This window comes from Pseudoalteromonas phenolica (genome assembly GCF_001444405.1).
GTDB lineage: Bacteria > Pseudomonadota > Gammaproteobacteria > Enterobacterales > Alteromonadaceae > Pseudoalteromonas > Pseudoalteromonas phenolica.
This window is the reverse complement of the sequence record NZ_CP013187.1, coordinates 1,845,489-1,960,831: the sequence shown is the minus strand read 5'-3', so window position 1 is coordinate 1,960,831 and position 115,343 is coordinate 1,845,489. Positions and strand designations below refer to the sequence as shown.

90 protein-coding genes (1 of these 90 only partly in view) are annotated in these 115,343 nt (G+C 38.3%); 58 read left to right on the top strand and 32 right to left on the bottom strand.

The annotated features are described in order from the left end of the window. Window positions 1-30 precede the first annotated feature (30 nt). The 13 genes from PP2015_RS08585 to PP2015_RS08525 all read right to left on the bottom strand — a co-directional run bounded on the left by PP2015_RS08585 (window position 31) and on the right by PP2015_RS08525 (window position 14,713). Window positions 31-357 carry a hypothetical protein gene (locus PP2015_RS08585; RefSeq protein WP_058029878.1) on the bottom strand — a complete coding sequence of 109 codons (327 nt, stop codon included), beginning with the start codon at window positions 355-357 and terminating at the stop codon, window positions 31-33. 9 nt (window positions 358-366) lie between these two features. Beyond that, on the bottom strand, window positions 367-1,254 hold the full coding sequence (ppk2, locus tag PP2015_RS08580; protein ID WP_227009253.1) for a polyphosphate kinase 2: 888 nt from the start codon (window positions 1,252-1,254) through the stop codon (window positions 367-369). Between the two features lie 136 nt (window positions 1,255-1,390). Further along, window positions 1,391-2,899, bottom strand: coding sequence for a Calx-beta domain-containing protein (locus PP2015_RS08575; protein WP_058029877.1), 1,509 nt, complete (start codon window positions 2,897-2,899; stop codon window positions 1,391-1,393). Between the two features lie 164 nt (window positions 2,900-3,063). Then, on the bottom strand, window positions 3,064-3,264 hold the full coding sequence (locus PP2015_RS08570; protein WP_058029876.1) for a hypothetical protein: 201 nt from the start codon (window positions 3,262-3,264) through the stop codon (window positions 3,064-3,066). A 136-nt stretch (window positions 3,265-3,400) separates the two neighbouring features. Then, window positions 3,401-6,175, bottom strand: a complete 2,775-nt coding sequence (locus PP2015_RS08565) for a M16 family metallopeptidase (RefSeq protein ID WP_193330512.1) — start codon at window positions 6,173-6,175, stop codon at window positions 3,401-3,403. A gap of 198 nt (window positions 6,176-6,373) precedes the next feature. Then, window positions 6,374-7,030 (bottom strand): CoA transferase subunit B, encoded by a 657-nt coding sequence (locus PP2015_RS08560; RefSeq protein ID WP_058029875.1) that lies wholly within the window; start codon window positions 7,028-7,030, stop codon window positions 6,374-6,376. An 11-nt stretch (window positions 7,031-7,041) separates the two neighbouring features. Continuing rightward, window positions 7,042-7,740: a CoA transferase subunit A gene (locus tag PP2015_RS08555; protein ID WP_058029874.1), complete on the bottom strand. Its 699-nt coding sequence runs from the start codon at window positions 7,738-7,740 to the stop codon at window positions 7,042-7,044. Window positions 7,741-7,804: 64 nt separating this feature from the next. Then, on the bottom strand, window positions 7,805-8,710 hold the full coding sequence (locus tag PP2015_RS08550; protein ID WP_058029873.1) for a hydroxymethylglutaryl-CoA lyase: 906 nt from the start codon (window positions 8,708-8,710) through the stop codon (window positions 7,805-7,807). Window position 8,711: 1 nt separating this feature from the next. Beyond that, window positions 8,712-10,676, bottom strand: a complete 1,965-nt coding sequence (locus PP2015_RS08545) for an acetyl/propionyl/methylcrotonyl-CoA carboxylase subunit alpha (protein WP_058029872.1) — start codon at window positions 10,674-10,676, stop codon at window positions 8,712-8,714. A gap of 10 nt (window positions 10,677-10,686) precedes the next feature. Then, window positions 10,687-11,469: an enoyl-CoA hydratase-related protein gene (locus PP2015_RS08540; protein ID WP_058029871.1), complete on the bottom strand. Its 783-nt coding sequence runs from the start codon at window positions 11,467-11,469 to the stop codon at window positions 10,687-10,689. Between the two features lie 10 nt (window positions 11,470-11,479). Further along, window positions 11,480-13,087 (bottom strand): carboxyl transferase domain-containing protein, encoded by a 1,608-nt coding sequence (locus PP2015_RS08535; RefSeq protein WP_058029870.1) that lies wholly within the window; start codon window positions 13,085-13,087, stop codon window positions 11,480-11,482. 9 nt (window positions 13,088-13,096) lie between these two features. Next, window positions 13,097-14,272: an isovaleryl-CoA dehydrogenase gene (locus PP2015_RS08530; protein WP_058029869.1), complete on the bottom strand. Its 1,176-nt coding sequence runs from the start codon at window positions 14,270-14,272 to the stop codon at window positions 13,097-13,099. Between the two features lie 36 nt (window positions 14,273-14,308). Beyond that, complete coding sequence (locus PP2015_RS08525; protein WP_058029868.1) at window positions 14,309-14,713, bottom strand: MerR family transcriptional regulator; 405 nt, start codon at window positions 14,711-14,713, stop codon at window positions 14,309-14,311. Window positions 14,714-15,029: 316 nt separating this feature from the next. On the opposite strand from PP2015_RS08525, the gene PP2015_RS08520 reads away from it, so the two are divergent. The 9 genes from PP2015_RS08520 (at window position 15,030) to PP2015_RS08480 (ending at window position 26,451) form a co-directional block, all read left to right on the top strand. Then, window positions 15,030-16,208 carry a thiolase family protein gene (locus PP2015_RS08520; protein WP_058029867.1) on the top strand — a complete coding sequence of 393 codons (1,179 nt, stop codon included), beginning with the start codon at window positions 15,030-15,032 and terminating at the stop codon, window positions 16,206-16,208. A gap of 76 nt (window positions 16,209-16,284) precedes the next feature. After that, window positions 16,285-17,775: a CoA-acylating methylmalonate-semialdehyde dehydrogenase gene (locus PP2015_RS08515; protein ID WP_058029866.1), complete on the top strand. Its 1,491-nt coding sequence runs from the start codon at window positions 16,285-16,287 to the stop codon at window positions 17,773-17,775. 75 nt (window positions 17,776-17,850) lie between these two features. Next, a complete protein-coding gene (locus PP2015_RS08510) occupies window positions 17,851-19,008 on the top strand; it encodes an acyl-CoA dehydrogenase family protein (RefSeq protein WP_058029865.1) in 1,158 nt (385 codons plus the stop codon). 13 nt (window positions 19,009-19,021) lie between these two features. Continuing rightward, on the top strand, window positions 19,022-19,798 hold the full coding sequence (locus tag PP2015_RS08505) for an enoyl-CoA hydratase (RefSeq protein ID WP_058029864.1): 777 nt from the start codon (window positions 19,022-19,024) through the stop codon (window positions 19,796-19,798). Further along, entirely contained in the window at window positions 19,798-20,931 is a 1,134-nt protein-coding gene (locus tag PP2015_RS08500) for an enoyl-CoA hydratase/isomerase family protein (protein ID WP_058029863.1), read from the top strand. Before PP2015_RS08505 ends, PP2015_RS08500 begins: the two co-directional genes overlap by 1 nt. A gap of 11 nt (window positions 20,932-20,942) precedes the next feature. Beyond that, window positions 20,943-21,830 carry a 3-hydroxyisobutyrate dehydrogenase gene (gene mmsB, locus PP2015_RS08495; RefSeq protein WP_058029862.1) on the top strand — a complete coding sequence of 296 codons (888 nt, stop codon included), beginning with the start codon at window positions 20,943-20,945 and terminating at the stop codon, window positions 21,828-21,830. An 8-nt stretch (window positions 21,831-21,838) separates the two neighbouring features. Next, window positions 21,839-22,600 (top strand): SDR family oxidoreductase, encoded by a 762-nt coding sequence (locus PP2015_RS08490; RefSeq protein WP_058029861.1) that lies wholly within the window; start codon window positions 21,839-21,841, stop codon window positions 22,598-22,600. 285 nt (window positions 22,601-22,885) lie between these two features. Next, the gene (locus PP2015_RS08485) at window positions 22,886-25,714 is read left to right on the top strand and encodes a methyl-accepting chemotaxis protein (protein WP_169792723.1); all 2,829 of its coding nucleotides are present in this window, start codon (window positions 22,886-22,888) and stop codon (window positions 25,712-25,714) included. A gap of 17 nt (window positions 25,715-25,731) precedes the next feature. Continuing rightward, window positions 25,732-26,451 (top strand): substrate-binding periplasmic protein, encoded by a 720-nt coding sequence (locus PP2015_RS08480; RefSeq protein ID WP_161568627.1) that lies wholly within the window; start codon window positions 25,732-25,734, stop codon window positions 26,449-26,451. 45 nt (window positions 26,452-26,496) lie between these two features. Here the strand turns inward: PP2015_RS08480 and PP2015_RS08475 are convergent, their stop codons facing one another. Further along, on the bottom strand, window positions 26,497-27,564 hold the full coding sequence (locus tag PP2015_RS08475; RefSeq protein WP_058029858.1) for a DUF3083 family protein: 1,068 nt from the start codon (window positions 27,562-27,564) through the stop codon (window positions 26,497-26,499). 223 nt (window positions 27,565-27,787) lie between these two features. On the opposite strand from PP2015_RS08475, the gene glnS reads away from it, so the two are divergent. From glnS to PP2015_RS08460, 3 genes are all read left to right on the top strand, one after another. After that, the gene (gene glnS / locus PP2015_RS08470; RefSeq protein WP_058029857.1) at window positions 27,788-29,452 is read left to right on the top strand and encodes a glutamine--tRNA ligase; all 1,665 of its coding nucleotides are present in this window, start codon (window positions 27,788-27,790) and stop codon (window positions 29,450-29,452) included. 55 nt (window positions 29,453-29,507) lie between these two features. Beyond that, complete coding sequence (locus PP2015_RS08465) at window positions 29,508-31,334, top strand: protein kinase domain-containing protein (protein ID WP_058029856.1); 1,827 nt, start codon at window positions 29,508-29,510, stop codon at window positions 31,332-31,334. Between the two features lie 123 nt (window positions 31,335-31,457). Beyond that, complete coding sequence (locus PP2015_RS08460; RefSeq protein WP_058029855.1) at window positions 31,458-31,754, top strand: hypothetical protein; 297 nt, start codon at window positions 31,458-31,460, stop codon at window positions 31,752-31,754. A 62-nt stretch (window positions 31,755-31,816) separates the two neighbouring features. On the opposite strand, the gene PP2015_RS08455 is transcribed toward PP2015_RS08460, so the two are convergent. Beyond that, entirely contained in the window at window positions 31,817-32,266 is a 450-nt protein-coding gene (locus PP2015_RS08455) for a DUF3010 family protein (protein WP_058029854.1), read from the bottom strand. A 62-nt stretch (window positions 32,267-32,328) separates the two neighbouring features. Then, window positions 32,329-33,321 (bottom strand): endonuclease/exonuclease/phosphatase family protein, encoded by a 993-nt coding sequence (locus PP2015_RS08450; protein WP_058029853.1) that lies wholly within the window; start codon window positions 33,319-33,321, stop codon window positions 32,329-32,331. A 222-nt stretch (window positions 33,322-33,543) separates the two neighbouring features. On the opposite strand from PP2015_RS08450, the gene thrS reads away from it, so the two are divergent. From thrS to rplT, 4 genes are all read left to right on the top strand, one after another. Next, on the top strand, window positions 33,544-35,454 hold the full coding sequence (gene thrS / locus PP2015_RS08445) for a threonine--tRNA ligase (RefSeq protein WP_058029852.1): 1,911 nt from the start codon (window positions 33,544-33,546) through the stop codon (window positions 35,452-35,454). A 58-nt stretch (window positions 35,455-35,512) separates the two neighbouring features. Next, window positions 35,513-36,079, top strand: coding sequence for a translation initiation factor IF-3 (gene infC, locus PP2015_RS08440; RefSeq protein ID WP_083496549.1), 567 nt, complete (start codon window positions 35,513-35,515; stop codon window positions 36,077-36,079). A 177-nt stretch (window positions 36,080-36,256) separates the two neighbouring features. Continuing rightward, window positions 36,257-36,457, top strand: coding sequence for a 50S ribosomal protein L35 (gene rpmI, locus PP2015_RS08435; protein WP_023398350.1), 201 nt, complete (start codon window positions 36,257-36,259; stop codon window positions 36,455-36,457). Between the two features lie 15 nt (window positions 36,458-36,472). Then, a complete protein-coding gene (gene rplT, locus PP2015_RS08430; RefSeq protein ID WP_058029851.1) occupies window positions 36,473-36,832 on the top strand; it encodes a 50S ribosomal protein L20 in 360 nt (119 codons plus the stop codon). Window positions 36,833-36,883: 51 nt separating this feature from the next. Here the strand turns inward: rplT and PP2015_RS08425 are convergent, their stop codons facing one another. Beyond that, entirely contained in the window at window positions 36,884-37,708 is an 825-nt protein-coding gene (locus tag PP2015_RS08425; RefSeq protein WP_058029850.1) for an SDR family oxidoreductase, read from the bottom strand. Between the two features lie 147 nt (window positions 37,709-37,855). On the opposite strand from PP2015_RS08425, the gene PP2015_RS08420 reads away from it, so the two are divergent. The 6 genes from PP2015_RS08420 (at window position 37,856) to PP2015_RS08395 (ending at window position 44,554) form a co-directional block, all read left to right on the top strand. Further along, window positions 37,856-39,658: a M14 family metallopeptidase gene (locus PP2015_RS08420; protein ID WP_058029849.1), complete on the top strand. Its 1,803-nt coding sequence runs from the start codon at window positions 37,856-37,858 to the stop codon at window positions 39,656-39,658. A gap of 3 nt (window positions 39,659-39,661) precedes the next feature. Beyond that, complete coding sequence (locus PP2015_RS08415) at window positions 39,662-40,303, top strand: MBL fold metallo-hydrolase (protein ID WP_058029848.1); 642 nt, start codon at window positions 39,662-39,664, stop codon at window positions 40,301-40,303. A gap of 66 nt (window positions 40,304-40,369) precedes the next feature. Then, complete coding sequence (locus PP2015_RS08410) at window positions 40,370-40,828, top strand: Lrp/AsnC family transcriptional regulator (protein WP_058029847.1); 459 nt, start codon at window positions 40,370-40,372, stop codon at window positions 40,826-40,828. Between the two features lie 132 nt (window positions 40,829-40,960). Next, window positions 40,961-42,517 (top strand): SulP family inorganic anion transporter, encoded by a 1,557-nt coding sequence (locus PP2015_RS08405; protein ID WP_058029846.1) that lies wholly within the window; start codon window positions 40,961-40,963, stop codon window positions 42,515-42,517. Between the two features lie 143 nt (window positions 42,518-42,660). Continuing rightward, window positions 42,661-43,737, top strand: coding sequence for a sensor histidine kinase (locus PP2015_RS08400; RefSeq protein WP_058029845.1), 1,077 nt, complete (start codon window positions 42,661-42,663; stop codon window positions 43,735-43,737). After that, window positions 43,730-44,554 carry a LytR/AlgR family response regulator transcription factor gene (locus PP2015_RS08395; protein ID WP_058029844.1) on the top strand — a complete coding sequence of 275 codons (825 nt, stop codon included), beginning with the start codon at window positions 43,730-43,732 and terminating at the stop codon, window positions 44,552-44,554. Before PP2015_RS08400 ends, PP2015_RS08395 begins: the two co-directional genes overlap by 8 nt. Window positions 44,555-44,632: 78 nt before the next feature. On the opposite strand, the gene pyk is transcribed toward PP2015_RS08395, so the two are convergent. Further along, window positions 44,633-46,066 carry a pyruvate kinase gene (gene pyk, locus PP2015_RS08390; RefSeq protein WP_058029843.1) on the bottom strand — a complete coding sequence of 478 codons (1,434 nt, stop codon included), beginning with the start codon at window positions 46,064-46,066 and terminating at the stop codon, window positions 44,633-44,635. Between the two features lie 420 nt (window positions 46,067-46,486). Here pyk and gndA point away from each other — a divergent pair, with 420 nt between their 5' ends. Then, window positions 46,487-47,860 carry an NADP-dependent phosphogluconate dehydrogenase gene (gndA, locus tag PP2015_RS08385; protein ID WP_058029842.1) on the top strand — a complete coding sequence of 458 codons (1,374 nt, stop codon included), beginning with the start codon at window positions 46,487-46,489 and terminating at the stop codon, window positions 47,858-47,860. Window positions 47,861-47,935: 75 nt separating this feature from the next. Here gndA and ansA read toward each other — a convergent pair whose 3' ends face one another. Both ansA and sppA read right to left on the bottom strand, forming a co-directional pair. Beyond that, window positions 47,936-48,946 carry an asparaginase gene (gene ansA, locus PP2015_RS08380; protein ID WP_058029841.1) on the bottom strand — a complete coding sequence of 337 codons (1,011 nt, stop codon included), beginning with the start codon at window positions 48,944-48,946 and terminating at the stop codon, window positions 47,936-47,938. A gap of 64 nt (window positions 48,947-49,010) precedes the next feature. Further along, window positions 49,011-50,885, bottom strand: a complete 1,875-nt coding sequence (gene sppA, locus PP2015_RS08375) for a signal peptide peptidase SppA (protein ID WP_058029840.1) — start codon at window positions 50,883-50,885, stop codon at window positions 49,011-49,013. 215 nt (window positions 50,886-51,100) lie between these two features. Between sppA and PP2015_RS08370 the strand changes: the two genes are divergently transcribed. From PP2015_RS08370 to PP2015_RS08340, 7 genes are all read left to right on the top strand, one after another. Next, on the top strand, window positions 51,101-53,062 hold the full coding sequence (locus PP2015_RS08370) for an FAD-dependent oxidoreductase (protein ID WP_058029839.1): 1,962 nt from the start codon (window positions 51,101-51,103) through the stop codon (window positions 53,060-53,062). A gap of 416 nt (window positions 53,063-53,478) precedes the next feature. Beyond that, a complete protein-coding gene (locus PP2015_RS08365; RefSeq protein ID WP_169792722.1) occupies window positions 53,479-54,702 on the top strand; it encodes a tetratricopeptide repeat protein in 1,224 nt (407 codons plus the stop codon). Beyond that, on the top strand, window positions 54,692-55,894 hold the full coding sequence (locus PP2015_RS08360; RefSeq protein WP_058029837.1) for a FecR family protein: 1,203 nt from the start codon (window positions 54,692-54,694) through the stop codon (window positions 55,892-55,894). The genes PP2015_RS08365 and PP2015_RS08360 overlap by 11 nt, the downstream gene beginning before the upstream one ends. A gap of 9 nt (window positions 55,895-55,903) precedes the next feature. Then, window positions 55,904-61,561, top strand: coding sequence for an Ig-like domain-containing protein (locus PP2015_RS08355; RefSeq protein ID WP_058029836.1), 5,658 nt, complete (start codon window positions 55,904-55,906; stop codon window positions 61,559-61,561). Window positions 61,562-61,573: 12 nt separating this feature from the next. Beyond that, window positions 61,574-62,389, top strand: coding sequence for an MBL fold metallo-hydrolase (locus PP2015_RS08350; RefSeq protein WP_058029835.1), 816 nt, complete (start codon window positions 61,574-61,576; stop codon window positions 62,387-62,389). Continuing rightward, a complete protein-coding gene (locus tag PP2015_RS08345; protein WP_058029834.1) occupies window positions 62,389-64,611 on the top strand; it encodes a CHASE2 domain-containing protein in 2,223 nt (740 codons plus the stop codon). Before PP2015_RS08350 ends, PP2015_RS08345 begins: the two co-directional genes overlap by 1 nt. Window positions 64,612-64,620: 9 nt before the next feature. Next, complete coding sequence (locus PP2015_RS08340) at window positions 64,621-66,258, top strand: HD domain-containing phosphohydrolase (RefSeq protein ID WP_058029833.1); 1,638 nt, start codon at window positions 64,621-64,623, stop codon at window positions 66,256-66,258. Window positions 66,259-66,546: 288 nt separating this feature from the next. Here the strand turns inward: PP2015_RS08340 and PP2015_RS08335 are convergent, their stop codons facing one another. Further along, window positions 66,547-67,560 (bottom strand): glycosyltransferase family 4 protein, encoded by a 1,014-nt coding sequence (locus tag PP2015_RS08335; RefSeq protein WP_058029832.1) that lies wholly within the window; start codon window positions 67,558-67,560, stop codon window positions 66,547-66,549. Between the two features lie 23 nt (window positions 67,561-67,583). Between PP2015_RS08335 and PP2015_RS08330 the strand changes: the two genes are divergently transcribed. After that, complete coding sequence (locus PP2015_RS08330; protein WP_058029831.1) at window positions 67,584-67,910, top strand: Hpt domain-containing protein; 327 nt, start codon at window positions 67,584-67,586, stop codon at window positions 67,908-67,910. On the opposite strand, the gene PP2015_RS08325 is transcribed toward PP2015_RS08330, so the two are convergent. Further along, entirely contained in the window at window positions 67,907-68,803 is an 897-nt protein-coding gene (locus PP2015_RS08325; RefSeq protein WP_058029830.1) for a gluconeogenesis factor YvcK family protein, read from the bottom strand. The two genes, PP2015_RS08330 and PP2015_RS08325, sit on opposite strands and share 4 nt — an antisense overlap. 336 nt (window positions 68,804-69,139) lie before the next feature. On the opposite strand from PP2015_RS08325, the gene PP2015_RS08320 reads away from it, so the two are divergent. The 3 genes from PP2015_RS08320 to PP2015_RS08310 all read left to right on the top strand — a co-directional run bounded on the left by PP2015_RS08320 (window position 69,140) and on the right by PP2015_RS08310 (window position 72,522). Beyond that, window positions 69,140-71,176, top strand: coding sequence for an ATP-binding protein (locus tag PP2015_RS08320; protein WP_058029829.1), 2,037 nt, complete (start codon window positions 69,140-69,142; stop codon window positions 71,174-71,176). A gap of 51 nt (window positions 71,177-71,227) precedes the next feature. Continuing rightward, on the top strand, window positions 71,228-71,908 hold the full coding sequence (locus PP2015_RS08315) for an HvfX family Cu-binding RiPP maturation protein (protein ID WP_058029828.1): 681 nt from the start codon (window positions 71,228-71,230) through the stop codon (window positions 71,906-71,908). A 65-nt stretch (window positions 71,909-71,973) separates the two neighbouring features. Further along, complete coding sequence (locus PP2015_RS08310) at window positions 71,974-72,522, top strand: NAD(P)H nitroreductase (protein ID WP_058029827.1); 549 nt, start codon at window positions 71,974-71,976, stop codon at window positions 72,520-72,522. Window positions 72,523-72,586: 64 nt separating this feature from the next. Here PP2015_RS08310 and PP2015_RS08305 read toward each other — a convergent pair whose 3' ends face one another. Together PP2015_RS08305 and PP2015_RS08300 are read right to left on the bottom strand one after the other, a co-directional pair. Then, on the bottom strand, window positions 72,587-73,807 hold the full coding sequence (locus PP2015_RS08305) for an NRAMP family divalent metal transporter (RefSeq protein ID WP_058029826.1): 1,221 nt from the start codon (window positions 73,805-73,807) through the stop codon (window positions 72,587-72,589). An 8-nt stretch (window positions 73,808-73,815) separates the two neighbouring features. Next, a complete protein-coding gene (locus PP2015_RS08300; RefSeq protein WP_058029825.1) occupies window positions 73,816-74,586 on the bottom strand; it encodes a class I SAM-dependent methyltransferase in 771 nt (256 codons plus the stop codon). Between the two features lie 279 nt (window positions 74,587-74,865). Between PP2015_RS08300 and PP2015_RS08295 the strand changes: the two genes are divergently transcribed. The 7 genes from PP2015_RS08295 (at window position 74,866) to PP2015_RS08270 (ending at window position 86,054) form a co-directional block, all read left to right on the top strand. Then, window positions 74,866-76,008, top strand: a complete 1,143-nt coding sequence (locus PP2015_RS08295; RefSeq protein WP_058029824.1) for an efflux RND transporter periplasmic adaptor subunit — start codon at window positions 74,866-74,868, stop codon at window positions 76,006-76,008. 11 nt (window positions 76,009-76,019) lie between these two features. Further along, on the top strand, window positions 76,020-79,331 hold the full coding sequence (locus PP2015_RS08290) for an efflux RND transporter permease subunit (protein ID WP_058029823.1): 3,312 nt from the start codon (window positions 76,020-76,022) through the stop codon (window positions 79,329-79,331). Between the two features lie 13 nt (window positions 79,332-79,344). Next, the gene (locus PP2015_RS21615; protein WP_335338118.1) at window positions 79,345-79,569 is read left to right on the top strand and encodes a DUF1289 domain-containing protein; all 225 of its coding nucleotides are present in this window, start codon (window positions 79,345-79,347) and stop codon (window positions 79,567-79,569) included. Beyond that, window positions 79,566-79,946: an MAPEG family protein gene (locus tag PP2015_RS08285; protein WP_058029822.1), complete on the top strand. Its 381-nt coding sequence runs from the start codon at window positions 79,566-79,568 to the stop codon at window positions 79,944-79,946. The genes PP2015_RS21615 and PP2015_RS08285 overlap by 4 nt, the downstream gene beginning before the upstream one ends. A gap of 425 nt (window positions 79,947-80,371) precedes the next feature. Further along, window positions 80,372-81,730, top strand: coding sequence for a TolC family protein (locus PP2015_RS08280; RefSeq protein WP_161568538.1), 1,359 nt, complete (start codon window positions 80,372-80,374; stop codon window positions 81,728-81,730). Beyond that, window positions 81,730-82,974 (top strand): efflux RND transporter periplasmic adaptor subunit, encoded by a 1,245-nt coding sequence (locus PP2015_RS08275; RefSeq protein ID WP_058029820.1) that lies wholly within the window; start codon window positions 81,730-81,732, stop codon window positions 82,972-82,974. Before PP2015_RS08280 ends, PP2015_RS08275 begins: the two co-directional genes overlap by 1 nt. Beyond that, window positions 82,971-86,054 (top strand): efflux RND transporter permease subunit, encoded by a 3,084-nt coding sequence (locus PP2015_RS08270; protein WP_058029819.1) that lies wholly within the window; start codon window positions 82,971-82,973, stop codon window positions 86,052-86,054. Before PP2015_RS08275 ends, PP2015_RS08270 begins: the two co-directional genes overlap by 4 nt. A 45-nt stretch (window positions 86,055-86,099) precedes the next feature. On the opposite strand, the gene PP2015_RS08265 is transcribed toward PP2015_RS08270, so the two are convergent. Further along, window positions 86,100-86,516 (bottom strand): response regulator, encoded by a 417-nt coding sequence (locus PP2015_RS08265; protein ID WP_058029818.1) that lies wholly within the window; start codon window positions 86,514-86,516, stop codon window positions 86,100-86,102. 57 nt (window positions 86,517-86,573) lie between these two features. Beyond that, window positions 86,574-87,515: a glycosyltransferase family 2 protein gene (locus tag PP2015_RS08260; RefSeq protein WP_058029817.1), complete on the bottom strand. Its 942-nt coding sequence runs from the start codon at window positions 87,513-87,515 to the stop codon at window positions 86,574-86,576. 204 nt (window positions 87,516-87,719) lie between these two features. Between PP2015_RS08260 and PP2015_RS08255 the strand changes: the two genes are divergently transcribed. From PP2015_RS08255 to PP2015_RS21610, 15 genes are all read left to right on the top strand, one after another. Then, entirely contained in the window at window positions 87,720-88,871 is a 1,152-nt protein-coding gene (locus tag PP2015_RS08255; protein WP_058029816.1) for a glycosyltransferase, read from the top strand. Window positions 88,872-88,873: 2 nt separating this feature from the next. Beyond that, window positions 88,874-90,259, top strand: a complete 1,386-nt coding sequence (locus PP2015_RS08250) for a lipopolysaccharide biosynthesis protein (protein ID WP_058029815.1) — start codon at window positions 88,874-88,876, stop codon at window positions 90,257-90,259. 4 nt (window positions 90,260-90,263) lie between these two features. After that, window positions 90,264-91,631: an O-antigen ligase family protein gene (locus PP2015_RS08245; protein WP_083496546.1), complete on the top strand. Its 1,368-nt coding sequence runs from the start codon at window positions 90,264-90,266 to the stop codon at window positions 91,629-91,631. Between the two features lie 3 nt (window positions 91,632-91,634). Beyond that, a complete protein-coding gene (locus tag PP2015_RS08240; protein WP_058029814.1) occupies window positions 91,635-92,333 on the top strand; it encodes an acyltransferase in 699 nt (232 codons plus the stop codon). 9 nt (window positions 92,334-92,342) lie between these two features. Continuing rightward, a complete protein-coding gene (locus PP2015_RS08235) occupies window positions 92,343-93,473 on the top strand; it encodes a glycosyltransferase family protein (RefSeq protein WP_058029813.1) in 1,131 nt (376 codons plus the stop codon). Window positions 93,474-93,628: 155 nt separating this feature from the next. Next, entirely contained in the window at window positions 93,629-95,122 is a 1,494-nt protein-coding gene (locus PP2015_RS08230; protein WP_227009255.1) for a GumC family protein, read from the top strand. Then, a complete protein-coding gene (locus PP2015_RS08225) occupies window positions 95,115-96,191 on the top strand; it encodes a glycosyltransferase (RefSeq protein ID WP_058029812.1) in 1,077 nt (358 codons plus the stop codon). Before PP2015_RS08230 ends, PP2015_RS08225 begins: the two co-directional genes overlap by 8 nt. 10 nt (window positions 96,192-96,201) lie before the next feature. Continuing rightward, window positions 96,202-98,007 (top strand): sugar transferase, encoded by a 1,806-nt coding sequence (locus PP2015_RS08220; protein WP_058029811.1) that lies wholly within the window; start codon window positions 96,202-96,204, stop codon window positions 98,005-98,007. A 199-nt stretch (window positions 98,008-98,206) separates the two neighbouring features. Continuing rightward, window positions 98,207-98,521 (top strand): STAS domain-containing protein, encoded by a 315-nt coding sequence (locus PP2015_RS08215; RefSeq protein ID WP_058029810.1) that lies wholly within the window; start codon window positions 98,207-98,209, stop codon window positions 98,519-98,521. A 24-nt stretch (window positions 98,522-98,545) separates the two neighbouring features. Then, window positions 98,546-99,412, top strand: a complete 867-nt coding sequence (locus tag PP2015_RS08210) for an OmpA family protein (protein WP_058029809.1) — start codon at window positions 98,546-98,548, stop codon at window positions 99,410-99,412. Beyond that, entirely contained in the window at window positions 99,399-101,513 is a 2,115-nt protein-coding gene (locus PP2015_RS08205) for a polysaccharide biosynthesis/export family protein (RefSeq protein WP_157599077.1), read from the top strand. The genes PP2015_RS08210 and PP2015_RS08205 overlap by 14 nt, the downstream gene beginning before the upstream one ends. Continuing rightward, a complete protein-coding gene (locus PP2015_RS08200) occupies window positions 101,510-102,217 on the top strand; it encodes a tyrosine-protein kinase family protein (RefSeq protein WP_058029808.1) in 708 nt (235 codons plus the stop codon). Before PP2015_RS08205 ends, PP2015_RS08200 begins: the two co-directional genes overlap by 4 nt. Before the next feature lie 7 nt (window positions 102,218-102,224). Beyond that, window positions 102,225-103,712, top strand: coding sequence for a SpoIIE family protein phosphatase (locus PP2015_RS08195; RefSeq protein ID WP_083496545.1), 1,488 nt, complete (start codon window positions 102,225-102,227; stop codon window positions 103,710-103,712). Window positions 103,713-103,739: 27 nt separating this feature from the next. Then, entirely contained in the window at window positions 103,740-105,182 is a 1,443-nt protein-coding gene (locus PP2015_RS08190; RefSeq protein ID WP_058029806.1) for a sigma-54-dependent transcriptional regulator, read from the top strand. A 126-nt stretch (window positions 105,183-105,308) separates the two neighbouring features. Further along, window positions 105,309-106,469 (top strand): GGDEF domain-containing protein, encoded by a 1,161-nt coding sequence (locus PP2015_RS21610; protein ID WP_083496544.1) that lies wholly within the window; start codon window positions 105,309-105,311, stop codon window positions 106,467-106,469. Between the two features lie 84 nt (window positions 106,470-106,553). On the opposite strand, the gene PP2015_RS08180 is transcribed toward PP2015_RS21610, so the two are convergent. The 6 genes from PP2015_RS08180 to PP2015_RS08155 form a co-directional block, all read right to left on the bottom strand. Beyond that, on the bottom strand, window positions 106,554-106,802 hold the full coding sequence (locus PP2015_RS08180; protein WP_058029804.1) for a hypothetical protein: 249 nt from the start codon (window positions 106,800-106,802) through the stop codon (window positions 106,554-106,556). A 14-nt stretch (window positions 106,803-106,816) separates the two neighbouring features. After that, on the bottom strand, window positions 106,817-107,659 hold the full coding sequence (locus PP2015_RS08175) for a CsiV family protein (protein ID WP_058029803.1): 843 nt from the start codon (window positions 107,657-107,659) through the stop codon (window positions 106,817-106,819). Further along, complete coding sequence (gene mfd, locus PP2015_RS08170; protein ID WP_058029802.1) at window positions 107,656-111,129, bottom strand: transcription-repair coupling factor; 3,474 nt, start codon at window positions 111,127-111,129, stop codon at window positions 107,656-107,658. Before mfd ends, PP2015_RS08175 begins: the two co-directional genes overlap by 4 nt. Window positions 111,130-111,193: 64 nt before the next feature. Then, a complete protein-coding gene (locus tag PP2015_RS08165; protein ID WP_058029801.1) occupies window positions 111,194-112,081 on the bottom strand; it encodes a carbon-nitrogen hydrolase in 888 nt (295 codons plus the stop codon). 1 nt (window position 112,082) lies between these two features. Beyond that, window positions 112,083-113,126: an agmatine deiminase family protein gene (locus PP2015_RS08160; RefSeq protein ID WP_058029800.1), complete on the bottom strand. Its 1,044-nt coding sequence runs from the start codon at window positions 113,124-113,126 to the stop codon at window positions 112,083-112,085. Window positions 113,127-113,202: 76 nt separating this feature from the next. Then, the gene (locus PP2015_RS08155; RefSeq protein WP_058029799.1) at window positions 113,203-113,778 is read right to left on the bottom strand and encodes a PilZ domain-containing protein; all 576 of its coding nucleotides are present in this window, start codon (window positions 113,776-113,778) and stop codon (window positions 113,203-113,205) included. A gap of 165 nt (window positions 113,779-113,943) precedes the next feature. Here PP2015_RS08155 and PP2015_RS08150 point away from each other — a divergent pair, with 165 nt between their 5' ends. Beyond that, complete coding sequence (locus PP2015_RS08150) at window positions 113,944-114,957, top strand: S66 family peptidase (RefSeq protein ID WP_058029798.1); 1,014 nt, start codon at window positions 113,944-113,946, stop codon at window positions 114,955-114,957. Window positions 114,958-115,212: 255 nt separating this feature from the next. Continuing rightward, a protein-coding gene (locus PP2015_RS08145; RefSeq protein ID WP_058029797.1) for a GGDEF domain-containing protein crosses the window boundary here: on the top strand, window positions 115,213-115,343 show its 5' end (the start). 916 nt of this gene lie beyond the right edge of the window; the window shows 131 of its 1,047 coding nt (coding positions 1-131); its start codon is at window positions 115,213-115,215; its stop codon lies beyond the right edge, outside the window.

Genomic DNA, 115,343 nt, shown 5'->3' with positions numbered 1-115,343 from the left:
TAGCAGAGTACATACTCCGCTATTTTCATACTATGCTGCTGAAGTATTGGCTTTCTTATTTTTTGCCATCTTCTTCGCACGTTTGATCGCTGACTTTTTAGATGCTTTTTTTTGGGCAATTTTCATTACCTTGGCATCTTTAAGTTGCTTAGTCGCATATTTCAGTTTCTTAATGGCTTTGTCAGCAGCAACTTCAGCTTCTTTGGCTTGTTCAACAGCAAGTTGTGCTTGATCAGAGGCATCTTTTGCAATTGCTGATGTGCGTTCGACCTCTTGCTGGCTCAACTGAATTATTTTTTCCAGTTTCATCAGTCTATCTTCAAAAACAAGCTCGGCATCTAATGTTAATTCCTCCATTGTGCCTCCTTATTTACGCTCGAAAGAGCTTGGTTCGCCAACAATCAGTGGGTCAACTTGATTAACCACGTCTTCGTCTTTGCCTGGGTAATCTAAACAGCTCAAGAAATGTCTCATACAGTTAATGCGGCCACGTTTTTTATCGTCAGAGCGGATCTGAGTCCATGGTGCATCTTTAGTGTGGGTGTGAAACATCATGGCATCTTTCGCTTCACTGTAATCGTGCCATTTAGACAATGAGGCCATATCGACAGGGCTAAGTTTCCATTGCTTTAGAGGATCGTTTTGACGAGATTTAAAACGCCTAAATTGCTCTTCACGACTCACAGAGAACCAGTATTTGAATAATTTAATACCACTATTAACTAGCATGCGTTCTAGGTCGGGTGTTTGTCGCATAAATTCGAGATATTCATTATCGTCACAAAAACCCATTACTTTTTCTACACCAGCACGGTTATACCAAGAGCGGTCAAAAAGAATGATTTCACCTTTTGTAGGTAAATGCTGAATATAGCGTTGGAAATACCATTGATTACGCTCTCTTGCGTTAGGCTTTTCAAGTGCGATGACATGTGCGCCACGGGGGTTTAGGTGTTCCATAAAGCGCTTAATTGTTCCGCCTTTTCCCGCTGCATCTCGGCCTTCAAATAGTACAACAATACGTTGGTTAGTGTTTTTTACCCAACCTTGCATTTTAAGAAGCTCTATTTGCAATTCATGCTTATGCCTTTCGTAGTCTACGACATCCATTTTTGATGAATAGGGGTATTTACCATCTGCGTTCCATTTCATTGGTGGATTTTTTACATTTAGGTCAAATACCACCTCGCTATTTGAGTCTTTAACATGATCAGACGATGAGGTTGGAAATTGCTCTATATTATTTGATTGCACGGGCGCTTCCTTATCCAAAAAATTAAACTGTTAACACCTTACTATAAAGCGCGCTTTAAGCAGTGTATTGATCTATGTCTAATTGAGCATAAAAGAAGCAATAAAAAAGGGAGCTTAATACTCCCTTGAGAATGGCTTAGTTACAGCCTACTTGAATTTGTTCTGTCCAAACGGTGACAACAAAATCGTTATAATCGCCATCATTTTGGTCTTCCCAATACTGTTTTTGACCGTGCCACCTGAAGTTATTAGTTAACTTAGAAGCATTGCCATTTAATGCCAAAGCGTAGTCAAATTGAGTTGAAGCAGGCAATTGATAACTACCGGAACCACCGTATTCATCAAGAAGTTTGATGAACTGATTATTTACTTTCAAGCCCCAATCATTGTTATAACCAGCGCTTTCACTTACAAATTGATAGTTTATTTTGGTATATGGCGTAGGTGTACATTCTGCGTCATCGTTCAATATCATTGCTGGCGCATTTGCGTTACCAGTACTGTTCGAATTTGCGGTAGCCTGAATAGTAAAAGATTTTGTTTCACTAAATTCAGCATTATCAATAGTTGGAATTTCAATAGTGCTATCGGTTTCACCTGCAGTAAACGTTATTAGTTGTGTTGCAAAATTATAATCAGCACTAGTTGCTGTGCCTTCAATCGCAGACACTTCAACTTCAACGTTTTGATAATAGCTGTTAGAAAGACTAACAGTGAAAGATAAGGTCTGACCCTCTGTGACAGTATCTTCAATTGCCGAAATAGAAATACTTGGTAGTGGGTCTGTTTCGCAGAGCGGGGCTGTATAACATGCAGTACTTATGGACGTATTCGTTGTCAAATCGTTCAGTCTAACGGGGACTTCTGAAATAAAACAGGTATTACCAGAATACGGATTAAGTTTATAAATATCAGATTTGTTGGTGTGACCTAAATCGTTTATTTTAGTCCGGCTAATGATTAAGTTTCCTGCTTTGTCTACAGTCGCACCGGTAACCGCTGTTAGGTTATGCTTTGCTAATTTTTCAACTGAATAATCAGACTTGTTGATCTTATAGGAAGTCGTGCTGGTTACTAATACCAATTCATTTTCATAGAAGGCTAAATCGCCACGATATTTACCGCTGAGAGTACCTAAATCAGCAAGCTTAGTGTATTCAGCGGTTTGTGGGTTAATTTCGTAAAGCTCTGAAAATGTGCTGCCGATTAAGCGATTATTCGTTTCATCAAAGACAAGAGAAATAACACCTTTTGTTCGGCCTATTTCGGTGTGGCTTTGTGTATTAACATCGTAAAAAGCAAGCTTAGTATATTTAAATCGACTTCCAGAAATAGGTAAGTGTTTTTTTTCTGAACTTGATAAGTTTAAATGGCTGATGTCTACTTTGTAGTCTAAAGCTCTAGGGGCAGAGACATAGTAGATTCTATTCTGTTGAGTATCATACGCTAACGCAGCAGAGCTGAATTTGGCAACAGAGTCAGCTTCGACAGATTGAAGTTGCTCATTAAGTTTAAATAATATACCAGTTTCGCCTCGACCTGCGTTAATACCGTAAAGTTCACCTTTACATTCATTCGCAGATAAAGACAGTGAAGCTGTCGAAATTGCAATCGCCAAAGACGAAAGTGTGAAAAACCTATACATAGTGCAATCCTAAATTCAGTTCCATAACTATAGAAAACACAAAGTAATGACACATCAAATCCAAATTGATGTGGGTCTTAGTCCATCAAGGGAAGGCGCATCCATTATTATCTTTGCAGATATTTTTTATTATCGCCTTGTTGTTAACGGTTTGCAAACATAAATTAGTTCTTTTGTATTTGCTTTTCGAAGTTTGGTAATAGTTCCTCAATAATTTTTTTGGCAGGTATAGTGTAGCGAGTACCGTTGAACATAACTGATGTATGCTCGTTGATGTCAGTGATACCGGTTAAGGTCCAACCTTCACCGCGTTCGTGACAGAACACTTTTGTTGTAGGGGGTATAACTTTAAATGTTTGGCTCATACTGCTCTCCAGAGTAAAAAGCCTATTTTATAGCAACTGTTAAAAATGCAAAGTTAGCAAATCAAGAAAAACCAGAATATTTGCAAAAAGCAGTATGGAAACCATACTGCTTTTTAATCTTTAAAATCAGCTTATATTAAAGGTAAGTGATGTTACCGATATTTAAGCTTTCGAGCTGAGACTTAATCTTGGCAACATCGCCAACAATAACCCAAGTTAGTTGATTTGGGTTGATTAGATTTTTCGCTTCATTATGAATATCTTTGAGTTCTAACGATTTTACTTTTTCGCCATATTGCTCAAGGTATTCAATTGTACGGCCTTTGCTATACGCATCAGCCAGCGCATTACGAAGACTGCGTTTTTTCTCGTAACTTCCTGGGATCTTAGCAACCTTGTTAGACACAACTTTGTCTAGCTCGGCATTTTTTGCAAGGTCAGACTTAATATAACCGTTAAGCTCTTTTAAGATTTCTTGGATAGAATCTTTTGTTTTATCAGTCTGAACAGGAGCATAAACAATAAATGGTGATTGAGCTTGTGCATTCATAAGCATACTACGAGCACCGTATGACCAACCTTTGTCTTCACGTAGGTTCATATTGATACGTGAAGTAAATGTACCACCTAAAATTGCGTTCATAACATCAAGTTTAATGTCTTGATCTGGTTTTAGGTTGTCGCGTGATTTGCCAAGTAGGCCAGCAATAATCAACGATTGCGGTGCTTCTGGCTTATCAAGTACAAAGATTTGCGCTTTTTCAGGTGCAGCAACTTGTTTGAATTGTTTCACAGGTTTTGCAGTATTAGGTGCTTTCCATTGGCCTAGTTGCGATTCAAGAGAAGCAGTTAAAGTATCTAGGTCAATATCACCAACCACTACCATGCGTGCGTTGTCAGGGCGTAGCCACTTTCTTAAATGCGCTTCGATATCGGCTTTAGTGATTGCTTTAACGTCTTCTTCACTACCTGAACCTGTTAGAGGTTGCGCGTATGGGTGACCTTCACCATAAAGGAGTGGTGGAAGAATACGGTAAGCGTTTGTCTGCGGGCGAGCTTGTTCTTGCTTAATGCCATCTAACACTAATTTTCTTACACGCTCAATATCAGCGTCTTTTAATGCAGGGTTTTGTAAGATATCTGCGAACAGTGAAATACTCTTTTCCCAGTTAACAGAAAGTGTACTTAAGGTCATAGATGAAGTATCTAAGCTTGCCCATGCACCTACTGACGCGCCAATCTTTTCTAGCTCAGCTGCTAATTGTAACGCATCTAAACTCGTCGTACCTTCATCTAGCATTGACATAGAGAAGTTAGCTAAACCAGATTTAGCTTCAATGTCTGTCGCGAAACCAGAATCAAACTGTAAGCTAAGTTCAACAGTCGGTGTATCGGAACGTTTTGCTAAGACAACTTCAAGACCATTACTTAGTGTTGTAGTTTGCACTTCTGGTAAATCTAGTTTTGGTAGTGAATCAACACTTGGTACCTTTGAACGATCAGCGCCTTTTTCGTTAGCTGAATACTTTTCAAAAGGGTTAATTGTTAAGATAAATTCACCATCAGTAAGCCATTTTTCAGCAGCTCGTTGTACATCTGCAACAGTAGCGTTTGCCTGAATTTCTTGTGATTTTTTATAAAAGCCTGGGTCATTATGATAGATAGCACCTGATGCTAAAACATCAGACTTACCACCGAAACCGCCTACACCTTCAACTCGCTTTATCCAACCAGAAGCATTTGCAAACTTAATGCGGTTTAGCTCTTCAGCTTTTGGACCTTCAGTGATTAAACGATTTAGTTCTTCATCAATGATGGCTTCAATCTCTGGTAGTTTACTCTTATCTAACGCGTCAGCACCTAGAATAATCTGACCGGCTAGTACGCGCTGGAAGTTAAACGCAAATACGCTAGATGCAAGTTGCTCTTGATAAACTAAGCGTTGGTAAAGACGACTGTTTTTGCCAGAAGCAAGTACGTCAGCAAAAAGAGAAAGGTATTCAGAGTCGGCAGTTCCAAGTTCGGCGGTATTCCATACTTTTAGAACACGTGACGCAGGAACGCGGTCTTGCATAACCATACGCTTTTCGCCACTACGCTTAGCAACCCATGCTTCCATCTGCGCTACAGGTTTACCAGGTTTTATGTCACCAAAGTATTTGTTTGCTTTTTCTTTTGCTGTTTCGACGTCAATGTCACCAGCTAGCACTAATACGGCATTGTTAGGGCCATAGTAATCTTTAAACCATTGGTGCACGTCCTCTAGTGATGCAGCATTAAGGTCGTCCATAGAACCAATTACTGTCCACGAATAAGGGTGACCTTTTGGGAAAGTATTAACTGTAATTGCTTCCCACATTTTACCGTAAGGTTGGCCTTCACTTTGACGCTTTTCGTTTTGTACAACGCCACGTTGTTCGTCTAACTTTTCTTGAGTAATTGCGCCTAGTAGATGACCCATACGATCAGATTCCATCCACAGTGCCATATCAAGTGCTGTAGTTGGTACGTTTTGGAAATAGTTAGTACGGTCACTATTTGTTGTGCCGTTCATTTCAGTTGCACCAGCTCTTTCAAACGGACCAAAGTATTCATCATCATAGTTTTCTGAACCATTGAACATTAAGTGTTCAAATAGGTGAGCAAAACCAGACTTGCCTTCAGGTTCATGCTTTGAACCAACGTTATACCAAACGTTAACAGCAACGATAGGTGCTTTACGGTCTGTGTGAACAACAACTTTTAAACCATTGTCTAAAGTGAAAGTATCGTAAGCAATATCGATACTTGGTAAGGCTTGTGTGGAACTTGCGACGACTGAATTTTGAGAAGAAGAATTGGTTGTTGAGTTACAACCTGTCAAGGCAAGGCTTACAGCTAAAGCCAACGCCGATAATGCAGTTTTTTTCATTTTTATATGTCCATATTGTTTGTATATTATCGGTACATAGTTTAACACTTAAATTGAAACGAATAATTTAAGTTTGTAACTAAATGTAGAAAGTTATAGACGAAAAAAAACCCCTCGTTTGAGGGGTTTTGGGTAACTCAGCGCGTTAGCACTGGGAATGAGGTCGGTACATTCGTGTTGTTATTGTTGACACTGAAACTAGAACTGCATTTCAGGGATATCGCCTTCAACGATCAGCTTACCCGCTGTTTTGCTTATAATTTCATCAACAGTAACACCCGGCGCGCGTTCTAGCAAATAAAATGCGCCATCTTTAACTTCTAATACGGCAAGGTCAGTTACGATCTTCTTGACACAATTAACACCAGTTAAAGGCAGCGAGCATTTCTCTAATAATTTAGAGTCGCCATGTTTACTGGCATGGGTCATAGTAACGATGATGTTTTGTGCGCCGGCAACTAAATCCATCGCGCCACCCATGCCTTTGATTAATTTTTTCGGGATCATCCAAGAAGCGATATTACCCTCTTGGTCAACTTCAAATGCACCTAGAACCGTTAAGTCTACATGACCACCACGTATCATGGCAAAACTTTCGGCACTATTAAAAATAGCTGCACCAGTAGCAGCTGTCACGGTTTCTTTACCCGCATTGATCATATCTGCATCAACTTGCTCTTCAGTAGGGTATGGACCCATGCCTAATAAGCCATTTTCTGATTGAAGCATAACTTCAATGCCGTCAGGTACATAGTTAGCCACCAGGGTAGGAATACCAATACCTAAATTTACGTAATAACCGTCTTGAAGTTCTTGCGCAACACGCATTGCAACTTGTTCACGAGATAAAGCCATTGTTATGCTCCTTACTTACTGGTTGTAACGCGTTCGATGCGTTTTTCAAAGTCGCCTTTGATAACACGGTTTACATAAATGCCTGGTGTGTGAATTTGACTTGGTTCAAGTTCACCCGGCTCTACGATTTCTTCAACTTCAGCAACGGTAATTTTACCCGCCGTTGCAGCCATAGGGTTAAAGTTCATTGCCGTATGGCGGAAAACAAGGTTGCCGTAACGGTCTGCTTTCCATGCTTTTACAATGGCAAATTCACCGGTGATTGATTCTTCAAGAATATAAGGGCGGCCGTTGAACTCTTTAACTTCTTTACCTTCAGCAATCGGTGTACCGTATCCTGTTGCAGTATAGAAACCAGGAATACCTGCACCACCGGCACGCATTTTCTCAGCCAAAGTACCTTGTGGCGTTAACTCAACGTCGATGATGCCGTCTAGTAATTGCTGCTCGAAAAGGGCATTTTCACCAACATAAGAGGCGATGATTTTTTTGATCTGACGGTCTTGTAATAAAATACCTAAACCAAAGTCATCAACACCACAGTTGTTAGAGACAACAGTCAGCTCTTTGGTTTGTAGACGTTTAATTTCTGCAATTAAACCTTCAGGGATCCCACATAAACCAAAACCACCGGCGATGATGGTATCACCATCTTTTAAACCCGCCATTGCTTCGGCGTAGCTATTCACTACTTTATCAAAACCGGCCATAAGACCACTCCTAACTTTTGTTTGTCAAAAGAGCGCAAGCATTATGCTCACGCCACTATCATTTTTATTGTTCGCACTTCGCACGTAATGCTAAAGAAACCTTGCTGGCAGGGGGCTTATTTAAGGCATCACAGATAGCCCAACCTGCCTTGGCAAGCCTTTCTAAATCAATTTGGGTACTTATGCCAAGCCCTTCAAGTAAGTAAATGACATCTTCAGTGGCAACATTTCCTGACGCACCTTGTGCATAAGGGCAACCACCTAGGCCTGCAACGGCACTGTCTATGGTACTAATACCCATTTCTAGTGCCGTGTGGATATTGGCGATAGCTTGGCCGTAGGTATCGTGAAAGTGCACAGCCAGCTTGTCTAAAGGCAGTTCTTTAGTAAGCAAATCAAGTAGCTTTTTCACTTTACTTGGTGTACCAACGCCTATGGTGTCGCCCAGGCTTATTTCATAACAGCCAAGAGCCAACAATTGTTTACACACATCAAGTACTGCCTCGGGTTGCACATCGCCTTGATAAGGGCAGCCAACCACACAACTGACATAGCCGCGAACTTTAACGTTATGTTGCTGAGCTAGCTCTACTACAGGTTTAAAGCGCTCAATACTTTCTTCAATAGAGCAATTAATGTTCTTTTGAGTAAACGCTTCGCTGGCCGCGGTAAAAATAGCGAACTCTTTAATGCCGCATTCAAGGGCGGCTTCTGCGCCTTTTAAGTTTGGTGTGAGCGCTGAAAGCTGCGCATTTTGGTTAACAGATAAACCTTTTATAACTTCAGCCGAGTCCGCCATTTGCGGCACCCACTTAGGCGATACAAAGGCACCTGCCTCAAGATGAATAACACCAGCTTCAGATAGCCCATTTAGCAGGGTTATCTTTTGCTCAGTGGTGACTTTGCTTTCATTTTGTAAGCCATCACGGGCACCCACTTCAACGATTTTGACCTGAGTTGGATACGCCATGTTATGCCTCCACAGCTTCAACGATGGCAAGTAGGGCACCGTGACTTACTAATTCGCCTTCAGCAAAGCAATAACTGGTTAATGTGCCCGCAAATGGAGCGTTAAGCGTATACTCCATCTTCATGGCTTCTATAACTACTACTGCATCACCTTTAGCGACTTCAGTACCGACATCAACTAGGTGTTTTACAACCGTACCGTTTAGCGGCGCTGCTAATGGTGCTTCTTCGTGCTCATGTTGGCTAATGTAGTGTTTAGAGCGTAAATCAAAAGTACGTACAAAAGCACTGAACATCACCGTCACTTGCTCGTCATTGACCAATGCACTGGCTTTGTAGATACGACCATCAAGGTTGATAGTCAAAGATTCACTGTTAAGAGTTGCTGAAACTGTATGCTCGTTACCATTCACCGTTAATTTAAAGCCATTGTCTTGAACAAACGCTTTAATGTTTAAACCATCAAACGGCACAACTACAGAAGCAGACTGGTTTAGCTTAAAGCCTATGGCACTTTGCCAAGGTGATTTAGCTGCAGCAAAATTCGCTTGGTTTTGTTTATTTGCTAAGTAAGCCGCTGCTGCAATCACTGAGATCATTTCTTCAGGTGCGTGCTCAACAGTTAATACATCAGTTTGAGTATCAATAAAGTGGGTATCTGGTGCACCAGCAACAAAAGTATCGTGTCCCGATAGGTGATGTAAAAACGCAATGTTCGATTTAACACCCGATAAATGCACTTCTTCAAGTGCGTGGTGAAGCTTTAACAATGCCGTTTTACGATCTGCGCCATGCACAATTAACTTGGCGATCATTGGGTCGTAGAATGGGCTGATCTCAGCACCCGATTGAACACCTGTATCAACACGTACGCCTTGGTTTTCAGCAGGGAAAGATAAATGTGTTAGTGTGCCAGAGTATGGCATAAAGTTTTCAGTCGGATCTTCGGCGTAAATACGCGCTTCAAAACTATGACCCGATAAAGTCACTTGATCTTGCTGAAGAGGAAGTACTTCACCACTTGCGACACGAATTTGCCATTCAACAAGGTCAAGGCCTGTTACCATTTCTGTAACCGGGTGTTCAACTTGCAGGCGCGTGTTCATTTCCATAAAGAAGAATTCGTCACCGCACAGTAGAAACTCAACCGTACCTGCACCGCGATAGTTAATTGCTTGAGCACAACGTACCGCTGCTTCACCCATCTCTCGACGAAGATCGTCAGATAAACCCGGGGCAGGAGCTTCTTCAATGACTTTTTGGTGACGGCGTTGTAAAGAGCAATCTCGGTCACCTAAATAAACACAGTTACCATGCGTATCTGCAAAGACTTGTACTTCAACGTGACGTGGCGTATCTACGTAGCGCTCAAGTAAAACTAGGTCGTTACCGAATCCAGCAAGCGCTTCACGTTTTGCACCTTCTAAGGCGCTTACAAACTCTGAATCTTCACGAACAACACGCATGCCTTTACCACCGCCGCCAAACGCAGCTTTGATAAGCACTGGATAACCAATTTTCTCAGCTTCTGCCGTTAAAAAGTCGACATCTTGGTTTTGACCATAGTAACCAGGCACAAGCGGTACATTGGCTTCAGCCATTATCTCTTTAGCACGAGTTTTTGAACCCATCGCTTCAATAGAGCTTGCCAGTGGCCCTAAGAAAGCAATACCTGATTCTTCACACTTTTGCGCAAAAACATCGTTTTCAGATAAAAAGCCGTAGCCCGGGTGAATACAATCAGCACCAGCTAGTTTTGCTACTTCTAGAACTCTATCAGCAACTAGGTAAGAATCTTTACTTGGTGCTGGGCCTATATGGTAGGCTTCATCAGCCTGTTTAACATGCAGGGCATTGGCATCTGCATCGGAATAAACGGCAACGGTGCGCAAACCTAAACGTTTAGCTGTTTTCATAACGCGGCAGGCAATTTCACCACGGTTCGCAATTAGAATTTTCTTTAACATAGTAATGACCTTATTGCTTTGCGGCGGTTTGCCAATTTGGCGCACGTTTATCGAAAAATGCAGTTAAGCCTTCTTGGCCTTCTTCACTTACTCTGATTTCAGCAATGCGTTTTGCCGTATGAAGAATAAGCTCTGCATCAATGTCTTGATTAGCCACTTCATTAATTAATGACTTTGCTGATTTAACAGCTGCTGGACCATTGTTCAGTAATAATTCAACAAACTGGTCTTGTGCAGCAGTCAGCTCATCATTAATCTCATGAATTAAGCCCATATCTAGCGCTTTATCAGCCATAAACACTTCAGCCGTTAAAAAGTAGCGACGGGCTTGGCGCTCACCGATAGCTTTAATGACATACGGGCTAATAACGGCAGGGATAAGACCGAGCTTAACTTCGCTTAAACAGAATTTTGAATTGCTAGTTGCAACAGCAATGTCACAACAGGCGATTAAACCCAGTGCACCACCAAATGCTGCGCCTTGCACTAAACACAGAGTTGGGTGAGGGCTGGTAGCTAGCACGTGCATTAACTTTGCAAGTTGCTCTGAATCTGCGACGTTTTCATCGTAATTATTCCCCGCCATTGATTTCATCCAACCAAGGTCGGCACCTGCAGAGAAGTGTTTACCTTCGGTTTTTAAAACCAAAGCACGGATATCAAGGCTATTTGCATGCTCAATGCATTGGATCAACTCATTGATCACATGCGAGTCAAAGGCGTTATGTTTTTCAGGGCGACTTAGTTCTAAAATCGCCACTTTTGTTTTTGTTATATTTAAAGTGACCGACATAGTGCGCTCCTTACATTCTGAAAATGCCAAATTTAGATTCTTGCTTAGGCGCGTTAGCCGCAGCTTCAAGGGCAAGACCTAAAACAGTACGAGTATCAGCAGGGTCAATGATACCGTCGTCCCATAAACGTGCGCTTGCATAATAAGGATGACCTTGCTCTTCATATTGCGCAACAATTGGCTTTTTGAACTCAGCAACTTCTTCGTCAGTCATGCTCAAACCCTTACGTGCAAGGCCGTCTTGACGCACTTGCGTCAGTACACCCGCAGCTTGTTCACCACCCATCACTGAAATACGTGCATTTGGCCACATCCACATCATGGTAGGCTCATAAGCACGACCACACATGCCATAGTTACCTGCGCCGTATGAGCCGCCAATTAATACTGTAAATTTAGGCACGTCAGCACAAGATACAGCAGTTACCATTTTAGCCCCGTGTTTAGCGATGCCTTCAGCTTCGTATTTTTGACCCACCATAAAGCCAGTGATATTTTGCAAAAACAGCAAAGGAACGTCGCGCTGTGCACATAATTGAATAAAGTGTGCGCCTTTTTGTGCCGACTCAGAGAATAAGATACCGTTGTTGGCTACAATCCCTACTGGATGACCGTAGATTTCAGCAAAGCCAGTAACAAGGGTTTCACCAAAGTAGCGCTTGAATTCGTCAAATTGAGAATCATCAACAATACGTGCAATCACTTCACGTACATCAAATGGTTTTTTCAGATCAGTACCAACAATGCCATACACTTCACGAATATCGTAACGTGGTGGCTTAATGTCTTTTAGGATAGGTGCAGTAGGGCGTTGATGATTGAAACGCGCAACACATTGACGGGCAATCGATAGCGCATGTTCGTCGTTTTCTGCATAGTGATCGGCAACACCAGATGTTTTACAGTGTACATCTGCACCGCCTAAATCTTCGGCTGATACTTCTTCACCCGTTGCTGCTTTTACAAGAGGCGGACCCGCTAAGAAAATCGTGCCTTGCTCTTTTACGATGATACTTTCATCTGCCATTGCCGGTACATACGCACCACCAGCAGTACATAAACCCATTACCACGGCAATTTGTGGAATGCCCTTAGCCGACATGCGTGCCTGATTATAGAAAATACGACCGAAATGCAATTTGTCAGGGAATACTTCGTCTTGTTCGGGTAAGTTTGCGCCACCAGAATCAACCAAATAAATACAAGGTAGATGACAACGCTCTGCGATTTCTTGAGCGCGTAAATGTTTTTTAACAGTCAGTGGGAAGTAAGTGCCGCCTTTTACGGTTGCATCGTTACCGACAATCATACACTCAACGCCTTGAACTCGGCCAATACCAGCAACGACACCTGCACAAGGTATATCTTCCTCGTAAACGCCAAACGCAGCAAATTGAGAGATTTCTAGAAAAGGAGAACCTTCATCAAGAAGGGTATTGATGCGGTCACGAACAAACATTTTTCCGCGACTTTCATGACGAGCGATAAGTGCTTCACCACCGCCTTGTGCAAGTTGAGCAACTTTGTCGTTTAAATCTGCAACCAGTGAAGCCATAGCTTCACTGTTTGCTTTAAACTGACTGTCATGCACATTAATAGATGAGTTTAAAACAGTCATGGTGTGTCCTTAGCGGCTTTCTGTGAATAGTTCACGACCAATTAACATACGGCGAATTTCAGACGTACCCGCACCAATCTCATAGAGTTTGGCATCACGTAATAGTCGTCCTGTTGCGTATTCGTTGATGTAACCGTTACCTCCTAAAATTTGAATCGCATCTAGTGCAAGCTTTGTTGCTAGCTCTGCAGCATATAAAATGGCACCTGCAGCATCTTTACGGGTTGTTTCACCACGGTCACAAGCTTTTGCTACCGTGTATACGTATGAACGCGCGGCATTCATTTGCGTATACATGTCGGCAACTTTGCCTTGAATTAACTGGAACTCACCAATTGATTTGTTGAACTGCTTACGCTCGTGAATATAAGGCACAACAATGTCCATACACGCTTGCATGATACCTAGTGGGCCACCGGCAAGCACAACACGCTCATAATCAAGACCACTCATGAGCACTTTAACGCCTTCGTTTAAGGTGCCTAGAATGTTCTCTTCTGGTACTTCACAGTCTTCAAAAACCAACTCACAGGTGTTTGAACCACGCATACCTAATTTATCAAGCTTTTGTGCGGTAGAAAAACCTGGGAAGTTCTTTTCAATGATGAAGGCTGTGATCCCTTTAGAACCAGCTTCTAAATCAGTCTTTGCATAAACAACTAAAACATCTGCATCAGGACCGTTAGTGATCCACATTTTATTGCCGTTAAGAATGTACTTGTCACCTTTCTTTTCAGCTTTTAACTTCATCGAAACAACATCAGAACCAGCATTTGGTTCACTCATAGCTAGAGCGCCAATGTGTTCGCCGCTGATTAGCTTAGGTAGATACTTTTGTTTTTGCGCGTCGTTACCGTTGCGGTTAATTTGGTTTACACACAGGTTAGAGTGAGCGCCATAGCTTAAACCGATAGAGGCACTTGCACGGCTGATTTCTTCAATCGCAATAACGTGCTCTAGGTAGCCCATATTTGCACCACCAAACTCTTCAGGTACGGTAATACCTAATAAGCCCATCTCCCCGAATTGTGGCCAAAGTTGATTTGGGAATGCATTGTCTAAATCAGTTTTCTCAGCAAGTGGTGCAATTTCAGCACTTGCAAAGCTATTAACATGATCACGGATCATGTCAGCTGTTTCACCTAATCCAAAGTTTAATTCTTTATATAAAGATACAGTGCTCATCTTGGTTATCCTGTGTGAGAGTTATTATAAATTTAATTAGTCTTCGTGCTCATCAAGCTCTTTAAGGGTGTCTCGACAACGGCGCTCTGCGGTAACGAGTTCCATTAGAACCACTTTAATGTCATCCATTTGTTGACTTAAATCAGCTTTCTTTTCTTCTATTAGCGCCAACATAGTGGTGAGCTGTTTCGCACTTGATTTATCGGCATCGTAAAGTTCAAACAATCTGCCTGTTTCAGCGAGAGTGAAGCCTAATCGCTTGCCGCGTAAGATAAGTTTTAGACGTACTTTGTCTCGTTTTGAATAAATGCGGGTTTGACCATTTCGCTCAGGCGAAATTAATCCCTGATCTTCATAAAAACGAATAGAACGGGTGGTAATGTCAAATTCCTTAGCCAATTCGCTAATAGAGAATGTAGGTTCGTTAAGGTTATCTTGCATAATTGTTTAACACTTACTTCAAAACAGATTAGACCAATATAAGTGAAGTTTACGTAAAGGTAAAGTTGCGTTTTGGGGAATGTAATAGTGAGTGTTAATAAAAAGAGTGAATATCTAATGCAGTTCTAACTAAATAAACCGCCTTTTCGCAGTTTCTAGCAGTATTGGCAAGGAAAACGTGCAACTTAAGTTTACAGTTTAAGTCAACGCAATTAACTTGATTTTAGTTTTACGTTGGCGTAAACGTAAATATTAGGTATGCTCAAATCATCATTTTGAAACAAACAAGCAAGAAGCTTGTGAACAGGAGTTTAACATGAGTAACGAAGCAGTTGTAATCGTAGCAGCAAAACGTACCCCTATGGGTGGCTTTATGGGTGCACTATCAGGCGCAAGCGCAACAGAGCTTGGCGCAACTGCAATCAAAAGCGTTATGAGCGAAACAGGGCTAACGGACGCATCAATTGATGAAGTGATCATGGGTTGTGTATTACCAGCAGGTCTTGGTCAAGCACCAGCACGTCAAGCTATGTTGCATGCCGGTCTAGCACGTTCTACTGGCGCAACAACTATTAACAAGGTTTGTGGCTCAGGTTTAAAAGCAGCCATGCTTGCTCATGACCTCATTAAAGCGGGCAGCATTTCATCTGCAGTCGCAGGCGGCATGGAAAGCATGACTAACTCACCGTATTTCATTCCAAAAGCGCGTGGCGGTATGCGTATGGGTCATGGTGAGATTAAAGACCACATGATGGCCGATGGTCTTGAAGATGCTTACGACAACAAAGCTATGGGTTGTTTTGCACAAGCAACTGCGGATGATTATGGCATTACGCGTGAAGAAATGGACGAGTTTGCGCTTAGCTCTCTAAGCAAAGCAAATGAAGCGATTGAAAACGGCAGCTTCAATAACGAAGTAGTCCCTCATGTTTTAAAAACGCGTAAGGGTGACGTTGAAGTCGCCATTGACGAGCAGCCAGGCAATGCGCGTCCGGACAAAATTCCAGGTTTACGTCCAGCATTCAAAAAAGATGGCACGATTACCGCAGCTAACTCTTCTTCTATCTCAGATGGTGCAGCTGCATTGATTCTAATGAGCGAATCAGAAGCGAAGAAGCAAGGCTTAACACCACTTTGTAAAGTGGTTGCTCACGCGACTCACTCGCAAGCGCCAGCAGAATTCACGGTTGCACCAGTTGGCGCAATGAACACGCTACTTGAAAAAGCGGGTTGGGACAAAGCTGACGTAGATTTATGGGAAATCAATGAAGCATTTGCCATGGTGACTATGCTAGCAATTAAAGAGCTTGGCCTTGAGCAGAGCAAAGTTAACGTTAATGGTGGTGCATGTGCCCTTGGTCACCCAATCGGTGCAAGTGGTGCGCGTATCCTAGTTACTCTAATTCATGCCCTACGTAATCGCGGCCTTTCAAAAGGTGTTGCATCACTGTGTATCGGTGGTGGTGAAGCGGTTGCACTGGCAGTCGAAGTTTAATCACACCAAGTTGTAGGCACCGTATAAATAATATAAGAGCGGTGCCTTTTTTCTATTTACCAGGGGAGGAGTGCAGATGCACCAAGTACCTTTATACATCAACGGCGAATTTACTCAATCATCATCAGAGCAATGGATTGATGTTGTTAATCCAGCAAACCAAGAAGTACTTGCAAAAGTACCTTGTGCGACAGAGCAAGAAGTAAAAGCAGCGATTGATTCTGCACAAGAAGCATTTAAGACTTGGCGTAACGTGCCAGTTCCAGAGCGTGCTCGTATTATGATGAAGTACGCGGCGCTTTTAAAAGAGCACCAAGAAGAAATTGCGACCATTATCTGTCATGAATTAGGTAAGACGTTCGAAGACGCAAAAGGTGATGTATGGCGTGGTATTGAAGTGGTTGAACAAGCTGCAAATGCCCCTGCAATGATGATGGGTGAAACCGTTGAAAACGTTGCCCGCAATATTGATACGTATTCTTACACGCAGCCTCTAGGTGTGTGTGCAGGTATTACCCCGTTTAACTTCCCAGCTATGATCCCACTTTGGATGTTTCCAATGGCGATTGTATGCGGTAACACTTTTGTACTTAAGCCTTCAGAGCAAGATCCGCTAACACCAATGCGTTTAGTGGAGCTATTCGAAGAAGCGGGTGCACCAAAAGGCGTACTACAAGTTGTTCACGGTACAAAAGACCAAGTTGACCAAATTCTAGAAGCACCAGAAATCAAAGCAGTTTCTTTTGTTGGTTCTTGTAATGTGGGTCATTACATTTACAGTAAAGGCACACAGCATAAAAAGCGCGTTCAAGCGTGCGTTGGCGCTAAAAACCACATGGTGATCATGCCGGATGCGCCAAAAGCGCAAACAGTGAATAACCTTGTTGGTGCGTCAGTGGGTGCTGGTGGCCAACGTTGTATGGGTATTTCGGTGGCAGTATTTGTTGGTTCATCAAAAGAGTGGGTAGAAGACATTAAAAAAGGTTTCGAAGGCGTACGCCCAGGTCTTTGGAACGACCCAGAAGCGGCTTATGGCCCGCAAACTACACCACAAGCTAAGCAACGTATTCTTTCACTCATTCAAAGTGGTAAAGATCAAGGCGCAACCTGTTTAGTTGATGGTTCAGATTATACTGTTGAAGGCTATGAAGCAGGTAACTGGGTTGGCCCTACATTATTTACAGATGTGACTGAAGAGATGGAAATCTATAAAGAAGAAATCTTTGGTCCAGTTTTGAGCTGCGTATTTGTAGACACGCTAGACGAGGCAATCGCGCTAATTAACCGCAACCCATACGGTAACGGTACATCTTTATTCACAGCAAGTGGTGCAGCAGCGCGTAAATTCCAACAGCAAATCGAAGTAGGTCAAGTAGGTATTAATATTCCAATTCCTGTGCCACTGCCTTTCTTCTCATTCACAGGTTGGAAAAACTCTTTCTACGGTGACCAGCATACCTACGGTAAGCAAGGTGTGCGTTTCTACACAGAAACGAAAACGGTGACTTCACGTTGGTTTGATGATGAGGTCGTGACTGGCCCGAATATGAGCATCAACCTACGTTAATCCTTTCTATTCAATTTTTATAATAACAATGTGAGCCGACATGATCGGCTCACCTTTGACAACAAGAGGTCTTTTATGGACTTTAATCTAAATGAAGATCAACAGGCATTTGCCGACACAGCATATCAATTCGCAATGAGTGAACTAGCGCCAAACGCTGCGCTGTGGGACCGCGAACATATTTTCCCTAAAGACGTGATTAAAAAAGCCGGTGAACTAGGCTTTTGTGGTTTATACACGCCAGAAGAGGCAGGTGGCCTTGGATTATCACGTTTAGATTCAAGCATTATTTTTGAACAGCTTGCTATGGGCTGTACAGCAACAACTGCCATGCTAACAATCCACAACATGGCAACTTGGATGATCGCAAGCTTTGGTACTGATTCCGTTAAAGAGCAATACATTGATCAATTAGTGATGGGTGAGTTGTTAGCATCATACTGTTTAACTGAGCCGGGCTCAGGCTCTGATGCCGCGTCACTTAAAACTAAAGCAGACAAAGATGGCGACAGCTATGTGTTAAACGGCTCGAAAATGTTTATCTCGGGTGCCGGTGAAACTGACGTACTTGTGGTTATGGCTCGTACTGGTGAAGCGGGTCCGAAAGGTATTTCTGCGTTTGTTGTACCAGCAGATGCTGAAGGTATTTCTTACGGTAAAGCCGAAGAAAAAATGGGTTGGAATGCACAACCTACACGTCTTGTCACCCTTGAAAATGTGCGTATTCCTGCTGCAAACCTAATGGGTGCTGAAGGTGAGGGCTTTAAGTTTGCGATGCAAGGTCTAGACGGTGGTCGTATTAACATCGCAACATGTTCAATCGGTACTGCGCAGCAAGCACTTAACACAGCTAAGCAATATATGACTGAGCGTGAACAGTTCGGTAAACCGCTTGCAGCATTCCAAGCGCTACAGTTCAAGATTGCTGACATGAATACTGAGCTTGTAGCAGCACGTCAAATGGTACGCCTTGCAGCATTTAAACTAGACACCAACGACAGCGAAAAAACCACTTACTGTGCGATGGCAAAAAGATTTGCTACTGATGTAGGTTTTAAAGTGTGTGACGACGCATTACAAATTCACGGTGGTTACGGTTATATCAAAGAATACCCACTAGAGCGTCATGTTCGTGATGTACGTGTTCACCAAATTCTTGAAGGCACCAATGAGATCATGCGTGTGATCATCGGCCGTCGTATTTTAGCTGAAGGCGCGCCAAGCGTATTGTAATAAGGAAACCCAAATGACTGCACAACTTAAATTAGAAAAGCAGGGTAACATCGCGGTAGTAACAATGAGCAACCCGCCTGCGAATACATGGACACGCGATACCTTGGTAGGTTTAAAGAACCTTGTAATCGAGTTAAATCAAGATAAAGAAATTTACGCTCTAGTGATCACAGGTGAAGGCGAGAAATTCTTCTCAGCGGGTGCGGACTTAAACGTATTTGCAGACGGAGACAAAGGTGTTGCTGCTGACATGTCTCGTGTATTCGGTGAAGCGTTCGAAACATTGAGCGATTTTAGAGGTGTTTCGATTGCCGCTATTAATGGTTTTGCTATGGGTGGCGGCCTTGAAGTGGCATTGGCTTGTGATATTCGTATTGCCGAAAGCCAAGCGCAAATGGCGTTACCAGAAGCTAAAGTTGGTTTACTACCGTGTGCTGGTGGTACGCAAAACCTATCTTGGCTTGTTGGTGAAGGTTGGGCTAAGCGCATGATTTTATGTGGCGAACGTCTAAAAGCTGATAAAGCACAACAAATTGGCTTAGTTGAAGAAGTAGTTGAAACTGGTGAAGCCTTGAATACGGCACTTGCACTAGCAGAGAAAGTAGCAGATCAAAGCCCAGTAGCAGTGACGGCTTGTAAAGCACTTATTCAAAAAGGTCGCACAGGCACAATCAACAGTGCGCTTCCGCTTGAGCGTGAACTATTTGTCACCTTGTTTGATACGCAAGACCAAAAAGAGGGCGTGAATGCGTTCTTAGAAAAACGTAAACCAAACTGGGTGAACGGCTAATGGCAAAATTACAGTTATTAAACCAAGCAGATGCGCCAGTCGTATTTGAGTTGGCTGACTGTGATAATGGCAAAAAGGTGGCGTTTGCCACCTTAAATGTGCCAAAAGCACTGAATGCACTCAACTTAGATATGATCCGTTTGTTAGCCCCTCAGCTAACCGAATGGGCGAATGACGATGCCATCGCCTTAGTGGTTTTAAAAGGTCATGGTGAAAAAGCGTTTTGCGCTGGTGGCGATGTAGTTAGCTTATACAAAGCAATGGCTGCAAATGATGGCAATAACCACATAGAAACCTTCTTCAGCGAAGAATATACACTAGATTATCAAATCCACACTTATGAAAAGCCTATCTTACTTTGGGGTAACGGCATCATTATGGGTGGTGGCTTAGGTCTAATGGCAGGTGCTAGTCACCGTGTTGTGACAGAAACAGCCCGTATTGCCATGCCTGAGATCACAATTGGCCTTTACCCAGATGTCGGTGGCAGCTATTTCTTAAATAAGATGCCGGTGGGTGTTGGATTATTCTTAGGTCTGACAGGCGCGTCAATTAATGCCAGAGATGCTCAATTTGTCGGTCTGGCAGATCATTTTGTCAATGCCGAGCTCTACGGTGAAGTGCTAGCGAGCTTGCTGGGTACAGACTGGAAAAACAGTGCTGAGTACAATCATGGCTTGTTGTCTGAAATGTTACATTCACTTCAAAGCCAATCGAGTAACGAGCCAGCAAGTGAGATTGAACCACTACAATGTGTATTAGCAGAGCTCGAATCTCACGACAGCTTAGAGTCGCAAATTGATGCCATTTTGTCTCTTGATACAACGGATAACAAATGGTTATCTCGCGCGCAAAAATCACTTCAACATGGCTCACCATTAAGTGCAAAGCTTGTTAGCGAGCAATTGAAACGCGCAAAAGGTTTGAGTTTAGCTGATTGCTTTAGATTAGAGCTGGGTATGTCAGTAGCAGCGGGTGAATTTGGTGAATTCCAGGAAGGTGTGCGAGCTTTGTTAATCGATAAAGATGGCGCACCGAACTGGCAGTTTGAAAATACACAAAGTGTGACAGATGACGCGATTAACGCTTTTTTTAAAGCGCGTTGGTCAGAGCATCCACTTCAAGGTTTGTAAGGAATGTAACAATGGCAAAAATTGGATTTATCGGTTTAGGAAATATGGGCGGCCCTATGGCCATCAATTTGGTAAAAGCGGGCCACGAAGTACGCGTTTTTGATTTAAGTCCAGACGCAATCGCAACCCTTGTTGAAGTCGGTGCAACAGCTGTAAACGCAGTAGAAGAAGTCTGCGATAACGCTGATTTTGTTGTCAGCATGTTACCTGCAGGCAAGCATGTAAAAGCGATTTACACTGGCGAAAATGGCCTAATTAACCATTTAGATAAAAACACCTTAGTCATTGATTGTTCAACAATTGATGCTGAATCAGCACAATATGTTGGTAAAGCACTTGGCGAAGCGGGTATTAAATTTGTAGATGCACCGGTTTCTGGTGGTGTTGCAGGTGCTGCAGCTGGCACGCTAACCTTTATTGTGGGTGGTTCAACGGCGTGCTTTGAATTAGCGAATATTATACTGCCTAACATGGGTAAAAATATTTACCATGCAGGTGACATTGGTGCAGGGCAAGTAGCGAAGATCTGTAACAATATGCTGTTAAGTATACTTATGGCAGGGACCAGTGAAGCGCTACAGATGGGTATAGACCATGGTCTAGATCCAAAAGTGCTGAGTGAGATTATGCTTAACAGCTCAGGTCGTAACTGGACGTTAGAGCTTTATAATCCTTGTCCAGATGTACTTGAGAATGTTCCGAGTTCAAATGGCTATAAGCCGGGCTTTATGGTGGACTTAATGGCCAAAGATTTAGGTTTAGCTCAGCAAGCTGCGCAACAAACTAACTCGGCAACACCTATGGGCGCTTTGGCGAAAAACCTTTACAACCTGATGCAAAATCAAGGTAAAGGTGCCGAAGACTTTAGCGCAATCTTTAAACTTTATAGTGAAAAATAGACTGCATTATGGACATTAAAAATAAAACAGTTGTCATTACTGGTGGTGCGCAAGGCTTAGGTTTTGCGATGGCCACACAAATGGCAGAACTAGGCGCTAACCTTGCTTTGGTTGATATGCAAGATGAAGTATTAGCAGAGGCAAAAGCTGAATTGGTTAAGCTTGATGTTAAAGTTGAAACCTATGTGGCTAACGTAAGCATTGAGACTGAGGTTGAAACGGTTTTCAACAATATCGTTAGTGATTTCGGTGCCGTACATGTACTGATCAATAACGCCGGCATTCTTCGCGATGGTCTGCTTTTAAAAGCAAAAGATGGCGTAGTGACTGCGAAAATGGAATTATCACAATTCCAATCTGTTATTGACGTTAACTTAACTGGTGTTTTCCTATGCGGCCGAGAAGCAGCTGCAAAAATGGTTGAAAGCGGTGAAGGTGGTGTCATTGTTAATATGTCGAGCGTAGCTCGTGCTGGTAATATGGGCCAAACAAATTACGCTGCTGCTAAAGCGGGTGTGGTTGCCATGACAACGACATGGGCGAAAGAGCTTGGTCGTTTTGGTATTCGTGTCGGTGCAATTGCACCGGGAGTGATCCGTACTAAAATGACAGATGCGATGAAACCTGAAGCGAAAGAACGTTTGGTTAAGATGAAACCTGTCGGTCGTTTAGGTGAAGCAGAAGAAATTGCTCATACAGCAAAATACATCATTGAAAATGACTTTTTCACAGGTCGCGTCGTCGAAGTTGATGGTGGAATTCGACTTTAAAGATTGATCTTATCAAGGCTTTGCTCCATGCAAGGCCTTTTTTTTACTCAATTTTTTTCCAATTTTCTCAGCTGTTTACTATCTTTTAATTACATATCTTCGCTCTATGGATTGATAGTCATGTTTGATGGCTTAATTAGAAGTTTAAAAATTAAAACTAAAATAACTTTACTTAGTTTAATACCGACTTTATTCGTAGTTTTAAGCTTCTTTTATTTAGTGTTTTCTCAATATTTTAGTTTTCAAGAGTCAAATCGGCTCGAGCGGTACGTCAAAGCTGTCAGTGTGTTAGATCAAACTGCCCACAACTTTGCCGTTGAGAGGGGATTGACCGCAGGTTATCTTGCCAGTGGTGGAAAGGGAAAGGCTAGATTAACTGAACAGAGGAAAAAAGCGGACAAAGCAAAACAAGAACTAAAGATTCTGGTCGATAAAGAGCTAGATTATTTCCCTAAATCAACTCAATTGATCATGAATGATCTGCTACAACATTTTAAGTCATTGCAAGAAATCAGAAAGAAAGTTGATCTTAGAGAAAGACAATCTGGTGCATTCGATTTTTATTCTGAGATTAATAAATATGCCTTAGACGCTGCAAGCACTTTCTCGAACTATATAGATGATTCAGATGCTACTAAAAGTATGAAGAGCCTCATTGCAATACTTTGGATGAAAGAGCGTGCAGGGCAAGAAAGGGGACTTTTAAATGGCGTTTTCAATCGAGGCACTATTTCGCTAACTCAACTCTCGAATTTAGCCCTTTTTCAGAACGACCAACTTAAACAAATTGATTTTATAAAACAATTATTAGACCCAAACTTATACCAATCTCAATTTTCTAGCCTTGATAATCTAAATAAAGAAGTAGAACCTTATCGGTTATTTGTCTACGAACGTCTAAATAACGGTAATTTAAACTTTACAGGGCGTGATAATTCAAATTGGTTTGTGGATGCAAGCTCTAGAATAAAGTCTATAAAAAACATAGCAGACAAAAAATCCAAGTTTATTAGTGACTACGCTCATGCTTCAAAAACTAAAGCGCTATCATTCCTAATTATTGCCTTCATAGCTTGTTTAGTTATTGTTTATCTTATGACTACGTTTGCGTCTAAAGTGGCAAAAAGTCTTAACAATGGTTTGCTAAATCTAAGCAATATTATTAACCAGGTTAACCGAGATTTTGATTTTTCGAGATCAATTTCAACTGATTTGAATGATGAACTTGGACAAGCAACACGTTCTTTTAATGGCTTTCTTAACGAACTGAACTCAGTTAATAAAGAAATTCAATCTGTGATGAAGTGTGTAACCCATGGTGATTTTAGTCAAAGAGTAAACTACCCATGTAAAGGTGACATGTTGTTATTAAAGCAAGGAATTAACAATAGCAGTAATACACTTCAAAATACTATGGATGCGTTAGATGAAATAATGAGTGGACTCTCAAAAGGTGATTTCACGGTTAGAATGTCTGCAAGTGTAAAGGGGCCACTCAGAGCTAAAGTAGATAGTTCGATAGAAACAATCGATGCAGCGATTAAGGAGATAGCCTCATGTATGACTCAGCTGCAAAATGGAAATTTCTCAGGGCGAATTTTGTCAGAACAAAAAGGTGCGTTAAATGATTTAAAAGTATCGTTTAATTCCAGTATGACATCTCTTGAAAATGCGATGAATGAAATTTCAGATTCGTTGGTGTCGCAAAAAGATGGTGAGTTCAACAAGCGAATTAAAGGTAGTTACAATGGCCGTTTATTACAACTTAAAAATACTTTTAATGAATCGTCCGAAAACATTGAAAAATTTGTAGGTGATATTGAAAAGCTATTCTTGCAACTTCAAAGAGGTGAATACTCTTCTAGAATTAAAAGTAAATATAAAGGCCGATTAGAGGCACTTCAAAATAATGTTAATAAGTCTCTCGAAAAACTTGAAGGTGCAATTCTCAACATCGTACAGGTTTCTGTTCACCAAAGTGAGGGAGAGTTAAGCTCTCGTGTTGTGGGAGAATATTCAGGGCACTTGGCAAAATTACAGCGAGCGATGAACCTTTCTAGTGATAGGATTGAAGAAATTCTAAATGAGTTAGCAAGTGTTGTTGAGAATATAAAAATAGGACGTTTTGACAAACAGATTCAAGGGGATATGCATGGTCAATATGCTGTTTTAAAAGCTGATATGAACGAAATGCTCGCTTTGTTGAATGATGCTATGGATGAAATACAAGTATCTTCTGAGTTACAACAACAAGGTGCTTTATATCATCAAATAGATAAAAGTTTTCCTGGAGATCTCAATAAAATATGTTCGGCAATTAATGCCTCATCCAGTGAATTAAAAAGTGTTTTCTCCGATATTAATAACTCAGCAGAACATACTCTTGCACTTTGTTCTGACCAGATGCAGTTTGCTTCTGATATTTCAAAGCGTAGTACTGAGCAAGCAGTAGCACTTGAAGAAATTGCTGCTTCTATGGAACAGATGTCATCTAGTGTAAATGAGACAGCAGAGCAAAGTTTAATAGTTACAAAACAGATGCAAGATTCGAAAGAAATTGCTGAAGACGCAATGGAAGTCATGAAAGATTCTTTAGAAGTGGTTCAAAGTATGAGGGACTCAAGTCGAGAAATAGCACAGATAACAATCATGATAGATGAGATTGCGTTTCAGACTAACCTGCTCGCACTGAATGCATCGGTTGAAGCTGCAAGAGCAGGAGAGCAAGGGAAAGGGTTCTCTGTGGTTGCTAGTGAAGTTCGCGAGTTGGCTCAGCGCTCTGCAGATGCGGCTAAAAAAATTAAAGAACTGGTATCAGAAAATATAGATAAAGTGGAGCTCAGTTTTAATAGTTCCCAAGACTCTCATATACGTTTAGAAAGCATTTTAGCGAATATCTCTGAAGCGAATACCATGATGAATAACTTAAATGATGCGACAATGCAACAAAGCGCAAGTATTACTGAAGTAAATTCAGCGGTTGGAAACCTTGATAGATCTACTCAGCAAAATACATCTATGTTGGAACAAATGTCGCAGGATATGTCTAAGTTAGAAGGTTCAACAATAGACGTGAGTGACCGTCTAAAGTTTTTTAAATTAAGAAAAGATTGATGGGTAAAGGAGAGTACTTGAAAATTAAATTATTGTTGAAGTTTTTTATTATCTTTTTTTTAGCTGCTGCAAAGGTTGATGCAAAAGAGTCGTTAAGATACAACTTAGCAGCCTCAGAATCATGGTACCCTTATTATATCCCTGATGAAAAAGAGCCTGGTATTTTAGGTGAATTAATACCTCTAATTTTAAAAAAAGCAGACATCCATGGCATAGAGTTAAGGTTTCCGCCAAAAAGAACTATTTATGCAATGGAAAATGGTTTGCTCGATTTTGATGTCGTCTCGCCTGTTTGGTTTGCAGGCGGAGATGCTGGTGAGCAATTTATTTTTTCAAAAAGTCTAATAGGTATTGAGGAATTCTACGCTAGTCTTGCTGGCATTAACCTAGGACCCATGGTTTATAAAGAAGAAGTTGGCACGATATTAGGTTACTACTATTTTGATGATAATACATTTACACGTATTGACTTTGCATCAGAGAAAGAGCTTGTTATGGCTTTGCAAAAGAGGAGAGTAGATAGGGTGTTAATTGGTGATTTACCAGCAAAATATTGGGCAGACAAACTGAATGTGTCTATTAGGCTCGATCAACTTCATACTAGAGGTGAGTTAAAAATTAGGTTAAATAAATCGAAAGCTCACTTACTGCCTGTTATTAATAAAGCCATTACCGAGCTTCAACAAACTGGCAAAATTGAAAAAATAGTCAGCAAGTACACAGTCAAACAAAGTTAATGTGTTGTATTGTCTAGTCAATACAACACTTACTTAAAATAGGGGTTACGCGTAATAGCTTATATGCTGGAAGAAGCGAACATTCAAAGCTTGTTTTTGTGCAGACAGCTCTAGCGTCTGAGATAAACTCCGAATCATTGACTCAACATTATTCATAAATTTACCGTACCCTACATCTTTGTTATCACTCGCCTTGGCAACTACAACAAAGTGCAATGTATCTACCAATTGGTTTTTATTCCAGTACGCTTTAAGTTGTGTTTGCTCAGCGCACACATCAAAACTTAATTTTTGTAACTCACTGTTTTGTGAAGATCTATCAATTTTACTATTTCTAACAAGGGGTAAACGCCCATCGGCAACAAAGGCAGCTTGGCTGATTTGTTTGTAACCACACGCACTAAAAAACTTGTCTTCGATAAAGGTATAAAATTGCGTGTAATGCTCGTCTTCTAATAAATGTTTAAATTGAGTTTTTAATGCTCTTGTCACAGGAATATTAAAAGTAACATAAGTCATTTCGCTGTGATCTTGGGGAATGCTGCACTTTCTTGCTTCATAGCGTGGATAAAGGCTTCTTAGTTTGTATCCGTATGTTTCTTTATGACCTTTAACGCGAGCAAATAAATCATAAGTTAAATGCTGGTGGTCTCTGATTTTAAATGTATTTTCAACACCTAAATTAATTTTCAATTCATGAAGCGTCTTTTGAACTTTATTGTGAAAATTTGCAGCATTTGCTCTGAGTTCATCGCCAGTTGCTAAAAAGAGTAGTCTTACTTTTTTGGCCCGAACGCCCTGTTGCCAATATGATTTGTGTGCTTCATGATATTTAGGATTATAGAAAAATAACATTTGTTTTTCTGTTTGAAGGCAATAAGACTCTTCATGAAAACGGGTGATAGGCAACTTATCATTGGCAATCATATGAACGTTATACAAGCCATTTTCTTCACAAGCCAAAAATAGCTTTCGTGCAATGCGCTCATAACAACTATCAATATTATCGAAACTTGAAACAAACTCATCACTTGGTTTGAATTCAGCAAGAATATATTGGTTATTTCTTGCGTTTGTTGGAATATAAACTCTGTTAGAACTACTAGATGCCATTATCTTAAATCCTTGGTAATCAATCTGTGGCGAACAGTAACGACTTTTCATGAAAGTTTTATTGCGTTAGGACAATATTTACGACAATTGTCATAATTTTGAACGGATCGATAAATGTAGCCGAGTTTATACAAATAATAAGCTCTAACATCTGTTAGTTCTCAATTGTTTTTGTAATAATGCGGCATGTATAAGAATGCTTGATTCAGAGGAATGCATATCTATGGCGGAAACAGAAAATCGCCCAACTAACTTTATTCGAAATATCATTGATGCTGATTTAGCAAATGGCAAGCATCAATCTACTCATACACGTTTTCCACCAGAGCCAAATGGTTTTCTCCATATTGGTCATGCGAAATCTATTTGTTTAAACTTCGGCATTGCTCAAGATTACCAAGGTTTATGTAACTTACGTTTTGATGACACAAACCCAGAAAAAGAAGACATCAACTACGTTAAGTCTATTCAAGAAGATGTATCATGGTTAGGTTTTAACTGGGATGGTGAAATTTGCTATTCATCTAATTACTTCGACAAGCTTCACGGCTACGCAGTTGAACTTATCGAAAAAGGTTTAGCATATGTATGTTTCTTATCGCCTGATGAAGCGCGTGAATATCGCGGCACATTAACAGAGCCTGGGAAAAATAGTCCTTACAGAGACACATCAGTTGAAGAAAACTTAGCTTTATTTGAAAAAATGCGTAATGGTGAGTTCAAAGAGGGCGAATGTGTTCTTAGGGCTAAGATTGATATGGCTAGTTCATTCATGGTACTACGCGATCCTATTATCTACCGTATCCGCTTTGCACATCACCACCAAACAGGTGATAAGTGGTGCATTTACCCTATGTATGACTTCACTCATTGTATTTCTGATGCGTTAGAAGGTATTACACATTCACTATGTACGCTTGAGTTCCAAGATAATCGCCGTCTTTATGACTGGGTTTTAGATAACATCTCTCTAGAGTGTCATCCACAACAGATCGAATTTTCTCGCTTAAACCTTGAATACACGGTTATGTCAAAGCGTAAGCTAAATGATTTAGTTGTTGAGAATCATGTTGATGGTTGGGACGACCCGCGTATGCCTACTATCGCAGGTCTTCGTCGTCGTGGTTACACACCAGCTTCAATTCGTGAGTTCTGTAAGCGTATCGGTATCACTAAGCAAGATAACATGGTTGAAATGGGCATGTTAGAAGCCTGTATTCGTGATGACCTAAACAATAATGCACCACGTGCGATGGCAGTTATCGACCCTGTACGTATTGTGATAGAAAATTTCGAAGACGGTAAAGTTGAGCAATTAGTTGCACCAAACCATCCTTCAGAAGAATCTATGGGCACCCGTGAATTACCATTTACGAAAGAGTTATTCATTGAGCGTGAAGATTTCCGCGTTGAAGCGAATAAGAAGTTCAAACGTCTAGTGCTTGGCAAAGAAGTACGTTTACGTAATGCTTATGTTATAAAAGCTGAACGTATTGAAGAAGATGCTGAGGGTAATATCACAACTATCTTCTGTAGTTACGACCCTGATACACTTGGCAAAAACCCAGCTGATGGCCGTAAAGTTAAAGGTGTTATTCACTGGGTATCGGCAACACACTGTGTAGAAGCTGAAGTGCGTCAGTATGACAGATTGTTCAATGTACCAAATCCAGCAGCAGCTGAGTCGTTTGTTGAAACGCTTAACCCTGACTCACTCACTGTGATTAAGTCGGCTAAACTTGAGCCGTCTTTAGCTCAAGCAGCCGTTGAACAAGGCTTCCAATTTGAGCGTTTAGGGTATTATTGCCGCGACAATAAAGAAGAAGGTCTTGTATTCAACCAAACGGTTGGTTTAAGAGATTCTTGGGCTAAAATAGAACAAGCTTAATCTTCAATATAAAAGGCCGATTTATCGGCCTTTTTTGATCAAAATAACAATAATTATGACTGCCAAATCAATCAATAATTTCTATATCAACGAACAGCAATCTATTTATCTGCTCTCTCATCATGACGCAAAAAAGCATAGGCAGTGGCTAAATATATGTAAGAAGCAATTGCAGTTGCTGGGATATAGCAATGTTGAAGAAATTGGTTCTGGTGCGTTTGGGTTTGTTTTTGCTGGTATTGGTGAAGACGGGCAAGAGTGGGTGTTTAAGTTCTCTCGAATTACTCTTGCTCAAAGTATCAGAGATAGGCTTGAAGACGAAGCTTATATGTTGTCGCAAATTAATAACCCCATGGTGCCTAAGTTTTTTGCCTTTGAACGAGTAAAAAAACAAGGCATTTTGATGATGGCGCGAGCAAAAGGAGAAGATTTAGAAAAAATCTCACTTAAACGAGGCCGTTTCTCCGTTCAAGACATCATGAGCTTAGCGTTAAAACTCAGAAATGTGTTATTAGATCTTCGTCGTCATAAAAATGGCTTAAGTCCACAACCTATTGTCCACGGTGACATCAAACCCTCTAATATTGTTTGGGATGTTGATACAGACGAATTTTCTCTGGTTGATTGGGGGAGCTCTGTGTATGCGCAAATTGATGAATATGGTGAAGTCGTTGCCAGCAACATCATGGATTTAATGTCAGCAGATTTATCAAGTACCAATGCCCGAATGGGCGATGTGTATTTTATTGGTGATGAACAAATGTCAGGTATGCAGTCATCTCCTAGATTCGATGAACAAGGTGTTGCGTCAACACTCTATGCATTGGCTAGTGCACAATCATGCCGTTTTGGAGTGGGTGTTCTCCCCACTGCAAGCCTAGGGTTACCTCAGGAGTTTGCGACAGTCATAGACAATATGTTGTCAAAGGACAAAAAGTTAAGAGATGCGGCAGGAGACTACTTTATCCGCAATATGCCAAGTATGGCTAAAGTTTACTTGCCTGAACTAGATAACAAAACAGTCAAAGCGAACATTCCGTTTTGGGTCAATGAATTTGAATTTGAGCCTGACACTGTGGTGTATAGTTCTCGTAAAGAATTCTTACGAAGAGCCGACCATAATCAACAACTACTTGATGTTAACGATGCGCAACTAGATAGATATTATAAAGAATTTTTGTTTGATACTGGAGATACTGAAAAAGCCTTTTTAGCGTCGATAAGTCGTCTTGCAAAATTCCCTGTTGTTGGTGGGTTAAGTTTTCATTGGCGTGAAAAAAATCTACATATCGAATCTAGTCTAATTTTGCACGATGAATCATTACATAAAGCATTTACCGATTCTGTGAATGCAACGGTCAAGCTTGCACAAGGTATAACCCAAAAAGGCCTGTTCAAATGCTGCTTATTTGATGCAAGGCAGACAATTCAGTTAGAAAGAGACAGCACGGGTGCGTTTATTTTCGATGTATTACCTCAGTTACATTACTCGGTTGTTGATACCAGCAGCCAAGAAATTACCCGTCCACATAGTTATTTCGAAGATGGTAAAGATCCTGATGAGCAACTACAGCTACCAAAAAGTATTATTCAATGTGTTTTTGAACTGAATAAAATTCACCACACAGGGTGTATTATTTTTGAATCGGTAGAAAACCGCTTAAAGATCCACCATTATTACCGCCTGTTGGATGCGTCTAAAGAAGCACAATTTAAAGCACTTTTAGAAGAAATCATGCAGTACGCCTTATGTATAGACAACTTTGGTGTAGCGGGGTTTATGAAGTTACCTTACAAAAATACCCGTGAATTTGATTTATGCCAGAGCCAGCCTACAAACTTCTATCCAAGAAATCCTAAAGCACTAAATAATTCACTATAAGATATGACGAAAGGCGTATTGAAGATTAAAGCATATTGATCAAAGCTAAAGACTTGTTGAGCTTTGTGTTAAATAATATCTTTAAAAGATATACAGGGCTTATTTCAATCCCAGAGGTGCGCTATGGAAAAGCAACAACGACAAGATATTTTAACTTTAAGCTGGTCGATTCATGACCAAGTTGAAGAAGCTATCAGGATGCACCCTGCAAGTCGTGCAGATGATAATTGGCAAGAAAAGCAACGTTTGCTTATGGCCGATATGGCATTACATTTATTGCAAACTGCATTAAAGCCGGGTGAGTTGCAAAAAGAAAAGTTAGTAAATAATTTAAATGCAATTCTGACGTTGAGTGATGACTATATTGATAATGTAGATTTAAGAAAAGTGTCGGACTCTTTATATGAAACACATAAATAAACCTGTCTTCAGTGAGATAAATATCCGGCCTGATATCGCCGGATATTTATTGAGTCTATTCTTTATAGCTCTTCTGGGCGGTATGTTTTCATCATGATGTAAACATAAGCATTAATAAATGCAGTTTCTTGATATTTCTTAAGCCCAGTTTCTTCAAAGTCGATTGGTAAAGGGTTACGCTTCAATTGTTCTTTGATTTCAGTTGCAGATAAAATTTTAACATCCACATCTTTTATTAATTGAATGGCAGCTTCGATTTTAAAACCTGTCGCACTACCTGCAAACTTACCCTTTGGTGCACGTTGCTTTATAGCAACAGAGTCAATTTGGTAATCTTCTAATAATTTTGCAAAATCAAATTGAAATTTGCGCATATCTTCAGTGTCTTGGCCAACTTGACCAAGGGTAAAGCGTGTTTGTCGTACATCACGAATATCAAAAACGTCTTCTTCTTTTGTCAGCAAGCATAAAAGTACTTCACTGCCTGTGATTTCAACACCACATGTTCTCATAATCTTTCCAATATATTGAAACTAGTTAGTAATTATAACGGTGAGACGAATAAACCTAAAGCTTAAACTGATAAATCAATCATGATGGCCGCATGATCTGAATAACGAATATCTTCTCCGTCTCTTTGTGTAGTTAAGTGTCCATCAAAAGTAGCATAGTTTAATTTTTTAATTACACAGTTATCATGAACAGGATCGAAGTGTTGAGACAGTAAAATATAATCTAATACATTACCTTTACCACGATAAAAGTGTGTTGCTGGTTTCTGTTTTCCTTCCATAGCTTGTTGTGAAAGTGTGTAACTATCAATTAAGCCACTTTCTGACGGAATGTCTTTGAACGAATGATCATTAGCAATATTAAAAGGTAACAAGCTGGCATGTTCAAGGTTATGATTAAAGTCACCCAAAACAACAACAGGCATATTTTGATTATTGGTCATCACATCATGCATGATTATTGAGGCCTCTAAAGAGCGATCTTGACTGTTTCTAAGTAATGCAAAAGATTGTTCGTAGTAGTGACGAAGGTTTGGCTCTGCATTGATTTGCTCGAATAGGCTGCCATCAGTGATAAGACGCTGTGATTTTAAATGGACCACATAAAAACTGACAAAGCCTACATCTGGCAGGTTTATCTTGCACTTGATTGGTGTCCGATTAAAACCAAAAGGTGTTTGATGACCAAAGTAATCTAATAAGTCTTTATTTGGAAGCAGACAATTTAAAGATTCAATTGGATATTTAGAAGCGATTGCAACAACCGGTGAATACAGTACATCGGGTTTTAACGCTTCATGTTTTACAGCTGAAACGGCAGAGAAATAGGGAAGGCCTTGCTCTTTGCAAATCTCTTCTAGATCTTTAACTGAAAATACTTCTTGAAAGGCAATTACTGTTGGTGACATATGAGCCAACAATTCAGAAAAAAATAAAGTTTTAGATTGCCACTGGCTGTGTGTGTAGCCTTCGAATTCGGAATAAAAACGATAAGGCGGCGCTGCAAAATTAAGCAAGTTTAACGTAGCAATTTTTATAGATTTTTGTTCTGACATTTAAAATTTCATTTATTCATCAATTTGCAGGTTTAATTTTAGTCTTTCCCTTGAATTTAGTCACTGTGGAGGCCAAAATAAGCGTTCGCTTAAAATCCTTAGTTAACTTAGTCAATAAGTTCATCAATGCTTATTCGTAAAAGCGTTGTAAAAGGTACTCACTTTTTAAATTTTAATACACGTGATACTTGGTAGGTGTCACCACTGTAAATAGGAATTATCATGCCTGTAATTACGCTTCCTGACGGCAGTCAGCGTGCTTTCGAAAACCCAGTAACAACATTAGAAGTAGCTCAAGATATCGGTCCTGGTCTTGCAAAGGCAACCATCGCTGGCCGAGTGAATGGTGAAAGAGTTGATGCATGTGATTTAATCACTGAAGATTCAAACTTACAAATCATCACAGCAAAAGATGAAGACGGCTTAGAAATTATCCGTCACTCATGCGCGCACTTAATTGGTCATGCAATTAAACAGCTTTTCCCTGATGTAAAAATGGCGATTGGTCCAACCATCGATAATGGTTTTTACTACGATATCGATTTAGATCGTTCGTTAACACAAGAAGATCTAGATGCAATTGAAAAGCGCATGCTTGAGCTTGCTAAAACGAATTATGACGTTGTTAAGAAAACAGTCACTTGGCAAGAAGCAAGAGACACCTTTGAAGCACGTGGTGAAACTTACAAAATTGAAATCCTAGACGAAAATATTTCGAAGGATGACAAACCAGGTCTTTATCATCACGAAGAATACGTAGATATGTGTCGCGGTCCTCACGTACCAAACATGAAGTTCTGCCAACACTTCAAGATCATGAAAGTAGCTGGCGCGTATTGGCGTGGTAACTCAGACAACAAGATGCTACAGCGTATTTACGGTACAGCTTGGGCTGATAAGAAACAGCTTAAAGCTTACTTAAAGCGTCTTGAAGAAGCTGAAAAGCGTGACCACCGTAAAATTGGTAAAGCGTTAGACCTATGGCACTGGCAAGAAGAAGCGCCTGGTATGGTATTTTGGCACAATGATGGTTGGACAGTTTATAAGACTGTAGAAGACTATATGCGTGATCAATTGGTTAAATTTGGTTACGAAGAAGTGCGAGCACCTTTAATACTTGATGTAAGTATGTGGGAAAAATCTGGTCACTGGGACAAATACGGAGATATGATTTTCTCAACTGAATCAGAAAAACGTACTTACGCAGTAAAACCAATGAACTGTCCAGGTCACTTACAAATCTTTAATCAAGGTCTTAAATCTTATCGTGATCTTCCATATAGAATGGCTGAGTTTGGTTTAGTTCACCGAAATGAACCATCAGGTTCATTGCATGGTTTGATGCGTGTTCGTTCGTTTACACAGGATGATGCACACGTATTCTGTACTGAAGAACAAATTCTGCAAGAAGTGTCAGCTTGTATCGAAATGGTATTTGACACATACAAGACATTTGGTTTCGACGAGATTGATATCAAACTTTCAACAAGACCTGAACAACGTGTAGGTTCTGACGAAATTTGGGATAAAGCTGAAAAAGCACTTGAAGAAGCACTTGAAGCTAATAATCTTAAATTCGAACTTCAACCTGGTGAAGGCGCATTCTACGGTCCAAAGATTGAGTTTACTCTTCATGACTGCTTAGGTCGTGCGTGGCAATGTGGTACAATTCAGCTTGATTTCTCTATGCCGGGACGTCTTGGTGCAACCTATGTTGGCGAAGATGGCGAAAGAAAAACACCAGTCATGATCCACCGTGCAATTTTAGGTTCATTAGAACGCTTCATCGGCATTCTAACAGAAGAATATGCGGGTCTTTTCCCAACTTGGTTAGCACCAAAGCAAGTGGTGATCATGAATATCACCGATAAACAAGCTGATTATGTACAAGAAATTGTGCAAAAATTAAATAAACTTGGAATTAGAGCCTGTGCTGACTTGAGAAATGAGAAGATTGGCTTTAAAATTCGCGAGCATACTTTAAAACGTATCCCGTACTTGCTTGTTGTTGGTGACAAAGAAGTTGAACAGCAAGAAGTTGCGGTTAGAACACGCAAAGGTGAAGATCTTGGCAAGTTCTCGGTTGATGACTTTATCGCAAAGGTAAGCGAAGAGATTAAAGACCGTAAATAAAATTATGGCGTGTGGCTAACAAAAATATATTAAGCTACACGCTTTATCTTTTGATTTTTTGGAGGATCGTACCATTAGAGGCGGCAAAAAAGGGCAACCAACAGCTCAAAAACAACATCGTATTAACGAAGAAATCACAGCGAGAGAAGTTCGCTTAACAGGCGTTGAAGGCCAGGAACCAAGCATTGTTTCGTTAAGAGAAGCTCAAGCTATTGCTGATGAACTAGGTGTAGATTTAGTAGAAATTAGTCCAAATGCTGAACCGCCTGTTTGTAAGGTGATGGATTACGGTAAGTTCCTTTTCGAAAAAGCAAAAGTACAAAAAGAACAAAAGAAAAAGCAGAAGCAGATCCAAATTAAAGAGATCAAGTTCCGTCCAGGTACTGATTCTGGTGACTACAACGTTAAACTACGCAACCTAAGAAAATTCTTAGAGGGTGGAGACAAAGCAAAAGTTACTATTCGCTTCCGCGGCCGTGAAATGGCTCACCAAGACATTGGTCTAGATTTATTAAATCGTGTTAAAGCTGATTTGGAAGACATCGCAACAGTAGAATCTTTCCCAAATCGTGTAGAAGGTCGCCAAATGATTATGATGTTGGCACCTATTGCTAAGAAAGCATAAACACGGCATAATACGCTCCGATTTTGGACTAGGTCACAAATGCTTCGGCTACCTAGTTCAACTGGTCTGTAAAAAGTAGATTAACTTCTCACCAGAATTTAGGTTGTAATAAGGCTCTACAAGTGGTTTATCCCGCCTTGTTACATTGATTAGCGCAATACATTTGGAGTTATTGCAATGGCTTACAAGCTAAAAACACACAGAGGCGCAGCTAAGCGTTTCAAAAAGACTGCTTCAGGCGGTTATAAGCGTAAACAATCGCATCTTCGTCACATTCTGACTAAGAAGTCTTCAAAGCGTAAACTACACCTTCGTGCTAAGTCTATGGTTCATAAGAATGACCTAGGCCTAATCGATCGTATGTTACCATTCGCTTAATAGAGGATATCAGAAATGGCAAGAGTTAAACGCGGTGTTATCGCACGTGCACGTCACAAAAAAGTATTAAAGCAAGCTAAAGGTTACTACGGAGCACGTTCACGTGTTTACCGCGTAGCGTTCCAAGCTGTAACTAAAGCAGGTCAATACGCTTACCGTGACCGTCGTGCTAAGAAACGTACTTTCCGTCAACTATGGATTGCACGTATCAACGCAGCTTCACGTCAGAATGGTCTTTCTTACAGCCGTTTCATCAATGGCCTTAAAAAGTCATCTGTTGAAATCGATCGTAAGATCCTAGCTGATATCGCAGTATACGACCAAGTAGCTTTCGCAGCATTAGTTGCTAAAGCAAAAGAAGGTCTAGCTGCTTAATAAGTCTTGAACTTATTGATTTGAAAGGAGCCAATGGCTCCTTTTTTAGTTTTAACGATTCTTAATTAAAATCTTATCAAGTAATCTAGTACTTAATATTCTTCGCATCACGCCCATGAAATAGGTTGGGAATGTCACGAAGTAACGCGGTTTAGGTTTTTCTGCATTTATTGCATGCAATAGCTTTTTAAATACAGCTTCAGGACCCAAAGTAAATTTTTGTGGTGCAGTCTGGCTTTCTAATCTATTTAGCTGTGCTCTATAGTTATCGCTATGCGCGCTTTGTTCAATATTGATATTTTCAATAAATGCCTGTTTTGCATTTTCTCTAAACTTAGAGGCGATTGGTCCAGGTTCAATTAAGCAAATGTGGATATTAGTATCTGCTAACTCCATTCTCAATGTATCTGTTAGCCCCTCTAAAGCGAACTTACTGGCATTGTAGGCACCTCGATAAGGTAGGGAAACGAAACCTAATACTGAAGAATTGTGAACAATTCGACCGTGACCACTTGAACGCATATGTTTAATTGCCAAATTGGTAAGGTGGTGCCAAGCGAAGAAGTTGACTTCAAACTGCGCACGAAGCGTATCTGTTGCTAAATCTTCTACTGCGCCGGGTTGTCCATAAGCACCATTGTTAAACAACACATCTAACTTCCCACCACACATATCAAGTGCTGTTTTAAAGCCTTGCTCTATACTAGTCTGGTCCGCTAGATCCAATTTTATACAGGTTAAACCTTCTTCAGAGAGTCGCAGAACATCTTCACTTTTACGGCAACTGGCTATGACTTTATAACCTAATCTATGTAGTTCTTTTGCGCAGTAATATCCAATTCCGGTAGAGCATCCCGTGATCAAAATTGATTTCATATTGTTATTTCGCTGTATTAAGGTAGATAAAAAATGCTAATTATGTCGTTTGCTGCATTTTTTTGTTGAATCACCGCACATTCTAAATTGGTTTGTAAAAGATTGATATAATTCGGCTAACTTATAGATTATTAATGAGTCTTTTACATGTTTGCAAACCTTATAATGTTATCCACTGTGTTAAGTATGAATGGTCATTTACCGCCATTAATGCCTTGGCAAGGGAAAAGTTTGCAACTAATGCAAAGTTCAGGTCCTTTAACAACAGACTTTGAATTAAGTGGTGGTGAAGCATCGCCAACTTATGAAGACACTATGAAATTCGTAGACAGATTGATTGCAGCAAATCCAACCCAATTCAGCAGTTTAATAATTGGTGAAAGCTTCGGTGGGCGTGCGATCAAAATGATTGTTGCCAGTGAAAATGGTCAATTTTCTGCAAATATGATCAAAAGTAATGGTAAGCCGACAATCTTAATTCAAGCTGGTATTCATTCAGGTGAAATTGATGGAAAAGATGCTGGTTTTATGTTGTTACGAGATATCGCTACGGGCAAAAGAAGGGATCTGCTAACTAAAGTAAACATACTCTTTATACCAATCTTAAATGTTGATGGCCATGAGCGCCGAAGCGAGTTTAATCGCATTAACCAGCGTGGCCCAATTGAGATGGGTTTCAGAACGAATGGAAACAACCTAAATCTTAATCGTGATTACACAAAGTTAGATACGCCAGAAGTAAAGGGTGTATTAAATGTAATTAATGAATTTGAACCTGATTTGTATGTAGATGTTCATGTGACTGACGGTGCTGATTACCAATACGATGTCACTTATGGTTACACACCTGCTTTCGCAAGTGAATCGCCACAAATAGCAACAGTCTTAGCTGAAAAGTTTCAACCGCATATTGATAAGGTGTTAGCTGATTCAGAGCACATTCCAGGGCCACTGGTGTTTGTAATGGATAAAAGAGAATTTAAAAGCGGTTTAGCTGGTTGGATAGCGGGCCCAAGGTTTTCTAATGGTTGGGGAGACTTGGCTAATGTACCAACAATTTTAGTTGAAAATCATTCGCTCAAACCTTACAAGCAACGTGTTCTTGGCACTTATGTTTTTTTGGATGGCGCAATAGATGCTCTGTCGATCCATGGTAAAGCCCTTGAGAGCGCAGTAAAAAATGAGCATAAAACACCAAAACGTTTAGTGCTTAATAGAAAATATGCAACTGAACCGGATTTTATCAACTTCAAAGGGATTAAATATAAGAGGTTTAACAGTGCTTTGTCAGGTCAACAAGAGGTTAAGTATCTTGGAGAGCCAGAATACTACGAAAAGCTTCCAATCTTTTGGAAAAAAGAAGTGGTTTCCGAAGTAGATGTTCCTGATGCATTTTACATTCCTCAGTCTTATAGCTTTATTACAGATAAATTATCAATACATGGCATCAATGTAGAGAAAGTCACTTCAACAGAGTTGGTTTCTGATTTAAACCTCGCAACAGTAAAGAATTACTCTTTCGATAAAACACCTTTTGAAGGTCGTTTTAGAGTAACAGCCGAGTTCGGTTATGATGTTATTGAAGCAAAAGATTTAAGAGGGTGGTACAAAGTATCGACTCATCAAGCAAGAGGAAAGCTGGCAACCCATTTATTGCACCCTGAAGCCCCTGATTCTTTCTTTTCTTGGGGGAGCTTTCATACAATATTCCAAAGAACAGAATATGTTGAAAATTATGCATTAGTACCTTATGCCCGTTCAATGTTAAAAGATAACCCTAAACTTGCGTTAGAATTCGATAAGAAGCTAAGAGAAGATAAAAACTTTGAATCCGATCCTAAAGCGCGTTTAAATTGGTTGTATTCAAAAACGCCATATTATGATCAAGGCTATTTAAAATACCCAATATTGATGCAATATAAACCAAAGCAACAAGAAGTAGAGAAGTAATCAGTGAAAGTCGTTACCAAGCCTGTCACTGCATTTATGCAAAATACGCGTTTTATTACTTGTGAACAAACCGGTGATACTGCTGTGTTAGATCCGGGTGGTGAAGCGGAAATATTATTAGATCACATTGCTAATAATAACTTACAAGTGAAATGTATTTTGCTTACACATGGTCATTTAGATCATGTTGGTGCATGTGTAGAAATCGCTAAGAAACTTGATATTCAAATTATTGGGCCAACTGAAGAGGAACGTTTTTGGTTTGAGGCCTTGCCAATGCAATCGCAAATGTTTGGTTTTGAACCTCATGAAGTCTTTTATCCTGACCGTTGGCTCAAACATGGAGATGTTTTCGAATTAGGCCATCTAAAATTTGAAGTTAGGCATTGTCCCGGGCACACGCCTGGGCATGTTGTTTTTTATGAAGCCAATAAACGAGTCGTATTTGTTGGGGATGTGCTTTTTAAAGGCTCAGTAGGAAGAACTGACTTTCCTAAGGGAAATAGTGAGCAGTTAAAAACGTCAATCGAAACTCAATTATTTACCTTACCAGATGAAGTTCAAGTTTATTCTGGACATGGGTCAAATACTTCTATCGGTTACGAGAAGGTACATAACCCATTTATGAGTGGCCGATTTGGCTAAAAAGCACTAACATTTAATCTAATAAAGAGAATTAATTTCTCACAAATTTAAGAGAACGTATTGAATATGTCTTTAAATCAAGTTGACAGACAAATATTGGCTTTAATCCAACAGGATGCAAGTTTATCTACAGCAGAAATTGCTGACAAAGTGGGGCTTTCTCAATCACCTTGTTGGCGTAGAATTGCAAAGTTAGAACAAGATGGTTACATCAAAGGAAAAGTTGCTTTATTAGATGATAAAAAGCTTGGCTTTGATATGTTGGTTTATGCCAATGTACGTTTATCAAATCATGGACGAAATAATTTAGCTGAATTTGAAGAACTTATCCTAAGTTATGACGAAGTAACTGAATGTTACACCATGGCTGGAACAATGGATTTTATGTTGCGGATCATTTCAAAAGGCATAGACGGCTACGAGCGATTTGTACGCGACAATTTGCTTAACTTAGAATATGTACAAGAAGTTCATTCAAATGTGACTATGACGTGTGTTAAGAGAACTACAGCTTTACCCCTTTAAAAACTTTGTCACGTTTTTCGACTACACTGGTCTGATGTAGTCAATTTGTTAAAAGCGCTGGATTTCGCTATAATCCAGCGCTTTTCTGTTCATAATTATTAAAAATACACATCTAACACATCGAGGAAATGAATGTTTAATCTGATAGGCAAAGCACCAAGCTCTGCTAAAAACGATATCCTTTCCGGTTTAACCGTTGCATTGGCATTGGTACCTGAAGCTGTGGCATTCGCATTTGTTGCGCATGTTGATCCCTTAGTTGGCCTTTATGCGGCCTTTATCGTCGGCTTAATTACGTCTATTTTTGGCGGCCGACCTGGCATGATCTCAGGTGCAACGGGTGCATTAGCTGTTGTAATGGTAAGCTTGGTTATTGAACATGGAGTCGAATACTTATTTGCAACCGTTCTGCTCATGGGCGTTCTACAAATTTTGGCAGGTATATTTAAGCTCGGTAAATTTATTCGAATGGTACCTCACCCAGTTATGTTGGGTTTTGTAAATGGCTTGGCAATTGTAATTTTCCTAGCTCAATTAGGGCAATTCAAAGTTATGGACGGTGAAGGGCAGTTACAATGGATGCAAGGCTCACAATTGTATGTTATGGCCGGTCTTGTTGCTTTAACAATGGCGATCATTCATTTTTTACCAAAGCTTACTACTGCTATCCCATCTTCACTCGCCGCTATATTAGTTGTTACAGGCCTTGTTATTGGTTTAGACCTAGAATCTCGTACTGTACTTGATTACTTAAAAGATATGTCGGGCGATCTGAATGCCACAATTGCTGGCGGGTTCCCTGAGTTCCATATTCCTGCTGTACCGTTTAACTTTGAAACATTTAAGATTATTTTCCCTTACGCCTTGGTGTTAGCTGCTATTGGCTTAATTGAATCATTGTTAACACTAACATTAATTGATGAAATCACAGAAACACGTGGCAATTCTAATAAAGAATGTATAGGTCAAGGCGCTGCTAATGTAACTTGTGGTGTGTTTGGTGCAATGGGTGGCTGTGCAATGATTGGTCAATCAATGATAAATATTAATTCTGGTGGGCGAAGTCGTTTATCAGGGATTACAGCGGCTATACTGTTACTTTGCTTTATTCTATTCGCTGCAAGCCTTATTGAAATGATCCCATTAGCAGCGTTAGTCGGTGTAATGTTTATGGTTGTTTTAGGTACTTTTGAATGGTCTAGCTTTAGATTAATGAAGCGAATTCCAAAGACAGATGCTTTTGTGATAGTGCTTGTGTCTGGTGTTACCGTTATTACGGACCTTGCGGTTGCTGTTTGTGTTGGTGTGATTGTCTCTGCACTCGTATTTGCTTGGGAGCATGCAAAACACATTTACACCAATAATTATATTGATGAAGAGGGTTCGAAGGTATACGAACTTCATGGCCCGTTATTCTTTGGTTCGGTTAAAAACTTTGCTGAGCTGTTTGACATTAATAACGATCCAAATGATGTAATTATTGAATTTAAATATAGTCGTGTTGCAGACCACAGTGCAATCGAAGCAATTGATAGTCTTGCTGAGCGATACAAAAAAGCGGGTAAGACAGTACATTTGCGTCATTTAAGCCCTGACTGTATTCAATTACTTAATAAGGCAAAAGATTTAGTTGAAGTTAATGTTATCGAAGACCCAAATTATAAGGTTGCTTCGGACAAACTTGCATAAAAATCTAAAGTTAATAGATAAAGGGGCACTTTTTTGTGCCCCTTTTCTTTGCGGTAAGCAGATGAAAATCTGAGATTGGTAGCAGTGCGATGTTTAGATGCATTACGTATAATTTGGACATTAAATAGGAGTTATATAATCCGTTGAAATGGCAAGCTTTAGTCGATAACCGACAACGATTCTTTTGGGTACTTCAAATTGCAGGCTGGATTGGCTATGCATTAGTAAACTATATTGGCTCAAAAGTTTTCGAAATGAGAGATATTTATGTATTCGTCATTGTATTAAATGCCTATGCAGGTTGTTTAATGACAGTACCGCTACGTTATCTCTATAGAAAAATATGGAACTCTAAACCATGGGTTCTTATTGTTGTTGTTTTCAGTGCGTCGTATGTAACTGGCACACTTTGGTCTGTGATACAAAAATTTAACCTTTGGGAAATTTATCGTCATGGATATAGACCCACAGAGTGGTTTTATTATTTTCAACAAGGCTTAGATTCTGTTTACATCATTCTATGTTGGAGTGGTTTATACTTCGGTATTAAGTATTATCAGTTACTTCAGAGTGAACGCCAAAAAGCGTTAAAAGCGAATACTATGGCACATGAAGCTCAGCTTAAAATGCTTAGGTATCAACTCAACCCTCATTTCTTGTTTAATACACTAAATGCAATATCCACTTTGATTCTCGTTGAAGAGAACAAAGATGCAAATCAGATGGTCTCAAGGTTGAGCGACTTTCTTCGGTACACATTGAACACTGATCCTATCAAAAAAGTACCACTTGAACAGGAAATACATGCACTAAACTTATATCTTGAAATCGAGAAAGTACGTTTTGATGAACGATTATCAATAGATGTTAGCATGTCAGAAGAAGCAAAACAGGCTTTAGTCCCAAGTTTGTTATTGCAACCGTTAATTGAAAACTCAATCAAATATGCCATCGCCCACATGACGGAAGGTGGTAAGTTAGAGATTAAAGCGCAAGTCTTTGCCAACGAGTTATTATTAGAGGTAGGGGATAATGGCCCCGGAGCCGATATAAAAAATGGAAAGTTGTTGAACGCGTCAGGAGTGGGTATTGCGAATACCCAAGATAGATTAAAAACCTTATACGAAAATAATTACTCGTTTGCTCTATCACACAACACACCAAACGGGCTAAAAGTAAATATTCGCGTTCCTTATGAGAAGGCAGAAAGTAATGACTAGAATTAAAACATTAATCGTTGATGATGAACCATTAGCAAGAAAAGGTCTTGCTGTCAGACTAAAGGAATTTGAACAATTAGAAGTAGTTGATTTATGCCCAACAGGCGAAAAAGCCATTCAAGCCTGTAATGAAAATGACATCGACCTGCTATTTCTTGATATTCAAATGCCTGGCATGAATGGTTTTGAGGTTGCAAAAACGCTCAGTGAAAAGCCGGGTCCAATGCCTGCTGTTGTGTTTGTAACTGCATTCGATCAATATGCAGTGCAAGCATTTGAGATCCATGCCCTCGATTATATTTTAAAACCCGTTGATGACAACCGATTAGAACAGGCGGTGGATAAAGTGCAAAGCTATTTAAAAACACAACAAGATAACGCCCATAAAAAGAAACTCGCAAGTTTTGTTGCAGGAATAACAGGCAATAATTGTGAAGAAATTCTAAAGAAACTAGCTACTGGTGATGCTTTAGAAGACAAGAAATACCCAGAATCTCTAGCTGTAAAAGAGCAGGGCGAAATAATCCGTGTAACAACTTCTTCAATTCAATGGGTTGACGCTGCAGGCGATTACATGTGCCTTCATTGTAATGATGGAAAAACTCACATTCTACGTAAAACAATGAAAGAGCTTGAGCAAGAGCTTGATCCTGCGTTATTTGTACGTGTTCATCGATCAGCTATTGTGAATACTAAACAGATCAGTAAATTAGTCACACAAACAAGTGGTGAGTATTTGTTAGTTCTCGACAATGGACAAGAGCTAAAAGTAAGTCGTAGTTATAGAGATAAAGTAAAAGCTGCGCTAGCGAGTTAACTTCTTTCTTTGCACTAGTAAACAAAAGAGCAGCTAATTGGCTGCTCTTTTATGTATGTATAACTCATGATTGATTAATTAAACAGTAATAATCTTCATTGTGTTAGTTGCACCCACAGTTTCCATTTTATCACCATGCGTCAAAATTACAGTATCTCCCTTAACAAGAGAACCACGCTCTACAAGCGTATCAAGTGCATCTTTGATCATGCATTCTTGATCATGTTTCGTTGAGTCAAAGTAAACAGGGTATACACCGCGATACAAGGCTGTTTGGCCAAGAGTTGACGCATGACGAGACAAAGAGTAAATAGGATGTCCAGAGCTAATGCGTGACATAAGTTTAGCTGTTTTGCCAGACTCTGTGAGTGTAACAATTGCTTTTACGCTGTCTAAATGGTTAGCTGCATACATCGCGGATAATGCAAGCGTCTCTGACGTGTCTGAGAACATGCTGTCTAAACGGTGCTTTGACACATTTGCTTCAGGTTGCGATTCTGCACCTAAACAAACACGTGCCATAGTCGCGACAGTTTCTTCAGGATAATCACCAGCAGCGGTTTCAGCTGAAAGCATGACTGCATCTGTTCCATCTAATACCGCGTTAGCCACGTCCATAACTTCTGCACGTGTTGGCATTGGGTTATCAATCATTGATTCCATCATCTGAGTTGCTGTAACAACAGTACGGTTAAGTGAACGAGCACGGCTGATAATTAATTTTTGCTTACCAACTAAAGCAGCATCACCAATTTCAACTCCTAAATCGCCACGTGCAACCATTACAGCATCAGATGCTAAAACGATATCATCAATAGCTTCAACAGTTTCTACGGCTTCCGCACGCTCGATTTTTGCTAGAAGTTGAGCGTTAGAACCCGCTTTTTCAGCAAGTGAACGCACATAACGCATATCGTCGCCACTGCGCGGGAAAGAAACAGCAATATAATCAACACCAATTTCAGCTGCAGTGATAAGGTCTTCTTCATCTTTAGGCGTAAATGCCGGTGCGGTTAAACCACCACCCAAACGGTTGATCCCTTTGTTGTTAGAAAGAATACCACCGACTTTAACTGTAGTATGAACAAGCGCGCCATCTACAGAATCAACAACAAGCTGAATTAAACCATCATTAAGTAAAAGTAAGTCACCTTGTTTTACGTCTTGAGGAAGCTCTTTATAATCGATACCCACAGCGGAAACTGTACCTTCACCTTTTGCCATCTCAGCATCAAGAATGAATTTAGCGCCAACTTCAAGATTAACTTTACCATCTTTAAAAGTTGAAACACGGATCTTAGGACCTTGTAAATCAGCAAGGATAGCGACGTGTTTATTAAGTTTAGCTGCAATATCTCTCACAGCTTGTGCTCTATCTTTATGATCTTGAGCAACACCATGAGAAAAATTTAGGCGAACTACGTTTGCACCCGCTTTTATGATTTTTTCTAAGTTATTATCGCGGTCAGTTGCAGGTCCAAGGGTTGCTACAATTTTTGTGCGTCTAAGCATCAGGTTCTCCTGTAGGCCTATTTAGATAGGTAGATATGAATATATGCGAATTCAATAAAGCAAATTTAAGCTTATTTAGCTCAAATTTTGATTAAATACACATTAGATGTTGAAAGAATTTGCATTAACTCTTTTTAACACCGTAATTAAGTTATATGATCTATATGACATCATTATGACACCGGTGTCAGTGTGCGTCAATCACAAGATTTTTGGTGTCTTTATACACAAACGAATAAAAAGAGACCTAAAACGAATGGTATCTATCCGTTTTGCTTTTTGAAACTCTTAAACCCCATATAAAGATTTGTTTGTGTATAAAAAGAATTTAAACAGTAGTAATTGGTATCTTAGAACGCTAAGACATATAATAGGCTACTGAAGTATTGCTCAAATTAGTTGTTACCGAGGAGGAACTTAATGCAAGTTGCATTAGTTGGTTTAGGTGTGATGGGTAAAAACCTTGCACTAAATCTCATTGAACAGGGTTTAACGTTAGTTGCCTACGATAGAAACCCGGACGCAGGTGCTGAGCTTTTAAGCTGTGCTCAGTCACTTGGCTTAGCTGAGCGCTTGCACATTGTTTCTGACCTTGGTGATATGATCCGCCGCTTAGAAACCCCTCGTTCAATTTTACTACTTGTTCCGGCTGGAGAGTTAGTAGATAGAGTGTGTTCTGATCTAGTTGAGGCGGGTGTCGATAAAGACGATATCATTATTGATTGCGGTAATAGCAATTACAAAGATGGTATTGCACGTAAACTTAAATATCAAAATAAGTTCGAATTTGCGACTATGGGTATTTCAGGCGGTGCAGAAGGTGCTCGTCACGGTCCTGCTATGATGGCAAGTGGTTCTGAGGGTGGCTGGGAGCGTATTATTCCATGGTTCGAAAAAGTAGCTGCTAGCTATAACGGTGAATCTTGCTTTGCTCGAGTTGGTCAGTCTGCATCGGGTCACTTTGTAAAAATGGTCCACAATGGTATTGAGTATGCATTGATGCAATTAATTGCTGAAATGTACCAACTCCTTCGCCATGGTACTGGTAGAACACCGAAGGAAGTTGCTGAAGTATTCAAGACTTGGTCCGAAGGAAACTTAAACAGTTATTTACTATCAATTTCTAGTCATATTCTTGAACTTGAAACAGATAAAGAAGATTCTTTAGTTGATTTAATTGATAACAAAGTTGGAGCAAAAGGCACTGGTCTTTGGACTGCACAAAATGCATTAGAACTTGGTATTGCTGTTCCATCTCTGGTTGCCGCTGTTCAAGCGCGTCACTTAACCAATACAATCGATACACATGCTGCAAAAGAAATGACCTATGCTTCGCAGCAAACTGGCAAAATCGACATTGATTTAGATGAACTTAAATCGGCTTTCTATCTGGCTAGTCTTCTATGTTATCGTCAAGGGCTAGCGTTAATTAAAGGCGCTTCACGTGCACATCAATGGAAAGTAGACCTTGGTAAAACGCTTCAAACTTGGCGTGCAGGCTGTATCATCAGAGCAGATTATTTGGATGATATTGCTGAAGGTGTAGAATTTATTGATACATTAAAAGCTGAATCACTTGCACTTCGTAAGGTCACAGGTCTTGCTATCTCATCAGGTCTTGCATTCCCTGTATTGAGTTCAACGCAAACTTACATTGCAACTTTAAGTACGCCTAGTAATGGTCATTTAGTCCAAGCACAACGTGACTATTTCGGTGAGCATGGTATCAAAACGCATTCAGGAGAAACATGTCACCTTACTGATTTAGTTGAGATAGACGAAAAAGTCAGGTGATAAAATAGTTTTCATTTAAAAGGTCAGCACTGCTGACCTTTTTTATTTGCAAGAAAAGGGTAATTTTCAGCACATCTATCGTGTTAGTTCGCCACGCATATTATCTTGCATCAGGTGTCTGACAGTTTCTAACTCAAGATTTTGACTAAACAGATAGTGTAATTTAGTTAAGCACGCTTCTAGTGTCATGTCATAACCACTTAATACGCCACAATTAAGCAAAGCATTGCCTGTTGCATAGCCACCCATATTCACTTGACCTTGAATACATTGGGTAAGGTTTACAATAACGGTGCCTTTATCAGTTGCAGATTTTAGTATCTCGAGAAATTCTGGCTGTTGTGGTGCATTGCCAACACCAAAACTAAGCAAGATTAAACCTTTAACATCTTCAGTAATGACACTTTTAACCATGTCTACAGATATACCTGGATACAAATATAAAATAGCTATTTTTTGAGACTTTATTGGAGTGACCTGCAGTGACTGTTCAACATAGGGACTCAATTTTCCCTCAATCAATTGTATGTTAATCCCTGATTGCGCAAGCGGTGATAAGTTTGGTGATGCAAATGCATTAAAACCATCTGCATGTGCTTTGGTGGCTCTGTTTCCCCGGAAAAGCTGATTGTTAAAAAATAAACTTACTTCAGCAATAGGGTAGTTCGCAGCTAAATACATTGCATTAAGCAGGTTGACTTGGCCATCAGAACGAAGTTGGGAGAGTGGTATTTGAGAACCGGTTACTATGACCGGTTTTGTCAAATTTTCAAACATGAATGACAATGCAGAAGCGGTATAAGCCATGGTATCAGTGCCATGAAGTACAACGAATCCGTCGTACTGATCATATTTAGACTTAATATCATCTGCGATTTGTTGCCAATGATGAGGTGACATATCCGAAGAGTCAATTAATGGGCAATATTCATGAATATCAAATAGAGGCATCTCTTCGCGGGTAAACTCGGCATTGTTCTTAACAGTTTCTGTTAAATAACCAGCAACAGGCACGTAACCACGAGATGATTGTTTCATACCAATTGTACCGCCAGTATAGGCGATGTAGATTTTTTTTCTTTTCATAAAAATAAGCCCAGATATCAATCTGGGCTTATTATATTCGTAAGCTTGTATTTATGACAGTGGATTAATAGGTCACATCGCAAGTTAAACAACGTGTGTAAATGTGGTTAGGGTCGTTGAACTCGTTTACGATATTAAGTTGTTCAATTACTTGTTCACCAAAACCACCAAATAGCTTTGAAAGCTTAGTGATGATGTTGCCAGACGAGCTATCAGTTTCAATTAAAGAACTAATCATTGCTGAACCTAATAAGTCTTTTAAGAATTGATCTTTTTCAGACAGCGTTTGTTCGATTGTTATGACATCAAAATTATCAAGATTAGCGAGTGAAGCTGCTGCATTTATCGCACCTTGTTTATCACCTAACTTATCAACTAAGCCAAAACTTTGTGCTTGAGTTGCAGTCCAAACGCGACCTTGTGCAACTTTATCAACGGCTGATTTATCTAATCCACGCTCTTGAGCGACTAAGGAAATAAATTTGTCATATGCATTTTCAACGCCCAACTGGAATACCTGAGAGAGCTTGTCTGAAATACCTCTTGATAAAGAGATATTATTTAACTCCGTTGTTGCAACCCCGTCAGAGTAGATCCCCATTGAATTTAAAGAATTCTCAAATGTTAAAATAGTACCGAATACACCAATTGAGCCTGTAATTGTACTGGGTGCGGCCCATATTTCATCTGCAGACATCGCGATCCAATAGCCACCTGAAGCTGCGACAGAGCCCATAGAAGCAATAATTGGTTTGCCAGCTTCTTTAATCGCAAGAACTTCGTTTCGAATGACTTCTGAAGCGAACATACTACCACCGCCAGAATCAATTCGAAGAACAACTGCTTTCACATTTTCATTCAAGCGAGCTTTCTTTAGAAGCGCGGCCGTTGAATCACCACCAATTCGTCCTGCTTTTTGTTTACCATCTACAATATTGCCTCTTGCTACAATAACCGCGACTTTATTATCAGAAGGCATTGTAAAACTAGGCAGGTTATTTAGCGATTCGAGATATTTGTTAAAACTGATGTTTTTAAATGTTTTACCTGAAGCATTTTTACCGACTTGTTCAATAAGTTGCGCTTGAAGTTGTTGATCTGTTTGCAACGTGTCTACCCAGCTATTTTGCAACGCGTATTGCGCATAATCACCATTAACAGCCTGCATTTTAGCTAAATATTTATCTGCTTTTTCATCAAAATTACTGACTTCAAACTCACGCGCTGCTGCGATATCTGACTTATATTGAGCCCATAACTCATCTAACCATAATTGATTGGCTTCTTTTGCTGCAGGAGACATATCATTGCGAATAAAGGGTTCTACAGCAGACTTATAAGTACCGACTCTAAATATGTGTTGAGTTACTTTTAGTTTCTCGAGTGCATCTTTAAAATAGAGCGGGTAGCTTGCAAAGCCTCTCAATTCAACGCCACCATATGGGTGAAGAGAGATCTCATCAGCATATGAAGCTAAAAAATATTGGCTCTGCGAGTAATATGCACCATGGGCGATGACTTTTTTACCTGATTTTTTGAAATCGACGATTGCCTTTGCGATAGCATCAAGTTTATTTAAGTGAGCACCATGTAAAGATTTCAGATTTAGTAGCAAAACTTGGATACGTGAATCTTGAGCAGCTGAGTTGATAACCTTGACGACATCGTCAACCAAAATCTCTTTTGGTTGGTCATTACTCGAAAACACCTCTCCGAAAGCAGCATCGACTGGGTCTACGTATGTTAGTTCTTCAACTAGCGAGCCGTTAAGGTTTAAGTTTAGAACAGCGCCGTCAGGTACATTTACCTGAGATTCTTGTTGCGGGACCGAGAATATAATCACTGCAAGAAGTCCAAAGAAAACCAAGTTTAAAACGAGTTTTCTCGAAAAATTTATTGCGGCCCAGAGGCCCTTAAAGAATTTACCTATATAAATCAAAGCTCACCTTTATCATTTAAATCTAATCTTTTTCACTAATACCATAATAACTGAGTTCATTTAATAGTGTTATATCTAAAACGTAACTAAGTATTTATAAGCTTACAGAACGTGCAGTTAGATTAAAATTCAGCTTTTTTACAAGATAATCTTTGCTAATTTGTTAAAAATTGCTAAGGTCTCAGGAGGTACGACCAGTTTTGAGAAATTAATCCATGTTAGAAGCACCATTAGAATTAAAAAATACAAGGTTGCGAAATAGACTCGTTATGGGCTCGATGCATACGGGCTTAGAAGAAGGGTGGTCAAATAGAAAGAAATTAGCTGCATTTTATGAAGAGCGTGCAAAAGGTGGCACAGGTCTAATAATAACAGGTGGATATAGTCCTAATGTTCGCGGCAAATTGACACCATTCGCATCTTCATTTAACACAGTGTTTGATGTCATCAAACACAAAGCCTACACCGATGCTGTTCACAAACATGACGGTAAAATCTGTTTGCAATTACTCCATGCAGGAAGATATGCGTATCACCCTTTTAGTGTAGCACCAAGCGCATTAAAGGCACCAATTACACCATTCAAACCAAAAGCAATGTCTTTAGGGCAAATTAAAGCGACGGTAAAAAGCTTTGCTAAATCTGCAAAACTTGCAGAAAAGGCGGGTTATGATGGCGTTGAAATCATGGGGTCAGAGGGCTATTTAATTAATGAGTTTATGGCGCCACATACTAACAAGCGAAAAGACAGTTATGGTGGTAGTTTAGAAAATAGAGTCAGGCTTGCGAAAGAAATTGTCGAAGCCGTAAGAAGGCAAGTATCTGACAAATTCATGATCATTTTTAGACTTTCTGTAATGGATCTAATTCCTGATGGTTCAACTAAAGATGAAGTCGAATATCAGGCTAAAGAGCTGGTTAAAGCAGGCGTTGATATTATCAACACAGGTATTGGTTGGCATGAAGCCCGAGTACCTACAATCGCAAGTATGGTGCCCGCAGGTGCTTTTAAAGAAGCATCCCAAAGATTGAAAGAATGGGTGGATGTGCCAGTCATCGCTGTGAACCGTATAAATACGCCTGAAATTGCCAATGATATATTAAATGCGAACCAGTCTGATCTTATCTCTATGGCACGCCCTTTGTTGGCTGATCCTGAATTCTTTAATAAGTACAAGCAGAATAAATCAGAACAAATTAACATCTGTATAGGCTGTAACCAAGGGTGTCTAGACCATGTGTTTAAGGGCCAACGTGCAACATGTTTGGTGAACCCTCAAGCTTGTTATGAGCTTGACTATCCATTAGAAAAAGCCTCTAAGGAAAAAAATGTACTAGTTGTGGGTGCCGGTCCAGCAGGTTTGTCAGCGGCGATATATTTAGCTAAAAAAGGTCATAAAGTAAAAATTATAGAGCGAAATAACTATGCGGGCGGGCAGTTCAATCTAGCTATGCAAGTGCCTGGTAAGGAAGATTTTAAAAAGACATTAAAATACTTCTTGCAAGAGGTAGAACGTTTAAATATTAATCTTGAATTAAACTGTGAATACTCATCTGATATGGATAGTAACTTTGATGATATTGTTTTTGCATCGGGGGTTAAACCGCGTGTAGCGAGTTTCCCATGCAAAGATGGCAAACGTGTCTATCACTATGATGAAGTTATTCGCGGTGAGGTTGAAATTGGTGACAAAGTTGCCATTCTAGGTGCTGGTGGTATTGGTTTTGATATGGTTGCATTTCTACAAGAGAAGCCTGAGCAATCCATTGAGGAATTTAAAGCTCAATGGGGCATAGAAACTGAGCAGAATCATACTGGCCCACAAAGACAACTTTATATGCTGAAGCGAAGTGAAGGGCGTTTTGGTTCAGAACTGGGTAAAACCACAGGTTGGATACACAGACAAGTTGCGAAACAACATAATGTCAAACAATTATCAGAGTGCGAATATTTAGGCTTTGATACACAAGGCTTAAAGATTAATCATAAGGGTGAAGAGCAATACTTAGATGTTGATACTGTGATAGCTTGTATTGGCCAGGTATCAAATAATGATATTTTTGATAAAGATGCGTTACCTGATAATCATCATGTGATTGGTGGTGCAAAACTAGCCGCTGCAATCGATGCGAAAAGAGCAATTTTTGAAGCGCTTCAGGTTGCACGAAAAATTTAGTCCTTTCTAAAAGCCTATAAATTAAGCCTGTCTAGTAAAAAGATGGGCTTTGTTTCTTTTATCGTTACTGACGAACACACAATCTTGATTATACTCAAAATATAGACAGCACCAATTGCTTAATTTTCTACTTTAGCAGTATGACTTATGTAAAACAGTAATACTTAGTTTTAGATAAAGTTATGCATTTGGTGTACATCACCTTCTTAACTGGTTTTCTTTATCTTTAATTGCTTTTAAGAGTGGTGGCTGTATGAAAGTGAACTCGTTTGTATAGTTGCTGTTTCAAACCTGCTTACTTTGATTCACGAACTTTTTAATAGTTAGGATCAATTATGTGGCGATGCACTTTTTATTTATGTTTTTACATGTTTATTGGGTGTAGCTTTTCAGCAATTTCATCAGAGCAGCCTCTTTTGAAGATCTCAAAAGCATTTAATAATCAAAAAACACAAGAGGCGTTTAGACTTGCTGAAATGTATTTTGATGACTTAGCAGGCATACCTGAGTTTGATTCTTTATACGGCCAAATTTGCCTTAAATTAAATAAAATTGATGAGGCTGTCTTTGCGTTTGAGAGGGCAATATCAGAAAAGTCTGATGATTATAGTGCTTATTACCTGTTAGCGCTAAGTTACGCAAAACAAAATAACCTCAACCAATCTGAACAAACACTTAGTAGTTTACTTTTACTCTCGATACCAAATGACCTTAGATTGAATATTGAAGAGACTTTACGTTTTGTAAAAAACAAAAGACAAAGTTTAGATTCTCATATAAGTCAGCGTATTTCAGTTAACTTAGGCCATGACTCAAATGTTAATAGTGGATCATTGGACGACAGAGTAGTTGTTTCAGGAATAGAAATTTTATTAGATGAAGCCAGTCTTGAGTCTTCTGATCGGTTTGCTCGATTTAGCTATGACTTATATGGAAAGTGGCAAAATACACAGTACGATGCTTGGCGATTAAACTTTAATTTCTCTCAGCAAACACATCACAGACTTTCTCAGTTTAATAGAAATCAAGCAAATGTTGGTTTCGGATATGAATTCGCAAAATCATATTATCGTTTCAATTTTCTTGGACTCGCTTCAGTCATGTCACTAGATGAGGCAACTTATCAACAACAAGTTGGTATAGCTTCCAGTATAGAGTATCAATTTTTGAAAAGTTGGGCGTTGGAATTAAATGGTAAAGCATCATCCATTAATAATGTTCAAAATGAACATCTAGACAGCGAAATTTTTGAATTAGGTCTAGGTTTTCTATATTTCGAAAAGAGCTTCTTAGCAAAAGTCACTCTTTTAAATGGTAAGCAAAATGCTGATTTACCGATTGCTAGGCACTATGGTCGTGATTACAAAGCTGCTTCTCTATATTTTTCTTATTCCTTTTCTTCTTTTCATTCATTTGTATTTAGTAGTCAATACAAAATAGTCGAGCATCATGATATTCATCCATTCTTTTTAATTTTACGAGATGAAAAAATGCGAGACGCTTCATTTGAATGGCGATATAACTTATCAAGACAATGGCAAATACAAACGCGTTTTAGTCATTACAAAAAGTCTAGCAATTTAGCAATTTATGAATTCGATCGAAGTGAGTTGTACTTAGGGGCTAGTTATGATTTCTAAAAAGCAAAAACTTTATTTAATTGCCATGATTAGTTTTGGGATATTCTTTAAAAACGCGGACGCACAGCAACAGCAAGCAGGAAAAACTTTGCTTGCAAAAGGGACCGTTGAGGCTATCTCTTTAGAAACGTCTGAAGTGAGGAGTTTAAAAAGAAGAACACCAGTATTTAAGGTTGATAAAGTTTCAACATATCAAAAGAGCCAAGCGCAATTGAAAATGATTGATGGTGCTCTATTGGCACTCAAAGAAAATACAGCGCTACATATAGAGGAGTATTTTTTAAGTTCTGAAGGTGATAAGGGCTCTGTCGTGATGGAATTAGTCTCTGGTGGCCTTCGCACAATTACAGGCAAGATAAAAGGTAAGTCTGATAACTACAAATTGAAGACACCAGTAGGAAGTATTGGGATAAGAGGCACGCATTACGAAGTCGAAATAGTAAATGGTGAATTATTTTTGGCAGTTTGGGATGGAACGATAGAAGTATCAAGCAACATACTTTTAGAGCCCCTTATTTTAGGAAGAGACGGTACTCATGCATTCGCAAAAATATCTGATGCTGGTGAGGTTAAGCCGTTATTAAAACCACCAGCAGAGCTGAGTTCACTTTCAGGCCAAGTAAATAAAGGCACAGATGATGTTAAAGAGGAAGTTACGGAATTAGTGACCTCTGTTAATTCCGAAAAATTAAATCTCGGGCTAACTATTCAAAGTAATCAGCAACCTTTGAAGAGTGAAGATATAAAAAAAGCCTTTGAAGACACCAGTTTTTTAACCGAAGAAGTCTTAGACACTTTCGCGACAGAAGATACAGAAGCGTTGTTGACTGAGCGAAAAGGTGTTATCGAATATTCTGATATAGAACAATTTGCTATCACATCAAGTAATGGAACTGTGAGCGACTTCTCAATGCGCATCAATGTAGATTTTGACAATGGCACAGTCCCTTTGGGTGAGATGTCATTCTCGGACAATGACGGCGAATGGTTTGCAACTTTCAATGGCTTAATCAACACAAATGGCATGCAACTCGGTGTTAATTACGCGAGTCATGGGCAAAATTTGGCAGATGGAGATATCAAAGCGCAGTTCAGTGACGAATTAAGGAAAATTAGAGGGAATTTTAGCCTATATGAAATTGACAATATAGCGACCACCGCGGGTGGTTTATTCGTCATTAAAGAGAAGTAGGTTTATAAGATGAAAAATGTCACTCACCTATTTTGTCTTTTACTAATTTCTTTACTTTTCGGTTGCGGTAGTGAGAAGAGTTCAGAGCAACCCATACCTAATTCAAGTAATTCTGATGGCGTTCAGGGCACTCCTTTTAGCAAGCAAATATATTCTTTTTCTTACAAAAGAATGGTCAAAGGTAATACCTTTAGAAAATCTCGACTCGTGTCTGAAGACTTCATGAATGCGAAAGCACAAATTAATACCCCACAAAGAGGTGACACTATAAGGGGAAATATCACAGTCACAGCAGAGCAAATTGAAGATGAGGAGGGGATAAAAAAAATTTGGTTAGGCTTTTCACAAAGCGATAAAGCATTTCTTATATGCAGCGAAAATTGCACATCGCCTTATCAACTTTTTGAAACAGGCATAAATCCACACAATTTCAATCAATCACCGGGTTCAATACAACTACAAATTTGGGTAGAGGATTTACAAGGGAATGTATCTTTAGCACAAAGCCAACAGATCAACTGGTTACCTGAAAAAGTCATCATGCGTGAAAGCATTAGGGAAGATGACTCAGTCACATTAAATTGGTTAGCATCATCAAGCATATTACGATACAACGCTTATTTGTCTGAATCGCCCATAGATGAACTTGCAGACTTTATTCTGACTAAGCCAAACCAACGTATGATATCCATCACTAACAATTCGCATGTGTTTGAGAAGCTATCCGCGAGAAAAAACTATTATGCGAGAGTGACAGGTATCGATGGTAGTGGTGAGAGTGCCTTTAGTGAAAATATACTCATCTCGGCACAAGAAGTTATTTTTCCAATTGCTGTAAATGATGAATTTCAAATTGAACAATTTGAGTCATTAAGTGGAAATTTGCTTGCAAACGACCAAGATAATGGTCTGTCTCCAATAATATTAGAACTTACGCCAGTAATTGCCCCTGAGTATGGTGAGTTAACCTTATTTGAAAATGGTGATTTCACCTATACGCCACAAAATAACTTTTCTGGCTTGGATAGTTTTAAATATAGAATCATAAATCCACAAGGCCTTACATCTGAGGCGATAGTAACGATTACAATAAAGCAAATTAATACAGCCCCTGTTGCATTATTCAATGAGTTTCTAGTTTCTGCAAACAGTGAATTCCGTAACACTTCAAACGCACTCATACTCAATGATATTGATTTTGATGGGGGGCAATTATCTATCAATACTTTACCAGTTAAAGATGTTGAACATGGTACTTTGATCTTAGATAACTCAGGATCATTTAGCTATACACCTGAAGAAGGGTTTATTGGTGAAGATACGTTTATTTATCAACTTCAAGATGGGCAAGGGGGAGAAGACACTGGTGAAGTAAAACTTACTGTAGTTGAAGAAGTAATCCAACCTGTTCACGTGAGTGTTAATGATGATTATTTACTAAATGAAGATGAGGTATTGAGTATTGATGCACCTGGTATTTTAGTTAACGACATTGGGAAAAACTTACAGTCATATAATTTAACAATATCACAAATCACTATGAATGGAGTTTTAGAGCTATCCCCATCTGGTTCATTTAGGTATTTTCCAGATGAGAATTTTTATGGCTCAGATTATTTTATTTACGAAGTTGAAAACGCTGAAGGGGTAACAACATCAGCGTTTGTATTACTCAAGATCAATGCCGTTAATGATGCACCTGTAACTCAAGATGATGATATATCGGTCAGTCAAAATCAGTCTATCTCAATAGCTGTCTTAGCAAATGACTATGACGTTGACAGTGAAATAGATAGAGCAAGCTTACAGGTCGTCGAGCAAGCCAAACATGGTGATGTGAAATTGAACTTAGAAACAGGCACGATTGAATATAAAAGTGCCGTAGATTTTAGGGGACAAGATAGCTTTAGTTATGTTGTTTATGATACTGAGGGGGTAGAGTCAAATACCTCAACAGTATTTATTGATGTAACTGGTCCAAATAAATCACCTATAGCAACGAATGATAGCGCTGAGACTCAACAAGACACACCGATTGAAATTAGTATTCTAGGTAATGATACAGATATTGATGGCACTATTGATTTGAATACCGTCAAGCTTGTGACTGAACCACTAAATGGCACAGCAACTTTTTCTGTTGAACTAAGTAAAATAATTTATATACCCAACTCGGACTTTCATGGTACAGATGTTTTAACTTATAGCTTTAAAGATAATGAAGGTGCTTCATCAAATGAAGCCACAGTAACAATTACTGTGAGTAGAATTAACAAGCCGCCCATAGCCATGGACGATAGTTTTGACGTGGATGACGGAACCACGCTTGAGCTGAATATACTGCAAAACGATTCAGATACAGATGGCACTATTAACAGTTCAACACTAGAAATTTTAAACACTGTGCAATATGGTGATTTAGAGGTGTTATCGAATGGCAATGTGTTATACACAAATACTGACCGTAGCACAGCATTAGATAGTTTTACATATCGATTTAAAGATAATGAAGACGCATTTTCAAATAGTGCGACTGTGACAATAGAGATTATCATTCATGACACTTCTCCACTCACTGAAACTGATAGTGCTACCACATTTAAAAATCAATCAATAAATTTAAATGTGTTATCAAATGATGATTTTTTAGGAGTTCCTACATCTGAAAGTCCTGTAGTTATTGAAAATCAACCAAGTAACGGTGTAGTAACAATCGTTAACCAAAACGGAGAGGTTAGCTATACACCAACATTTAACTATATTGGTTACGATACGTTTAGTTACAGAGCAGTAAACAGTGATGGAGAGAGCTCTGACCCAACCAGTGTTTCAATTCTTGTTAATAACAAAAACTATCCACCGGTTATTGAGGCTTTGACTGTGGATATCACAACAGAGTCAAACAATGGAGATGTCATTGCTGCGATACAAGCGTCAGATCCTGATGATGACGAAGTTTCTTTCGAATTGATGGGCGAGTATGCAATGTTATTTACTATTAGTAGCTCTGGATTAGTCACGATAAACGATATTGAAACAATCATGGCTAATGGTGACGCACAATACGTTGTGATAACAAAAGTATGTGATCAAGTAGAACCGCCATTATGCAGCGAATCAAGCTTGACTGTAAATGTAGAACAAATATTACCAACTGAAATTGTGGTGGTTAACACTGAATATGCAAACTCAGGGATCGCTTCAGTAAACTTACGTTCATCCTTTGAAAGCCATGAGGTGGGTGAAGCAATTGCACTTGCGGATGAAAGTATGCTTATTACTTCTGGAGTGGGTCATTATGATGAGCTACAGGGACGAAATATCCATAGAGCTGTAATTACAAAAATAACACCTTTTGGAGAAATAGATACAAGCTTTGCAAATGAAGGGGTATTTGAGACTGATTTAGGTATTTTAGTTGATGGACTTCCTCAAAATATATTAGGACAAAACCTAGCCTTTGATGACATCAATAAACTTATCTATGTTTCTGGATATATAGATAAAGGTGATTCACAAGATTTATTTATAATGAGGCTAACAGAGAGTGGACAACTCGATACTAGTTTCGCAAATTCTGGGTACTATTTTGAGGCATCAGAGTCAGGTGACAAAGCTTCATCTGTAGATTTAATAATTGAATCAAACTCTTTAGTTGCACTAATCAATATTGAAAATGGTACGTTAACCGAAAGCCGGCTACTTCGACTTAATTTAGACAGTTATTCAGTTTCGCACAGTCTTGATATTGCCGTTGACATAGGTAGTGAGGCCGAAGGTTTGGAAGTATTATCTGAAACTCAATATATGGTGTTTGGTCAGACTACCAATGCAAATAATAACTTAGATATTTATTTAGCTAAAATTAACATCGCTGATCTATCTTTAGATAACAGCTTTCAAAATTCGGGTTATATGCAGCTTGATTTATCGAACGAAAATGTTGATAACAGAATCAAAGCACTCGTTGTTTTACCTGATAACAAATTGATGCTTACAGGAGACCATTTAACTGTATTTGGTGACTACGTAACACCCGATAAATATAGCTTATTTCTGATAAAAATTGATCAAACTGGTGACTTTGATACTGCATTTAACGGTACTGGTTATCGTGTATATGATGAAGAAGAATTGCCCACGTTAGATGAAGAGGATTTATTAAGTTTTAACGCACAAGGTGTTGATCTGAAAGTAGCTTCGGAATCAGTTTTTGTCACTATTAACAGAGAGATATATAGTAATAACAAAGCGGTTCAGGTAATTAAGGTCGGTTTAGATAGTGAAATAGACTTGAGCTGGAACTCTCCTAATGCTGGCATAACTGCATTTGACCTTGATGGTGTTCGAAGTAATGGTATGTTAGCGGTGGATGCAGGTTATATATTATACGGACAAAATCATAATAATATTGGGTATAACTTTTATACCAGTCAATGGCTTGCAAAAGTCTCTTTATCTGGTGAATTTGACAGTGTGTATGGCTACGAAGGTCAATCTACAATAAATTCGTCTTCATCAGAAGAGTATGTAATAGGTAGCAGTAAACAAAGTAACGGTGACTTATTATTAGCTGGGCACACACTGAGCTGGCAGAATGAACGAGTACCTTATGTTTACAGCATAGATTATACAGGCAAGGAAAATAAATCCTTCGGTGTTCTAGGGTTGAGTTTACCTAATTTAATTTCTGATGCTAACTCAACGTCGATAACAGTAAACGATGATGATTCAATATTTTTAATTGGTAATGAAGGCGAGAGTACGGCATTTATTTCTAAATTGACTCCTTCTGGCTTAAGTGACAACTTATATGCATACGGTAACAATGCCAGTTTTATTTATTCCTCAGAGTTTTCTGCTCAATCAATAGAGCCAATTCAAATACATCAACTAGAAACTCAAGAGCAGCTTGTTTTAAGTAATGTTTTCGATGGATGCATAAATAAATCTATAGGTGTTTATTTATCTCCATTAGGAGAGAATCAATCCGACTTTTTGTTCGAACCGCCAGCAGGTTATGAGTGTTTATCCAATGCCTTTAAGTTAGATAAAGTTCATGTTGAAGACACCAGTACTTTCGGTATTGGTACTGATGGTCAGTCTTATGCAGCTCCTCGTATCGTTATGGTCAATGTAGATAGTTCAGGAAATTTGGTTTCAGAATTTGGTGAGGCTGGTATTTCAACAATTAATGTCGGAACATTGCAAGAACAAAACTTAACTGTTAACGGTTATTTACGCGAGTTAGATGGAAGTTTTTATATTTATGGGCGATCTTCTATTGACAATTTTATTGTAAAGGTAAATAGCTTAGGAGAAGTAGATTCCTCTTTTGCTACTAATGGCATTTTTAAGTTTAGTGATTACAGTAACGATTTTGTAGAAATTAAGAAGATACTTTTTGGTTCACAGGATAGATTAATACTGTTTTCTCAATCTTCAACAAGCAATGGAATTTATATATCTAGATTACTTAATGGAACTGATCAAGGTTCTATAGACACCCAATTAAACGAAGTCGGTTACCAAGAACTAAGTATCGATATAGATTCAGAACTTATAGATGTTCAGTACCATATTGATAACAGTAGTTTCTTGTTTGTTTTACAAGACTCTTTACAAAAAAGAATAGCTGTAGCTGCTATCCTTATAACAGAGCAGTAATAGGATCTTATAATGAAGTTGACCTTTTATGGTGTGAGGGGATCCGTACCCACACCAGGGCAAAATACAGCCAAGTATGGTGGTAATACTACAAGTATATTGTTAGAAAATAACGCAGGTGAGTTTCTTATTTTAGATGCGGGTACTGGTATTCGTAGCCTTGGCAGAGAGATTCCAAAAGGTGAAAATGAAATTTATATTCTTTTAAGTCACAATCATTGGGATCATATTCAGGGGTTTCCTTACTTTGATCCTATTTATAACCCGCAGAAAAAAATAACAATCATTCCAGGATTAACACATGAAAATGAGCCTAATGCAATTTTAAAACAAATGAATGGCAGTTTTTTCCCAATTAATCCTAACGAACTTGCTGCAACTATCTCTGTTTCACCCATAAAGGAAGATAACTGGGAGTATAAAACATTTGAGATTTTACGATGTAAAATGAATCATCCGGGGGGAGGGAGTGCATATAAAATTACTACAGATGAAGTATCAATTGTTTATGCAACAGATAACGAATTATTTCCTCCTTACCCAGTTTCAACAAGCTTCGATGAGTGGGTCCAGTTTTCAAGAAATGCTGACTTTTTGATACACGATGGGCAATATTTGCCAGAAGATTATCCACTAAAATGTGGTTGGGGCCATAGTCAAATTCAACATGCTTTAGACTTAGCTAAGCAAGCGCAGGTTAAGAATCTAGTTTTTGTAAGCCATGACCCTGACAGAACAGACGATCAACTAGATAAACTACAATCGGAGTTAGAACAGAGTGATTACGAATTCAGAATTCTTTTTGCTTATGAAGGACTAACGCTTTAATGAATGTGAGGGCAACATGGACTCACTATAAATTTCAATGGCTAAGCGGCGTTCTAATTATTGCTATAAGCATATTTTTACATATTTCTTTTTTAGTACCAGGCTCTAAACAAGGTGACTTTTTTAAGCGGTTAGAGGGACTTGCATATGATCTGAGGCTTCAGTCTACTTTGTCAATACATCCTAAACGAGATTTTTTGCCAATAATAATTGTCGATATTGATGAAAAAAGCATTGATAAACTTGGACGCTTCCCATGGAGTCGAGCTGTTATTGCAAAGTTACACACAAATCTAGTTAATGCGGGTGTTTCTGTAATTGCTTATGACGTTTTATTTTCGGAGTCAGAACAAAATCCAATTGATAGAGTTATTGGGAAAAGTAATGATATTGAGCTTAACTCTAGACTAGCTAAAGTCAGAGATAATTATGACGCTGATAAAGAATTCTCTGAAGCTTTAATTCAAAGTGATGCTGTTATAGGCCTATTGTTAGAGCACAATAAGACTTTACAAATTGGCACTTTGCCAAAGTCTATTTTTGAAAGTGATGTTCCAGCTGAACTTTTACCAGCTCCAGAATTTTCTGGATATGTCGCAGGGCTTAGTACTTTACAAGAAAGTGCCCTGGGTAATGGCTTCATTAATAGTGCACCGGACAAAGATGGTTTTGTTCGTTATGCAATGCTACTAGCGAAATACAATAATCATCTCTACCCATCTTTAGCGCTCGAAGTGGCACGACTTTATACCCTCTCAGATGTAATAAGCATAGAATCTGAAGAATTTGGTGAAGATTACACAATCACTGGCGTTAAACTTGGTATTGACACAATTCCAACGGATGATTACGGAAGAGTTGCGATTCCATTTCGTGGACCAGCATTTAGTTTTCCATATGTCTCTGCCATTGATGTATTTGAAAATAAATTTGATAAAGCAAGTTTTGAACAGTCAATTGTTTTTATTGGTACTTCTGCAGTAGGCCATGCTGATTTGCGTACAACTCCTGTTGGAGTTCAATATCCGGGTGTTGAAGTCCATGCAAATTTGTTAGAAGGGTTAGTTTTTCCTGAGTTGTTGCCTAGCAGACCTGATTGGATCGATGGAGCTGTGGTTTTAATTATTCTATTTGTTGGTCTAGTTGGCCTATTTGTTCTGCCAACACTTGGTTTGATTGGGATTATTTTATATTTCTTTGTATCAATTTTTTTATTTTTGGCTTTAAACATTTATGGTTGGAGCCAACACTATTTAGATTTGCCGCAGGTCGCAATTCTGACTTTAATAATATTGCAAGTAGTTATTCTTGGCAGTCTGAGCTTTCTAAACGAACACAGGCAAAAAGTTAAGATTAAAAATATCTTTGATCAGTATGTTCCACCAGCTCACATTCAATCAATGCTAGACGACCCCAAATCAATGTCGGTGTCAGGTGAACGTCGAAATATGTCCGTACTTTTTGCTGATATACGAAATTTTACCGCTATTTCAGAACAGTTGAATGCGACCGAGCTTAAAGAACTGCTTAATCAGTATTTTACGCCAGTCACAAAAATTATATTTGAACATGAAGGTACAATTGACAAATATGTTGGTGACATGGTGATGGCATTTTGGAATGCACCTCTGACAGTTGAAGAACATGAACAAATGGCTGTATTGTGTGCTCTTAAAATGCAAATGAAAGTGAAGGCGCTTGAGAATCGATTATCTAAAGATAATATGCCATCTTTTGAAATTGGTATCGGAATTAATTCAGGTGAAATGAATGTTGGAGATATGGGGTCAATATATCGCAGAGCATATACAGTGATCGGGGATTCAGTAAATTTAGCTTCAAGGTTAGAAGGGATCACAAAGTATTACGGAGTAAAGATATTAGTGAGCGAAACCACTCAGTCAAAATGCAAAGATATAGCTTTTAGGCTGATAGATAAAGTAAAAGTAAAAGGCAAAGATAAAGCTGTCACAATTTACGAACCGATAAAATTGTCCGTTGATTTAACGGAAAAAGAAATTAAAAAACTAAATTTACATAAAAAAGCCTTGTCTTCATATTTAAAACAAAATTGGGATGAATCATTAGAAGTATTTACTACACTTATGATTAATCACCCTGAAGATAAATTGTATGAGATTTTTTGTGAACGGATCACACATCTTAAAACGATACAACTAGGTGAAGATTGGGATGGTAGCTATAAACACGTTACTAAATAAGGTTTAAACATGACCCAAGTTATTTCAGAAAATACTAAGCTAACTGATGAGAATGAAAGTCAACTTGCTTTAGAACATTTATTAAAATTAGCTACAGACTTAGCTTCTGAACGTTGTACAGAGCGTTTACTTGAAAATATTTTACTAAGTGCAATGGCGCTAACAGGGTGTGATGGAGGCACTATTTATTCTGTTATTGAACACGAATATTTAGGATTTGCGACACTAATAAATAAACCTCTTGAACTTCATTTAGGCGGTACCTCTGATAAAGATATTCCGTATTCGCCAATCCCTATATTCATTAATAAGAAACCGAATGAAAAAGCGTTAGTTGCAATCTCCGCTGCGACGAGAAAACCAATTTGTATTGATGACGTGTACTCTTGTGCAGAGTATGACTTGACAGCCGCGAGACAAATGGACGAAAAAACTGGCTATCACACTCAATCAGTATTGACCATTCCACTTGAAAATCATGAAGACGAATTAAATGGGGTACTGCAACTTATTAACCCCCGAGTAAATGATGAAGTAGTTCCTTTTACAAATCAGCAAGTTGACTTGATTTGCTCTATTGGTGCATTAGCAGCGGTTGCATTAACAAATAGGCAGTTGATTGATAACATGGAGGAGCTTTTTCAATCTTTTACACGTTTAATTGCTAAAGCGATAGATGAGAAGTCACCTTATACGGGTGGGCATTGCAGAAGGGTGCCTATCTTAACAATGATGATTGCAGAAGCGGTTCACCAATATCAAACCGGTCCACTGAAAGACTTTACAATGACTGATGCTGATAAACATGAATTATCGGTAGCAGGTTGGTTACATGACTGTGGGAAGATAGCGATCCCTGAATCAGTTATGGACAAATCTACTAAGCTTGAATGTATATTCGATAGAATCGAGTTGATAAAATGTAAAATCGAGATAGCCAAAAGAGATGTTGAAATAAACCTTCTAAAAGCTAAATTAGCTGCAAGCGAGAGTTCTGCTGAAATTCTTAATGAGTTAGACACCAGTTATCACAGAGAAATGTCATATCTTGATTCAGAATTGGCTTTTTTGAAAGAGATAAACTTAGGTGGCGAATTTATGTCAGATGAGCTTAAGAAGAGAGTTTTAGACCTCGCAGAACGTTTTCGAATTAATATCGATGGTGAATCTCAACCCTTATTAACTGACAATGAAGTCTATAACTTAAACATCACGAAAGGTACGCTTACACAAGAAGAAAGAAACATAATTAACAAACACATGGACATAACAATCTCGATGTTAGAGGCGTTACCTTTTCCAAAACATTTGAAAAGAGTGCCTGAATTTGCTGGTGGACATCATGAAAAAATGGATGGAACAGGGTATCCGAAAGGATTAACTAGGGAACAAATGTCAGTTCCAGCAAGAATGATGGCCATCGCAGACATTTTTGAAGCTCTAACAGCAGCAGATAGACCATACAAAGATGCGAAGCCGCTTAGTGAATGTTTATCAATTATGTCGAAAATGACAGAGCATAAGCATCTCGACCCTGATTTATTTGAGATATTCTTAAAATCTGGTGTCTATATGAACTATGCACAGCAGTTCTTAAAACCTGAGCAAATAGATGACGTTGAGCTGAGTAAATTAATCGCAAACTAATCTATTTAGATAAACAGATAGAAAAAAGGAATACTCAAACTATCAGGGTTATTACTACAACTCTTTTTATTGAGGGCGCTTAATTTTAGTTTGCCCTCTGATTAAGAAGCTGTGTTGACTTATAACCTATGTGAAAATATAACCCTGAAATTACATAAACTTCATTTTGGCAATTTAACACTGTCTAGAATACAACACTATCTACTTTTACATCCTTGTGCTGAATATAAAATAGAGAATTATTTTCGTGTTGTACTTATAACTTAAGTATAGAGCCTGATGAACTAGCTAGCCAAAATACGCTTTATTTAATTGTTCAAATTGCTTTTTGCCATTGAAGTGAGTTTCGATAGTTTTGAAAGCATTCTGAGTTAATAATCCTTTAGTATGAACTTCAGCTTCAGACCAGCTTAAAACTGTATCGTGCAACTCGTCAACACTGTTTGAAGTGCAAATAAATCCATTTGATTTATGAGAAATAACTTTTGATACAGCTCCAACATCAAAACTAATAACACATTTTGAGCGAGCCATAGCCTCCAAAAGCACCATTGGTAAACCTTCTGCACGTGAACTGATGACAAGAACATCTAGGTTTTCCCAAAAACTTGAGTTTTCCTGATGGCCATAAAACTCAATATTATTGGGTTTATCTTTTTGTAAAGTCTTAGCCATAGGTCCGTCTCCGAACACATGAAAGCTAAATTTATTATTGGCAATAAACCTTCTCGCAAGTTCTAAAAAATTATCAGGCCCTTTTTCATGAGACAGTCTACCTACAAAGCCAATTTTTAATTTTTCACTATGAATTGCTGGAGTTGGGGCAGTAATTTCAACGAAATTATCTAACACTTCGGCATTGCTGACTTGTTCAAGTAATCTGTGAGAGACGACAAAATTTTTTGAAAGAAAACTCGTTAATTTATCTATGTGATTGTAAATATATACTAAACCAGCGCCATCTTCGCCAGCATGATATGTAGAGACACAACGAGAGTTTAAAAGTTTACAAGTTATCCTTCCAATAATACCTGCTTTGTATCCGTGAGTATGAAGAAGGTAAGGGGAAGTAAGTTTGTTTAGGTATCGAAATAATGAGTGCACTTTACCATCTAAAAAACTGTAATCACAATTAGACTCTTCTAAGTTTTGATAGAGTTGCTTATTGTTATGATCTTGATAAAACAACACTTCGACATTGAGATGATTAGTTTTCAAGAGCCTAACTAATTGCACTAAATGTGTTTCAATACCGCCATAAAGGCTTGAATCTAAGAAAAGAATGGTCTTTACTGATTTCATGAGCACCTCTTTGGAGCATATTTATGTTTAACCCAAATACAATACAACAACTGAAAAATGACGTTGGTGTGGATGTCTTAACTCAGTTGATGCAAGTTTTCATGGCAGAAAGTACCAAACTCGTTCAACAACTATCATCTAACATAGACAGAACTGACGAATTAGAGAGATTAGCACACAGCCTCAAAAGTTGCGCACGCTCTTACGGAGCTGATCAACTTGCGAATATAGCCGCTGATATTGAAATCCTAGCAAAAAATAATCCAGAGACTCAAATTATCGAAACAAAGATAGCATTTCTTAATGAAATACATACAAAAACTGTAAAAGCGTTACCAACTTACGATTAATGAATCAGTGGACTAGATTTTTCTTTGTTAGGCTTTGTAATCATGCTTTCTATCACAAACTTGAGCTGTTGCTTGTTGTGCGTGTTCAACTTTTCACTGTTCAAATTGCTAAAGTCAACTCTTGTATCCATAGCACCAAGTGCGTCAACACTTAAACACAAATCAAAAAATTTATACCCAATTAAATTTGATAACCATGAAGCATGCTGACATGGAGAGACTTTAGACATAACACTGTTTTCTTTACAGACATTCTCTATAAATATCCTGCAAGCTGAAGTATTTAGTAATGCATTTTTAATATCATTCACAAGCAATGGTGGAGTAATACTTGTTAAGGCACTGCCGGGACCAATTAAAATCATGTCAGCATTGTAGATATCACGAACTGCCTCTGGCACCGCAGATATTAATTTATCACTGAGATAAAGTTCTTGTGGTAAATCACTTAAAGCGTCTACTTCACATTCACCTTCTATGCGAGTGCCATTTTTTGATGTTGCAATCAAATCCACAGGAGATTCACTCATTGGATAAATCGCATGTTCAACATTTAATAGCCTGCTGTATTCTTGTATCGCTTTAGTTGGGCTTTGAGTCAGTTCACATAATGCACTGAGTATTAAGTTTCCAACACTGTGACCTTTAACATCATGTTCAAAACTAAACCGATGTTGTGATAAGACAGACATAAGATGATCTTTGTTGGCGAGAGTATCAATGCACCTCCTTATGTCACCAAGCGCAACCAATCTTTTATCGGCACGAAGTCTTCCTGTGCTACCGCCATTATCAGTTGTCGCAATGATTGCACTTAAATGATGATTTCCAGAGTTCAAAGCCTCCAAAACGGTCGATAAACCATGGCCACCACCAATACACACGATTCTCATAACTGCCTCCTTCTAACACTAGTTATACCTATCAATAACTAGGCCAACATAAATGTGTGAATCAGGTTAAACTATAGTTTAATTTCTGTAACTTTCGCATTTTGCGTTGCAAATACATTATTAATTTTAAGAATACTAATTAAGTACTAGGTAAGATTTATCTTTTAGTAATGATGTTCTGTTCGGTAAGACCAATTAAGGTTTTTTAATTCTCTGAATTGAGCTCAATATATATTCTTAAATTTAAGAACTTATCAGGAAAAGAAGAAAAAAATGAGCAATTTGTTTTTATAGGCTAAATTACAATTAAGCAAATGACTTAACAAAGGAAAATACATGGAAAGTGTCTTATCATCAAAAGCCCTTGAGTTCATTGACAGTATAAACAACTCAAAAAATCACAATGAAACCTTGCTTAGACTTAAAATTGGCTTAAGTGACTATATTAATGTTTATCACATTTGTGCATTTGTAAAAACAAAACAAGGCTTTTTAGAATTAGCCTCAACAGCTCAAAGAAGAGAAGACACATTCAATGATCTATCAGATTTATGGACGGCACTTAAAGCTCAACCAATATTAGATCAATCTGTTGAATTGCTTCCATGCTCTTTAATGGTTACTTCATTTTCTCATCAACAGAATCAAGACATCAAAGCATTACTGATTCAAATAAAAATGAATGAATCGAGTGGCTTTTTTTTATGCTATTACCTAAATAGAACTTTCTTAACACCGAAAGAAGTGACGGTAATGCACTCTCTTATCCCCATTTTTAGACACACATTTGCCAAGCTTGAGTATATTCAACATACGAATAGATTATTAAATGAAAAAACTGCTGCGTTAACAATTAGTCAGGCAAGGTTTCAAGCATTTGCAGAGCTTGCCTCAGATTGGTTCTGGGAGACTGACACGCAATTGAGGTATCAATATATCTCAAGTGCGGAGGCGCAATATCAAGCACATACATATCAACATTTTATAGGGAAAACACCTATAGAGTTACGCTCTTATGACGAGCAAAAACAACAGAAAAAGTGGGGACGTTTCATAAATTTTGTTAATAATCACAAAGAGATTCATAATTTGGAATATGAGGCAAAATCACATGACGGTAAAACGTTTTGGATTAGTATAAGTGGCAAGGCTCAGTTTGATGAAAATGGAAATTACATCGGATATATGGGCATTGGTAGGGATATAAGTTATGCAAAACAAAGAGAATTAGATTTACAAAAGGAAAAAGAAAGAGCTGAAAAAGCCAATGCAGCCAAATCTGATTTTTTAGCAGTGATGTCACATGAAATCAGAACACCAATGAATGCAATACTTGGTATGTTAGAGCTTCTAGAAGATACGGACCCCACTGAGAAGCAACATGAATTAATAGATTATATGAGAAGTAGTACCCGACTTTTACAGGGCGTGATATCAGACACTCTTGATTTTGCCAAGATAGAGTCCGGGACTTTAAAGTTAGAGCTATCAGATACTCATTTAATTAACCTAACTAAAAACCTAGTTAAACAATTTGAAACGCAAGCGATTAAACATGGAATAGAGTTTGAGTGTGCAATTGATAGAAGCATTCCTGAAAGAATTAACTGTGACGGCGTCAGGTTATCTCAAATATTACTAAACCTATTAAGCAATGCATTTAAGTTCACGCATGAGGGTAGCGTTAAGCTGTATCTCACTAAAAGTGACAATCATATTATATTCAGGGTAGCCGATACGGGGATAGGGATCAGCGAGTCAGATATCGCCAGATTGTTTGAGCCTTTTACGCAATTTCACTCTCGTCAAAAAGGAAGGCAGCAAGGTGTTGGGCTCGGTTTAAGTATAACTAGACGCCTATTAAACTTAATGGGCGGTAGCATCTCGTGTTATTCAACTGTGGGTGAAGGCACAGAGTTCATCATTAGGATACCTTACACTATAGTAGAGAATATAGACGAGGAATCTGTCATTGATGATGCTCAAAAGCAATCTCAAACTTCCCTAAAAGTGTTAGTGGCGGAAGATAACATAGCAAATCAGTTTGTGATAAAGGCGATTTTAGAGAAGCGTAATTATACAGTAGAGATCGTTAATCATGGTCAGGAAGCCATTGAAGCACTCTCAAATGGCGAGTATGACTTAATACTTATGGATATGATGATGCCCATCATGGATGGGGTGAGTGCAGCCAAAGCAATAAGAGCAGAACTTGGCTTACAAAACATTCCTATTATAGCGCTAACTGCAAATGCTGGTTTAAAAGATAAAGAAAAGTGCTTAGATGCAGGTATGAACGATGTGTTGACGAAGCCTTTAGATAGCCGATTGTTAGACAGCAAAATTAAGCAGCATTTATTTTCAAGTGAATAGAAATATTTTATCGAGTCTCAGGGTCTAGTAGAAAAAGATGAGAATTTAAAAATGCAGTTATTAAAACATTCGCACATTATGTTACTTAAAAATAAATTAGCCACTCTAGATTTTCTAGCGCCTTTATTATTTCGCCTAATTTTAGCACCGACTATGATCATTGCCGGTTTTTCTAAGTTAAATTTAGGTAATACAAATGCTCCGTTCCTTTCTAAATTTCTTGCAGATGAAAATGTCATCGCTTGGTTTGGAAATAGTGAGTGGGGGCTGGGATTACCATTTCCTGATTTGCTTGCATTTTTAGCAGGGTGGACAGAGTTCATCGGCGGCTGGCTTTTACTATTTGGGTTATTAACACGTTTGGTATCTATACCTCTGATTTTCACAATGATGGTTGCAATTTCTAGTGTTCATTGGGATAACGGTTGGTTTGCTATAGCCCCAAGTTCAGGTGATTCAAGCCCAGCAAAAGTGCTTAGCTGGTTTAATATTGAAGCTGCACATAAAAGTTTAGAAAACTCTAATGAAGTGTCACAAAGACTTTCTAAAATAAATGAAATTATTGAGACCCACGGCTTTCCGAGTTACCTGTTAGAAAAAGGCTCCGTTGCGATATTAAATAATGGTATTGAATTCGCTACCATATATCTAGCCATGTTATTAAGCCTTCTATTTACAGGAGCCGGTCGATTTGTCAGTTTAGATTATTGGGTATTTAAACGATTTCGTTAATCTGGGGATGCGAATAAGTCTGATTTCTTGTTATTCTAGTCGCATGTTTACTAAAGAGAATTATCATGGATGCATTAGAGCTTCTTACAACAAGACAATCAGACAGTAATTTGTCTTTTCCTGGTCCAAATATAAACCAACTTGAATTAATTAAAAAAGCTGCTTTAAAAGTGCCTGACCATGGAGGTATAGCGCCATGGAGATTTATTGTGGTCGAAGAAGATGGCCGAGATAAATTAGGTGAAATTTATTATCAAGCAGCTGTTGCTGAACAACAAGACGAAAGAACAATAAGTCGGGCAAAAGAACTACCGCAAAGAGCACCCATGCTTATCATTGCCGTTAGTCCTTACATGGAGCACCCTAAAGTACCAAGAATAGAGCAAATTGAGAGTGCTGCTTGTAGTGTATTTGCAATGCAACAAGCCGCTTTTGCTCAAGGTCTTTCAGGCGTTTGGAGAACTGGCTATTTTGCTCAAAGCGAAATGGTAAAAGAGTTACTAGGACTCGATAGCAAAGATGAAATAGTAGGTTATTTATATTTGGGTACGCCCACTGTGATGTGTACAAAACCAGTACGTCATAAACCAGAAAACTTCTTTTCAAGCTTATAGAAGTTGATTTCTTAACAGCCAATTTTTGCTTGAATCAACGTGAGGGTATTATACCCTCACGCATTTAAAGTACCTTCCAAAACACAAAAAGAGCTGAAATACCAACTAAAAACACAAAGCCTAAACCTGTCAGTATTTTTATAAGCAAAGATTCTGACTCAAAGAGCTCACCCTTTATCAATTGATAATTTAGCCATGCAAAAAATGGGGTCGTTAAAAAAGACAGAGTCATAGCAAGCATCAGCATATTTTTGATATTTGCTTTGAAAAATAAAATCACAATTAAACCTAAAACAGCTTGCGCAATCAAAATCATCCACATTAGGTTCTTCGGTGACTTGGTTACTAGTGTATATGATTCATTCAGTGTTCTACTATAGCCATCTAAAACAGTAATGGTGGTGCCAAACATACATAAGAATGCCACTGTTGCGATTAACCATCGCGACCATTCACCAATCGTAAGCGCATACATATCAATGAGTTGTTTAGAAAAAGCAACGCCTGCAAGTTCAATTGGTTTATCCTGACCATATTGAAGTAACACCCCTAGAGAGAAAAACAGTAAAGCCAGCAGCATTGTTAAACCATAACCTAATTTGAAATCAAAAAGTGTTTGTTTAATATCGATGTGTTTGCGACGGTTTTTCGCTTTTATCCAAAGAGAATTTATCGCAGAAATTTCAATTGGAGCAGGCATCCAACCCATTAATGCCACCATAAAACCAAGCATTGCCATTGAGAATGGAGATATTGACGCAGCAGGTTCAGGGTGTACTTGTCCATTTGATAAAGCAACAACAAAGGCGATAAGCGTTGATAAAGTGAGAACCCCCATAATGAGCTTACTGGCTTTATCAAGCGCTTTATAATGACCAAGAAGTAATATAAATAAACATGTAAATAAAATACCAATAGACAAACTTGTCAAACTGACTTGGAATGGCATGATGTATTGCAGCAGAATTGCCGTAAGCAATAGAACTCCCGCAGTATTAACAACCGCAGAGATGATATTAAGTAAAGTGAACAAGTAAAATGATGCTGAGCTATGTTCTTTGTAACCTTCAACTAAGCTTTTATTTGTTCTGGCCGTATAAGCAACAGCAAACTTGAAAAATGGATATTTCAATAAGTTCACAATGATAATTAACGCAAAAAGTTGCCAACCAAATAATGCACCAGCTTGGGTTGACGCAACTAAATGCGAACCACCAACCGCAGCCGTTGCCATTAAAATACCAGGACCTAAATTCTGGATTTTGTTTCTTAAATTTAATGTCATTTTAATTCTTATTTTTTGATAGCCTGAATGGCATAAATTTGCGGGATCAATTTACCTTTATGGTGTTTGACAAATCCTTTACCGTCGACATACTGCAAGTTTTGCTCACAATCATATGGGGAGTAAGGTGATTCAATATATTGCTTTATTTCAAGACCAGCGTTAATCAGGGCTTGGAACACATTACTAACAGAGTGTGACCAAGTCACAATGGTCGATTCTTTACCATCACAATTCTCAGTGTAAGTGCCTTCTTTTTCTATATCAGCGGACGATTTTTCAAAATAATCATAGCCTGAAAGTAGGTCATTGAATGGGTGAAACTCAACCAATACAAATTTACCGCCAGCTTTTAATGAATTTGAAATAGTCTTTGCCCATTGAGTCAAATCTGGTAACCAACATAAAACGCCATATGATGTATAAACAACGTCAAATTGTTTCTCACTTTTCTCACCAAAATGAATTATGTCATCACAAATAAAGTTGGCATCGAGACAAAGCTCAGAGGAAAGTCGTTTAGCAGCATCAATTGCTTTAGCTGATAAATCAACTCCTGTTGTTTTTGCTCCAAGTCGAGAGAGAGAAAGTGTGTCTTGACCAAAGTGACATTGTAAATGAAGTAAATCGAGAGATTCGACTGAGCCAAGTAATTCTTTCTCAAGTGGGTTTAGACTACATTTGCCATTTATAAAAGATTGAACATCATAAAATGAAGACTCAAGGTGGATATCCGTTCTTTTATCCCACGTTGCTTTATTAATATTTAAATAATCCATATCAGAAGCTTAACTTTTTGTTTTTAATATTCTAACACCTAAGCTTTATAAGATTACAGGTTAAAAATAGGTTGATTTTTTAACCATTCATTAGAATAATAAATAAGCTTGATAATCAGTTATCAAATTAACCCACCAACAAACCAATAATTTATTTTATTCTATATTTAGTACAAGTGTGCAAATCACATGTCTGCTACTCTTATTTACGGTTATGTAATGCAGCATAAGAAGTACTAAATTCAGTTGCCAAAACTGGTGTATTTACAAGGAACCCTAATGGCAAACTTATTAATTAGAAAAAAACGACTGACTAAGTCTCTACTATTTTTATCTTTAATGTTTATATCAAACGTCCATGCACAAGTGGTTCGTTATAGCGAAGTAATAGAGAAAGAAGAGCAAGAGCAGATCCGAGTTATCGGAACGCTAAAAGCCTACCAAAAAGCTAATATTGCCATCAGTGAATCAGGTCTGGTGACTGAGGTGTTTGTCAATGATGGCGATTACGTAAAAAAAGGTGATCGACTTCTAAAAATTGATGATAGACGTCTCATAGCACATGTCGAACAATTGCGAGCAGAACATGCTGCAGCTAAAGAAAATTTAAAAGCCGCTGAAGCCGAATCTGAACGAGCACAAAGTGACTATCAAGCATACTTAACTTCGCAAAAAAATAATGCAGTGTCTAAACAGCAGCTTGAAAGAAGTCGTGCTGAGGCTAACTCTACAAAAGCGAATATGTTCGCAGCGCAACAGAGCGTGGATGCAGTAAAGGCTAGCCTAACACTTGCTGAAGTAAAGCTGTCTGATACGCAGTTAGTTGCACCTTTTAGTGGGCAAGTCGTAGAGCGTCACGCTGAACTGGGGCAGTGGTTATCAGCAGGTGATACTGCTTTTAAAGTCACTTCTTTCGATAAGCTAGAAGCTTGGCTTGATATTCCTGAACGACTTTCTCACCTGAAGCATAGTGAGGAGTTATCTATTCCATTGCAAAGCGCCAGTGTGTTGGCGACGTCTAATAAAGTGAAAGTCATCAATCAGATTGATCCTAGAGCGCGCACTTTCAAAGTTATTGCTGAAATTAGCCACCCAGGATTTATGCCTGGAATGTCAGTCAGTGCTTGGCTTGCTACAAACGCTAAATCATCAACATTGATGGTGCCAAAAGATGCCTTAATCCAACGTGGTGGAAGTTATTTTGTTTATAAGGTGAATACCGACGGAGACAAACAGTCTGCGCAATCCGTACCTGTAAAAGTTAAGTTTCATAGATCTGGTTTGGTTGCTATTGATAGTACTGCCTTAGCATATGGCGATAAAGTGGTGACAGAGGGAAATGAGCGGTTAATGCCAGGGCCTGTTGTGGCTGTTCCAGATACGCAAGTCAGTTCGCAGTCTGTTTCAGAGAATGTGAACTAAAAAGGATATTTATGAATGTAGTTAAATCTGCGGTAAAACAACCAATATCTGTGGTTGTTGCCGTTATTTTGTCAGTGCTTGCAGGCATATTGGCATTCACAAAAGTCCCAGTTCAGATGACCCCAACTGTCGACTCGGTGGTCGTCAGTGTGCGTACATTTTGGGAAAACGCCAGTCCAGAAGAAATTGAATCTGATGTTGTTATTGAACAAGAGAAAGTGCTTTCTGATGTCACGGGTTTAGTTTCGTTAACCAGTATTAGTCAAAACTCAGCGGCCCAACTTAGATTAGAATTTGAAACTGGCACTGACATTAATAAAGCGCAGGCTGAAGTGGTACAAAAACTCAATGAAGTACCTGCTTACCCGATGGGTGTCTCTCAACCAACTGTTGAAGGTGTCGATCCCATGTCAGTCGATTACATCGCATGGGTAGGCTTGGCCGCGACAGATCCTAACTTTGATAATACGACTTTGTATGACTTTATGGAAAGACGATTAAGACCACGTCTTGAGAATATCAAAGGTATATCGAAAGTCGGCATGATGGGCGCGCGCGAACAAGAACTTCAAATTAGAGTTGACCCAGTAAAATTAGCAAACTTTGGTGTGACATACAGTCAGCTTGTTGATGCTATACAGCTTAGCAACACAAGCTATTCAGGAGGCAGACTTCCTGATGGTAAAAATGATATTCGTGTCAAAGCCCATGGTCGTTTCAGTGATGTGTCTGAAGTTAAAAACATTGTATTACGCAGAGATAACAATGGCCCTGTGTATATCAGCGATGTTGCTGAGGTGGTCATCGATTATAAAGACATGACTGATTGGGTGAGAGCCCGTGGCGTAAAAATGCCATTTTTTAATTTTCAGTTAACTCGCGGTGCGAACCTGCTCGAAGCCATGAATGCATTAAAAGCAGAAATGGCTGAACTTAATAAACCGGGAGGTATGCTAGAGCAACATGCCCAAAAACTTGGCATAAACGGCACATTTGAACTGGTTCTAACTTGGGATTCATCAACCTATGTAGAAAATGCCATTGACCTTGTACAAAGCAATATTGTCGTTGGAGGCATGTTAGCGGTATTCACTTTATTGTTATTTTTACGCTCACTCAGAACCATAGGTGTAATCGCAATTGCGATTCCTATTTCTGTTATTGCATCTGTTGTGGTTTTAGTTGCACTTGGCCGATCCATCAATATTGTCTCTTTGGCTGGCATGGCTTTTGCGGTAGGCATGGTTGTCGATAATGCCATCGTTGTTATAGAAAACATATTCAGACATCTAGAAATGGGTAAAAGGCCACTCAAGGCCAGTGTTGATGGTACCCAAGAAGTAGCAGGGGCGGTATTCGCCTCAACAATGACAACGCTCGTTGTGTTTATTCCTATCTTAACTATCAGTGACAGTGCTGGTCAGCTATTCAGAGATATATCTCTTGCTATTATGGCTGCGGTTTTTATTAGTTTTATTGTTTCAATCTTAGTCATACCGGTCGCTGGTAGCTACTTTTTGAGAATGCGCACTGAGTCTAAGCAACTAGAAATCAACTTTAAATGGTTCAAAGCGATTGAGGTTAAAGCAGCAAAACTCCCTGACACAATAGGCGCTATCTTCACTTATCTGACGGAAACGACCAAACGTAAGTTAATTGTAATTTCAAGCTTTGCCGTTATCACACTTGCTGGAATCGCAATTTTAATTCCACCATTAGATTACTTGCCTAAGGGAAATCGAAATTTTGCATTTGGCTTTATGGTACCACCACCAGGTTACAACTTAGATCAAATATCAGAAATTGGCGACCGAATCGAGCAAAAGCTACGCCCTGCGTGGGAGCTAACAGAAGATAAATATCAAGCTGAGCAATATTTTAGGCACGGTGAACGCGCAACCGAAGATGATAGGCCGAGTATTCAATTAATGGATGGGTCGATGATAGATGCCCCAAAAGTTGATCATTACTTTTTAGTAGCAATGGGTGGGCAAGTATTGCACGGCCTTATTCCACAAGACCCTATTAAAACGGTAGATTCAGTTGATTTCCTTAACCAAACTTTGATGGGGGTAAACGCACCGGATGTTATCGGTTTTGCTTTTCAGTTCCCTCTGTTCAGCACTGGTGGCACAACGGGTTCAGCAATCCAAATTGATTTGGTAGGAGATGACTTAGAGCAAATAACGCAAAGCGCAACAGCCTTGTTGTTTAAATTGATTGGTACATATGGTCCTTATGCAACCATACCTGAGCCTGCTAATTTCATTTTACCGACGCCTGAGTTAAGTATTAAACCATTAGATGAGCGTTTGGCTGAACTTAACATGACCCGAAGAGATCTGGGTTTAGCTGTGCAAACAAATGGTGATGGTGTGATTCTAATGAACAGTTTTGCTATAGGTGGAGAGCTAAAAGATCTCAAAGTGGTAACGCAAGCTCAACAATCGGATTATCCAATTGAATCTTTAATGCAATTACCTATTGCCACACCTGAATCGGCAGTTATCGATCTTCAGTCTATTGCACTTGTAGAGCGAACTCAGACAGCAGACCAAATAAAACACGTTGCTAGACAAAGGGCAATTACTTTGCAATTTACACCACCAGCAGGTATGCCACTTGAACAAGCCATTAACTCGGTTAATGCTATGGTGAGTGAATTAAAAAACCAAGGCGCGATGTCTCAGTATGTTGATGTAAATATGGCGGGCAGTGCAGGTAAATTAGCGGATCTAAAAAATGCGTTGTTAGGTGACGGCAGCTTATTTGGTACTTTAAGTTCGAGTATGTTTTTAGCTATGTTCGTGGTTTATTTGGTAATGGTCATCTTGTTTCAAAACTGGAAGTATCCACTGGTTATTTTAGTTACGGTACCGCTGGCAACATTAGGTGGATTTATGGGCTTGAGTGCTGTGCATTGGGCCAGCGTATTTGACCGATATACACCAATTCAAAACCTTGATGTACTTACATTACTTGGCTTTGTAATTTTGGCGGGTGTAGTTGTAAACAATGCGATTCTAATTGTGCATCAAGCATTAAATAACCAAAAAGAGCGAGGAATGAACGGGCAGCTTGCTATCCGATCTTCAGTTGAAAGCCGAGTCAGGCCAATTATGATGTCAACGCTTACCTCTGTCGGTGGGATGTTACCACTTGTATTAATGCCAGGGGCAGGGAGTGAATTATATCGTGGGCTGGGTGCGGTTGTTGTGGGTGGACTTGTTATTTCTACAATTTTTACACTGATCTTAGTTCCTGTTTTGTTGAGCTTTTTAATGAAAGATGAAGTTAAACAAACAGAAAACAATTTAGCTTAATTATTAAGGCTCCATGCGGGGCCTTTTTTATAGGCTTTTAAACATGAATAATGAAACACCTTCAAATATAGAATCACCTTGTATACGGCAATGCTGCTTGGATGAGAATGATGTCTGTGTTGGGTGCTTTAGAACCTTAGATGAAATTTTAAAGTGGAATTCATTGTCTGATAATGAAAAACAAGTAATTATGAATACTTGCAATGAAAGAAAACAACAAAAAAAGGAATCAAGATGAACACCCCAATTTACGTTGCCTTATTAGCAATATTATTTTTATTCTTAAGTTTTAAAACGATCAAAGTAAGAAAAAGATTACAAATCGGTGTTGGTACAGGAGACAACCCAGAGTTGCTAAGAGCCATGCGTGTACATGCTAATTTCTCTGAATACGTTCCAATCACTTTGATATTGATTTTGTCAGTTGAATTACTAAAAGGGCATTTTATTCTTGTCCATGGTCTCGGTGTAGCATTGTTAATTGGACGAGTACTCCATGCTTATGGTGTGTCTCAAACCAAAGAAAATTTAAAGTTTCGTGTATCCGGTATGTTACTCACATTCTCAACTATGCTGGTCTCGATAGTTTCAATTATTTACCTTTCAATTTTTTAACAGAAAAGCGCTTCGCGCTTTTCTTATACCAATCCGCTTTACTAAGTGGTCTCTTTTGAGGCAAGAAAACCTTGTTGGTAGCACCGCTCACGCGTCCTGCTATTGCTGAGGTACCTTCATCCATGTAGGCAAGGCAAATATTTCGTTATTTAGTTGTTCTAAATGAGAAATCTAATGCACCTATCATCAGGTTTAATTCTTCAAAATGATTAAGTGTTATTGTGGATTGGTATTATTCTTTTCTAAAACTTTCCTCTACTATTTCTATAATTAAAGCATCAAAACTTTCTTGTTGTTTATTACGTATTCAGCCTTAATGAGTTGAATGTAAGTCTTTGTAAAGATGGTTGTTGACGGATTTCTTCAAATATAGACTTTAAAACGGACATGAATTTATAGGTTCAATGATGCAAAAGAAATGCCTTGTGTTGATAATATGTGCGGCTTTAGCTGGATGTAATTCAACATTAGAATCAAATAAATTACCTCAAGACAACGTGCCGAATAATTGGTTCGAATATGAGTCTGGTGGGAAAGCTTCTGACAGCTGGCAAGAAATCAATAAAGATAAGCACCTACACACTTTGATAGTGCAATCTATTTCTAATAATCGTTCAATTCGTAAAGCGCGATTAGAATTAGATATTGCTAAGCAACAACTCATTATTGCAGATGCAGACTTTTTACCAAGTCTTTCATCTAGTTTCGATTACAGCAAAAGGAAACAAGCAGGCCAAGATAGTGCATCATCAAGTTATGGTATTGGTTTTGATCTGAAGTATGAACTTGATATTTGGGGAAAGCTCAGTGCCAATAGTCGTCAAGCTAATCTCGATTATCTCTCAGCACTTGCTAGTTATGAACAACAGCTAATCAATTTAGTCACAAGCGTATCAAAATCTTGGTTCTCTTTGGTCGAGTCAGAACTACAAATCAAATTACAAAAAGAACGGGCAGAGCTCACTAAACAAAGTGTTGATATTATAGAGAAAGGATACAGACAAGGACTAAACAGTGCGCTTGACGTTTATTTGGCAAGAACGGAATTAAATAACGAACAAGCTAAATTATTTGAATTATTTAATAGTAATAAGCGTTTACAACGAGACCTCAAAACTTTATTGGCCGAATATCCTGATGCTAATGTAATTACTGACGCTGGTTTTCCAGAATTGAGCTCGCTTAATTCGCTTGGATTGCCAAGTGATGTGATCAAACAAAAGCCAGATATTCAATCTGCTTGGTTCAAATTATTAGCCCAAGATGCAGCATTGGCTTATGCGCACAAACAGCGCTTCCCAAGTTTTAATTTGTCTTTGAGTATTGATTCATCTAATGAAAAATTGTCGGATGCCATCCGATTCGATCAAATCGGTTGGAATTTCTTAGCCGGTATTACAGCGCCAATATTTAATGCTGGGAGACTTGCTGCCAATGAAGAAAAACAAAGGCTAACTTTAAAGAGCTTAGAACTGAGTTATTTAGAAGATATTAATTCGACCTTCAAAGACATTGAAAACAGTTTGGCTAACGAGCAAGCGCTTATTGCCAGACTTGACAAAGTAAAACACTCATCTGAAAACGCAAAGCTTGCCGCGACATTATCTTTTGAGCAATACCAAAAAGGCCTTGTCAGTTATACCACAGTGTTAGATGCGCAGAAGCGTAGTTTTGATGCGCAAAGTAATTTCATTTCCCTTAATAACCAATTATTACAAAACCGCTTTTCTCTTTACCAAGCAATTGGTGGTAAATACCTCATCGATTCTCAGGAAAAACAATAATGAATGATCGTAAAACCAATTTAAAAAAGGCTGTACTACCGATATTAGTGGTTGTTATTAGTGCCATGATCATACTGTTTATCGTTAACAATAAACCGAGTAATGAAAGAGGCCGTCCTCAAGCAAGTGCAAAAATTCTGGTTGAAGGAAAAAAACTTGAAAGCAAAGAATTTCAGGTTTCTATCGCCAGTTTTGGTGTTGTTAAACCACGCACTCAAAGTGTGCTTGTTTCTCAAGTCTCTGGGCAAGTGAGTTATATCAGTGACAGTTTCCGTGATGGTGGATTTTTCGAAAAAGGTGAGTTGTTGGTAAAAATAGACGAAAGGGATTACCAAGCTGAAGTCGATATCGCCAAAGCTGCATTGCTCAATGCAGAACAGTCTTTACTAGAAGAGCAAGCCAGAAGTAAACAAGCCTTGGCTGATTGGCAAAGGTTAGGTGATGGATCAGAAGCAAACGATCTGGTTCTAAGAAAACCTCAACTAGCCGCTCAGCAAGCAAATGTTTTATCGGCCAAAGCAAAATTAGACAAAGCAAAACTCTCACTCGAACGTACAAAAATCATTGCACCGTATGCAGGTCGAATTTTGTCGAAGAAAGTCGATGTTGGTCAGGTCGTCAATGGTAATACTCAACTTGCTGATATCTATGCAACAGATTATGTAGAAGTGCGATTGCCAATCAATAACCGTGATCTCGCTTATATTGATTTGCCTGAGCAAAACCGATTTGGTCAAAGTAATACTGTTAATACAGAAGTGCTTTTTACTTCTAATTTAATTGGCCAGCAAAAATGGCGAGGCAAGTTAGTGAGAACAGAAAGCGCCATAGATAATAACTCTCAACAGCTCTATGTTGTGGCTCAAATCTTATCACCCTTCGATTCAACCAAAAATGCCATTAAAATCGGGCAGTACGTCAATGCGACGATTAAAGGTAAAACGATTAACAATGCGCTTTTAATACCTAACGAAGCCATTTATCAAGGCACTTATGTTTATGTGCTCCAAAAAGGTAATTTATTAAAGCGCGTTAATATTGACTACAACTGGCAGAACGAATCTGTCACTTTAGTGCAAAATGGCCTTAAACTTGGAGATACCTTAATCACAACCCCCCTTGGTCAGGTTAGTTCAGGTACACCTGTTACTTTAATTGGAGACGATAAAGGTCAAAAAAAAGGCGCAAGAAAACGTAACAGAAGAAAGAAGGAAACTGATGCCGATAATGGAGAAAACACATGATAGCTTGGTTTACGCGAAATCATGTGGCTGCAAACCTTTTAATGATTGCAATTTTATTTGCAGGTTTGTTTTCACTATCAAATAAAATTCCACTAGAGATCTTTCCGTCATTTGAAACCGATCGGATCAGCATTTCTATGAGCTTACGTGGTGCAACACCTGAAGATGTTGAGCAGGGCATTGCCATTCGCATTGAAGAGTCTGTTCAAGATTTAGAAGGGATCAAACGTATCACGTCTCGCTCATCTGAAAATTCAGCGAGTGTGACCGTCGAAGTTGAATCTGGTTATGACCCACGAAATATGTTGGCAGACATAAAAAGCCGTGTAGATGCAATTAATACCTTTCCTGCTGATGCCGAAAAACCGATTGTTTCGCTTGCCCAGCGCAGAAGAGATGTGATCAATGTGACGATTTCTTCTGACTACAGTGAGCTTGAAACCAGAGAATTTGCTGAGCAAGTGAGAGATGACATATTACGTATCCCTGGTGTCACACAAGTCGAGTTAGATGGGGTGCGTAATTACGAAATTGCCATCGAAATCAGTCAAGATAAACTCAGACAGTACAACTTAACTATCGCACAGATCTCTAATTTAATTGCCAGTTCAAGTACGGATATTTCGGCAGGTAATCTTAAATCATCAGGCGGTGACATATTACTTCGCTCTAAAGGACAGGCTTATAGAAAGAACGAATTTGAAAACATCGCAATCAAAACCAACAGCGATGGCTCTATAATACGTTTAAAAGACATTGCCACTATCCTTGATGGGTTTGAAGAGACACCGGTCAGAACTCGTTTCGATGGTAAACAAGCTGCATTTATTGAGGTATACCGTATTGGTGACCAAAGTGCCATTGATGTCGCTGATAAAGTTAAAAACTACATAAGAGATGCTCAGGAAAGTCTACCAGTTGGTTTTGAAATGAGTTATTGGGATGACGATTCGGTGATAGTAAAAAATCGAATTTCAACCTTAACGTCTAATGCCATCCAAGGGGGGATCTTAGTCCTCGCGCTTCTTACTTTGTTCTTACGCCCTTCAATTGCGTTTTGGGTATTTATTGGCATTCCCATTTCATTTATGGGTGCGTTCATCGCGATGCCGATATTTGGCATTAGTCTTAATATAATGAGCTTATTCGGTTTTATTCTTGTACTCGGAATTGTCGTTGATGATGCCATTGTGACAGGAGAAAATGTTTACACCCATCTGAAAACCTCAGAAAGCGGTGAAATGGCTGCAATTCGTGGTACACAAGAAGTGGCTACACCAGTTACATTTGGTGTTTTGACTACCGTTGCAGCTTTTTTACCTTTGGCCTTCATAGAGGGAAATAGAGGAGCGTTATTTGCTCAAATCCCCGTGGTTGTTATCCCTGTTTTATTAATGTCGCTTGTTGAGTCTAAGTTCGTCTTACCTGCGCACCTTAAATATTTAAAGCTAAGAAATGAGAAACAAAACGTCAGTAAGTTCAGTTTATTTCAGCAACGATTTGCCGACGGTTTTGAGCAGGTCATTTTAAAGTATTATCAACCCGTGCTTAAAAAAGCTTTAAAATACAAATTAGCGACACTGGCAGGCTTTATCGGCGTGTTTTTCGTGATACTTACGCTCATTATGACTGGTTGGACTAAGTTTATATTCTTTCCTCGCATTCCGAGTGAGACAGTTAGAGCAAATTTAACCATGCCTGCTGGTACCCCATTCGATGTAACAGCAAAATACATCGATTTAATGGCTGATAAAGCGCAACTTTTAAAAGACAAATATATAGACCCTGATACAGGTGAAAGTATCGTCATCCATATACTAGCGACAACAGGTGGTAGAGGCGGCGCAAGTAATGTTGGTGGTGTGCGCTTTGAAATTACGCCGCCAGAATCAAGAAATCTTGATATAGATTCACGTCAACTTGTTAGAGAGTGGCGTCAACTGATTGGTGTGATACCGGGAGCTGAGTCTTTTACATTCAGAGCAGAAATTGGTCGTTCGAGTGATCCTATTGATGTGCAATTAACAGGTACCTCTTTAACTCAGTTAAAAGAAGCTGCTGAAAAGATCAAAACACATCTATCAACTTATCCAACCATATTTGATATTTCAGATAGTCTCAGTGATGGTAAAGATGAATTAAGAGTTGAATTAACGGAGCAAGGTGAAGCTTTAGGCGTAACACGCACTGAAATCTCAAGGCAAATTAGAAGTGCTTTCTTTGGTGCGCAAGTACAACGCATTCAGCGCGGAAGAGATGATGTTAGAGTCATGGTGCGCTTGCCGCTTGAAGAAAGAAGCAAGCTGACAACGCTTAATGAATTACTGATAAAAGTGCCTAATGGTGGAGTTGTACCGCTAAATCATGTCGCAGAGCTTATACCAGGCCAGAGCCCTTCAACGATTTACCGTATTGATAGATACCGTACAGTAAATGTTGTGGCGGATGTCGAAAAGAACAACACCAATATGACGGTGTTACAGCAAGAACTAAAAGTCTATTTAGATAATCTTGTTGCTCAGTATCCGGGGATTAATCACTCATTAGAAGGAGAAGCGAAAGAGCAAAGAGAATCTTTCGGCTCTCTTGGGTGGGCGTTAATATTTGTATTCTTCATTATTTATGCGCTTTTAGCTATTCCTTTTAAATCATACATACAGCCACTCATTGTGATGAGTGTGATTCCATTTGGCATGATAGGCGCGGTTGTAGGGCACTGGATCATGTGCATGGATTTAACCATTATGAGCTTATTGGGTATGTTGGCGCTTATCGGTGTGGTGGTAAACGACTCATTGGTGTTAGTGGATTATATCAACAAGCAAAAACAGCAGGGGAAATCCGTCGACATCGCAGTTTTACATGCAGGCGTTGCGCGATTTAGACCTGTAATGTTAACCAGTATCACAACTTTTTTTGGTTTGATGCCATTGTTATTTGAGCAGCAAACTCAAGCACAGTTTTTGATCCCTATGGCAGTATCACTTGGGTTCGGAATAATTTTCGCGACTTTAATTACTTTAATTTTGGTACCAGTCAATTACATGTTGGTCGAGAGAGTTATAGGCAACAATAAGTAAAATTAACTTTATAAAAGCCTCATAAAATTATGAGGCTTTTATAGACTATGCAATTTTAGAGTGTAGCTGTGCTTTTAGTTCAATGTTTTCAATCTGAAGTCGATTCATTTTAAGAATGATTTTAAGGATATTCTTAAGTTCAAAGTTATCCCAAGGTTTTGTTAAAATAATACTCGCGACTTCATCTTCAATTGCTTTTTGACATAAGTCCATATCTGAATAACCTGACAACAAAACGCGTGCTATATTTGGGTTGCTTCGTTTTATATTGGTTAATAGTTCGATGCCATCCATATTGGGCATTCTTATGTCAGATAATATGATATCTATTTTTTCTTCAGTAATGAGTTGTAAAGCTTCAGCTGCACCATTCGCTTTACTAATTTTGTAATCTTTTCTTAGTACACGACTAATTGCGTTCAAAACTTCAGGCTCATCATCAACTAATAATATGTGTGCCATAATAACTCCTTAGTAATTAGATATTCTCATATCTATTGCAAAATCTAGAATAAAGTTTCATGCAGATAAACTCAAGCTACGTTTGAATAAAGCTTTCAAATCGTGTGCACACTGTTTTATATGTCTCATATGAGGATAAAGTCGCCATGCTTTAAGTGAGTATTTAATAGAATCAACATATTTTTGATTTTCTCTGTACATCTCGCCGTAAGATTCAAGTAACCATGCATTAGCCTGAACTTTAGACTTGTTTGTAACAACTTCATTTTCGCCGATTCTATTTATAATGTCCTCTATTGCGTCTAAGCGTTTCTGTCTATTAGAAGTAATCGAATTTGGTCGCATTAAGTAACCCATAGTATTTTCAGAAGTAAATGCGACTTCACTGATAAGTGCAATACGCAACCAACAGTCCCAATCACTCGCGCTTCTTAAACTTGGGTCAAAACCGCCAGCCTTAATAATTGTAGACTTTCTAACTACTACACATGACGTACCAATTACATTTGTTGTCAGTAAGAAGTTGACCGGATCTTCTAAATTTACATATTGACCTTTGCTTTTGCTTTGGTGTTTTGTAAATTCAGGCCAATACCCGAAACAATCGATAATGTAATCATAATCCATTGTTAAATGGTCATAATTAGTGAAAGACAAACCGCAATTAGGATTTTGTTGAAAATACTGAAGTTGTCTCTGTAGTTTATCTTTATACCAAAAATCATCAGCATCAAGAAAAGCAATTAAAGGCGCATTAGCTGCTTTGATTGCGCGGTTTCTTGCTGCAATCACGCCTTTATTTGCTTGTGTGATAATTTTTAATTCGGGCGTACTGACTTGTTTTTTTAACAACCAATCAACAGAGCCATCAGTCGAACCGTCGTCTACAATTATAATTTCGCAGTTTACACCTTCTTGCATCAGAACAGAGTCAATTGCTTTTGGTAGAAACTCTAGACAATTGTAATTGGGTATTATCACACTAACGTCGGGTTGCATATTGGTATCTCCATGTCATGTTTGCTTTATACATGGCAATCTTTGTTCCATATCTAAAAAGGGTGTGTAACAAGGTGATTTGCAAGAATGCGTTGCATAATGCGAATTTTTGCAAAATCGGCGTCCTTATTTGCAAATTTTTAGCGATGTACGACGGCATGGAGTTTGCGATAACTGGACAACCTTAAAAGATGGAGTTTTAAAATGAAGCATGTTGCGATTATGGTCCCAAGTTTTCCTGTACCTTCAGAAACATTTGTAATTACTGAAATAAGGGCGCTACAAAGAGCAGGGCATGAAGTGTCGGTTATTACATTTGAACAGATTAGTAATGATATACCTTTACCATGTAATGTGTTTGTTCTAAACAAACCAAATACCTTTAAAACACTTTTGGACTTTTCTCAGTTGCCACTTAAATCAATTATGAATGGTGTAAAGGCGGCCTCTAGGCAATATGCAATTAGTACATCCTCTTTGCTTTTCTATTCAATGAAAGCGGCACAAATTATACGAGAACAAAATATTGGACACTTACATTGTCATTTTATGCATAACAGTTTGGCCTATGGTGTTGTTGCAGCAAAGTTAGCGAACATTAAAGTATCATCAATTGGCCATGGTCATGATATTTATGTAAATAGTGCAGACCTATCAAGCAAAGTTAATGAGTGTGATTTCTGCATCGCTGTTTGTGAAGATATGTTGAAATTGCTCCACAAGTTTTCTCCTACGAAGGCAAAATTATTACATTGTGGTGTGGATACTGAGCTGTTTAAACCTGAAGAATCACCAACAAATAGTAAACTTAAATTACTCTTTGTTGGAAGGTTGGTTGAGAAAAAAGGTCTTAGTTACGCAATAAGTGCATTGAATAATCTTCCAGAAGAAAGTAGGCCAAGGCTTGAAATTGTTGGAGATGGCCCACTAAGGGCTGCACTAGAATTTCAAGTAAATGAACTTAACCTTCAAGATTTTATTGAATTCAAAGGTTCAAAAAAGCCAGAACAAATTAGAGAAATGGCAAGAAACTATGATGGCTTTTTAGCGCCATTTTGTATTGCTGATAACGGCGATAAAGATACAGGGCCCGTCGTTCTAAAAGAAGCCATGGCAATGTCATTACCTGTTATAACGTGTGATGTGATGGGTTGCACTGAAATAGTTGATGAGTCTGTAGGCTATATTGTGGAAAGCAGAAATAGCCAAGCATTAACAAATGCGATTAAAGAATATGTCCAATTAAATGAAGATCAAAGAATTAAAATGAGATCAGCTGCAAGGCAACGAGTTTTAGATAAATTTGACGCATTTAAACAGGGAAAGCAGCTTTCTGAGTGGATACAACAGGCCTAGTTATGAATAAGTCTTCAAACATTGTTTATTATGGCTTAGCAGTACTAAGTCTAAAAGGAATAAGCTTAATAATGATGCCCATAGTGACACGTTACCTGTCGGTATCGGATTATGGGATGTTGAACTTTCTTGTCAGTATAGCGAGCATGTTAAGTATCATACTTTCTTTTGGCCTGAGTGAGCTTCTTTACAGATTTAATGATTTTGAAGATAAAAAAAGACAGCATATATTTTATAAGGCTTGCTTGAAAATAGCATTGTTTAGTGCAGGAATATGCCTAACCACATCTGTATTTTTAGTAGATTTTGTTATGAGCGTTTTACCTACTCAAGTATCCACAAAAGCACTAAGCTTTTTATTTATAAATTTGGGTGGAAGCGTTGTTTTATCACTACCTCTAGCAATATTGCGAATACATGGAGAAGCGAAAAAATACATGCTTGTTGCAGTTTCGCAAGGTGTACTACAAGCAATTTGTACGGTTTTGCTTCTTGAGTTGGGTATGGGCGTTGATGGGGTGATGTTATCTGGCGCCATAGTTGTATGGTTGCTTCTTGCTCTCTTAGCATTTCGTTACAAGACTCTTTTACTTACAAAATTAGATTCTGAAAACGTTTTAACGAAAGAACATAGCTACTACATTTTTTCTATTACGCTTGCTTCAGTTTTTTCATATGGTTTGAATGGTGCAGAAAATTGGTTTTTAGTATCGTTTGAAGGAAAGGAAACTCTTGCGGTGTATTTTATTGCAACTCAGTTTGCATTAGTTGCATCGATTGCATTTGAGCCGTTTAGACTTTGGTGGTTTCCACAACGCTTTAATATATATAAATCTAACCAACAGAAAGCGGCCGATATTCCTTTATATGGTTTGGCATATGCCCTAGTTATTGTAATCACTATGATGACAGTTGGACCTTATGTCATCGATTTATTACTACCTAAAGCATACGAGGTTTCAAAAAATATCTTACCTTGGCTTTGTGTTGTGTTTTTTATTAAGACGGTATCTGAATTATTAAATTTAGGTTGCTATTACAAAAATAATGCAAGTGCAGCTCCCGTAATCAACGGGATAAGTGCTTGCTTAGCAGTCGTATTAACCTATGTGAGCTTAAAACATTTTGATTTATATACAATGTTATATGCCTTAATACTTGTTCATGCAATCAGGGCTTTACTTTTTTTACGCATTAGTCAATCGCTAGTCTCACTATCTTACAAGTATAAATATTTAATTCTAATGTTTGCGTTACTTATGGCACAAACTCTGCTGGTCTCCCACCATAATGAAATTGCAATAATCTTTTTCATAGTAGGAACTTTCTTAGTATTAAGTTTTACTATTTACCAGCGAAAACAGCTGTTACTTAGATTAAGGGGTTAATCTGATGCAAATTAACCAAAGTAAGAATCAAAAACTACAGTATTGGTCAGCAGCAGCAATGCTTTGCATGCTCACATATGTTTTATATTCTACATTTGGTTTTATTTCTGTATTTGCACTTCTGTTATTGCCATTTGCTTTGTACAGCACAATCAAAGCCAGTACATTCTTTGTCATCATGTTCATTCTTTTTAGTTACTTCAGGTTACATGAAGCTTTTCCAGTCCTTTATAACTTTAAGATACCAAAAATGCTCGCCTTAGCTTCTATGTTAGGCATTGTATGGCACTTATTTATTAGCCTTAAACTCAAACCATTTTGGCATACATGCCACGCAATGTTCGTAATTTTCTTTTTCTGGATAACAGTTTGCGTGTTCATGGCCACAAATAGGGCTGAGGCAATGTCTATGTTTACAGGTACCTTATCTAAAGTATTTCTTATGGTATTTGTAATAAGCTGGTTAATTAATTCTGAAAAGCTAATAAATTGGACCCGATTTGGCATCATGGTGTCCGGCTTATTAGTGGCATGTGTAGCTATATATAATAAAGTAAATGGCATAGGTCTTGTCGAGGGCACAAGGGTTACCATCTCCAGAGAGTATCGTTCGCAGATTGGTGATCCTAACGATTTGTCTCTTATTCTTCTCTTTCCCGTTTCTTTTTTTGCTGGTGAAGTATTCAATTCCAGAAACAAACCCATTCTGCGTTTTATTGCCGCAATTGGTTTGTTTGTAATGTGTTGGGGCATTATTGCGACGCAAAGTCGTGGTGGCTTGTTAGGTATATTAACGATTTTCGGCTTCTTCATTTCCAAAAAAATTAAAAACCCAGTTGTACTTGGAGGAATAGGCGCTGTTGCAGGTATCTTTTTGCTCGCGCTCGCTGGGATAAATGATAGGCAAAGTGGTGGTGCTGCTGAAGAAGGGGTCGATGCATCTGCAATGGGTCGGATTTATGCTTGGCAAGCAGCAATTAATATGGCTTTGGCCAATCCTTTCACTGGTGTTGGAATAAGCAATTTTTATGTTAACTACTTTTTCTATAGCCCGCATTGGGATGGCAAGAATCATGCAGTACACAGTACATGGTTTCAAGTTTTAGGTGAAATGGGATTTATCGGACTATTCTTATTTATATTGCTCATTGTTTCAATATATAAAAGCTTGAGGCGTAGTTTGCTGTATTGCAAGAGAAAAAACAAAGAGTCATTGTTGATAAATGTTCATATTCTTCAAGCCGGTTTATTTGGTTTTATGGTATCAGGTACTTTTTTAACTCAAGCTTTTACTTGGCCTTTATATATCGTGCTCTCGTTAACAATTGCAATTGAGAGACTATTAACGAAAGAGGAAGTTACTAAGGAGTGACTTATGTATATTGCACTAAAAAAATGGATTAAAAATGACAACTCTGTTCTTGGAAAGCTAGCTCGTAAAATACTTTATGGTTTACGGAATATTGAATTTCCGGTCATACCGTTAGTACATTCTAGTTTGTATTCTTTTCATCGTTTTATACAAAACTTTTTTCATACTGCAATACAGTTTCTCTATTTTTCTCCAATGTTCAAATCGAGAGTAGCAGGTTCAAAGAAGCGTCTTAAACTGTTTTGTGGCATGCCTCAAATTTTCGGACCATTAAAAATTACTTTAGGTGATGATGTCAGAATGTCTGGAATTACCACTTTTTGTGGTCGTGCTGTTAGTAACGAAACACCTGAATTAATCATCGGAAACAATGTAGATATTGGTTGGCAGAATGCGATTTCAGTTGGCAATAAAGTAATTATAGAAAATGATGTACGGTTTGCTGGAAAAATATTTTTAGCTGGTTTCCCTGGCCACCCAGTTGATTGCGAACTAAGAGCGCAAGGTTTACCTGATACAGAAGATCAAGTCGGAGATATCATTGTTAAAAGAGGCGCTTGGGTTGGTACAGGATCCACAATTATTGCTGGAGTGACAATTGGTGAAGGCGCAATTATTGCTGCTAACTCTGTTGTTACCAAAGACGTGCCAGCATTTACTTTAGCAGGTGGTAACCCAGCAAAAGTAATAAGGACATTATAGGAGTTAACAATGCGTTTTGTTGTTTTTGCAGAAGACTGGGGGAGTCACCCCAGTAGTACACAACATATTTTTACACGTATATCTAAAGATCATGATGTGATTTGGTTTAATTCAATTGGAATGAGAAAGCCAAGTTTAAACTTAAAAGATTTTAAACGAATTTATCAAAAGCTATCACTAATGCTTACTAAGAAAAGTGTTGCTGCTAAGGTGCCTGAGAATCTGGTGCAGTCTGGACCATTGGTCCAAAACCCTTTCGTATTACCTTGGCATGACAACACACTTTGTTCGGCATTTAATGCTCATAAAATTAACAGTTTGATTGATGTAAGTGACCCTGAGCCCATTATTTACTGGTTGAGTGTGGCGACTGCTATAAACCTAATTAAATTGAGACCCCAAGATAGACTTGTCTATTATTGTGGAGACGATTTTTCTTCACTGGCTGGTGTTGACCATTCAATGATTGAAAGCTTTGAGCTTTCTTTGATTGAACAAGCGCATAGAATTTTCGTTATCAGTGACAAATTAATGAGAAAAATGCCACCACATAAAACGCAGCTGCTAGAACATGGTGTAGATTTTAATTTATTTAATGATCCTCAAAATAAAGCAAAAGAATTAGAACAAAAGACGAATGTGGTGGGTTTCTATGGTTCAATATCGAGTTGGTTAGATATTGAACTTCTGTCTTATTGTATTCAAGAGCGACCTCAGTATGAATTTGTACTTGTAGGTAATGCGCAAGTCGATATATCTGAACTCACACAATTTGATAATGTAACTCACATTGAGGCCGTTGATCATAAACTCCTTCCTTGTTTTTCTCAGCATTGGCAAGCCTCAATTTTACCTTTTAAGAACAACGGTCAAATCCAAGCTTGTGACCCATTAAAACTAAAGGAATATTTAGCTGCTGGTGTGCCCATTGTATCGACTGATTTCCCTGCAGTAAGGCGATTTCAAGATGCGGTACTTATTACTAATTCAGCTGAAGGTTTTTTAAATCGTTTAGATATTGCAATGTCAATTCACCAAGCCCCAAGTCTTGCTTGGAAAGAGCATTCTAGCGAACTGGTTAAACGACATAGTTGGGATCACAAAGCAAAATTTGTATTAAATGAGTGCAAAAGTATTTAGTTAAAATTTAATTATTAAATTTTCAAACTAGACTAACCTTAAAACTGGTTCTGTTCTTGCGACAAAATAGATAAAAGATATGAAATCATTGTTTTTAACTTGAATTTTGCAACTCATTTTTAAATTGCTTTGCAAAATGCGAAATGGACTGGCTTATGATTTTGGCACAAGCACAAATTAAAAGACTGATGTACTTAGCGTTATATGCTGTATATGAACGCTTTCAGTTAGTTGTGCTTCCGTTCATCATTGTTCCAATTATTGTTATTGGATTAAGCGCAACTGCAGAAAAACAATATCGGAACCATGCAAGCATATTGATTGAAGAATCAGCTTTGCTTAATCCCTACTTAGACGAACTTTCTTTTTCATTCGAATTATCTGAAAGAATTGATGCTTTAAGAACCTTGGTACTGAGCAGAAATAATTTAGCCGAAATCGTTACTGAAATGAAATTAGTGCCTGAAGGTGCTCCAATTAGAGACGTCGAAAAAATGCGGCAAAAATTAGGGCAAGCGATTTCAATATCTGTCGTAGGCGATGAATTAGTTAAGATTAGTTTTAAATGGCATAACCAAGCCCAAATGAAGCCAATTTTAGAGTCAGTCGTTGAGAAGTTTATAGAAAGGCTATTAGCGCCCACAAAATCATCATTAGATACATCAGAGCAGTTTTTTTTGGACCAGCTTGAGCTGATGCGGACTGAACTTGAAAGCTCGGAAGATAAATTAGCACAATTCAAAGCAGAAAACAGAGATGCTTTACCTGAGTTAATGAGTGTCAATCAAGAGACAATGTCTCGGTTAGAACAACAAAAACAAATAAAGAAAGTTGTTTTAAGTGGTGCACAAGCCAAGTTCAATACATTGGCTAAAAAAATGAGTAAAGCGAATCCGATATTAGGACATATAGAAGACAAAATCCTAAGAACTGAGGCTGAAATAGCTTTATTAAGAACGCGTTACACAGATAAACACAGTAAGCTGCAAACTAAAATTAAAGAGTTAGATAATTTAAAAGCACACAAGCAAACCATCAGTGAAAAGCATCAATCGATAGATTCGACAGATTTAGATTCCCTTTGGCAAATTGCCAACACACTGCCTCAAGACGGAGAGAAGCAAAATAATGCGTTGTTAGTTTCACAACTCCTTACGCTAGAAGAAGCAAAGAATAGTTTAGCTCAACATCAGCAAGAATTAGATATGCTTGACGAGCAAATTAGATTAATTACAGCAAGGTTGAGTAGTACAACTGATATCGACAAAACGCTTCGCAAACTGCAACGTGATTTAGAAGTTAAGCAGTCACTTTATAAAGACATGCTTGAGCGCTATGAGATGTCAAAAGTAACCGGTCAACTAGTAAGGTACGAGGGGCCTGACAAAGTTAAGACAATTGAGCGTGCGTATAGCCCTAGCGTACCAATCAATAACCCACTCTGGATAAGTGTTGTACTGGGTATCGTGTTAGGTCTTTTTTGTGGCATAGCTCTTGTATTTGTCTATGCACTGCTTGATACACGCATCAAAGACTTGAAGACAGTAGCGCAACTGACAGAGCAGCCTGTATTAACTGTAATGCCGATCGTTCATCAGGAGTTTGAACGTGAAATAATTGTGAAAGCATCTAGGAGTTCGTATGAATAATGTACTACAGCTAATTCAACATCCCTTAGTCGGTGGGTTAGAAAAAATGGTGCTAACGATTTGTCAGCAGAGTAAATATGCTGAAAATATGGCATTAGTTGCACTAGAAGGTACTACAGAAAGTGCTTTAACCGCTTGGCCTGCACTTAACGAGCTCTCTAACTTTAAATGTTTAGACAAGCAGCCAGGTATCTCTTACCGAATAGTTAATAAACTAGTTGAGTTAATAGACGAGTGGAGCATTGATACCATTCATAGCCATCATGTAGGTCCATTGTTTTATGGTGCGATGGTTAAACTACGAAGACCTCATGTAAAGCATATTCACACCATGCACGATGCTTGGTATCTTAATAACTTTAAGCAGAGGTGTTTAACTAAACTTGTTCATAACCTAACAAAGGTAACGATAGTAACAGATGCTAACGCTGTTGCGTCTGAATTAACTCAACAGACTTCTATAAAAGCCGATTATGTTGTCCATAATGGGATTGATACGCAGCTTTTTAAGCCCTTTTCAAAATATTTAGCCCGTTGCCGTTTAGGTTTACCAACAGGAATTAAACTTGTTGGCTGTGCAGCTAGAGTTGAAAAGGGTAAGGGCCATTTAGCATTGATAGACAGCTTAAGTTCTCTACCTGAACACGTTCATCTAGTTTTTGCTGGTGATGGGAGTCAGCGTGAGTTTTATACCCAGTACGGAGTTGAAAAATCGTTACAAGCCAGAATTCATTGGCTTGGTCGTGTTGATGATATGCCTTTGTTTTATTCAGCAATTGATTTGTTTTGTTTGTTTTCTGAGCGTGAAGGTTTACCCCTTACTTTATTAGAAGCAATGGCGTGTAATATTCCTGTTGTTGCGTCTGATGTCGGGGGAGTCAAAGAAATTGTAAATAATCAAAGTGGCATAGTTTTAAATGCAAAAATGGCACATTGCTTACCAGATGCTTTGCAAAGAGGTTTGTCATTACAAAATGGTTCTAAAGTTCGAGAGCATGCACTTGAATTAGGTTGCTCAAGAAAAATGACAAAACGCTATGACAACTTATATGAAAGCTTAAAAAACTAGGAGTGATATTATGAATATTATGGACATTATTCTACTTTCCTGCCTTGCTTTGGTGATTTACCACCATGGCATATATCCTCTGGCACTAAGTATGATTGCTAGATTTAAGCAACGTAATAATTCGGACAATGATCCCACTGAAGTTTATCAGCCTACAATTGCTGTATTTATGGCTGCACACAATGAACAGAAATTCATATACGACAAGTTAATAAACCTGGCCAGTCAGATCTACCCTAATGAAAAAATAGCAATTCACCTAGTGCTTGATGGGTGTACAGACGATACTCTCGCATGTGCAACTCCTGCTCTAGATAAACTTGCAGAGCAAAATATTTTTTGTCATATAGATGTATTTGATGAGAATAAAGGCAAATTAAATGCGATTAATCATCTAATTAATTTATACAGCAGTGACTATGAAGTTATTTTGTTTTCAGATGTAAGTGCTATGTTGAGTATTAATGCATTCCAAGAAGTTGCACTAAAAATGTCAGATAAGAAAGTTGCCGTTGTTTCTGGTTTATACCAAATATACAAAGACACTGAAGATGAACAAACTGGATATTGGGATTTACAGAATCAGACACGATTAGATGAAAGTATTTTTGGTGCAGTTAACGGAGTATCGGGTTCATTACTGGCTATTAAGAGTAATTTCGTAAAACCATTAGACGCGGGAACCATTAATGACGATTTTATTCAAGCTGTCCAAGCCGTAGATAGAGAACATGTTATATCTATCTCTGAAAACATTAATATGGTTGAGATGGAAGAAGATGCGCTTGATAAAGATTACACTAGACGTGTTCGTATTTGTGCAGGTAATTGGCAACAACTTGGTTTATTAGTCAATAAATTTGGTTCTTTTAATATTTGGCAAAAGCTAATTTTCACATCAAGTAAAGGACTTAGAGGTGTAATGCCACTGTGTATTACTGCGATTTATTTCAGTCTGTTTATACAAGCTGTAGCAGTTGGAGGTATGTACACCGTTGCTTTTGCAAGTTTGATTATTGTAAATCTAATTGGCCTTGCGAAAATTAAAGGCGTGATCAATTTTAATTTACCTGTCATTGATTCCATCAATTATATGTTGTTCAGTTACCTTGTTGGGTTGTACGGAATAGCAAAGTTCCATAAGGGTTTCTATAAACAAAGCTGGTCTCGTGTGCCTAAACAAATTAACACCCAGCAAAAACGGATTTTAGCTACTAAACGAGTTATAGACATTGTTGGTGCTTCTATAGGTTTAATTCTAACGGCACCTATTTTGTTGATTGTTGCAATTGCAATAAAACTAGATTCGAAAGGTGGTGTTATCTACAAGCAACTCAGAGTGGGAGAGTCTAGCGACGAATTTGTCTCACTAATTTATGTTTATAAACTAAGAAGCATGTATATAGATGCAGAAGCACGAAGTGGTGCTGTTTGGGCATCTGATAACGATCCAAGGATCACACGGGTTGGGAGGTTTTTAAGAAAGACTAGGCTTGATGAGCTACCGCAACTTTGGAATGTTCTTAAAGGTGAAATGTCTCTTATTGGACCAAGACCTGAGAGGCCTGTTTTTTATAAAAATTTAGAAGAAAACGTACCTTACTTTACCCATAGGACTTATCAACTGAAACCAGGCATCTCTGGTTTAGCACAAGTGATGAATGGCTATGATGAAGACATTGAAGGAGTAAGAAGAAAAATTGCATGGGATTATGCCTATGCACTTTCGCTATCTAGTTTTTCATCCTGGTATAGAACTGAGATAAGCATCTTGTTTAAAACAATCCAAGTTGTTTTCTTGGGTAAAGGCAAATAATAATTTTTGACTATACTTAACTAAGGTCGGGTAAATGCTCGGCTTTTTTTATGATTTGCATAATGCAAAATTTAGACTTTCATATTTGCATTATGCAAATGCTGTTTTCCAAAAACCATAAATTATTGATATTAAACTTCTCTTAAATTTGGCACTTAATTTGATTGGTAACAAGTAAGTTTTCAAAAGGATAAATATTATGTACGAGAAACTACCAACAGAAATTGTAGATAACAAAATCATTGTAGAGTTACCAACAGACTTTTCCGGAATGTCAGTTGATAGGTATAGAGAACAATTCGATTCTCTAGCGAATACGCATCACGACAATATTGTACTTAATTTCAATAAGACTGAATTTATAGATTCTTCTGGAATTGGCGCAATGGTGTTTCTATTTAAGCGGATAGAACAACGTGGTATTAATATGCAATTACTAAAAGTTAATGGTCAACCTAAGAAGTTGATGACATTACTTAGAGTTGATTTAACTATCGACTTTATTGAAGAGTAATACAAAACGACCAGGAGAGTTGCTATGAGATGGATATATTTAACGTTAGGGCTTATGTTTGTCTCGGGCTGTAGCACTTGGCCCGAGCAAGGCAAAGGTGGTTGGGCTGAAGAATATCACCCTGACAATGAAACTAATAGCGAAACCTGGTATGCATCAGCACCGATGCACATTGCTAATGAATATGAGCATATTCAATTAAAACTTGATTGGTTAAAAGTAAGGGGCATCAATAAATGTTTGCCTGCGCAAGTATATCAAGCTGAAATGCTTTCAAATCGTATCAAAAGAATGCTGGCTGCCGAAATGTACTCTGATGCACAAGCAGACTTAAGAATTTTTTATCATCAATTAAATTTACTACAAAACCATTTTGAAAAAGTACTAAGGTTAACTGGTTGCTCACTAGTAAAGAGTGAATCTAATCGCGATGAGTCTCTCAAAATAATTAAACAAATTAAATCATTATTAAACAGTGATAATCAGTTTGCTTTCGACAGCTTTGAAGTAACCCCTAAATATATGACAAGATTGACTCAGGCAGCTGATCTTTTAAAACTTGTTCCTGAGATAGATCTATTACTGGTTGGTCATACTGATAAAAAGGGTCTGGATTCAGATAACTTTGAATTAGCATTTAAACGAGCAGAAAAAGTTAAGCACTGGTTGACGGTTTACGGGGTAGACGTAAATTCGATTACAACAGTAACTCAAGGCAGCTTATCTCCATATTCAAACGAAAATACAGATGAAGTGAGCCGCCATTCAGATAGAAGAGTGAACGCTTATATCTTAAACGCTGAATCTCAATTTGATGTTGAGACACAAAGAAAACCACTCACATCTTGGACTGATGAACTTATCAAGGAGGGGGTGAATGATAAAAAATAGCAGTATATTTATAATTTTTACCTTTTTTATTGCCTGTTTTATGTCAGCCATCTTAAAAGCGAATGATGAATCAGTTGATGACTCTCTCATCATTGAAGTTGGTAATAAGCTATTTCTTAATATGCCAAACGAACCTGATTTTTCAGATTTATTTGAAGTCGATAAGAAAGGTCAAATTAACGTACCAGAAATCGGTAAGGTTTTTGTCGCAGGTAAATCTTTAAAGCGAGTTGAAAGTGAAATAAAACTTCAATTGAGCGGTGTTTATAAGGGGTTAGAGCAGTTTTATATAGAAGTAAGAGCAAGAGACCTACTTGTCACTGTCCTTGGGTATGTTTATGAACCATCGCAAGTTAGTATTCCTGAAGATGGGAATATTCAGATGGTTATCTCTAAAGCAGGCGGTTTAAAACCAGGAGCTCAACTTAACAAGTTACAAATTCGTCGAGGCGAAGAGAATATCAGTTTTGATTATAAAGCGTACTTAGATAGTGGTGACCCAGAAAAATTACCTGTTCTTCGCTCAGGTGACATTGTATTTGTGCCTGTTTCACCTCTACTCGGTAATGTACAAATTGATTTTGATGCACAAACACTATCAGCATCGGGCGATGCTGAAGGTAATGAAAAAGCCGTTACATTATTTGGTGAATTACATAGTCCTGGCAGTTTCTCATATAAAGATGATATGAACATTATCGATGCATTGATGCGTGCAGAGGGGGTTACTCGATACGCTGACGTTACTAAGATTCGTGTTATCCGTAATGGTGAGCCTCAAATTTTTGATCTAAAGCAATACTTAGACTCCGGTGATGACTCACTTTTGCCTGAGATTGAAGGAGGGACAACGATATACGTGCCGATTATGGTAGAGGACGTAAATACAACAGCAAGAACTGTTTACATAATGGGCGAGGTACAAAAACCTGGTGCTTATGAATCTACAGACAAAATTGGTTTTTTAGATATTTTAGCAAACGCTGGTGGTCCCACACGTTTTGCTGAAACTAGACAAATCAGGATCCTAAAACCGACTGGGGAAAGTATCTATTTCGATTTACAATCTTACAGCGACGGAGTCGCGACTTCTCCTATTCCGGGAATTAATCCTGGCGATGTTGTCTTTGTTCCAGAAAAAACTGATATTAATGAAAAAAGCTGGTTAAAGGTACCTCCTCAACGAGCGGTAAAAGTCATGGGAGCTGTTAATGATCCAGGTCGCTATGAGTGGAGTGATGAGATGGATTTTACAGATTTATTTGCCCATGCAGGTGGACCAACGAAAGGCGCGAATGTAAATGATATAAAAATCCTGCGGGCCGGTGAAGTTTATCAACGTTTCAGCCTAGATGATTATGTAAATAGTGCCGATGGTAGTTACCCACTACCGAGTATACAGGCAGGTGATACTATAATTGTTGAAGAACTGCCTCATGACCCTAAAGACAATAAATCTCAATGGGTCAGGCAAGACCCAGATACTTCAATATATATTATGGGGCAGGTTGGCTCTCCTGGTCGATATGCCTTTGATGATTCGCTTCATTTTATTGATATTCTTTCGGCTGCAGATGGACCAAACAGCAATGCTGATATAAGAAATATCCGTATAACTCATAGAAATGGTTTCGAAGCGAGAGTCACAAAACTCGATCTTGCACTATACTTTGAAACAGGTGATGAAACACTTTTTCCTAAAGTCTTACCGGGAGACACAATTTATATTCCAGAAAAATCTCGTGATTGGTTAAGTAAAAAAAAGGAAAATGTGGTGCGTGTAATGGGGGCGATTAAAACGCCTGGTCGTTACTCTTTCGATGATTCTATGACGCTTTTAGATTTACTGGCTGAGGCTGGTGGACCGACATCTAGTGCATTGATCGAAAACATCGTGGTTATTAATCACTCTTGTTGTAAAGAACAAGCGAGAAGATTTGACCTTGAAGAGTTTATTCGCGAACCAAACTCTATGCGTATCCCTGTCTTAAGAGCGGGCGATACAGTATACATTCCAGATCAAGGGCAAGATTTTGGTCAGAGGGCTAAGAGTTCAATTGTTGATTTCTTAACCATTCTTGCATTGGCGGTGGGTCTATGAAGTTAATCCCAACTGAATATCAAGAAGTAGAAGCTGTATATAGAAGTATTCTTGAAAAAAAAGCGAAATGTTTGTGTGTTTTTTCGCCATCCGGTGAGGAAGGCACAAGCTCAATATCAGTCTGTTTAGCGAGAAGGTTACAATCAATAGATAGGAAAGTACTTCTTGTTGACTTAAATTCCTATAATCCGATGTCATTTGATTGGCTTGAGGAGCAAATGGACGATCAAGGGTGGAGTTTTGATGACATTAGTTGTCAGCTTTATACGAAAAAATTAGGGCAATTCGATTTTTTGACTGTAAAAGAGCTGAAGCCTGACGCGCAAGTCAGAGAGTTTGGTATTTTACAGCAGGCTATCTTGATGCTCGAGCAAGAGTTTAATTATATTATTTTTGATATGCCGCCGTTGATGCAAAACAATAGACAAAATATCCCTTTGCATGTGATTTCAAGTGTTGCTGATATGGCAATTTTAAACGTTGCATTGGGCTTAAATAACGAAGAGCAGGTACAAATAAGTGTAGATAAAATTAGAAAAGCCGACTTCAAACATATCGAAGTTGTGGTAAGTCAATTTGCGCTTCCACCGCTTGGCCCTAGATTGATTGAAAGTGTTGAAAACAGATTAACACGTTTTCCTTGGCTAAAAGTAAAGCTAATAACAGCAATTAAAAAGCATAAATGGTTATTCGAAGCTGTCTGAGGTAAACATGTCAACATTATTTTATAGAAGATTTAACCTTGTTTGGCCAGCTATTCATTCGGTAAGAGAGATTATTCATCATTACCTTAAGCAGATGAAGATTTCGAATGACGATATCGATAATACTGGCCTTGTTCTTACAGAATACTTATCAAATTTAATACGTCACTCTGAAGGTGAAGATGGCGTAATGACACTTGTCATTGATAACATCAATGGTGGCGTTTCACTCACTATAATCGATAACACACAATTTTTTGAAGAGTTAGCTAAAAGTGATAAAACACAAAGAGAAGAAGTTATAAATGATGGAGTATTAAGAGAGGGTGGAATGGGTCTAGCTCTGATCAATCACTACTTTCCTAGTTATCATTATTTTAAAAAGGGTGAGCAAAATCACTTTTGCCTAACGCTTTATAGCAGTTCTGATAGAACTAAAGTTGTGTTGATTGAAGACGAGTTAGCCACTTTAAAGCTAATAGAAAATTATCTCTCTGAAGCGTATGACGTTTATGCGTTCGACTGCGAATATAAGGCTCAATCTTTCCTATCAAAGCATGAAGTCGATTTATTACTGATAGATTTGAACCTTAATCAAATGATTGCAACTAAATTTATTGAGCAGATTAATCGTTATCAACACCTATCTAATATTGGCATTATTGTTATGTCCGTTGACAGTGCGATTGAAACAATCAAAGAAACTGTATCAGTGGGTATCGACGATTATGTTGTTAAGCCGCTAAAAAAAGAGTCTATTTTGTTAATCTGTGAACGTGTACTTAGAAGAAAACAAGATGCTGGTAGACGAACCTGTAATTCATCAGATAATGATTCAATACAACTAGATGAGAGTTACTCAATTAACACATTTGGTAGTGCGTTGAATACACGTTCAGGTGATTTTGTTTTGTCGTATACACACAAGGATTCTAATGACCATTTCTTATTTATGGTTGATGTGATGGGACATGGTGAGGCTGCAGCGAGCACTGCTAATGAACTTAAAGGTTTTATCTTCGGTTTAGTTAAAAATACAACAGATTTTTCGAAATTAATAAATGATTTAAATGATGCTGTAGTAAATGGTATCTGTATTAATAAAGATAAAATTTTTACTTTGTTGGCTTTCAAATTGAGCCATAACAAAATTGAATATATCAATATTGGTCAACCTAGCTTCATTTTAATTGATAAGTACTCAGGTGAAATAAAGTTATTCGACAATACTCAACCAATAATAGGTCTAAACTCAAGCTATTCATATCAACCAGATTGTATTGAATTGCCATCACCATTTTATTTACTTTGCTTTACTGACGGGCTTCATGAAAATATGGACAAGTTTGCTACTGCCGATGAGTTTATATTAGATAAACTTCAACGGTTAGATGTACAAAGCATTGAATTTCCAACACAACTTTGGCAAAAATGTTTACCTGAATTAACAAAAGAGATTGACGATTCAACATTACTGGTTCTTAATAAAGCATAGGAAATGATTTGCAATCAGGAGGTTGCCATGCCAGCGAATATTTTAATCGTAGAAGATACTGAGTCTTTGTCACTGTTATATCAGTCCTACCTAATTCCGACTGGTTTAAATACTTTTGTAGCTGGTACTGGTCAAGCCGCACTTGATTATTTAAGCAATAATCAGCCCGATCTTATTATTCTTGATATCATGTTACCTGATATGAGTGGTATGGATATTCTCGCTCAACTTCCCAATAAAAACCGTCCTGATGTTATAGTTTTAACCGCGCATGCCAGTAAAGAATTAGCAGTGGAAGCTATTCGCCATGGTGCCATAGATTTTCTAGAAAAACCTATTGATGCAGAGAGATTTAGGATAACTGTTAACAACGGTTTAAAACTAAAAACATTAAGTAAGAAAGTAGAAGAGTACCAGTCAACTTTCGAAAACGGACGTTTTTGTCAACTAATTGGCAAGTCTGCATTGATGCAAAACGTTTATCAAATCATTTCTAATGCTGCGAGTTCTAAAGCAACAGTATTTATTACTGGAGAAAGTGGAACAGGCAAAGAATTATGTGCAAAAGCTGTTCATGAATGTAGTGATCGCAAACAGGCACCATTTGTAGCATTAAACTGTGCAGCTATCCCTAAAGATTTAATAGAAAGTGAAATTTTTGGTCACGTAAAAGGGGCATTCACTGGCGCTACGTCAAATCGCGAAGGTGCAGCTGGTCAAGCTGATGGTGGTACGTTATTTTTAGATGAATTGTGCGAAATGGATCTTGGTTTGCAAAGTAAGTTATTGCGTTTCATCCAAACAGGTACCTTCCAAAAAGTAGGTAGTGAAACTTTGCAATCAGTCAATGTAAGATTTGTATGTGCAACGAATCGAGACCCTTGGTTGGAAGTACAGGAAGGGCGTTTTAGAGAAGATTTATATTACCGTCTTTATGTTATTCCTATTCAATTGCCACCTCTTAGAGATCGTGGTGAAGATGTCGTCCAAATTGCAGATGCGATGTTTGCACGAATAGCAAAAGAAGAAGGTAAAACCTTCGTGAAGTTAACAGACAATGCAAAGCAAAAATTACTTAGCTACGATTGGCCTGGGAATGTTCGCCAATTAGAAAATATGATCAGAAATACTTTGGTTATGAATCATAGCGATATTATAGATTCAAATATGTTTCCTGCTTTTCCTATTTCTCAAAATAAAAATAGCAGTGGTAGCCAAGAGACTGAACAGACAAGTTACTTTTCCAATAAAATTATCTCACCTGAACAATCTGACTCTTTCCCAGCAATTAGTAGCGAATCTGCTCATCCAATTAAAAGTCATTTAGATATTCGGCCAATGTGGATAGTTGAGAAAGAATATATTGAACAGGCCATCGATATTTGTGGAAATAATATTCCAAAAGCAGCAGCCATGTTAGAGCTTAGTCCATCTACAATTTATAGAAAAATGAAAACTTGGGAAGAATAATCTACATTGTTTTGATTAGATTATTGATTTGAATTTATCAATAATATTGATCTAAATTAATAGTCTTATTTTTGTTCAGCTTACAATTCAATTTATCATTCTGTAAGTTGATGTAAAAGAAGAGCTATGCAAAGAGAAAGAAGTTTTGTAAACAGCAGTACGAGTTGTTTTAATAGGCGTCATCTCAAACCATTCCTTAATTTCATAGGGCTTAACCCAAATACACTGATTGATCTGTTTAGTTCGAACCATCATTCTAGCGATTTTACTCAAAAACGTTCAATGTATATTAGAAAACGGCTCTGGGTTATGTGTTGTTTTTTTGCTTTTTCAGTGCCCTTATTTTCCATTTATGATTTTTATGCCTTTGAATATGAACAAGCCACTTCCATATTAATTTGTCGTCTCGTGTTGTCGGCCAGTCTTTTCATAATGGCTTATTTAATAAAAAAATGCTGTTCTGCTTTGCTGATTAAAAAATTGGTCGCACTGTCTTTTTTCTTACCTTCGTTGTTCTATTTAGCTTCAATGATGACCTTTGATAGTCTCAATGAAGTGCCATTTATTTTCTCAATGTTACCTTATTTGGTTTTGGCTATGGTCGGGCTATTTCCTCTGACGATTAGAGGAAGTCTTATTCTAATGGCTTTTATATTTTTCCCGTTTGCAATTGTACAAGGCCTTTTTTATAAAGGGGATGTTTGGTCGCTATTTAATAGTACGTGGTTATTTATACTATTCGCTGGGATCAGTTTATGGCTGCAAATAGCACAACTTACAATGCTGATGCACCTCTATAGAGAATCAACAGTGGACCCTTTAACGAAACTTATAAACAGGCGTGTTTTATTACGTTCGATCGAACACTTAAAATCTGAATCAATCAAGTTCTCTGTCATTATGTTTGATTTAGATAGGTTTAAACGTATAAACGATACCTTTGGTCACATTGCTGGTGATAAAGTACTAAAAGAGGCAGCATCTGTATTATCAAAATCTGTAAGAAGTACTGACATTGTTTCGCGTTATGGCGGAGAGGAATTTTTAATAATACTGCCACACAAGTCAAATGCTCAGGCTTTAAACCTTGCACACGAAATTGCTACACGATTAAGAGAAACACCTATAGCAGTGAGTGAAGCGCAATCATTGTGTGTAACATCAAGTATCGGTGTAACTGAATATCGCTATGGTGAAACAACTGAGAATATTTTTAAACGCGTGGATGAACTCTTATACGATGCAAAAGAGCAGGGAAGAGACCGGGTTATATCAGATGCTGCTTAGCCGTTTGATTTTATGAATACTGAGTGAAAATGAAAAATCCCCACGTTTATGGGGATTTTCGTATGAGTTGTTAAGGAATTTAAATTATTTTAAGCCTTTGCTCGAGAATAATGTCACTTTATCAGAAACAAGTGTGATAGTGATGTTTTTCTCTTCACCGCCCCAAACGCAATTGGTGTGTAGTGTTTTTTCTTCACACGAATCTGCTGAGCCTATAATTGCTTCAACTTCAGTTTTGTCCATGCCTACTTTAATTTTACCGTAGTTTTCTTTATTTACTTTCGAACAACCAGCTAATGTTAGTAGTGCCGCAACTAATAGTAATTTTTTCATATTAACCCTCGTGCTTAATGTTTATATTTTCTTATTTGAAATATTATCCCGAGTCTAGGGTGATCTAGGTAATGAATATCGCCACTATAAACACGAGTATATTGTGACATTCTTGCTTGCTGTAATTCACCTTCGTTATCAATGAAATTGATATCTAGATCTGTAGTAACAAACAAATAATGTCTCACATGAATTTTCATTAGCCCTTCAACTTGCCACTTATACTCATCGTTGATCGCTTGATGTTGTATAGGCTTATCTAAAAGGCTAATGTAACCATCATTACTGATATTATTAATTGCTTTATAGCTGGTTGGTTTAGCAATTTTTTGTCCAGCTATAATCTCAATACTTGGCGCACGTCGGCTACTCATTTCAGGAAAGCGCCAGCCAGTATGTAATATTGGATCCAACCCTTCACGCTTTAACTTATTTAAAACAGATGCAAATTGAAACTGTTCTTCAGCAAGCAAATACATTGAATCCATATGCTCTTGCGGCTCTGCAAAGGGTATTAATGGCAAGGCATGCATTTGTTCGAGATAATTTCTATCATCATCACATTGCCAAGAGCTGGATGTTGCCACGATTTGCTGACTTAATTCTCTGGGATCAAATTGTGGTTCACCTGATAAACATTGGATCTGACCTTGATTGTTTAACCCCGTTTCAATCATATCCAATGTTTTTCGTGCCTGAATCGGTTTACGCTCAAGTTTAAAATCTTCACGTAACTCAGGTGTTGGTTTTTGCTCAAAAGCAATGAGTTCAATTTCAAACCAACGAGTTGCGTTTGCATTGGCTGCAAACGCAGTTAAAAACGTCAATGTTGTGAGCTTTAAAAGCTTATGCTTCATGCAGATGCCTTTTTATCAAAATCATTTATCATGGCGCTGATTAATTTTAATCTTTCTTGGCCATTTTTTTCTTCTATATTGAAGCGTAACTTATTTGCACCTTCCATTCTATAGATTGACGGATTACTTTGTATCAAAGCAATGATGAACGTTGGGTTAACTTTTGTATCAGAACTGAACTCGAAGTAACCACCTTTGATGTTGGCTTCAATTTTACTCACACCAATTTTGTTCGCTTGGAGTTTCATTTGTTGTATGGCAAACAAGTTTTTAGTCGCATCTGGTAGCAGTCCAAAACGGTCAATAAGCTCAACTTTCATTTCGTCGATTTCATCGGCATTTGCAATTGAGGCGATACGTTTATACATGCTGAGTCGAATATTTACATCTGGAATATAATCATCTGGTAGTAGCGCAGGAATTTTAAGATCTACTTCAGTTTGCTGTTGTAACAAGTTCTCAAGTGTTGGTTCTTTACCATCCCGTAGCGCTTGAACAGCATGTTCGAGCATTTCCATATATAAAGTGAAGCCAACTGACTGGATTTGACCACTTTGATCATCACCTAACAACTCACCGGCACCACGAATTTCTAAATCGTGTGTTGCCAGCGCAAAACCAGCGCCTAAGTCTTCAAGCGACTCTATTGCTTGTAAGCGTTTTACAGCATCTTTGCTGAGAGATTGGCTATTTCTAGTTAATAAGTAAGCATAAGCTTGATGGTGGCTTCGGCCAACACGACCTCTTAATTGATGAAGTTGTGCAAGACCTAGCTTGTCAGCCCTATCCATGATAATGGTATTTGCAGACGGGATATCAATACCCGTTTCAATGATGGTCGTACACACCAGTACATTATGCTTTTGGTGATAAAAGTCACTCATCAGGTTTTCTAATTCACGCTCACGCATTTGACCATGGGCAATGGCGACACTGGCTTCAGGCACAAGTTCTGAAATATCAAATGCGGTTTTTTCAATGGTTTCAACATTGTTGTGCAAGAAGTAAACTTGGCCACCACGTTTTATTTCACGCAAAATGGCTTCTCTTATTAGCTCATCGTTTCGCTCTTGAACAAATGTTTTCACAGCTAGACGTTTTGCAGGTGGTGTAGCGATAATAGATAAATCTCGCATGCCACTCATCGCCATATTGAGCGTTCTTGGAATTGGTGTAGCTGTCAGCGTTAAAATATCAACGTCAGCGCGTAGCTGTTTGATTTTCTCTTTTTGGCGGACACCAAAGCGGTGCTCTTCGTCGACAATGAGTAAGCCTAAATCGCTGAACTTAATATTGTCTTGGATAAGTTTATGAGTACCGATGACGATATCAATAGTGCCATTTTCTAACTTAGCTAAGGTTTCTTTTTGCTCTTTTGTGCTGTTAAATCGCGATAACACACCGACTTCAACAGGCAAATCAGCAAAACGGTCTTTGAAGTTTTCAAAGTGCTGCTGAGCAAGTAGTGTGGTTGGTACCAGCACTGCAACTTGTTTGCCATCGTTAACAGCGGCAAATGCCCCCCGCATTGCAACTTCAGTTTTACCAAAGCCTACGTCACCACACACTAATCTATCCATTGCTTGATTAGATTGCATATCGGCAAGGACAGCTTCAATTGCATTACGTTGATCGTCAGTTTCTTCAAATGGGAAGCTATCAGCAAAGTCACGATATCCCTGACCATCGAGTTTAAATTTGTATCCAGGTTTACTTTGACGTTTCGCATAGATATCGAGTAATTCAGCGGCAACGTCTCTGACTTTTTCTGCGGCGCGCCTTTTCGCCTTTTCCCACACATCTGAGCCTAACTTATGTAGTGGCGCGGATGCTTCTTCACCACCAGAATAACGACTTAACATGTGTAAAGCTGAAACTGGAACATATAATTTAGCTTCGTTAGCATAGGTAATAGTAACAAACTCGGTTGCAACGCCGGCTGCATCAATAGTTTGTAAACCTAGGTATCTACCAACACCGTGATCTAAATGAACAATTGGTTGACCTTCTTTCAATTCGGCCAAGTTTCGAATTAATGCATCTTGGCCTTGCTCATATTTATGTTTTCTTCGGCGTCGCTGTGAAACTTTAATCCCAAGTAATTCTTGCTCAGTAATTATGTTAAGTTTGGGTTTACCAGAGAGTGAAATACTTTGCTCTAGTGGACTTACAATAATACCGACGTCATTAGAGGTAGCGGTAAAATCGTTCAGATGTTCGAATTGCTTAAGTTTTAAATTTGTTGTTTTTAATAATGTAAGTAATGATTCACGACGACCGTCAGATTCTACACTAAACAAAATGCGTGCTTTTTGCTTCTTTTGTTCAGCTATAAACTTCAAAATAGCATCGTAAGGCTCTGGTTTTTTATGGTCGATTCTAACGCCATCAATTAAGACCGCATCTAAATTTGTATTGCCCGCTTTTGTTGGTAATTTGGCTTGAGTTAAATTTACTCGTGCGAATTGTTTAAACTGCTGATAAAGCGATTCCACAGGTAAGTAGAGCTTTTCTGGCGATAATAGCGGCCTTAAAGGGTCAACTCGTCGGTTTTCGTATCTTTTTTCAACATCATCCCAAAAACTCTTTGCAGCATGTTCTATGTCTGCAAGATGCATGATGGCTGTATCTTCAGGGAGATAATCAAAAATGGTAGAAAGTGACTCAAAGAATAGGGGTAAATAATACTCGATACCAGCAGGCCAATTTGCCTTGCTAACCTGCATGTAGATAGAGTCTTGCTCAGAGCTTGCACCAAACTCTGCGCGATACGCAATTCTGAATCTTTCAATATCTTCTGGATTAGTTGGAAATTCATGGGCAGGTAATAGGTCAATCTCTTTGACGGTATTACTAGAGCGCTGCGTTTCAATATCGAATAAACGAATTGAATCTATTTCGTCGTCAAAAAAATCAATACGGTAGGGCGTTTTACTGCCCATTGGGTATAGATCTACAATAGAGCCTCTTACTGCAAATTCACCATGTTCCATGACTTGTTGAACATGTCGATAACCCGACTCTGTTAATGAGTCTTTTAGCTGCTGCGCATCAACCGTATCGCCACACTTAAACTTAAGTGCTTGACCATAAATAAAACTAGGTGGCGCTGTTCTGAGCATGAGGGTTGAAACTGGAATAATTAAAACAGTCTTACTTTGCTGCTTTAATGCATTAAGCGTTTCAAGGCGTTGTGAAATAATATCTTGATGTGGCGAGAAGTGGTCATAAGGTAGTGTTTCCCAGTCAGGGAATGTCATTACCTTATATTCTTGCAATAAATAGTCTAACTCTGTTTCAAGGCGCAAAGCAGAAGGGGTATCCGGGGTGACAATGACCGTCATCGATTTTTTATCAGCTATATTTGCACTGATCGTGAGCGCTAAGCCACTGCCTGTTAACTGTCCCCAGCTAATTTTATCTTTGTTATTTTTTACCCAAGGCATAGATTGCCAATGCGCAGACGCCATGAAAGCTCCTATTTGTTTTAATAATTATGAGGATTTATATAAGAGGTGGTTAACACCACCTCTGTTAATCTCTATAAATTTTTTGTAAGTCACCGTAATGCTCTATACGGCGGTCACGTAGATACGGCCAAATACGGCGAACAGATTCACTACGGGCCTGATCAATTTCTACCGTTAAGGTTTGTTCTTTTTTCTCATCAGCATGCAATAACATTTCACCTTGAGGACCAGCTACAAAGGAATTACCCCAAAATTGAATGCCTTCACTTTGACCGGATGGATCTGCTTCATGCCCGACACGGTTTACTGAAATAACAGGCACTCCGTTTGCAACAGCGTGTGCACGTTGTGAGATGATCCATGCGTCACGTTGACGAATTTGCTCATCTTTATCATCACGAGGATCCCAGCCAATAGCTGTAGGGTAAATTAATAACTCAGCGCCAGCCATTGCCATTAAACGTGCTGCTTCAGGGAACCATTGATCCCAACATACTAATACACCTAATTTTCCAACCGACGTTTGAATTGGTTCAAAGCCCAAATCACCAGGTGTAAAGTAAAACTTTTCGTAAAAACCAGGATCATCAGGTATGTGCATTTTTCGGTATTTACCAGCGATACTGCCATCGGTGTCTAGTACAACAGCTGTATTGTGGTATAAACCCGTAGCACGCTTTTCAAATAGAGAAGTTACAATAACTACATTCAGCTCTTTTGCGAGCTCACCGTAAAGTTCAGTTGAAGATCCAGGGATTGTTTCTGCTAAATCAAACAGTTCTGTATCTTCTGTTTGGCAAAAATAGAGACTTCTGTGAAGCTCTTGAAGCACAATAAGTTTGGCTCCTTGCGCTGCGGCATTTTTAATTTCAGCGACTGTTTTATTTGTGTTTTCTGTAACGTCACTCGAGTTACTGTGTTGAACAATGCCCACTTTTAATTTGTTAGACATGTTAAATCCTCTTTAAAAAGCCTTTCGGCAATTGCATAGTAATACAGTGTAAGCTGCCAAATTGATGAATGATTGGTACGCAATCAACACCAATCACAGTATGTTCAGGATAAGCTATCTGAATTTGCTTAAGAGCAAGCGCATCTTTTTCATCATTATATACAGGCACGAGTACTGTTTTGTTCATGATTAAATAGTTCGCGTAGGTTGCTGGTAGGCGGTAGCCTTCATCATCAAAAATAGCTTTTGGCCATGGCAAGTCAATTAATTTGTAAGCTTCACCTGAAGGTGTTCGAAATGAACGCAACTGTTCAGCCATTTTAACTAAAGCAGAGTAGTGTTCATCATTTTCATTATCGCAGCCAACATAAACTAAGGTATTTCCGGGGGCAAATCTTACTAGGGTATCGATGTGGCTGTCGGTGTCATCACCTGCTAAATAGCCGTGATCGACCCATAAGAAATCTTTAGCGCCTAATTTGTCTTTTAAGATTGCTTCAACGTCATCTTTTGACAATTCTGGGTTGCGGTTATCATTTAACAAGCACTCGGTAGTTGTTAATAATGTACCCGCTTCATTAATTTCAATACCGCCACCTTCAAGCACCATGTCGACGACATCATAATCATTCTCAGGTGCTGCAAGCTCATTGACCAGTACTTTATTGATTTTATTATCCAGTTCAGCGGCAAATTTATTGCCCCAACCTGTAAAGGTGAAGTCTTTAATGGATAACTTACCCTCAGCATTTTGGGTTGTGATAGGGCCATGATCTCGTGCCCAAGTATCATTGCATGGGGTAACTACAAAATGAACTTTTGTAAGGTCAACTTCATGGTTTTTTAGTAAATTCAAAATATGAGCTTTAAGTGATTCATTGTGGGCAACAATTACCACATCTTCCACTTGTGAGATTTGCTGGCATAAAGCGACGTAAACAGGCTCAACTTTGTCTAAAATATCAGACCAATCAGTATCTAAATGAGGCCAAGTTAGCATAATAGCATCTTGCTCGGCCCATTCTGGTAAAAGTGTAAATTGCATTAGCGATTGAGATAAAAGAAATATAATTCTTTATTTTATCATTTACACTCAAACTGTCAGTATTTTTGTCTGCTCGTTACTTATTTTGCTTCTTTTTTAGCTGACGGGTTTGTGCGTGTAGACTTGCTCTGACCATTAACTCTTGATCATCGTCTCTTATTTGTACAAAAGCCAAAGTATGCTGATATTGATTTTCACCTAAATATTCAACGTGAATGACTTGTGTATAACAATAAATCGCACTGGCTTCATGATTCAAAAAAATCTTGGTTCTTAAGTTCTGACCAACAGCAAAGGGGGAAGAACATGTTACTTTAAGACCGCCACCGCCATAACTATCGCAATATTGATTGCTGTCGTCGGGTTGTTCAGTTGCGAGTATATGACTCATTATAAGGTCAATTTTTCGAGACTGTGCTTTTAAATATTCAGCAAGCTCAGAAGCAACATCTCCTAAATTTCTCAGTGGTCTTAATGCATTTACGTCTAATTCATTGACTTCATTTGCCAATCTAAAAAGTGGAGGGATGGAAAGTTCTAGCGCTTGTTTAGTTTGTGGCACTTCACTTTCTTCTACAGCAAACAGATTGACTTGATTTGCTTCTTCTACTTGAAAATAGGCACTAAATTCTTCTTTTAAGTTGCTGCTCATTTGGTTACGGCTTAATTAATTTTAAAGTATCTTAACCTTGTTTATTATTAATCTCTAGTTTTGTTGTATTGGGTTTTGTCTATATGATATGAATTAGAACACATCATACTAATTGAGTGTTAAATAGAACAGTGTTATAAATATTGTAATTAAACAAGGAAAACAATGAAGATCCCAACTAAATTAAAAGAAGGGTGTAAAATTGCAGTTTGCACCTTTTCATCACCAGTACCTCTGAGCTTTGAAAAGCGTTTTCAAGAATGTATCAAAACTTTAAAGTCATTTGGTCTTGACGTTTATGTTGATGAAAATGTCTTATCTGATCAGGCTATTTCAAAACAGTGCATTGCAAATTCATTAAATAAATATCTATGTGACGATAAGTATGATGCGGTTATTCCACCATGGGGCGGAGATTTTGCTTTAGAAGTTTTGCCTTTGCTCGACTGGGAAACTATCGCTAAATCAAAACCAAAGTGGATTTTTGGATTTTCTGACATTAGTACTTTGGCAACAGCTATTACTAGTAGAGTAGGTTGGTATACCATTCATAGTGCTAACTTTATGCAAATTGCAGGAAATGAAGATTGTAATTATGTTAAATCACTGTTTGATTTACTTTTTAACGCAGCACAGGGTTATTCGTTTGAGCAGAAGTCTTCTTCTTTTCATGAATTTGATTATCCAGATTATCAAAGTGAGCCGTTGTCGTCTTATTCTTTAGATACATTGAGTGAATTAATCATCATTAATAATAATGAACAAACAACATTAAAAGGTTCATTAATTGGAGGATGTATTGACACACTTCAGCTTACAATGGGGTCGGAATTTTTGTCTCTTAAAAATATGTGGGATTCAAAAGACATCATAGTTTATTTAGAAAATGCCGAGTTAAGTCCAACACAATATAAGCGTGCACTTTTGAGTCTTAAAATTAAAGGTTTCTTTTCGAATTGTAGTTGTATTTTAATTGGCAGAAATAAATTCGAGTATTCGAATTATAAACTTGGAAATGAAGAATTTATTTTGAATGAAGTGTTTGCTGATCTAAGCATTCCGGTTTTCGGAAACTTAGACATTGGCCATGTTTCTCCTAATTTGACACTAGTAAATGGTGCGACAACGCTGGTTAATTTTGCAAAAAATAAAATAATCATTAAACAAGAGTTAATGTAAAATTTTTATTATTCAATAGCTTGGATTTTACCTTTTATAGGGATGTATAATGAAATTATTTTTAACTAGTTAAAAGTATTAGTTTTTTATTCAGTACCTAATATCTTTATCCTTTTCTCTGATAATCCCTAAAATATAAATTGATATAATCCTATATTTCTATTAATTTACTACTTAAGGGTTAGTTTTCATCTTGCCATTGTATAAAAATAAAGCGCTCACAGTGTGTGATTGCCAATATGAGTTTTCTCAACTATGGAATTTAATACCTCTTTATCTCATTCAGCCCAGTGTCTTAAGCAGGCTATTCCGCTCCTGGTCAAATATAAAATACCGGTAACGCCTATTAATTATGCTATTTGGTACTGCTATGTTTTAGGAAGTAA

Coding starts and splice junctions, on each gene's coding strand:
- PP2015_RS08585 (WP_058029878.1), bottom strand. CDS start 357: ATGGAGGAATTAACATTAGATGCCGAGCTTGTTTTTGAAGATAGACTG.
- PP2015_RS08575 (WP_058029877.1), bottom strand. CDS start 2,899: ATGTATAGGTTTTTCACACTTTCGTCTTTGGCGATTGCAATTTCGACA.
- PP2015_RS08570 (WP_058029876.1), bottom strand. CDS start 3,264: ATGAGCCAAACATTTAAAGTTATACCCCCTACAACAAAAGTGTTCTGT.
- PP2015_RS08565 (WP_193330512.1), bottom strand. CDS start 6,175: ATGAAAAAAACTGCATTATCGGCGTTGGCTTTAGCTGTAAGCCTTGCC.
- PP2015_RS08560 (WP_058029875.1), bottom strand. CDS start 7,030: ATGGCTTTATCTCGTGAACAAGTTGCAATGCGTGTTGCGCAAGAACTT.
- PP2015_RS08555 (WP_058029874.1), bottom strand. CDS start 7,740: ATGGCCGGTTTTGATAAAGTAGTGAATAGCTACGCCGAAGCAATGGCG.
- PP2015_RS08550 (WP_058029873.1), bottom strand. CDS start 8,710: ATGGCGTATCCAACTCAGGTCAAAATCGTTGAAGTGGGTGCCCGTGAT.
- PP2015_RS08545 (WP_058029872.1), bottom strand. CDS start 10,676: ATGTTAAAGAAAATTCTAATTGCGAACCGTGGTGAAATTGCCTGCCGC.
- PP2015_RS08540 (WP_058029871.1), bottom strand. CDS start 11,469: ATGTCGGTCACTTTAAATATAACAAAAACAAAAGTGGCGATTTTAGAA.
- PP2015_RS08535 (WP_058029870.1), bottom strand. CDS start 13,087: ATGACTGTTTTAAACTCATCTATTAATGTGCATGACAGTCAGTTTAAA.
- PP2015_RS08530 (WP_058029869.1), bottom strand. CDS start 14,272: ATGAGCACTGTATCTTTATATAAAGAATTAAACTTTGGATTAGGTGAA.
- PP2015_RS08525 (WP_058029868.1), bottom strand. CDS start 14,713: ATGCAAGATAACCTTAACGAACCTACATTCTCTATTAGCGAATTGGCT.
- PP2015_RS08520 (WP_058029867.1), top strand. CDS start 15,030: ATGAGTAACGAAGCAGTTGTAATCGTAGCAGCAAAACGTACCCCTATG.
- PP2015_RS08515 (WP_058029866.1), top strand. CDS start 16,285: ATGCACCAAGTACCTTTATACATCAACGGCGAATTTACTCAATCATCA.
- PP2015_RS08510 (WP_058029865.1), top strand. CDS start 17,851: ATGGACTTTAATCTAAATGAAGATCAACAGGCATTTGCCGACACAGCA.
- PP2015_RS08505 (WP_058029864.1), top strand. CDS start 19,022: ATGACTGCACAACTTAAATTAGAAAAGCAGGGTAACATCGCGGTAGTA.
- PP2015_RS08500 (WP_058029863.1), top strand. CDS start 19,798: ATGGCAAAATTACAGTTATTAAACCAAGCAGATGCGCCAGTCGTATTT.
- mmsB (WP_058029862.1), top strand. CDS start 20,943: ATGGCAAAAATTGGATTTATCGGTTTAGGAAATATGGGCGGCCCTATG.
- PP2015_RS08490 (WP_058029861.1), top strand. CDS start 21,839: ATGGACATTAAAAATAAAACAGTTGTCATTACTGGTGGTGCGCAAGGC.
- PP2015_RS08475 (WP_058029858.1), bottom strand. CDS start 27,564: ATGGCATCTAGTAGTTCTAACAGAGTTTATATTCCAACAAACGCAAGA.
- glnS (WP_058029857.1), top strand. CDS start 27,788: ATGGCGGAAACAGAAAATCGCCCAACTAACTTTATTCGAAATATCATT.
- PP2015_RS08465 (WP_058029856.1), top strand. CDS start 29,508: ATGACTGCCAAATCAATCAATAATTTCTATATCAACGAACAGCAATCT.
- PP2015_RS08460 (WP_058029855.1), top strand. CDS start 31,458: ATGGAAAAGCAACAACGACAAGATATTTTAACTTTAAGCTGGTCGATT.
- PP2015_RS08455 (WP_058029854.1), bottom strand. CDS start 32,266: ATGAGAACATGTGGTGTTGAAATCACAGGCAGTGAAGTACTTTTATGC.
- PP2015_RS08450 (WP_058029853.1), bottom strand. CDS start 33,321: ATGTCAGAACAAAAATCTATAAAAATTGCTACGTTAAACTTGCTTAAT.
- thrS (WP_058029852.1), top strand. CDS start 33,544: ATGCCTGTAATTACGCTTCCTGACGGCAGTCAGCGTGCTTTCGAAAAC.
- rpmI (WP_023398350.1), top strand. CDS start 36,257: ATGGCTTACAAGCTAAAAACACACAGAGGCGCAGCTAAGCGTTTCAAA.
- rplT (WP_058029851.1), top strand. CDS start 36,473: ATGGCAAGAGTTAAACGCGGTGTTATCGCACGTGCACGTCACAAAAAA.
- PP2015_RS08425 (WP_058029850.1), bottom strand. CDS start 37,708: ATGAAATCAATTTTGATCACGGGATGCTCTACCGGAATTGGATATTAC.
- PP2015_RS08420 (WP_058029849.1), top strand. CDS start 37,856: ATGTTTGCAAACCTTATAATGTTATCCACTGTGTTAAGTATGAATGGT.
- PP2015_RS08410 (WP_058029847.1), top strand. CDS start 40,370: ATGTCTTTAAATCAAGTTGACAGACAAATATTGGCTTTAATCCAACAG.
- PP2015_RS08405 (WP_058029846.1), top strand. CDS start 40,961: ATGTTTAATCTGATAGGCAAAGCACCAAGCTCTGCTAAAAACGATATC.
- PP2015_RS08395 (WP_058029844.1), top strand. CDS start 43,730: ATGACTAGAATTAAAACATTAATCGTTGATGATGAACCATTAGCAAGA.
- pyk (WP_058029843.1), bottom strand. CDS start 46,066: ATGCTTAGACGCACAAAAATTGTAGCAACCCTTGGACCTGCAACTGAC.
- gndA (WP_058029842.1), top strand. CDS start 46,487: ATGCAAGTTGCATTAGTTGGTTTAGGTGTGATGGGTAAAAACCTTGCA.
- ansA (WP_058029841.1), bottom strand. CDS start 48,946: ATGAAAAGAAAAAAAATCTACATCGCCTATACTGGCGGTACAATTGGT.
- PP2015_RS08370 (WP_058029839.1), top strand. CDS start 51,101: ATGTTAGAAGCACCATTAGAATTAAAAAATACAAGGTTGCGAAATAGA.
- PP2015_RS08360 (WP_058029837.1), top strand. CDS start 54,692: ATGATTTCTAAAAAGCAAAAACTTTATTTAATTGCCATGATTAGTTTT.
- PP2015_RS08355 (WP_058029836.1), top strand. CDS start 55,904: ATGAAAAATGTCACTCACCTATTTTGTCTTTTACTAATTTCTTTACTT.
- PP2015_RS08350 (WP_058029835.1), top strand. CDS start 61,574: ATGAAGTTGACCTTTTATGGTGTGAGGGGATCCGTACCCACACCAGGG.
- PP2015_RS08345 (WP_058029834.1), top strand. CDS start 62,389: ATGAATGTGAGGGCAACATGGACTCACTATAAATTTCAATGGCTAAGC.
- PP2015_RS08340 (WP_058029833.1), top strand. CDS start 64,621: ATGACCCAAGTTATTTCAGAAAATACTAAGCTAACTGATGAGAATGAA.
- PP2015_RS08335 (WP_058029832.1), bottom strand. CDS start 67,560: ATGAAATCAGTAAAGACCATTCTTTTCTTAGATTCAAGCCTTTATGGC.
- PP2015_RS08330 (WP_058029831.1), top strand. CDS start 67,584: ATGTTTAACCCAAATACAATACAACAACTGAAAAATGACGTTGGTGTG.
- PP2015_RS08325 (WP_058029830.1), bottom strand. CDS start 68,803: ATGAGAATCGTGTGTATTGGTGGTGGCCATGGTTTATCGACCGTTTTG.
- PP2015_RS08320 (WP_058029829.1), top strand. CDS start 69,140: ATGGAAAGTGTCTTATCATCAAAAGCCCTTGAGTTCATTGACAGTATA.
- PP2015_RS08315 (WP_058029828.1), top strand. CDS start 71,228: ATGCAGTTATTAAAACATTCGCACATTATGTTACTTAAAAATAAATTA.
- PP2015_RS08310 (WP_058029827.1), top strand. CDS start 71,974: ATGGATGCATTAGAGCTTCTTACAACAAGACAATCAGACAGTAATTTG.
- PP2015_RS08305 (WP_058029826.1), bottom strand. CDS start 73,807: ATGACATTAAATTTAAGAAACAAAATCCAGAATTTAGGTCCTGGTATT.
- PP2015_RS08300 (WP_058029825.1), bottom strand. CDS start 74,586: ATGGATTATTTAAATATTAATAAAGCAACGTGGGATAAAAGAACGGAT.
- PP2015_RS08295 (WP_058029824.1), top strand. CDS start 74,866: ATGGCAAACTTATTAATTAGAAAAAAACGACTGACTAAGTCTCTACTA.
- PP2015_RS08290 (WP_058029823.1), top strand. CDS start 76,020: ATGAATGTAGTTAAATCTGCGGTAAAACAACCAATATCTGTGGTTGTT.
- PP2015_RS21615 (WP_335338118.1), top strand. CDS start 79,345: ATGCGGGGCCTTTTTTATAGGCTTTTAAACATGAATAATGAAACACCT.
- PP2015_RS08285 (WP_058029822.1), top strand. CDS start 79,566: ATGAACACCCCAATTTACGTTGCCTTATTAGCAATATTATTTTTATTC.
- PP2015_RS08275 (WP_058029820.1), top strand. CDS start 81,730: ATGAATGATCGTAAAACCAATTTAAAAAAGGCTGTACTACCGATATTA.
- PP2015_RS08270 (WP_058029819.1), top strand. CDS start 82,971: ATGATAGCTTGGTTTACGCGAAATCATGTGGCTGCAAACCTTTTAATG.
- PP2015_RS08265 (WP_058029818.1), bottom strand. CDS start 86,516: ATGGCACACATATTATTAGTTGATGATGAGCCTGAAGTTTTGAACGCA.
- PP2015_RS08260 (WP_058029817.1), bottom strand. CDS start 87,515: ATGCAACCCGACGTTAGTGTGATAATACCCAATTACAATTGTCTAGAG.
- PP2015_RS08255 (WP_058029816.1), top strand. CDS start 87,720: ATGAAGCATGTTGCGATTATGGTCCCAAGTTTTCCTGTACCTTCAGAA.
- PP2015_RS08250 (WP_058029815.1), top strand. CDS start 88,874: ATGAATAAGTCTTCAAACATTGTTTATTATGGCTTAGCAGTACTAAGT.
- PP2015_RS08245 (WP_083496546.1), top strand. CDS start 90,264: ATGCAAATTAACCAAAGTAAGAATCAAAAACTACAGTATTGGTCAGCA.
- PP2015_RS08240 (WP_058029814.1), top strand. CDS start 91,635: ATGTATATTGCACTAAAAAAATGGATTAAAAATGACAACTCTGTTCTT.
- PP2015_RS08235 (WP_058029813.1), top strand. CDS start 92,343: ATGCGTTTTGTTGTTTTTGCAGAAGACTGGGGGAGTCACCCCAGTAGT.
- PP2015_RS08230 (WP_227009255.1), top strand. CDS start 93,629: ATGATTTTGGCACAAGCACAAATTAAAAGACTGATGTACTTAGCGTTA.
- PP2015_RS08225 (WP_058029812.1), top strand. CDS start 95,115: ATGAATAATGTACTACAGCTAATTCAACATCCCTTAGTCGGTGGGTTA.
- PP2015_RS08220 (WP_058029811.1), top strand. CDS start 96,202: ATGAATATTATGGACATTATTCTACTTTCCTGCCTTGCTTTGGTGATT.
- PP2015_RS08215 (WP_058029810.1), top strand. CDS start 98,207: ATGTACGAGAAACTACCAACAGAAATTGTAGATAACAAAATCATTGTA.
- PP2015_RS08210 (WP_058029809.1), top strand. CDS start 98,546: ATGAGATGGATATATTTAACGTTAGGGCTTATGTTTGTCTCGGGCTGT.
- PP2015_RS08205 (WP_157599077.1), top strand. CDS start 99,399: ATGATAAAAAATAGCAGTATATTTATAATTTTTACCTTTTTTATTGCC.
- PP2015_RS08200 (WP_058029808.1), top strand. CDS start 101,510: ATGAAGTTAATCCCAACTGAATATCAAGAAGTAGAAGCTGTATATAGA.
- PP2015_RS08195 (WP_083496545.1), top strand. CDS start 102,225: ATGTCAACATTATTTTATAGAAGATTTAACCTTGTTTGGCCAGCTATT.
- PP2015_RS08190 (WP_058029806.1), top strand. CDS start 103,740: ATGCCAGCGAATATTTTAATCGTAGAAGATACTGAGTCTTTGTCACTG.
- PP2015_RS21610 (WP_083496544.1), top strand. CDS start 105,309: ATGCAAAGAGAAAGAAGTTTTGTAAACAGCAGTACGAGTTGTTTTAAT.
- PP2015_RS08180 (WP_058029804.1), bottom strand. CDS start 106,802: ATGAAAAAATTACTATTAGTTGCGGCACTACTAACATTAGCTGGTTGT.
- PP2015_RS08175 (WP_058029803.1), bottom strand. CDS start 107,659: ATGAAGCATAAGCTTTTAAAGCTCACAACATTGACGTTTTTAACTGCG.
- mfd (WP_058029802.1), bottom strand. CDS start 111,129: ATGGCGTCTGCGCATTGGCAATCTATGCCTTGGGTAAAAAATAACAAA.
- PP2015_RS08165 (WP_058029801.1), bottom strand. CDS start 112,081: ATGTCTAACAAATTAAAAGTGGGCATTGTTCAACACAGTAACTCGAGT.
- PP2015_RS08160 (WP_058029800.1), bottom strand. CDS start 113,126: ATGCAATTTACACTTTTACCAGAATGGGCCGAGCAAGATGCTATTATG.
- PP2015_RS08155 (WP_058029799.1), bottom strand. CDS start 113,778: ATGAGCAGCAACTTAAAAGAAGAATTTAGTGCCTATTTTCAAGTAGAA.
- PP2015_RS08150 (WP_058029798.1), top strand. CDS start 113,944: ATGAAGATCCCAACTAAATTAAAAGAAGGGTGTAAAATTGCAGTTTGC.